Consider the following 113822-nt stretch of genomic DNA (forward strand, 5'->3'; position numbering starts at 1 on the left):
TGACACGGAATTTGTCGGGCGTTGGCAGGCCCGTGCGGCGCAGCTGGCTGCAGGCCCGACGGCGGCATACCAGCATTTGAAGACGGCCATCCGTTCGGCCTCAGAGAACACGCTGGACGAACAATTAGCGCTGGAAGCCAAGCTGCAAGGCAAATGCGGACAGACCCGCGATTTTCAGGAAGGCGTCATCGCTTTTCTGGAAAAACGACCCGCCCGCTACGAGGGGCGCTAAGGGTCGCGCCGGAAATACACCGAATCGGACCAGACGCCATTGATACAAAAGGTATCTTTGGCGCGATGGGTCTCGTGAAATCCTAGCGCACGCAAGATCCCGCAGGACGCGGCATTGTTCGGGTCCGCATCGGCGGTCATGTAAGGCACGTTGATCGTGTCGAACAGATACGGAATGATTGTGCCCATCGCCTCTGACACAATGCCTTTGCGCCAGTGGACGCGCGACAGCATGAAGCCGACCTCATAGTCGCGGAACATGCCGGCGTTGCCGATCCAGACGCCGTCCATTTCGATCTGGAAATTGCGCTTGTTGGCGTCCCAATCCGCCTTTCGCCTGATGAAATCGGCAGCGGTTACATCACGATTGGCGTGCGGCGGGGTGGACCAGTAACGCATCGCCACAGGATCACTGTAGGTGGCGAACATCGCGTCAATGTCGGCGTCACGCGGCCCGCGCAGAATAAGGCGGTCAGTGTTCAGCATGGCAAAAGGGCCGCATCGCTGCGGCCCCTAATCTATTAGCGATTTTCGATATCGACATAGTCGCGCTGCATCTCGCCCATATAAAGCTGACGCGGACGACCGATTTTCAGCTGTGGATCGGCAAGCTGTTCTTTCCACTGCGAAATCCAGCCAACTGTGCGAGCCAGCGCAAAGATCGGCGTGAACATCGATGTCGGGAAGCCCATCGCCTCAAGGATGATGCCCGAATAGAAATCGACGTTCGGGAACAGCTTTTTCTCGGCGAAATACGGATCGGCGAGCGCTTGCTTTTCAAGCTCCATCGCGACCTGCAACAGCGGGTTGTCTTCCACGCCCAGCAGTTCCAGAACTTCGTCAGCGGACTGTTTCATCACCGTCGCGCGGGGGTCAAAGTTTTTATAAACGCGGTGACCAAAGCCCATCAGGCGATAGCTGTCGTTCTTGTCTTTTGCACGCGCGATAAACTCGGGGATGCGGTCAACCGTTCCGATTTCCTTGAGCATCTCAAGACAGGCCTGGTTCGCACCACCGTGGGCAGGGCCCCAAAGGCAGGCAATACCAGCCGCAATGCAGGCGAACGGGTTGGCACCTGACGACGACGCCAGACGCACAGTCGATGTCGATGCGTTCTGTTCGTGATCGGCGTGCAGCGTAAAGATCCGGTCCATCGCACGGGCAAGGATCGGGTTCACTTCATAGTCTTCGGCGGGGACCGCAAAGCACATGCGCAGGAAGTTTGACGCGTAATCCAGATCGTTGCGCGGATACACAAACGGCTGGCCGATAGTATACTTGTAGGCCCACGCGGCAATCGTTGGCATCTTTGCGATCAGGCGGATCGTGGCAACCTCGCGCTGATGCGCGTCGTTAATGTCGGTGCTGTCGTGATAAAACGCAGACATCGCGCCGACCACGCCGACCATAATGGCCATCGGGTGCGCATCACGGCGGAAACCACGGAAGAAATTGGCCATCTGCTCGTGCAACATGGTGTGGCGGGTAACGAGTGTCTCGAACCGCTCAAGCTCTTTGGTGTCGGGCAGTTCGCCGTAAAGCAGCAGGTAGCATACCTCGAGGAAGTGCGACTCAGACGCCAGCTGATCGATCGGATACCCGCGGTGCAGCAGAATGCCTTCTTCGCCATCGATAAACGTGATTGTGCTGTCGCAAGCGGCAGTAGAGGTAAAACCGGGGTCGTAGGTAAAGACGTCGGCCTGCCCATAAAGCTTGCGAATATCAAGCACATCAGGGCCGCCGGTTGGGGAATGGATAGGCAGGTCGTAGGACTTACCGTCAATTGTCAGGGTCGCCGTTTTTTGTGTGTCTGCCATGCTTTTATTCCCATGTTTGCCGCACGGCCATTTCGGCGCGCAGTCGCGTTTTGCAGGTCTTGCTACCGTTAAGGATGAAACGTCACCAAAAGGTGTCACTTACCCTTGCGGGGCATCCAGATCGGTGAGCCGGGCGATGGTTTCGTCACGCCCGAGAACCAGCATCATATCAAAAACACTCGGAGAGACCGCGCGCCCGGCCAAAGCCGCGCGGAGCGGACCAGCCAGCTTGCCCAGTTTCGTGTCGTGTGCCGCAGCTAACGCAGAAACCTGTGCCTCTAAAGTGTCACGATCCCAGCTAGCATTTTGCAGGTGCGGCGTCAATTCCGACAGTATACCACGGGATACATTATCAAGGTTCTTCGCGGCTTTCTCATCCGGCGCAATGGGGCGTTCAGTCAGCACAAAGTGTGCTTTTTCAATAAGTTCTGGAAAGGACTTCGCGCGTTCTTTCAGGCAATACATGGCCTGCAACATCCCGTCACTTTGCCGTGGCGTCAACGGATCGGCCCCGGTTGCCGCAAGAAATGCCTGTAATTCATGCAGCAGCGCAGCATCATCGGCAACCGCGATATGCTGACCACAGATGTTATCCAGCTTTTTGAAGTCGAAACGGGCTGGTGATTTGCCAATACCGCCCAGATCAAACCAGTCGCGGGCCTGCGCATCGGTGAAAAATTCGTCGTCACCATGGCTCCAACCCAGACGTGTCAGATAATTGCGCATGCCAGCGGCGGGATAGCCCATCGCCTGATACTCGGCCGCACCCGTCGCACCATGCCGCTTGGACAGCTTCTTGCCATCCGGCCCGAAGATCAGCGGGATATGGGCCAGCGTTGGCTTGGCCCAGCCCATGGCATCGTAGATCATGTTCTGGCGGAATGCGTTGGCAAGGTGATCGTCGCCGCGAATGACATGGGTGACGCCCATATCGTGGTCGTCCACAACCACCGCCAGCATATAGACTGGCGACCCGTCGGAGCGCAGCAGAACCATGTCATCAAGCTGATCATTGGACCACGTAACATCGCCCTGCACCTCATCATGCAGTGTGGTTGAACCATCGCGCGGCGCTTTGACACGAACGACGTAGGGCAGGTCTGGATGATCCGCCTCGGGCACGTCGCGCCACGGGGACCGGAACAGGGTCGATGTTTTTTCCGCGCGTGCCGTTTCGCGAAAAGCCTCAATCTCTTCTGGGGTCGAGAAACATTTGAATGCGGTTCCGTCTGCCAGCATTCGATGTACCACTTCGGCGTGCCGGTCCGCGCGGGCATGCTGGCTGATCGGCTCACCGTCCCAATCAAGGCCAAGCCATGTCAGGCCATCCAGAATGGCTTGCGTATTTTCGTCAGATGACCGGGCGCGATCCGTATCTTCGATCCGCAGCAGGAACTTGCCACCACGGCCGCGGGCGTAAAGCCAGTTGAACAGCGCCGTGCGCGCGCCACCGATATGCAAGGCACCCGTCGGCGAGGGTGCAAAGCGTGTCACAACGGGCGTGTCGGATGCGGAAGTCATCTGGGCATTAACCTTTCGTTCACCAAGTTGCCCCACAGTCGGAGGCTGGACTTGGGAGATACGCAGCCAAAGGGCAAAGAACAAGTGCGCGCTTTGACGATCATGGGCACGGCCACGTCAGACGCTTTGCTGGCCCAACGGGGCCATCTGATCGGCTGGGTGCCGGTGTGCCTTGGGATTGGTATCGGTCTTTATTTTCTGCTGAATACTGAACCGCCCGCGGTGGCGTTTATCGGCGCGACGGTGCTTGCGGGTTTACTGGTCATCGTTTCACGGCTGATATCGGTTGCCTATGCGCCTGTTCTGGTTGCGATTGCGCTTGTTCTGGCGGGTATGAGCGTCGCCAAATTCAGAACGGATATGCAGGCCGCGCCAGTGTTGAGCTTTCGCTATTACGGCCCGATTGAGGGCCGCATTGTCGCCATCGACAGATCCGGAAGTGACGCGCAACGGCTCACGCTGGATCAGGTGGTGCTTGCGCGGATGGCACCTGACCGCACGCCTGCGCGGGTTCGCGTGTCCTTGCATGGTAACCAGCCTTACGCTACCCATCGCGCAGGCGATCGCATCATCCTGACAGGGCATCTGTCGCCGCCCAGCGGTCCGGCAGAGCCTGGCGGTTTTGATTTCCAACGTCATGCGTGGTTCGACAAATTGGGGGCGCTTGGCTACACGCGCGCGCCCGTTTTGCGCCTGCGTGCCGCGAACGAAAAAAGTCTGGCCATCCGCATCTTTGCGCTGCGGATCGGACTGTCTCGGGCCGTGCAGGCGGCCTTGCCGGGGGAAACAGGCGCGTTTGCTGCCGCCATTATGACCGGCGACAGGTCCGCGATGGGGCAGGAGACATTGCGCAATCTGCGGGCATCGAACCTTGCGCACCTGTTGGCAATTTCCGGCCTGCACATGGGCTTGCTGACAGCGTTCATTTTCGGCAGCATCCGCGGCCTTCTGGTTCTGATCCCCGGGGTCGGATTGCGATGGCCGGTCAAGAAAATTGCGGCTGCGTGCGCCATCGTTGCGGGCGCAGCCTATCTGGCGCTGTCGGGCGGCAATGTCGCAACCGAACGGGCTTTTATCATGATCGCCGTGATGTTCGTGGCGGTTTTGTTGGGGCGGCGTGCATTGACGATGCGCGCGGTTGCGATGGCGGCGGTGATCGTCTTGGTCATCCAACCAGAAAGCCTGATCGGGCCGGGCTTCCAGATGTCATTTGCTGCCACCACGGCCTTGGTCGCAGTGTTCGGCGCGCTCCGTTCGGTGGATATGACGCGGATACCGAAATGGGCACGACCTGTTTTATCAGTTGTCATCTCCAGCTTTGTTGCGGGTCTGGCAACGGCACCGTTCGCGGCGGTGCATTTTAACCAGATCGCGCACTACGGCCTGATTGCCAATCTTCTTAGCGTGCCGTTGATGGGCGTGATGGTGATGCCCGCGGCTGTGCTAGCGGTGTGCCTTGCGCCTTTGGGATTATGGCAGATTGGCCTGACCGTGATGGGATGGGGTTTGGACTGGATTTTGTTCGTCGCCCGCTCTGTCGCGGAGCAGGAGGGCGCATTGGGACACGTGGTTTTTCCCATGCCCGTGGTGTTGCCGCTGCTGGCCTTGGGATTGTTGTTTGTCACATTGTGGCACGGACCGGCCCGGTGGGGTGGTGTCGTGGCGGCGTCTGCTGCGTTTGGTTTCTGGTCCATCACGGAGCGTCCGGCCGTTCTGGTGGCCGATAGCGGCGGGTTGATCGGTCATATGACGCATGACGGTCGCGCGCTATCCAAACCGCGCGGCGATGGGTTTGTCGCAGGCGTCTGGCTTGAGAATGACGGTTGGCCCGTGGCGCAAGAGACAGCCCATGAACGCGACGGGATCATACGGGCAGGGCGCGTGGCGACCCTTGATCTGGGGCGTTGGCGTATCCTGCAAACCACTGGCAAAACCGCGCTGGCGGGCATCGCGGGATGCGGCGGGGCAGATGTGTTGATCACGAACCAGTCAGATCCTGAGGATCGACCATGTCTGGCGTTTGATATTGATCGTCTGCGGGCCACAGGCTCGCTCGCGTTTGATCTGGCTGATAACGGCACGCTTGTCCTGACAACGGCACGCCATTTCACGGGGCAAAGACCGTGGAACATGACCGCATCGTCAGCAGGGCAGCCCACCATGTTTGCTCTTCCGCCACCGCAACAGCGCAGTGATGCGCCATTGCTGTCACAAGTGCTGCAAGATCCTTAGTAGGTGCGGATCAATCCAACCAACCGTCCCTGCACCTTGACCTGATCGTCGCGCAGCATGCGTGTTTCGTAGGCGGGATTGGCGGCCTCAAGTGCGATCATACCATTCTTGCGGCGGAAACGCTTCAACGTGGCCTCGCTATCCTCGACCAATGCCACAACAATGTCGCCATTGTCTGCCGCAGTTGTTTCACGAATGACCACCACGTCGCCATCGTTGATGCCTGCGTCGATCATGGAGTCGCCACGCACCTCAAGCGCATAATGTTCACCGGCACCAAGCATGGACTGTGGAACGGCGACATTGTGCGACACTTCCGAAATCGCCGAGATCGGCACACCAGCGGCAATCCGACCCATGACGGGCAATTCAACGGCACCTGTTCCGTCAACTGCCATGGCGGCGGCGGGGGTGCTGTCGGGTTTGTCGCCATCAATGACCCGCGGGTTGAACCCGCCGACTTTGCCAGCCATTGCGTCAGGCAGTTTCACGATTTCTAGCGCGCGCGCTTTGTGTGCAAGACGCCGGATAAATCCGCGTTCTTCCAGTGCGGTGATCAGACGGTGAATGCCCGATTTGGACCGCAGATCAAGCGCCTCTTTCATCTCGTCAAAAGATGGGGGAACACCGTCGCGTTGCACACGCTTGTGAATGAATTCCAACAGGTCGAGTTGTTTCTTGGTCAGCATCGGGTGTTCCTTTCGCCGCACGGGGCTTCAGATCGCACGTTTTGCCAATGTTCTACCGATGTTCCTGTTTTGTGTCAAACTATTCGTGCTGTGTTCTTAGATTTGCACGATCGTGACAGTATCGCCCGCTGCCCGTTCGGGGTCATGCGGGGGGCGGATGACAAGGCAGTTAGCTTGAGAAAGCAAGGACAGCAAAACACTGTCCTGCTGTTCAAAAACCGTGACTGAACCGTTGCCGAGAATACCGCGCATATAGTGTTCGCGTGGTCCGTTTTGCCCGACAGGCGCGGCGAGCGTTGCAGTCATCGTCGGCGCTGGTTCCGCTGGCAATCCCATCATCTTCCGCAGTGCTGGCAAGACAAAGATGTGGCCACAAACCATCGCAGACACAGGATTGCCAGGCAGTCCGATGAGGGTGGCGGTGCCTAAAGTGCCTGCCATCAGCGGCTTCCCGGGGCGCATCGCGATTTTATAGAACGAACGGTCGAGGCCCATTTTGGTGGCGGCTTCGGCCACAAGATCGTGGTCGCCTTCGGACGCGCCGCCGATGGTGAGAATAAGGTCGGCATCTTTGGCAAGATCAAGAACGGTGCGCAGGCTTGGCAACGTGTCGCGCGCAATCGGCAAGTGCCTGACATCCGCACCGTGTTGCTGCATGAGCGCGGCCAGACCAAAGCTGTTGGAGGCGATGATCTGATCGGGGCCGGGGGCTTCACCGGGTTGCACCAACTCGTCGCCGGTGGCGATAATCGCGACTTTCGGGCGGCGCGTCACTGTTACAGACGCGATGTTCATGGCGGCCAAAAGGGCCACATCGCTTGCGGATAAAAGCCGTGGCGCGGTGATGCTGTCGCCGTTTTTGAAATCCTTACCCTGTTCGCGCACGTAAGCCTGCGTGTCGGCGCCCACATTCACGGTGATCGTATCGCCGTCGCGCGTCACATCTTCCTGAATAACCACGCGGTCCGTGCCTGTGGGCATCGGCGCGCCTGTAAAGATGCGTGCGGCCTCGTGCGGTGCGATGCTGCGGTCCAATGCGTGTCCGGCGGCCGCCTCTCCTACGACAGTAAACGCGGCGCCCTCCGTGACCTGATCGCCATGCACAGCATATCCGTCCATCGACGATGCAGCAAAAGGGGGTTGATCGCGCCGCGCAACCGCATCCTGCGCCAGCACGCGACCGGCGGCGTCATGCAAACGCACGGTTTCGGTCTCAAGTGGACGGACCAGATCAAATAGGTGGGTCAGTGCCTGCGCGACCGAGATCATGCGGTAAAACGGCCCGATTTTCCGCCGTCTTTCAGCGTCACGCGCAGGCCGCCGATCACCATGTCCTTCTGCACGGCCTTCACCATGTCGTATACGGTTAGCGCCGCCGTCGAAGCAGCAGTTAAAGCCTCCATCTCAACCCCGGTCTGGCCTGAGGTCTTGACGGTTGCCGTGATCTGCACGCCGGGCAGGTCGGTGTCAGGTTCAAGATCAACCGCAACTTTGGTGATGGGCAGCGGATGACACAGCGGAATGAGTTCAGCCGTTTTTTTTGACGCCATGATGCCAGCAATGCGCGCAATCCCAAGCACGTCGCCTTTGCCTGCACGGCCCTCCATGATCAGCGCGAGCGTGGCTGGCGTCATGACGATATGCGCCTCGGCTGTGGCGATCCGGTCGGTCACGGGTTTGTCCGACACATCAACCATATGCGCCTGACCATCGGCGTCAAAATGGCTCAGCTTGTCGGGATCGGGGCCTGCCATTACATGCCGCCGGATTGCAATGGATTTGCCAGCAATGTGCGCGTTGCGGTGGCAACATCATCCTGCCGCATCAGGCTTTCACCGATCAGAAATGCACGTGCGCCATAACGCGCCATGTCGGCCAGCTCTTCGGGGCCTGACAAGCCGCTTTCGCACACGATCATCCGGTCGGCTGGCACCAGTTTGGACAGCTGCCGTGTTGTATCCAGCGTTGTCTCAAATGTGTTGAGGTTACGATTGTTGATGCCCATCAGTGGCGATTTGAGATGCGTCGCACGTTCCAGTTCGTCGGCATCATGCACCTCGATCAGCACATCCATATCGTAGGAAAACGCAGCATCCTCAAGCTCTTGCGCCTGATCATCGCTGACCGATGCCATGATGATCAGGATGCAATCTGCACCCAATGCGCGCGCCTCGGCCACCTGATAGGTGTCATACATAAAGTCCTTACGCAGCGCTGGAAGCTCAACGGCGCTGCGGGCGGCTGACAGATAGCTGTCATCGCCCTGAAAGGAGGGACCATCGGTCAGAACAGACAGACACGCGGCCCCGCCATCAGCATAGGCTTGCGCCAATGCGGGCGGGTCAAAATCAGCGCGGATCAGCCCCTTGGACGGGCTCGCCTTTTTAATTTCGGCAATCAGGCCATAGCCACTGCGCGTGGCCGCATGCAGCGCATCAGCAAAGCCACGTGTCGGGTCAGCCTCTTGGGCGCGGGCGTCCACATCGGCGAAAGGCACAGCCTTCTTGCGCTTGGCGATATCCTCAAGCTTGTAGGCCTTGATCTTGTCGAGAATGGTGGCTGTCATTCAGGGGTCCGCCCAATTAATCGGTGTCTGGCCTTGATCAATAAGCCACTGGTTCACGGTTGAAAATGGGCGCGAGCCGAAAAAGCCGCGCGCGGCGGATAATGGTGAAGGATGTGCCGATTGTAGGATCAGGTGATCCGGCGCGATATGTCTGGCAAAAGACTGCGCAGGCTTACCCCACTGGATATGCGCACAGGGGCGGGGATTGAGATGCTCTAACGCATCTTTGACCAGTTGATCCCACCCATGTTTTGCATGTGCCTTTGGCTGGCCTTCGGGAACCGTCAAAGCGGTGTTCAGCAGCAACACGCCCTGATCCGCCCAGTCGTCGAGCGATGTCTTTGACCGATTTACATTGAGATCGGTGCGTAGTTCTTTGAAAATGTTACCCAAACTGTCGAGCCGTCCACCAAAATCAGCGGGGATCGAAAAGGCCAGACCATCCGCTTTGCCAGCGGTATGATATGGGTCTTGGCCAAGGATCACGACTTTGGTGTCATCCGGTTGGCAAAGTTCTAATGCGCGAAATGTCAGTGCCGTGTCGGGCAGCACGGTATCTGGGCCGATACGGGTGGCAAGATCGGGAAGATGGTGCGCGAAAAAGGGTAGGTTACCCCAGGCACCCAGACGTGACAGATCGAATGTCACGCCGCTGATGTGATCCGCGCCAGCGTGTCGACCGCGTTTTTTGCGGCACCGCTGTCGATGGCCTTTGCCGCCATCACGGCGCCAGCTTTCAGATCCTCCACCTTTCCGGCCACGAGCAACGCAGCGGCAGCGTTCAGCAGGACCGCATCGCGGTAGGCGCTGGCCTTGCCGGATAGCAATTCGCGCAGGGCTTCCGCGTTCTCTTCGGGTGTGCCGCCGACAATGGCCTCAAACGGATGCGTCGGCAGGCCTGCATCGTCGGGTGTAATCTCGAACTCGCGCACGGCGCCGTTTTCGATCGCGGCGACCCAGCTTGTGCCGGTGATCGTCAATTCATCCGTGCCGTCCGATCCATGGACCAACCATGCCGACGTCGTGCCAAGTTGCAAAAGTGTATCTGCCATTGGTCGGATCAGATCGCGGGAAAACGCGCCTGTCAGCTGCATCGTCACACCAGCCGGGTTCGTCATAGGCCCCAGAATGTTGAAAATTGTACGCGTGCCAAGCTCTGCCCGTGTGGGCATCACATGCTTGATCGCGGGATGATGCATTGGTGCCATCATGAAACCGATACCAGCCTCGGCCAGACCCTTTTCAACGACATCGGGGCCAACCATGACGTTGATCCCCATCTGTCCCTGCACGTCTGCCGTGCCGGATTTCGATGACAGGTTGCGGTTGCCGTGCTTGGCTACTGGAACGCCCGCACCGGCCACGACAAAGGCGGTGGCGGTCGAGATATTCAACGTGTGCTTGCCATCGCCACCTGTGCCCACGATATCCATCGCGCCATCGGGGGCTTTGACTGGCAGGCATTTGGCGCGCATCACGGCGGCGGCAGCGGCGTATTCATCTACCGTTTCGCCGCGCGTGCGCAGGGCCATCAAAAAACCGCCGATCTGGCTGGGTGTTGCATCGCCGTCAAACAGAATGCCAAACGCATCCTCGGCTTGTGCGCGGGTCAGTGGGCCATTGGCTGCGGCGTCAATCAGCGGTTTGAGTGCGTCGCTCATGCGGCTACCTTTACGGACTTCAGGAAGTTGTTCAAAAGCGCGTGCCCGTGTTCGGACCGGATGCTTTCGGGGTGGAATTGCACGCCGTGCATCGGCAATTCGCGATGTTGCAGACCCATGATTGTGCCATCTTCCAGATCGGCTGTGATCTCGAGGCAGTCAGGCAGGCTGTCGCGATCAACTGTCAAAGAATGATAGCGTGTGGCAGCAAAGGGGCTGGGCAGACCCGCGAACAAACCTTTGCCCGTGTGGCGCATGGTGCCCATTTTCCCGTGCACGATTTCGTGGCAGCGCACAACTTTGCCGCCAAATGCCTCTCCGATGGTCTGATGACCCAGACATACGCCCATCAGCGGGGTTTTGGTTTCGGCGGCGGCTTTGGTCAGCGCAAGGCAAATGCCCGCTTGGGCTGGATCACAGGGGCCAGGGGACAATAGGATTGCATCGGGCCGCATGGCCATCGCCTCTTGCACGTCGATGGCATCATTGCGTTTGACGACAATATCAGCACCCAGTTCACCCAGATAATGCACCAGATTGTAGGTGAAACTGTCGTAGTTATCTATCATCAGCAGCATGGCGCGGATCATCCTGAAATAGGGGCTACCACCGACAGGGCGGGTCGCGGTATAGTCGGGTTATACATGGGCCGTCTCGGGCAGGGGCGTCAAGGCCCGCTACGGGTGTGAAAGCGCCCGGATGGCAGTAAGGCAGGCATAAGGGTTCCGATATGAAGGGTTTGTTGTCCGGTGGCGCGTGGGGCGTTGTGATCGGTGGGCTGGCTGTGAGTGCTGCTTCGCTGGTCAGTGAACAGCCTGCTGGCAATGCACCGCCCGCAGCCCCGCAGGTCAGTGCGCCACAAACCGCCGATCAGGACGTGGCGCAAAGCGCACCGCTGGATCAACCCGTTGACAGCGAAGCCAGCGCAGAGCCTGCGACCACAACGCAGCGTGTTGTTGCGCCACAGATCGAAACGCAAGGGATCGTGGCCGACACAGCCCCTGCTAACCAACCTGATCTGGCTGTCATCGCTGATGTGCCCGATGCGCCAGAACCTGCTGCCGCCCCGCAGCTTGCGCTGACGCCCGAAGATCCTGTCTTGCCGAATCCGCAATCTGTTGCGCCACAAGTGCCTTTGGCAGAGGACGATCTTATCGTCTCAACCGTGCCCGCTGCCCCGCCCGCGCCAGTGGTGGTTGAGGTGCCCGATGTTGTGGCAGAGGATACAACATCCGAAGTGACTGACGACGTGGCAGAAGCGCCCGATACAACGACCACTATCGAAACGCCCGATGCGCTGGAAACACCGGAAGGCGTCGATGTGGCGGACACTGCTGTCATCGACACTGCACCGGAGACAGCTGAAGCGCCAGAAGGGCTGACCCCACCAGACGCACCGACCGCGCCGGATACGGCAACAGCCGAACAGGCGGCCACGCCAGCGCCTGTCACGCCCGAGCCAGAGCCAGAAGAGGTGGCAGCCGCGCCGTCCGAGCCTGCGCCAGAGCCAACCACCGATGCGCCTGCGGTTGTGACCATCGTGGCCGAGCCAACAACGGGCTTGCCCACGGGTGACAGCGGCGTGCGCGTCAATCGCTTGGGCGCAACGCCCGAAGAGGCGCCGGAGGAGGAGGTCGCGGCTACAGAAGACGCTGTTGATCCCGATGCGCCAGCAATTGAACGCTACGGCCTGCGTGCCGAGAACCCCGATAACAAACCGACGGTTGCGGTCGTGTTGATTGATGACGGCTCATTCGCAAGTGCTGTTCCGGCTTTGGCAGGGGTGCCGTTTCCCGTCACTGTGATGCTGAACCCGTCATCGCCAGACGCAGCCGAAAAAATGGTTGCCTATCGCGCTGCTGGGATTGAGGTGGGCGTGCTTGCGGCACTGCCAGACGGTGCGCAACCGTCTGATGTCGAGGTCTTTTTTGAAGCAGCCTTTGCCACTTTGCCGGAAACGGTTGCTGTGCTGGATGCAGGTAACGCAGGTCTGCAAAGCGGCGACAACGCCCTGATCGCGCAAAGCATTGCTGCAGTCGCCGAAGACGGGCGCGGGCTGATCACAATCTCACAAGGATTGAATTCCACAGTGCGCGAGGCGGCCAAGGCGGGCGTTCCAACCGGAACCGTCTACCGTGATCTGGATAGCGAGGGGCAGGATGCCCGCGTGATCCGACGCTTTATGGATCAGGCCGCGTTTCGTGCGCGACAGGAAAGCGGGGTCGTGTTGCTGGGCCGTGTACGGGCTGACACGATTTCCGCGCTGATCCTGTGGGGCACGGCAAATCGCGCAGGGCAGGTGGCGCTCGTGCCTGTCACAGCGATCCTGAAAGATCAGTAACTAGCTGTTGCCGCTGCCCGAAAACATTGCGGCGTCTGCTGCTGCCTTGCGGATGGCGTTCGATTTGTGAACGGTTTCCTGATATTCAGCTTCGGGATCGCTGTCATAAACAACGCCGCCACCGGCCTGAATATAGAGCTTTTCGTCCTTCACCACGGCGGTGCGCAAAGCGATGCACATGTCCATGTCGCCATTGGCAGAAAAGTAACCGCAACCGCCACCATAGACGCCGCGCTTTTCAGGCTCCAATTCGTCGATGATCTCCATCGCGCGCACTTTGGGGGCGCCGGAAACTGTTCCAGCAGGCATGCCTGCAAAGAAGGCCGACAGCGCATCCTGATCATCGGCCAGTTCACCCACCACGTTGGACACGATATGCATGACGTGGCTGTAGCGTTCGACGATAAACTGCTCGGTCGGTCTGACCGTACCGATCTTGGAGACTTTACCGGTGTCGTTACGCCCCAGATCAAGCAGCATCAGATGCTCGGCCAATTCCTTCTGATCCGCCATCAGGTCGGCTTCGTTGGCGTTGTCCTCTTCCGGGGTAGCGCCGCGTGGGCGTGTGCCGGCGATCGGGCGGATTGTTACTTCTTTGCCAAAGACCCGCACCAGAATTTCAGGGCTGGCCCCGATGACCTGAAAGCCGCCAAAATTAAAGAAGAACATGAACGGTGAAGGGTTCGTGCGACGCAGACTGCGATAAAGCGCAAACGGCGGTTCACGGAAGTCCTGCACCCAACGCTGGGACGGCACCACTTGGAAAATATCACCTGCGCGGATGTATTCCTTGGCCTGCTCTACTGCATCAAGATAGCCTTGATGTGTGAAGTTGCTGACGGGGGCTGCGGGTTCGCGGGGATCGGCAAGGCTGCGGCTTTCCAGCGTCGCTGGCCGGTCCAATGCGCGCTGCGCGTCCATGACCCGTTCGGCTGCTTGCGCGTAGGCTGCACGGGCTGACAGGTCGCCATTGGCCCACGCCGGAGCCACGAGGATCACATCACCCTTCACACCATCCAGCACGGCCACGACCGAAGGGCGCATCATCACCGCGTCAGGCAGATCAAGCGGATCAGGGTTCACATCCGGCAGGTGTTCCACCAGCCGGATCGTGTCATAGCCCAGATAGCCGAACAAGCCTGCAGAGGCGGCAGGAAGATCGGCGGGCAGGTCGATACGTGATTCTGCCAGCAATCCGCGCAGCGCTGTCAGGGGGTCGTCTTCACAATCAACAAACGCCTCTGGTTCAAAACGCGCCTTGCGGTTCAAGCGGCTGGTCTTGCCGCGGCATTCCCAAATCAGGTCGGGGTTCATGCCGACAATGGAATACCGTCCGCGCACTTCGCCGCCCGTGACGGATTCAAGCATGAACGCATCTTTGCCTGCGCCCGCCAGTTTCAGCATCAGCGACACGGGCGTATCCAGATCGGCCGCAAGACGCGCGTAGACGATCTGGTTTTCGCCTGCGTCATAGGCTTTGGCGAAGGTCTCGAAGTCGGGCAAAAGGGCCATGTCAGACCTTACTGAAGAGAGGCGTTGACGGCGTTGATTGCCGCCTGGTCAAGAACGATGTCAGTGCGCTGCTGCACCTGACCGGAGAACACCTCAAAAATGTCCTGCGCTATGCCAGCAGCAGCGGTGTCGGCAACCGTTTCGCGGTTTGCAGAAGTCTCGGCCTCGTCGTCAGCGGCATAGATGCGGTTCAGTCGCACGATGATCGCGTTGTCGCCAGCCTCAAGCACTTCAATACCACCTTCATCCATCTCGTAGACTGTTTCAGTGAAATTCGGCGGCGTGCCTTCGATAAAGCTCCGACGCGAGATTTCGGGCTCTTCATTGGCTGTCAGACCAAGGCTTTCGAGGCTTGTCAGCGGACGGATCGTGTCTGCAATCTCGAATGCGCGATCCATCACGGCTTGCTTGGTCTGGGCTGCGTCCCACGCGGCAATCAGCGCACCTTGAATTTCTTCTTGCGGCTGCAGGGCAGGCGGCGTGATGCCATCAAGGCGCAGCGCGAAAACGCCACCGTCTGACAGTTCTTCCAGCGAGGCAAAATCGCCTTCCTGCGCGGCCTCTGCGGCGGCGCGGAATTCTTCATAAGCGGCGATGTCGTCGGTTGTGTCAGGGGTCCACGCAAGGCTGCCAAGCTGCAAGTCCGTGCGCTCGGCCAGATCTTCCAGTGTGGCACCCCCAGCCATCAGGTCGGTGATCCCGTCGCGGGCATCATCAATGACACGGCGCGCGCGTGCCGTGGCCAGTTCGGCCCGCAAATCGGCGGTTGCCTCTTCCAGTGTGGTTTCTTCGGCAGACAAGATGGCATTCATCCGGAACAGCGCCGGACCGAGTGATGTATTGAACGGACCAACGATATCGCCCGCTTGGGCGGCAAAGACGGCATCACCTGCGGCACCCAGTTCATCCTGCGCAACATCGCCCATGTCAACATCGGCCAGATCAAGACCACGGTCTGCCACCAGATCGTCAAACGTAGCTTCACCGTTCGTCACACGCGCAAGCGCGGCTGTAGCCTGCGCCTCATCACCAAAGACGAGGCGTTCGACAAGGCGGCGCTCGGGCTGGACGAAATCTGACAGACGTTCGTTGTAAAGTTCGGCAATCGCAGCTTCGTCGATCACGATATCATCCGCGATCATCGCGGGCGTCAGCCACGCATAGGTGATGTTACGCTCTTGGGGCAGCGTGAACAAATCGGGGTTCGCTTCGTAGAATGCGGTCAGGTCAGCATCTGTTGGTCCGGCCTGCGGCTCTGTCAGGGCTGTGGCATCAACAGTGGCCCATGAAATATCGCGCCGTTCTGTGATGTAGGACACCACTGTGTCGGCATACGTGTCAGGCGCTGGCACACCGCCTACGACAGCACCTTGCAACAGGGTGCGTGCGATCTCTTCGCGGATACTGTCCTCGAACTGGGATTCGGTCAGACCGGTTTGCTGCAATGCAAAGCGGTAGGCTTCACGGTCAAATTCACCATTCAGCCCCTGAAAACCGGGCACGCGCAACACTTCGGTCGCCACGCGTTCATCACCCACAGAAATGCCAAGGCTGCTGGCCTCATTGTCCAGCGCGCGGGATGCGACGACCTGACCCAGAACCGCCTGATCAATGCCGAAGGCCTGCGCCTGCTGGAATGTCAGCGTGGTGCCGACTTGCGCCTCGAACGCGCGGATTTGGTCGGTCAGGGCGCGCTGGTAGGTGGCGACGTTAATCTCTTTCTCGCCAACGGTGCCGACGCTGCGGATGTTGCCGCCAAGCCCACCGGTTCCAAAGCCAAGAAGGCCGATGAACAGCAAAATCATGATGAACCAGACGCCGTAGCGTGGGCCCTTCTTTTTTGTCGTGGTCTCGTTGGCCATGCGTGCGTCTGCCCCGTGTCATGCAGGGCGCTTTGGCCCCGTTAGTGTTGGTCGCGAATGTGTAAGGTGCGCATGGCAGGCGTGCAAGGCTTTGGGCGGCGCTTTCACCTAGAATTGCAGCGCTGCCAGCCGTGAAAAGAGCGTCGCAATGCCAGCGCGGTCGATATTGGCGAATGCGATGCGCAACTGCCGTTTCCCGTCTGCGACCTCTGCGGGCATGAACATGGTGCCGGGCAGGGCAAGAATGCCCGCCTCTGCAACCAGCTTTTGCGCTAGCGTGTCCGACGCCATGTCAAACGGATGCCGCACATAGGCAAAATACGCGCCGCAGCCCAAAAGCTGCCATCCCTGATCGGCAATCAGGTGGAAGTTCTCTTCAATTGCGGCGCGGCGGTCCAGAATTTCAAGCCGCTCACCGGCCAGCCAGTCGTCAAGGTTTTCCATGCCCCAAAGCGCTGCGCGCTGGCCAAGCTGGTTGGGGCAGATTGTGACGGTGTCCAGAAACTTCTCAGCCTCTGCCAGAATGTCGGTGGATGCGATCATTGCGCCGACACGGTGACCGGTCAGGCGATAGGCTTTTGAAAAGGAATAAAGCTGGATCAGCGTATCGTCCCAGGCGCCATCAGCAAACAGCGTATGCGGCGGACCTGTTCGGCTGTCAAAGTCGCGGTAGGTTTCATCGACGATCAATTTAATGCCACGCGCGCGCGCCAGATCACGGAAGGCCGACAATGTTTGTGCGGGGTATTCCACGCCTGTCGGGTTGTTGGGACTGACCAAAGCGATGGCGCGTGTGCGATCCGTGATCAACGCGGCAGCGGCATCGGCGTTGGGCACCATGTCATCGCCGCACATCAGGCCGACTGTCTTGATCCCCGCCATGTCCAGCCACATCCGGTGGTTGAAGTAGTAGGGCAGCGGGATGATGACCTCATCTCCTTCGGCACAAATAGCCGATATCGCTGCTGCAAACGCCTGATTACAGCCCGATGTGATGGCAACCTGTGATGACGTAATCTGCCCGCCGTAAGCCCGTGACCATCGGTCGGCGACAGCATCGCGCAGCGCAGGCAGGCCAAGGACCGGGCCGTAAAGATGAGCCTCGGGGTCCTGAACGATCATATCCGCCATGGCAGCCCGCATAGGCGCAGGTGGCGGATCGACGGGGGCCGCCTGACTGACGTTGATCAGCGGGCGATCCGCAGGGTGGGTCACGCCGTCCAGCCAGCGGCGCGCCTCCATGACGGGCGGGGCGAAAGTGGCTTTGGTGCGGCTTAGTGACATGGTCTGATCCAAATGGGCGGCTTGCGCCGCACGCTATTTTATCTGATGGGGGCGCTGCCCCCAAACCCCCGAAGTATTTCGGTCCAAAAGAAGAGTTGGCGCGGGGCCTCGCTTCATTTGGCCTAGAACAACTCCCGCCGGAGGCGTCTTCAATCTTTCCCGCGGTAAGGTTCCACGTACTGCAGCGCCATATCCCACGGGAAGAAGATCCACGTATCCTGACTGACGCCGGTGATGAAGGTGTCCACCTGAGGCTCGCCCGCCGGTTTGGCATAGACGGTGGCAAAATGCGCATTGGGGTAAAGTTGGCGCACAAGTTCCAGCGTTTTGCCGCTGTCCACCAGATCATCCACGATCAGCACACCGGTGCCGTCGCCCATCATTTCGGAATCGGGTGATTTCAGCACCTTGGCTTCGCGACGTTCGTCGGCTTTGCCGCCGCCGGAATAGTAGGACATGACCGAGATCGTATCGACGGTGCGGATATCCAGTTCGCGGGCCACGATCATCGCGGGGGCCATGCCGCCGCGTGTGATCGCTACAACTGCACGCCAGTGTCCGTCGTCGGGGCCTTTGCCATCCAGCCGCCACGCAAGGGCGCGGCTGTCGCGGTGGATTTGATCCCAGCTGATATGGAAGCCTTTTTCGTGGGGCAGGCGGCTTTCGTCTTTAGCGCTCATGGCGGGGGGCCTTTCAAGTAATAGCGATTTTCAGCCCAAACAGGGCGATGAGGGTTCCAAAGCTCCGGTCGATCCACGTTTTGGCGCGCACATACCACGCGCGGGCACGGGGGAGCGAGAAGATACGGGCGACAAACAGATACCAGAGCGTTTCGTTAATAAACACTGCGGCGATGATCGCAGCCTTCCAGATAAGCGGCGTGTCCGTGGGCACGAGGCCTACGAAAACCGCGCCAAAGAAGATCGCGGGTTTGGGGTTCGTGGCAAATGTCAGAAATCCAAAGCGGACCGCACCCCAGACAGATCGTGGACGCACTGACGGATCAGGTTGTTCCATCGGGTCTTTGGCGTGTTTCCACATCATAAATGCGACGAATAATAAAAACGCAGCACCTACAAGTTTCATCGTTGTGAAAAGCGCAGGCACCAGTTCGAACAAAAGCGCGATACCGGCCATTGCAGCGGCAGCCCAAAGCACGGCTCCCAATCCGAAGCCAAGAGCCAGCGCCGCCGCCACGCGAAATCCTTCGGCAGCGGCGACCCGCAAGGCCACCACAAAAGATGGTCCCGGGCTGATGGCAGCAGCCAGATGGATCGCGACAATGGCCAGAAACGCGGTAAGGGTCATTCCTTGGTAATATCCGGCGCGTCCACCGCTTTCATGCCGACCACGTGATAGCCTGCGTCGACATGCAGCACCTCGCCTGTCGTGCCGGAACCGAGATCGGACAGTAGGTACAGTGCAGATTTGCCCACGTCTTCGATGGTCACGGTGCGGCGCAGGGGCGAGTTGTATTCGTTCCATTTCAGAATGTAGCGGAAATCGCCAATGCCGGAGGCGGCAAGCGTCTTGATCGGACCCGCGGAAATCGCATTCACGCGGATGCCGTCTTTACCAAGGTCTTCGGCCAAATACCGCACCGATGCTTCCAGTGCCGCTTTGCACAAACCCATGACGTTGTAGTGTGGCATCACACGCTCTGCGCCATAATAGGTGAGCGTCAGACAGGAGCCGCCTTCATTCATCATTTTTTCGGCGCGTTGCACGACAGATGTGAAGGAATAGACCGAAATATCCATCGATGTCAGGAAGTTCTGGCGGCTTGTATCAACGTAACGGCCCCGCAGTTCCCCTTTGTCGGAAAACCCGATGGCGTGCACGACAAAGTCCAGCGTGCCCCACTTTTCTTTCAGCGTCTCGAAAAGCGCATCAACCGATGCCTCGTCGCTGACGTCACAGGGGATCACCAGATCAGAGCCCAACTGTGCAGCCAAGGGACCAACACGCTTTAGAAGCGCATCCCCTTGATAAGAGAAAGCAAGCTCTGCACCTGCGTCACCACAGGCCTTGGCAATTCCCCAAGCGATTGACTTGTCGTTGGCCAGCCCCATGATCAGTCCACGCTTGCCGCGCATCAACTCTGACGTCATATCCAATCCCCTTGGCCTTTGCGTTCATGTTGCTTGAGGTTTAGGCGATCATGCAGACACCGACAAGGGCGAGGCCAAGACCCGCCATTGTTTCTTTGGAAAGGACCGCAGCGATGGACAGAACCGGTATTTTTGCAGGGGACGATCCTTTTGCGATTGCCCGCAGCTGGTTGGCCGAGGCCGAGAAGACCGAACCGAACGATCCTAACGCAATCGCGCTGTCGACCGTGGATGACACGGGTCTACCCAATGTGCGGATGGTGCTCCTGAAAGATATCGAAGAGGCGGCCTTTGTCTTTTACACCAATTACGAAGGTAAAAAGGCGCAGGAAATCGCGGCGACGGGTAAGGCCGCGTTTGTCATGCACTGGAAATCGCTGGCCCGTCAGGTGCGCGTGCGCGGGCATGTCACCAAAGAGGACGGCGCGATTGCGGATGCCTATTACCGGTCACGGTCACTCAAAAGCAGATTGGGCGCATGGGCGTCACGCCAGTCACAACCGCTGTCGTCGCGTGCGGCCTTGATGGCTGAGGTCGCCAAGGTCACAGCCACGAAAGGAACTGATCCCGAAAGGCCGCCTTATTGGGGAGGATACCGGATCACGCCGGTCGAGATCGAGTTTTGGGCCGATGGCGCCTTTCGGTTGCATGACCGGTTTCGCTGGACCCGAAATACGGTAGATGACGCTTGGTCAGTTGAGCGGATAAGCCCCTAAATTCACGTATCGTGAATGGCAGCGGCTTGCACGCCCCTTATTTTATGGTGTTAAATGGTGAAAAGTCGACCCAATCAAGGGCCGCACAAAATATCGTGCGATAAGGCAGGACACTATGACAACCGAACCGAACGATCCCGTCACAACCGTGACCGGGATTATAAAATGGTATGATCCGGCAAAGGGATTTGGCTTTATCGTCTCAGACGAAGGCGGACCGGACATTCTTTTGCATGCAAACGTGCTGCGCAACTTCGGGCAGGGGTCCGTTGCAGATGGCGCAAGCATCGAGATCGAAGCCAACCAAACCGAACGCGGATTGCAGGCCACCACAATCCTTTCGCTATCGCCCCCCGCCGTCGACGGCGCACCGCTGCGCGACATGTCCACCATTACAGCCGAACAGATCGCAGCAACGACGATTGAACCTGCGCGTGTAAAGTGGTTCGATAAAACCAAGGGCTTTGGGTTTGCCAATGTCTTTGGCGATCCGGCTGACGTTTTTGTCCATATCGAGGTTTTGCGTCAAAGCGGACTGTCGGACTTGCAACCGGGAGAGGCTATCGGTCTGCGTTTGATCGATGGTGAACGGGGGCGCATGGCGATTGATGTGGTTGGATGGGACGTAGCATTGAAATGATGAAAACCGGCTTGGCCGTAATACTGGCGCTGATGGCCCAGCCCGCCGCGGCGGCCTGTTCTGACGGGCGCGTGACTGTTGCGGGTGATTTCGGGCAGGCCCATTTCAGCGTCGATGTGGCGGATGATGCGCAGGAACGCGCGCAGGGCCTGATGTTTGTGGAAAGCATGCCGATTCTGTCAGGCATGCTTTTTGTTTATGAGGCCCCTCAAGTCGCCAGCTTCTGGATGCAAAATACCTTGATCCCGCTCGATATGTTGTTTGCGCAGGCAGACGGAACAATCACGCATATCCATCCAGAGGCGATTCCCGGTGACCGGACCAGTATTCTGGGCGGCGACGACATACAGTATGTGCTTGAGATCAACGGCGGTTTGGCCGCACGCCTTGGGATTAAGCCGGGCGCGGTGCTGCAACACCCCGCAATCGGGCCCGATGCGGCCTTGCCTTGTGACGGTTAAATGATTTGCCCCAAGGGCAGGCAGAAATTAATCACAATTCATGTGCAAATGGGGTTTTCAAACGCGAAAGACCCGACTAAATACAGCCTCGGTCCGGGGCATAGCGCAGTCTGGTAGCGCATCTGTTTTGGGAACAGAGGGTCGGGAGTTCGAATCTCTCTGCCCCGACCATTTTACCCTCACATCACTGGTATTATCTCTGTTCTGCCGCTTATCGCGGTCTCGCAGCACCACATCTTGATTCGACATAGAATCGGTCGCTCTGATTCTCGATCAGGTGCGGCATCGTGGCACAACATATAGACATCTATGGTCCTGCCAGACGCAATACCGTGTGGATTTTGCAGCACCTGCACCAATCCGCCGATGTGTCTAATTTATGTGACACCGGTTATGCACAGCTGCGGATAAAGTTGATCCATTTTGTCAAAGACGCGGGCTAAATGCGTTGTGACGTTGGTAAACTTCCTATCGGTCAACTGTCAGGTTGCGGCGGGTGGCTTGTGGAAAAAATGGTGCATGAATCGGAGCGACCCCGCGGACCCAGACTGCGTGCAATCCGTCAACTGAACATATCTTAAATCTTCGTAAAAATCCCGTTGACCAAACGGCGTCAGATACGTCAGGTTGTGAAAGCTGGCGCGGAACACACTAGATGTGGTGTTGGCACGGGGACGAAGCAAAATGCTGAAGACTGACCTGAATGCCGCGTGATGGCTTCATCACGTGACCGGTTCTGTCTGTCCTGCGTGCCAAGTGGCAGTGCCGACGATGCTGAACAGGCATCATTGACTTGAGACACAGCCGCAACGACGGCGCATTTGAACGGGGCAGTTAGAGATGAAAATCGAACGTAGTTTTACAAGCGCAGGACAAGATGCATATGCGGAGCTTGCTTTTCGCAGTGCCACTTCCGAGATCCGGAACCCTGACGGCAGCATCGTCTTCAAACTTGAAAACTGCGAGATCCCGCAAGACTGGAGCCAGGTCGCCTCTGACGTGATCGCCCAGAAATATTTCCGTAAGGCCGGTGTTCCGTCTGCCACCAAGCGCGTGAAGGAAAAGGGCGTGCCAGAGTTCCTGTGGCGTTCTGTCCCCACCGACGATGCGACATTCAGCGGTGAAACATCCGCCAAGCAGGTGTTTGACCGACTCGCCGGTGCATGGGCGTACTGGGGCTGGAAGGGTGGCTATTTCACCACCGAAGAAGACGCGCAGGCCTACTTTGACGAGATGCGCTTCATGCTGGCGACCCAGCGCGCGGCACCAAATTCTCCGCAGTGGTTCAATACTGGCCTGCACTGGGCCTACGGCATCGACGGTCCCGCACAGGGCCACCACTATGTTGACTACAAAACCAAGAAGCTGACGAAATCTACATCGTCTTACGAGCACCCGCAGCCGCACGCTTGCTTTATCCAGTCTGTCTCTGACGATCTGGTGAATGACGGCGGCATCATGGACCTGTGGGTCCGCGAGGCGCGTTTGTTCAAGTATGGTTCCGGCACAGGCACCAACTTCTCGTCACTGCGCGGCGAGGGCGAGCCTTTGTCCGGTGGCGGTAAGTCATCCGGCCTCATGGGCTTCCTGAAAATCGGTGATCGCGCTGCTGGTGCGATCAAATCGGGCGGCACCACACGGCGCGCGGCGAAGATGGTGATCGTTGATGCGGATCACCCAGATATTCAGGACTTCATCAACTGGAAAGTTATCGAAGAGCAGAAAGTGGCGTCGATCGTCGCTGGCTCCAAGATGCACGAGAAATACCTCAACGAGATTTTCGCGGCGATCAAGGCATGGGATGGCGCCGAAGCTGATGCTTACGACCCCAAGGTGAATACCGCCCTGCAAGCTGCTGTTCGCGCTGCGAAAAAGGTGATGATCCCCGAGACATACATCAAGCGTGTGCTGGATTATGCAAAGCAGGGTTACGCCAAGATCGAATTCCCGACATACGACACAGACTGGGATAGCGAGGCGTATTCGTCCGTCTCCGGCCAGAACTCCAACAACTCCATCCGCGTCACCGACGCGTTCCTGAAAGCTGTTGAAGCTGACGCCGATTGGGACCTGATCAACCGCAAGGACGGCAAGGTCCAGAAAACCATCCGTGCCCGCGAGTTGTGGGAGCAGGTTGGCCACGCCGCTTGGGCCTGTGCCGATCCGGGCATCCAGTACCACGACACCGTTAACGCATGGCACACATGCCCCGAAGATGGCGAAATTCGCGGCTCCAACCCGTGTTCCGAGTATATGTTCCTTGATGACACGGCTTGTAACCTTGCGTCGATGAACCTGCTGAACTTCTACAAGGACGGCGAGTTTCAGGTTGAGGACTACATCCACGCCACACGTCTTTGGACTGTGACGCTGGAAATCTCGGTCCTGATGGCGCAATTTCCGTCCATCGCCATCGCGCAGCGGTCCTATGACTTCCGCACGCTGGGTCTGGGCTACGCCAACATCGGCGGTCTGCTGATGAACATGGGTTACGGCTATGACAGCGACGAAGGCCGCGCGATGGGTGCTGCCCTGACCGCGATCATGACGGGCGTGTCCTATGCCACCTCCGCAGAAATGGCAGGCGAGCAGGGGCCGTTCCCCGGGTATGCCAAGAACGCTGACCACATGCTCAAGGTCATCCGCAACCACCGCAACGCGGCTTATGGCAAAACAGACGGCTATGAGAAGCTGGACGTGAAGCCTGTCGCACTCGACCACGCCAACTGCCCCGACCAGCGCCTGATCGCGCTTGCGACAGAGGCGTGGGACGAAGCACTGGCATTGGGCGAAAAGCACGGCTACCGCAACGCGCAGGTCTCTGTCATCGCGCCCACCGGCACCATCGGTCTGGTCATGGATTGTGACACCACAGGGATCGAGCCTGACTTTGCACTGGTGAAATTCAAGAAGCTGGCTGGTGGCGGTTACTTCAAGATCATCAACCAGTCTGTGCCAGCCGCACTTGATACCCTCGGCTACGGCTCTGCCCAGATCGAAGAGATCATCGCCTACGCTGTCGGTCACGGTTCCATGGGGCAGGCGCCTGCGATTAACCATACGTCTCTGATCGGTCACGGCTTTGGCCAGAACGAGCTGGACAAGGTGGAAGGCGCGCTCAAATCCGCATTCGACATCCGCTTTGTGTTCAATCAGTGGACGCTCGGCGAGGATTTCTGCCAGAAATCGCTGGGTATTCCGGCCGAAAAGCTGAACGATCCAACCTTCGACCTGCTGCGCCACCTTGGCTATTCCAAAGCAGACATCGACGCGGCCAACGACCACGTTTGCGGCACGATGACACTGGAGGGTGCACCGCACCTGAAGGAAGAGCACTACAGCGTGTTTGATTGCGCCAACCCATGCGGTAAGAAGGGCACGCGTTATCTGTCCGTCGACAGCCACATCCACATGATGGCCGCCGCACAGTCGTTCATCTCTGGCGCGATCTCCAAGACGATCAACATGCCAAACGACGCGACAATCGAGGACTGCCAGAAGGCCTACGAACTGTCATGGTCGCTGGGTGTGAAGGCAAACGCGCTCTACCGTGACGGCTCCAAGCTGTCGCAGCCTTTGGCCGCCGCACTGGTCGAGGATGACGACGAAGCAGCCGAAATCCTTGAAAGCGGCAACCACCACGAGAAAGCGACCGTTCTGGCCGAAAAGATCGTCGAGAAGATCATCGTCAAAGAGGTGCAGAAATCGCACCGCGAGAAGATGCCGGAGCGTCGTAAGGGTTACACACAGAAAGCCATCGTTGGTGGTCACAAGGTGTATCTGCGCACTGGCGAATACGAGGACGGCAACCTTGGCGAGATCTTCATCGACATGCACAAGGAAGGCGCTGGCTTCCGTGCGATGATGAACAACTTTGCCATCGCCGTGTCCGTGGGCCTGCAATACGGTGTGCCGCTGGAGGAGTTCGTGGATGCATTCACATTCACCAAGTTTGAACCAGCAGGCATGGTGCAGGGCAACGACAGCATCAAGAACGCGACGTCGATCCTTGATTATATCTTCCGCGAATTGGCTGTGTCCTACCTCGACCGCACCGATCTGGCGCACGTAAAGCCTGAAGGCGCTGCATTCGACGACATCGGTCGCGGTGTGGAAGAGGGCGTGTCCAACGTGGCAAGCCCGTCCGAGGACGCAGCAAGCCGTAGCCTTGAGGTGCTCAAGCAGATTTCCTCAACCGGTTACCTGCGCAAGCGGATGCCGCAGGAACTGGTTGTGCTGCAAGGCGGGGCAGGTGCGACAGCTTTCGACGGTGACACCGTTGCTGCGCTGCAAACGCTGGTGCCTGATGTCGCCGTCGGTCAGTCGGTGGAAGCCACACTGACAAGCACGACAACTGTCGCGACTGGCATGGACGCCCGCGTGAAGGCAAAAATGCAGGGCTACGAAGGCGAAGCCTGCGGCGAATGCGGCAACTACACGCTGGTCCGCAACGGCACCTGTATGAAGTGCAACACCTGCGGCGGAACATCCGGCTGTAGCTAAACGAATTACGGCGCGCGGCACCCGTCGCGCGTCAGTCTCCCGAGGTGGCTGAGGTCACCTTCGGCGCGGATCGGGCCGCAGGCAAAAAACACGAGCGGTATATATATCGAGCCCGATAAGCGAAACTACGGGGTCCCTTCGGGGGCCCCTTTTTTCTTGCGCGATCAAGGGCGGCTTGAGTAGCCTTGGTGCCATTGTAACTGACGGCATTGGCACGATTTGGGGGCTTGAGATGTTTGCATTTAGAAAAACAGGATTTTTGATGGCAGCGCTGGCCGGATTGGCAGCTTGCGGTGGGGCGTCAACGGGGCCGGACGTTGGGGAGCAATTCATGCTGGATCCGATCACCTTTACCGTCAACGATAACCGTCTGACGTTTGATCCCGACGCCCCAGATGATCTGGTTGAATTGAATGGCGTGAACGTATCGCGCTCAACCGATCCGCGTGTGGGTGACGGGTCAAGCGCCGCGCGGGTTTTGCGGGGTTCCACAGGCTATCTGACCGCGCGGGCCAACCGTGTGCAGACGTTTGCTTTTTATACGGCTGGTGACCAATTTAGTGCGCGGGGCAATTACGGCGGTATCTATGGCCGCACTACGCCTTACACACTGGCCGCCGACACGTCAGCATCACTTACAGGGCGTTACGCGGGTATGCTGATCCGCGATCTTGGACAAAGCGGCGTACAAGGCGTGCACAGCACCGTCAGCGGTGATGTGGAACTGGACATTGATCTTGAAGGTGACGGGATCGACGCCATGATCACCAACCGGATCGAGAGCAGGGTCGGGGCGCCTTCACGAACGCTGAACCTGTCCGACCTCACAATTACAGACGCCAATGTGGCTAACAACGGCGTATTTGTGGGAAGTCTGAGCGGTGCGTCAACGCAGGTTCGTTCACCCTTGAGCGATTTTGCATTCCTCACAACGCGCCCGTCCAACGGAGTTTTCGAAGGCGTTGTTGGCGGACGCGACGGAGATGATCCGGAAGTCACGGGCGTGCTGGGACTTGAACATCTCAACACCCTCGGCGTGACACTATACAGTGAGCGCGGCGTTTTCTACGCTGAATGACGTGGGATATCAAAGCCTTCTGGCGCGAGTTTGAAGCCTGCAAAATCAAACCCCGGTGACACGGTGCAACTGACCAGCGTCCAGTCGCCGGTCGTGCGCGCCGCTTGCCAATGGCCGGTTGGCACGATGCCTTGCGGCTGCTGACCCGACAGCAGATCGGGGCCAAGCGTGATATCTTGTGCGGGACCAACGTCGGTTTGAGAGACTGACAGGATCAGCGGTGCGCCCGCGTGATAGAACCAGATTTCTGCCGCATCAACGGTGTGCCAATGGCTTGCTCCGCCGTCGCGCAGCAGGAAATAGATTGCGGTGCCCGTGGGCCGCCCGTCATTGTCGGCAATCCACGTCTGACGATAGAACCCGCCCTCCGGATGGGGGGCGAGGTCCAGTTTTTCGATGATGTCGTCAGCCGTCACGCCTTACCCCTTAAGGATGGAGCGACCCGCGTAAACGGCTGTCTCGCCCAGCAATTCCTCAATACGGATCAGCTGGTTATACTTTGCCAGCCGGTCCGAGCGTGACAGCGAGCCGGTTTTGATCTGACCGCAGTTGGTCGCCACAGCCAGGTCGGCAATCGTCGCATCTTCGGTCTCGCCAGAGCGGTGTGACATCACGTTGGTAAACTTTGCGCGGTGCGCCATGTCGACGGCCTGCAAGGTTTCGGTCAGCGACCCGATCTGGTTTACTTTCACCAGCATGGAGTTGGCACTGCCTTTGGCGATACCATCAGCAAGCCGGGCAGGGTTGGTCACAAAGAGATCGTCACCCACCAGTTGCACCTTGTCGCCGATCTTGTCTGTCAGCATCTTCCAGCCGTCCCAGTCATCCTCTGACATGCCGTCTTCGATGCTGATGATCGGGTAGTCGCTGGCCAATTGCGCCAGGTAATCGGCGTTCTCTTCCGACGTCAGCGATTTGCCTTCGCCCTTCATCTCGTACTTGCCGTCTTTGTAGTATTCCGTCGCCGCGCAATCGAGAGCGAGATAGATCTCCTCACCGGGCTTGTAGCCTGCCTTTTCGATAGACTTCATAATGAAATCAAGCGCATCGCGGGTAGAGCTCAGGTTCGGGGCAAAGCCGCCTTCGTCACCGATACCCGTGTTGTGGCCTGCCGCAGACAGCTCTTTTTTCAGGGTGTGGAACACTTCGGCGCCCATGCGGATCGCCTCTTTCACGTTCTCTGCCGCAACGGGCATGATCATGAATTCCTGAATGTCGATCGGGTTGTCGGCATGCTCGCCACCGTTGATGATGTTCATCATCGGCACGGGCAGGGTGCGCGCGGATGTGCCACCGATGTAGCGGTAAAGCGGCTGCGCGGTATATTCGGCAGCGGCCTTGGCCACGGCTAGCGAAACGCCAAGGATCGCGTTTGCGCCAAGACGGCCCTTGTTTGGCGTGCCGTCCAGTTCGATCATCGCCATGTCGATGCTGACCTGCTCTGTCGCCTCGTAACCAAGTAGGGCCTCTGCAATCTCGCCATTCACGGCCTCAACCGCTTGCTGCACGCCTTTGCCCATATAACGGCCTTTGTCGCCATCACGCTTTTCGACAGCCTCGTGTGCGCCTGTTGATGCGCCTGATGGCACAGCGGCGCGTCCCATGGTGCCGTCTTCCAGCACGACATCAACCTCGACGGTGGGGTTGCCACGGCTGTCAAGAATTTCGCGTGCGTGAATGTCGATAATCGTGCTCATAATATGGGCTCCTGCTTTGATGTTAGCGGTATCAGTTGGTCTATAACGTGGGTTGCGGGGCTTGGGAAGCGCGGCGCAAGCGTGCCTCGCGCATCAGGGTGTATATGCCAGAGGCGACAATGATAAATGCGCCCAGCAGGGTCAGCGCGTCGGGGCGTTCACCAAAGGCGAGCACGCCGATGATCAGGGCAAAGACAAGACGGGAATAGCGGAACGGGGCCACGATCGACAAATCGCCGATCCGCGTGGCTGCGACGATGGCATAATAGGCCAGCACGCCGATGATGATACCGGCGATCAGCCGCAAACTGTCCACGGGCCCAGGCATAACAACGCGATCACCCGTAACGCCGAGCCATAGCAGAACGCAGCCAGTCGCCATGGCCGCAACAAAAGCATAAAACGAGATCTGCCGAGACGATGTGGCAGCGGGCAACCGCCGCGTGGCAAGATCACGCCCCGCCAGCCCAAGCACACCCACAACCGCAAGCAGCGATTTGGCGTCAAAGCCGTCCATTCCAGGGCGGATAATCAGCAAAACGCCTGCCAGACCGATCAGGATCGCCATCCAGCGCCGCCAGCCGACGGTTTCGCCCAGAAAGGCGGCAGCACCCAGTGTCACCACCAGCGGCGTGGCCTGCAAAATGGCCGACGCGGTCGAAATTGGCGTCAGCGCAATGGCGGCGATAAACCCCATCGTGCCGATAAACTCGCAAAAGTTGCGCACGATCATGGCCGGATGCCAGATCACCGGTGACCACAGCACGTCGCCCTTCAGCTTGGCCAATGTCCCGAAAATCGTTGCACCGCCAAGGCCCAGCAGGATCAACACCTGACCCACAGGCATCCCGCCGGCCATCTGCTTAATCAGCATGTCCTCGACCGCAAAGCCCAGCATGGCCAGAACCATCAGGATACTGCCGCGAAGATTGTCCATGCGCTGCCCTTGCTGCTTGCCTGCACGTCCCGCCTAACGCGTCCTTGCGGGAATGAAAACAGGTCAGGAATACCCGCCTTGGCGGATTGCACAGATCGCCGCAGACTGGAGGCATTGATACAGCACTTTGATCTGGGGAGATTGTTATGAAATTTGCAGTAATTGTTGTGGGATGGGCCATTGCCACAGCCATCGCAGGACACGTGTCCGCCGCCGAATTCACGCCGCTTTTGCCTACAGTCTTCTAGGTTTTCTTCAGCGGAACGCCGTAGAGTTCAAGCCGGTGTCCGCGAAGCTGATATCCCAGCTTGGCAGCGATCTTTTCCTGAAGCGCCTCGATGTCGGCGTCAAAAAATTCGACCACTTCGCCAGAGTTCACGTCGATCAGATGGTCGTGATGTTCGCGGTCCGCCGTTTCATATCGCGCGCGCCCGTCACCAAACTCGTGTTTGTCCAGAATATCTGTTTCTTCCAGAAGCTTTACAGTGCGATACACCGTTGCCAACGATATACGCGGATCAACGGCAGAGGCGCGGTGATACAGCTCTTCCACATCAGGATGGTCGTCAGCCGCTTCCAGCACAGCGGCAATCGTGCGCCGCTGTTCGGTCATCCGCAGTCCTTGGGCTTCGCACCGTGCAAGAATTGACTTGGCCATGCTGCTTTCCGGCTCCCTTTGACAGTATTCGCCTTCTAGCGGCGCACACCGCGAATTTCCAGTGTCGGGCGATGCATCATTTTGCCAAAAATACTCAAATCAGCGGACGGCGCAGCCGTCCGCCCCCGGGCGGCGTGCACCGCACGGCGCAAAACCCGTACCGGGTCAAAACCATTTGATGATCCGCAATACCAAATAGACCAGTACGCCCAGTCCCACCATCGCACCGCACAGGATTGCAAAGGCTTGCGGGTTCTCGGTGCCGGGCATGCCTGCGACATTGACCCCGAATACGCCCGTCAGAAATCCCAGCGGCAGGAAAATTGCAGCAATGACGGATAGGACATAGCTGTTGCGGGCCAAACGTCCTTCCAGATGCAGGTCAATATGATCGGACAGTGCGTTCAGGCGATCTGCGACCTCGTGCACTTCATCGACCGACCGTTTGGCGCGGTTTGCCGTGTGGCGCAGGCGGTTGCGAAACCCTTTTTCGATCAGGGGTGTTTCGACCCGCGCAAGATCGGCCAATGCCTCTGACAGCGGGCCGATGTGACGGCGTAGCGTGATGACAGAGCGCCGCAAGCGGGCAAGTTGCGGCGGGGGGGAATCGCCCTGATCATAAACCGTGATTTCCATGTCGCTTGCGCGATCCTCAAGATCAAGCGACACCGTTTCGATGCGATCAACAAGGCTCTCGGTGATCCGCGCAATCATGCGTGCGGGCGTAGGCGGCGCATCATTCTGTGCAATCTGGTCGCGCAGATCATCCAGCGCAAAAACCCGCATCTTACGCACGCTGACCACCAGATCGGCGGTGACCCACAGGCGAAGCGACACCATATCCTCAACCTCGGCGCCATCGTTCAGGTTGATCCCGCGCAGTGTGATTGTCAGCCCATCGTCGTGCGTATCCACACGCGGCCGGGTTCGTGCCGCAAGCAGTGTTCGGCTGGCCAGCGGCGGCAGTTTGTCTTCGCACCATTGGGCAAGACCGTGCATCTGCAAGTCCGTGTGCATCCAGCGCAGGCTTGCGCCTTCACATGGGACGGGGTTGCTGTCGGGGGCGAACGTCGCCGTGCCGTCCGGCCAGATATCATAGGCCAAAAGCGGGGTGAAATCAGATGACAAGACGCCCCTCCATCGTTTTGACAGCATTGCCTGAAATGGTGACCGACACAGGACCGGGCAACGTCGTCTTGGCGAAAATGGTCGAGGGGCGGCCCATGTCCTCACCCTGCCGGATCGTGAGCGCCAGCGGCGTCTGTGCGATCTCGGTCAGAAGTGCGGCAAGGGTTGCAGATGCGCTGCCGGTGGCGGGATCTTCGGGAATGTTGTCAAGCGGCGCAAACATGCGAGCGTCGATCGTGTCGCCGTCGCGGCAATAGGCAAATAGCGCAAAATCCAGCCCGGCGGGATGCAATTGCGCCCCTTCGCGAATGGCGTCCGTAACAGGTTGGCAGCGTCGCAAGGCATCACGATCCCGCAGGGCCACAATGACAAAGGGCAATCCAAGGGACGCTTGCACAGGCGCATGTGCCGACTGGTCAAGATCATCAGGCGTCAGCCCTAGCGCCCGCGCGACGAGATCGGGTGACGGCTTTGCCAGCCGCTCAAGCGGGGCGGTGGTCACAAAGGACGCAACACCGTCGTCAACCTGACAGGCAAGCGGGCCGATACCCAGTTCCAGTGTCATGGCCGGTCCATGACCTGTATCTGTCAGTGCGATGATCGTGCCAATGGTCGGGTGGCCCGCAAACGGGACTTCGGTGGTTGGCGTGAATATACGCACGCACGCGGTATTGGCAGCGTCTTGAGGTGGATACAGAAACACTGTTTCCGAGAAGTTGAATTCGCGCGCGATCTTTTGCAGTTGATCCTCGGGCAGGGTGGTGGCGTCCGGAATTATCGCAAGCTGGTTGCCGCCGAATGCATGGTCTGTGAAGACATCGTAAACGACAAATTCGGTCATGGTTTGGGTCCTGTACACGTGGGTGTTTGGCCGAAACTTGCACGATCACGGCGCATGGTGCCATGCCCAATGATAAAAATAGCTGGCCCCGCTGCAATCGGCTACAGACCCAACCGCAGCCACGTACCCCCTAAAGGCCGTGCAACCGCGCCCGATCCCAGCTTGAAACGCGCCAGATGCGGGGCGTTCAGGGTGTCGATCCGTCCCAAATCAAGGCAGGCATATCCGTGCTGTTGGTAATAGGTCATCGCGTGCGTCATCAGCAGCGCGTGCCAGTTGCTTTTGCGCGCCTCCGTGTTTGCCCAACCGATGTGGTAGGTTGCACGTGGTTTGTGATGCAAAAATAGCAAAGCGGCAGCAGGTCCGTCTTTGCTATGCGCGATGAACAGGCGCGACGCATCGGCCCCTTGCGCGACATACGCCGATGTCAGCGCCCGTGGGTAATTGCGAAACCGCTTGGCCTTTTGCTGTGCTGCATCGGCATCCAGAAGCCAACCGTCCTGCGCGGGGCGAAATCCGCGGTGTTGCACGCGCGGCGGATTATTTTCCGCTTTGCGCCACCGATTGCGCCACTTTTGCTGCATTCCGTCTGCAAGATCAGGATCGCTAAGGTGCCTCTCGGCGATGGTGGCGGGTGTCATGATCTGCCGAAAGCCGGCTGCTTTTAAAAGTGCCGGATCGCCATGTTCCGCGTTGAGGATACGCACTTTATGATCCCTCAGGGCCTGATAGTCCGCTAAACGCGCGGCAGGGTCGGGGTGCCAAGCGGGACCACGTGTGACCAGACGCAACTGTCCAAGCGGTCCATAATCCTGCGCGGTGATGATGCAGCCCTCATTTTCGACGATCACGCCACAGTGGTGAAGCGCTGCGGCAAATGTCGGGTGCTGTTGGAGCGGCTGCCCAGTTGTCAGAACGGCGTGTTTCATAACAGCGTTAAGCCATTGGAAACCTAACAGCCGGTAAACTTGGCACCATGACGAAAAAGAATTCAGTGTATGGCGTGACAGCCAAACCACCGCGCCTGACCGTGCTCGCACTTTTTATCATTGCAAGCGCGGTCAGCGTTCCGGTCTGGATCGTTCTGACCTTGGCGTTCTAGCCAAGCTGGATCAGTGCGTGCCGTTTTTTGCCTGCTGACAGTTTGACCGGCTGTGCCAGCGCGTCTGCGGTCAACATCAGTCCTGCATCGGTCAAGGGCGCGTCGTTCAGACGTGCGCCATTCTCAGCGATCAGGCGCTTGGCCTCTTTCCCGCTGCCCGCAAGACCGGATTTCACCAGCGCCTGCACAATAGAAAGCCCGCCGCCTAGATCGGCAGGCGAAAGTGTCAGGGTGGGCAGGTCATCGCCCACGCCGCCTTTTTCAAATACTTCACGCGCAGTGGCCTCGGCTGCCTGTGCGGCTTCGGCGCCGTGCAGCAGGGTCGTGACCTCATTGGCCAGAATGATTTTGGCCGCGTTGATCTCGGACCCTTCCAAAGCGCCCAGACGGTCACATTCTTCCACCGGCAGTTCGGTGAAAATCTTGAGGAACTTGCCTGTGTCGGCGTCTGTGGTGTTGCGCCAGAATTGCCAGAATTCGTAAGGGCTAAGCATATCGCCGTTCAGCCAGATCGCACCACCCTGACTTTTGCCCATTTTGCGGCCATCACTTGTGGTCAAAAGCGGGGTCGTCAGGCCGTAAATCTCGTGATCCAGAACGCGTCGCGTGAGGTCGATCCCGTTGACGATATTGCCCCACTGATCCGATCCGCCCATCTGCAAAAGGCAGCCATAGCGGCGGTTCAACTCGAGAAAGTCGTAGGCCTGCAGGATCATGTAGTTGAATTCGAGGAATGACAGCGATTGTTCGCGATCCAGCCGCGATTTCACGCTTTCAAACGACAGCATCCGGTTCACGCTAAAGTGCCGTCCGATATCGCGCAGGAATGACAAGTAGTTCAGCCCGTCCAGCCACTCCGCGTTATTCAGCATCAAGGCATCTGCATCGCCGTCACCATAGCTGAGGTATTTCGCGAAAACCTTTTGCATGCCGTCGATATTGGCCTGAATAGCGGCATCATCCAGCAGCGGGCGCTCATCTGCGCGAAAGGATGGATCGCCAACCTTTGTGGTGCCGCCGCCCATCAGGGTGATCGGCTTGTGCCCGCATTTTTGCAGCCAGCGCAGCACCATGATGTTCATCAGGTGACCCACGTGCAGTGATTTGGCTGTCGCATCATAGCCGATATAGGCGGGCACCGTGCCCCGCGAAAACGCATCATCCAGCCCCTGATAATCGGTGCAGTCGGCCAGAAAGCCACGCTCTATCATGATCGCGATAAATTCGGACTTGGGGTGGTAGGTCATTGGCTTGTTCCTGACGGTTGGTCGGTGCAGTCTATAGCCATGCGCAGCCGCAAGGGAAAGACCATGTTGGACAAAGGACCGGTGACAGTTGCGGGGGCGATGTCAGGCACATCGCTTGATGGTGTGGATGCAGCCCAGATTGTGACAGACGGGCACCAGATCATCGCATTTGGCCCTACCGCCTACCGTCCGTATTCGGCGGACGAACAACAGATATTGCGCGGTGCATTGGGCCAGTGGCCCGGTCCCGGTCTGGTCGATGTCGCAGAGCTGATCGAGACGGTCCATGCGCAGACACTGTCAGGCTTTACCGAAGCGCAGTTGATCGGGTTTCATGGTCAGACCTTGGCCCATGATCCGGCGAACGGACGCACACACCAATGCGGCGATGGCGCGGTGCTCGCACAGGTTCTGGGGGTGCCTGTGATCTGGGATTTCCGCAGTTCCGATATCGAGATGGGCGGGCAGGGCGCGCCACTGGCCCCGTTCTATCACTTCGCGCTTGCCAAATGGATGAAGGCCGACCAGCCGGTTGCATTTCTCAATCTGGGTGGCGTTGGTAATCTGACGTGGATCGACCCGCGCCAACCGGCCCCCGAAACCGAAGGGGCTTTGCTGGCGTTTGATACCGGTCCGGCAAATGCGCCGCTCAATGACCTGATGAAGGACCGCACGGGACAAGCCTACGACAAGGATGGTGCAATGGCTGCGTCAGGCGTGGTTGATGACGCGATCATCGCGCAGTTTTTGCGCCACAGCTTCTTTACAGTGATGCCGCCCAAGTCGCTGGACCGCGACGCTTTCGCAAATCTGGTGGCCGCCGTCGAGCCATTGGCCACAGCCGATGCCGCCGCCACCCTGACAGCCGCCATCGCGATGAGCGTCGCACAGGGGATGCAGCACTGTCCTACAGCCCCGTCCGAAGTGCTTGTCACCGGTGGCGGGCGTCAAAACCCGACATTGATGGCGATGCTGCGTGACGCGCTGGCGTGTCCGGTGCGCACGGTTGAGGAGGTCGGTCTGGACGGCGACATGCTTGAAGCGCAGGCCTTTGCCTATCTGGCTGTGCGCGTCGCGCGTGGTTTGCCGACGTCTTGTGCTGGCACAACCGGCGTGCGGGCCGCCGTGTCGGGCGGTATCCTGAGCACGCCGGACCCGTCGCTTCTTGCGGTCTGAGAGTTGCCGATAGCAGACGGGTCAGTCTCCGGTTGGCAGGTGGATTTTGAAGCGCGCACGGATCGCAGCATCAAGCTGCGGGTCAAATGCTGCGGCAGACGGACCCGCCAGAATGGCATCTTTCCGTGCCGTGGCCTCGGTCAGCAAATCAGGTTTACCTTTTTCGTCCCATTCCTTGGGTGATGTCCGGTCTGATACCACGGGATAGACATATTCAGTCTCCATCAACCCCAGCGTCTGATCGGACCCAAGATAGTGGCCCGGCCCGCCGATACAGGTGTCACGCATCGTCTCAAGCCCGATGGTGTCGTCATTGACCTCGATCCCGCGCACGCAGCGCATCGCCTGTCCCAAAAGATCGTCGCCCAGCACGAGCGACTCCAGACAGAACCCAAGAAGTGAGGCATGCATGCCAGCCGCCTCATAGACCATGTTTAGCCCGGACAATCCGGCCATGACATTGGAACACATCTGTTCCCAGCCAGCCTGCATATCAGGCAGCTTAGCATCGGCGATCCCTGCCGCAGCGCCACCTGGCAGGCCGTAAAACTGGTGCATTTGGGCGCAACCGGCAGTCAGCAGCGCCTGTTCGCCTGATCCGCCGGACATCGCACCGGTCCGAAGGTCCGATACAAATGGCCATGTGCCAAAAATCGCCGGATGGCCGGGTGCAATCGAATTTACATAAACCACGCCTGCCAGACATTCCGCGACGGCTTGCACAATGGCTCCGGCGATGGGGGCAGGGGCCGTGGCACCGGCTTGCCCTGCCGACAAAAGCAGCACCGGCATGCCAGCGGCAATGCAGCCTTCCATCACCAGACAGCTTTCGGTGGCAAATTTCATCGGCGGCACAACAAAGCAATTTGAATTGCTCAGAAATGGACGCGCGCGCCATGCAGCTTCACCGCCTGCGATCATGTGCAGCATCTCGACTGCCGGATGTACAAAATCAATCTCGGTGAACGATGTCCCGATGTGTTTCATCGTGCCCGAGCAACTTGCATAGACAGTGTTGTAGTCCATCTCGCAGTTATCAAGAATATCACGGGCCACGAGCGGGCGTTGCAGAAAGTGGATGTTGTCCAGATTTTGCACCAACCGCGCCGCGTCATGCAGGTCTTTGAGGGTGCTTTCACGATATTCGCGTCCGTGGGCGTCTACCATATGAACCGCAGCACCTGCCGTGCCATAATGGACGTTGGTTCCTGACAAATGCAGGTCAAACTGCGGATCGCGGCCGTGCAGGGTGATATTGCGCGCCGCGATGGCCAGCATGTCTTCCACCAAGGCCCGTGGAAAGCGCAAGCGCCCATCGTCGCCCAAGAGCGCACCAGCCGCTGTCATGGCAGCAACGCCGCTTGGCGGTGCGTCGGCCAGCCCGATGTCTTCAAGCGCAGTCAGCGCGGCTTCGTGGATACGTGCGACATCGGCATCGGACAAAGGGCGGAAGGTGCCGCCAGACATGCCGGGGCGGATGGGCCGTTTGTCGTCACTCAGCGGGGCTGCGCGCATGGCATGGCGGGCCGCACGCCCACCTGAGCGGGACGGGCGTCCGATGGGTGAGGACGGGGCGTTCAACGTGGTATCGGTCATTTTGCAAAGTGCTCCTGATGGTCTGAAAACGAGGGGTTTCAGATCAGGACGGACGCCCGCGTGCAGCACGTCCGCGCCGCGCGCCAATGGTGCGAAAAACCCGTGTCGCAATCGCGTTTTCAGGGCGCATGAGCGATCCTTTCATCGTCTGGCCTCCCGCGCAGACAAGGAAAATAATGCGGAATTTAGACTGCCGGTCTTGCCCAATAGCGACGGGATGTCGCTTTCGGGATGCGGTGGAAAAAGAAACTTTTGCGTGAGAATTGCCCTGAAAGACCGCAAAACTGGCGTCTTTCAGCCGACATCACGGTGATCCGGCAGACTGTCGCCAAGTTTCGGTGCGTGACGTTGAACGAAAACCCGACGGGCGTAGTTAACAAGCCGTAACGAACAATAAAGGAGACATATCATGTCGACATTCAACAAATTCACGCGGGCAGCAGTGGTCGCAATTCCGGCAGCATTCGCAGGCGTCACAGCACAGGCTGGCGGTCTCGCAGAGCCAGCCATCGCACCCGTAGCCGTTGCACCGGCCCCCGTCTACGTTGCACCAACAGGACGCGACTGGACCGGTTTTTATGTCGGTGGCTCGCTGGGTTACGGTCAGCTTGAAGGCGACGGCCTTGGCGATGATTTCAGCGGCACGATCTACAGCGGCCATGCCGGTTACAACTACGATCTGGGATCTTACGTGATCGGTGCCGAGCTTGAAGGCACCTTTGGTCAGATTGATGACGACACATCCGGGCTCGACTTTGAAAACGTGCTGCGTGCCAAAGCACGTGCGGGTTATGACGCGGGCGTGTTCTTGCCCTACGTGACAGCAGGTTATGCGCAGGCAACTGTATCGGCGGGTGACGCTGACATTGATGACAATGGCTATTTCTATGGTGCCGGTGTCGATTATGCGGTCACCGACAGCATCACCGTTGGCGGCGAAGTGCTGCAACACGAGTTCAATGACTTCAACGGCGGCAGCGATGTCAGCGCACTGACAGCAAGCCTGCGCGTGTCATACAACTTCTAAACTAATGACACGCGGGAGGTGCTACCACTTACCGGATGCGCCGCCCCCGTCAGATTTTCCGCCGTCGAAATCCGGATCATCGGATTTCGGCGGCGTTTTCTTTGACAGGGTGAAGGGCTCGGCTGTGGTATGACCGCAGGCTCCGCAGATGGTGCGGACTTCGCCGTGGCCCTGCGCTTCAAGCGTGGCATCCTGCAAAACGACGCGCTCTTTGCTTAGCTCGGTTTTGCCACAGGCAGGGCATGGGGTGGCTGCCAGCTTAGCGGCCTGCATCCGACCCCATGCGACCGCCGCCGCGATCACAGCACCGATACCGCCCAGAATGTACCAGAGCACGTTCCCACCACCTTCACCGTCTGTTTGGTCATCGCCGCTCAATGCGGGATCAGTCACAGTGGTATTGCGCACCAGACGTTCCGCGATTGCGGTCGCGCCAGCCTCGATACCGGCTTCGAAGTTATCGTTCTGAAACTCTGGAATTATGACCTCAGAGATGATGCTCTGCGCGCGGTCTTGCGCATCAGCGTCGTAGGCCGCACCCGTTTCCAGCCGCAGTTGCCTGTCATCGCGGAACACCAGCAAAAGCACGCCATCGCCATCATCCGCGTTACCGATGCCCCATTCATTAAAAAGCGCTGTGGCATAATCCGGCACAGTCATATCGTTGGCATAAAACTGCACCGATGACAGCGTGACGATAGTGGCCTGCGCGCCTGTATCGGTCTCAAGATCGCTCAGCGTTTCGGTGATCCGTGCTTCTGCTTCGTCCGACAGCATATCGGCAAAATCGTTAACGGTCTGGGAAGCGGGTTCCGGAAAGATCTGGGCTGACGCTTGGACGGCGAACCCCACAAAGGCCGCCGCCAAAATGCACGCTGAAATACGCATGGACTTATTCCTTTTGTAATAATCCATCCACGATATCACCGGAAATGCCTTTGCCAAGTCGGGTAAACGTGCCTTTTTCGAACATTTCAGTGGCCGCATCGTAGATCGTTTTATGCACCGTGCGGGCAAGGGCAGAGCCGAGCGACAGGCGCGCGACCCCTGCATCGGCAAATTCGGCAAGCGTCTGTGCCGTGTACCGACCCGCGACCAACGCGTTCACGGGCACCGGAACCGCAGCGCAAAGCTTTGCCAGATCGTCCATGGAATTGGGGAGCGGCGCATAGACCGCATCAGCACCCGCGTCGGCAAAGGCTGTGCAGCGGGCGATGGCCTCATCAATGTCATAGCCGCCGGTCATGATCCCGTCGGCGCGGGCCGTCAGCACAAAATCATGGGGTAACGCCTTGGCTGCCGCGGCAGCGGCCCTGATCCGCTCAACGCTCAGCTTCGCATCATAGGGTGTCTGCGCTGGCAGCGCCGTGTCTTCAATGCATATGCCGGCAAGCCCGACCTCAGCCGCAAGACGGACTGTTTCGGCACAGGTTTCCGGATCATCGCCAAAGCCGTTTTCGAAATCCCCCTGCACAGGCAGGTTTGTGGCACGCACGATGTCTTCGGCATGTGACAATGCCTCGTCCCGCGTCAGGGTGCCGCCATCCGGGCGCCCCAGCACATAGGCGTGGGCGGCCGAAGATGTGGCCAATGCCTGCGCGCCAAGCGACTGGAGCATTTTGGCTGTGCCAGCGTCCCAGACGTTGGCCAGAATAAACGGGCGTCCTGGCACGTGAAGCGCACGGAATGTTTCGGCAATATGGGTCATGGTCAGGTCCTTTCAGACGAATTTCTTTTCAATTGCGATGAGTTGATCCTTGCGCCACAGCCCGCCGCCATAACCCGTCAGGGCGCCGTCAGCCCCCAAGACCCGGTGGCATGGGATGACAATGGCGATCTGGTTTGCACCATTCGCCCGCGCAACGGCGCGTGTTGCGGTGGGGCGGCCAATGTCCTGCGCGATCTGCCCGTAGGTGCGCACCTGTCCCGCGGGGATGGTGCGCAAATAGTCCCAGACTGAACGGGTAAAGCTGCTTCCTGCTTTGGCAAGCGGAGTTGTGAACCGGGCATCCTGTCCCGCAAAATAGGCAGCCAGTTCGGCTTCGACTTGATCCGTTGGCTTGTGCCGCCCCAATCCGATGCCGGAGGGGTGCGCTTGGATAAGGCGTTTCAATTCGGCTGGCAGCGCCTTGCGATCCGCAAATTCCAGCAAATGCAGCGCGTGTGCATCGCTGACAGCCACCATCGCCCCAAGCGGGGTGTCGATCCAGTCAGCCCGCAGCAGCGCATCCTTGCGAAACTGCGCGGGAGAACCACCAAGAAGGCGGGCAAAGGCGGCCCGAAACGCGCTCGGGCTGTCAAATCCAGCAGCCAGTTGCGCATCAATTACACGGCCCGTATCGCCAAGCGTGGTAAAGCCACAGGCCAGACGGCGCTGCCGTGCCATTTCCAGAAACGTCATCCCGAAACTGCGTTTGAAGGCCCGCCGCACGGTCGAGGGGTCAAATCCGCGCTGTGCGACATCATCTTCGGACCAACGGTGGTCGGGGGCGGTATCCAAAGCGCCCAGTAGCGTCGCAATCACCGGATCGCTCGCACCTGCTGTGACAAGCGGGTGACAACGCCGGCAGGGCCGAAATCCCGCGGTGATACAATCAGCGGCGCTATCAAACCATTTGCAGTTTTCGGCCTTGGGTTTGCGGGCCGGGCAGGTCAGACGGCAAAAGACGCCGGTGGTCGCGACACCAACAAAGGCCCGTCCGTCATAGACAGGATCGCGGGCAATCAGCGCATCATACAGCGTTTCGGGGTCGGGCAAGGCAAACAACATGCCAACAGACTAGGCGATTCTATTGCGCCCTGCCGCCCGATTTCGGGTGTTTATTGTTTTTTCGCGGCTTGGTCCTGTGCGAAGGCGACGATCCGTTGGATCGCTGCTGTGTAGGCGTCATCCGCTACAGTCATGGCGACGCGCACATGGCCTGCGGCTGCTTTGCCAAAGCTTTCGCCGGGCATCACGGCAATATTTTCGGCGTCCAGAAGCGCCTCGGCAAAGGATTCGCCGCTTTGTCCGGTCGCGCGGATATCCAGCATGGCGTACATGGCCCCGTCCACGGGAACCGCAAGCACAGCGTTCTGGCCTTCCAGCGCCTTGAGCGTCAGGTGGCGGCGGCGGGCAAATGGCGCGCCAACCTCGTCTTCAAGCGCTTGACCTGCGTTGAGGGCGAATGTCGCAGCATCCTGAATGAACCCCGGCACACCGTAGGTGGTATGCGTCGCAAGATTGGTAAGATGTGCAATCATGTCAGGCGGGCCGCAGACCCAGCCCACGCGGCTGCCTGTCATGGCGTGGCTTTTCGACATGGAGCCAACGACCAGCGTGCGGTCTGCCATGTCGGGCAGGGCGCGTGGCGACAGATGCGTGCCGCTCCAGACCTGTGTGTCGTATACTTCGTCCGAAATCAGCCAAAGATCATGCGTGCGGCAAACCTCTGCGATGCCGTCCAGCGTATCACAGGTGTAGATCACACCGGTGGGGTTATTAGGCGTATTGATCAGGAGCGACTTGGCACCATCTGCCTGCGCCGCGACATCTGCCGCTTGTGGCTGAAACCCGTGGTCTGGCGTGGCTGCGATTGGCACTGGCACGGCACCCACACCGCGGATCGTGCCGGGGTAGGTCGCGTAATAGGGATCAATGAAAAGCGCCCGGTCACCTTCGTCACAAACGGCGTGATGGCTGGCAAACAAGGCCGCCTGTCCGCCGGGCGTAATCATGATGTTATCCGGTGTGGTAGCCACACCCGTCCGCTTTGCAATCCGGTCCGCCACGGCCTGTCGCAATGCGTGTGTGCCCGGCACGCTGGCATAGCCCGTATGCCCGCCTTGCGCGGCCTGATCCATCGCATCCAGAATAGAGGGATGCGTCCGGATATCATGTTCGCCGATGGTCAGTTCTGTGACAGGCAGGCCAGCGGCAACCATCTGGCGGGCACGGTAAAACAGCCCCCAGCCGTCGGAGCCGCCACCAGTGATGTGCGATATGCGATGTGATGCTTTCATAGGGCGCAGGGAAACGCCTGCGCGGCCAAAGTGTCAACCCGCCGGAATTGGCAAATTACGAGGGCCGGGGCCGTCTTTGCCCAAGACATCGTCGGGATTGTAAAGCTGGCACGTATCAAGGCTGAGACACCCGCACCCGATACAGCCGTCCAGCTTGTCACGCAAAGCCTCTAGTGCCGCGATGCGCGCGTCAATGCTGGTGCGGAACTGTTGGGAAATGCGGGCCCAGTCGGCTTTGCTGGGGGCCTTATGGGCCGGCAGCTTTGTCAGATGACCAGCCACTTCGGCCAACGGAAATCCCATTCCGGTTGCAGCCATCGTAAAAGACAGCCGCCGGATATCCGCGCGCCCGTACCGCCGATGCCCACCTGCATTGCGAACCGGAGCGACAATCCCGTGGGTTTCGTAAAACCGGATGGCCGAGACAGCCAGCCCTGTGCGGGCGGCAAGATCACCGATGGTCAGTCCTTGGGACGGTAATTTGGAAGCCATAGCAAAAACCTCTTGATCTAAAGTGCACTTGAGGAACGAGAAAGGATTCGCACACAAATATCCAGAGGAATGATGATCATGCTAAATCGCGCCAATCAAAAATACTGCGCCAGTCCCCGCCACCTTGTCACGCTGGCCCGAGACGGCCTGGGCTGGGGCCATGATGTCGATTGCGGCTGCTTTTACGTCGAGAGGCCACAGCGGGCGCTTGGCCCTTTGGGACGGATCATGCAACGCTTTACAAAGAGGAGCTAATCCAATGGCAAACTTGGAACACATCAACATCACGGTCGCGGACCCGCATCAGACTGCGGCGCTGTTTGATACGCTTTTCGGCTGGCACATCCGTTGGGAGGGGCCAACCGCTGCGGGAGACGGCTATATGATCCACGTGGGCAGCACCGACAGCTATGTGTCGCTCTATAAGCCCGACGGGGGCGTGTCGGGCGATGCCAGCGACGGGCGGTGGTCCGTAAAGGGCGGGATGAACCACATCGGCGTGGTCGTCGATGATTTTGCAAAGACCCGCAAGGCGGTGGAGGCGGCAGGCTATACCGTGCACGGAGAGCCGGTGTACGAACCGGGGCGGCGTTTCTACTTTTTCGAAGACAACGGGATCGAGATCGAAGTCGTCAGCTATGCCTGATCCAAAGCGGCTTGGGCCTTTTTCGACAGGCTCGCGCGGATGATGTCGTAGGAAACATGAATGCGGTGGCGCAATTCGTCCTCAGCGGCGTCAAGCGGCACCGCGACCCATCTTTTGTGCAGATAGGCCGCCTTTTGAGCTGCACCTGCATCAATGAGCATCTGCGCTGTCTCAACACTGTCCGTCTTGACCGACACTGATTCACCCATAGCGCCAACAATCGCAAAGAGCTTACCGCCGACCTTCCAGCTGTCATGGCCGTCGCCCAGCTTGTGATCAAGCGTGGCACCTGCATGATCGGCGCAAAGGCGGTTGACGGTGTCACGTGTCATAGCGCTATGGTGCTGCAAAAGAGGAAGGGCAGCAAGATGGCAAAATGGGTGGCGCTTTTGCGCGGTGTGAATGTCGGCGGCAAAAACAATGTCCCGATGGAACGACTGCGGGCCGCTTGCACTGGTGCGGGGCTTACCGGCTTGCAAACCTATATCCAGTCCGGCAATCTTGTGTTTGACAGTGACAAGACTGCCGATGCGCTGGCACAGGTCCTGCATGGCGTGCTGACGTCCGAATTTGATCTGACGATCCCGATCCTTGTTTTGCCGGATCACGTGTTCCAAAAAATGCTGGCGGCATGCCCGTTTCCTGAAAGTCGGGGAAACCTGGCGCACGGGTATTTCTGCTTTTCCGAACCGGGATTTGATGAACAGGCGTATGAGAGCCTGAAAACACTTAGCGAAGAGGTGCAGATCAAAGGCACCGTCGTCTGGCTGCATGCGCCGGATGGGATCGCTGGGTCAAAACTGGCGGCGCGGTTTGAAAGCGTGATCACCGACACAATCTTGACGGGCCGCAATCTCAATACCATTCGCAAGATCGCGGAAATGCTGGACGGATAGCGTTTCGGCTGCTACGCCATCCCCATGAAAAGCGATGCGATCATTATTTGTTGCATTATTACCTGCTGACATCCGTCGCGGGCCGCTTTTTCACGTTTCATATAAAGACTGAACAAAGTAAGCCCGCAGGCGCAATCCGTACCCTTGCGAGGCCCTATGACCATCCGACTGCACAACACCAAGACCCGCCGCAAAGAAGACTTTGCGCCGATTGATCCGCAAAATGTGCGGATGTATGTCTGCGGGCCGACGGTCTATGACCGTGCGCACTTGGGCAATGCGCGGCCTGTGGTGGTGTTTGACGCGCTGTTCCGGTTGTTGCGCCACACCTATGGCGCGGATCACGTGACCTACGTGCGCAACTTCACGGACGTGGATGACAAGATCAACGCAACGGCTTTGGCGCGTCAACAGGCGGGTGCTGCTGGCACGCTTGAGGATCTGGTGCGCGAACGCTCGGACGAGACCATCGGCTGGTATCACGCAGACATGGACGCGCTGGGCGCATTGCGGCCTAGCCAAGAGCCGCGTGCTACGGAATTTGTAGGCCAGATGATCGCGATGACAGCCGCACTGATCGAGAAGGGCCACGCCTACGCCAAGGACGGCCACGTGCTGTTCCGCGTGCGGTCCTATGAAAACTATGGCGCTTTGTCGGGGCGGTCAGTGGACGACATGATCGCAGGTGCGCGGGTCGAAGTGGCACCTTTCAAAGAAGACCCGATGGATTTTGTTTTGTGGAAGCCGTCAACCGACGATCTACCCGGCTGGGATAGTCCGTGGGGTCGTGGTCGTCCTGGCTGGCATATCGAATGTTCCGCAATGGCGGCTGAATTGCTGGGCGAAAGCTTTGACATCCACGGCGGTGGCAACGACCTGCAATTCCCGCACCACGAAAACGAGATCGCGCAATCGGCCTGCATGGGCCACGGCTTTGCCAACGTCTGGCTGCACAACGAGATGTTGCAGGTGGAAGGCAAGAAGATGTCCAAATCACTGGGCAACTTCTTCACGGTTCGCGACCTGCTGGATAACGGTGTGCCGGGTGAGGTGATCCGCTTTGTGATGCTCTCCACCCACTACCGCAAGCCGATGGATTGGACCGAGAAGAAGCGCGGTGAGGCCGAGGCGACTCTGCGTGGTTGGTATCAACTTCTGCTGGATCACGGTTTCACGGCCAAGCTGGTTGCGGATATGAAAGCCGAAGGCGCTTGGAACGCGGATGCCGAGTTTGTCGGCGTGCTGGGCAATGATCTGAACACATCGGGTGCCATTGCGCGGATGCACGTGATGGCCAAGAACAAGACAGCCGCGACGCTTGTGGGCTTCGCGCATGCGCTTGAGTTGCTGGGTTTGATCGGCGATTGGGCGGACTTGCCCGATCTGGCGCAAGCGGATGCTGCTCCGGCGGTTGATCCTGCAATCGCCGCAAAGGTCGAGGCATTGTTGGAACAGCGGAAAGCGGCGCGTGGGGCCAAAGACTTTGCCGCTGCCGATCAGGTGCGCGATGTCCTCAATGCAGCGGGCGTTCAGGTGTCGGATGCTGGTGGTGCTGTGATGTGGACGCTGAGTGCGGATTTTGATCCGTCCAAGCTGGAGGGCGCGTAATGAGCCGTGATCGCCTGTATCTTTTCGACACCACTCTGCGGGACGGGCAGCAGACACAAGGTGTGCAGTTCTCGACCTCTGAAAAGCAGCGCATCGCGCGGATGCTTGACGATCTGGGTCTCGACTATATCGAAGGCGGCTGGCCGGGGGCGAACCCGACAGACAGCGACTTTTTCGACGCCGCCCCGAAGACCCGCGCCACCATGACCGCCTTTGGCATGACCAAACGCAGCGGGCGATCTGCTGAAAACGATGATGTGCTGGCGGCTGTGGTGAATGCGAAAACGCCTGCGGTGTGTCTGGTGGGCAAATCAAGCGCATTTCACGTAACGGACGCGCTGGGCATCACGCTGGAGGAAAATCTCGAAAACCTCAGCGCTAGTTTTACGTATCTCAAGACGCAAGGCCGCGAGGCGCTGTTTGACGCGGAACACTTCTTCGACGGCTACAAAGCGGACCCTGATTACGCGCTCAAAGCTGTGCACGCGGCGTACACTGCGGGTGCACGGTGGATTGTGCTGTGCGACACGAATGGCGGCACTTTGCCTGATGAGATCGCAGACATCGTGAAGGCTGTGATCGCCAGCGGCATCCCCGGTAATCATGTCGCCATCCACACCCACAACGACACCGAAAATGCGGTCGCAGGATCGCTCGCCGCTGTGATGGCCGGTGCGCGCCAAATCCAAGGGACGCTGAACGGGCTGGGCGAACGCTGCGGCAATGCAAACCTGACGTCGATCATTCCAACGTTGTTGCTGAAAGAACCCTATGCGAGCCTGTTCGAGACGGGCGTGACACCGGACGCCCTGCAAGGCTTGCGCCGTGTGAGTCGCACGCTGGATGACATCCTCAACCGCGTGCCGCGCAAACAGGCGGCTTATGTGGGATCAAGCGCGTTTGCGCACAAAGCGGGCCTGCATGCCAGCGCGATCCTTAAAGACCCCACGACTTACGAACACATCGATCCGGCCAGCGTTGGCAATACACGCATCGTGCCGATGTCCAATCAGGCGGGGCAGTCGAACCTGCGCAAGCGTCTGGCTGACGCGGGCCTCAGCGTCGAAAAAGGTGATCCCGCGCTGACCCGCATCCTTGACCGTATCAAGGAGCAGGAGGCGAGGGGCTATTCCTACGACACCGCACAGGCCAGTTTCGAGTTGCTTGCGCGCGAGGAACTGGGACTGCTGCCAGAGTTTTTCGAGGTGAAGCGATACCGCGTTACCGTGGAACGTCGCCGCAACAAGCGCGGGCACATGGTTTCGATCTCGGAGGCGGTTGTGGTCGTCAAGATCAATGGCGAGAAGGTGTTGAATGTGTCCGAAAGCATGGGCGCGGACGGCACCGACCGTGGTCCTGTGAACGCACTGGCCAAGGCGCTGGCCAAGGACCTTGGCCCATATTCCGCGATGATCGAGGACATGAAGCTGGTCGATTTCAAAGTGCGCATCACTGACGGCGGCACAGAAGCCGTAACCCGTGTCATCATCGACAGCGAGGACGGGCAGGGCCGCAGCTGGTCCACCGTGGGTGTGTCGGCAAATATTGTGGACGCGTCATTTGACGCGCTGCTGGACGCGATTAGATGGAAGCTGGTGCGCGACGGGGCGAAGGGCTGAGTTTTGAGTATTTTTCGCAAAATGATACGACGATGAGTATGCAGGCCTGCGCTGAGTTGGTGCGTCAGGGCGACCCTGACCGTTTTCTAGCAACAATGACGGCTGACCCCGTGCTGCGCGGGCCGCTGTTTGTGCTTTATGCTTTCAACCTTGAGATCGCCAAGGCTCCCTGGGTCACGCAAGAGCCGATGATCGCCGAAATGCGCCTGCAATGGTGGCGCGATGTGGTGGAAGAGATTGGCGGGGGCAAACCTGCACGGGCGCATGAAGTTGCGGGGCCTTTGGCCGAGGTTATTGCGGCACATAACCTGGATATCGCGGTGATCGACGAGATGATCGCAGCGCGGCGCTGGGATATTTATCGCGAGACCTTTGCGTGTGAGGATGCGCTGCATGACTACATCGACCAGACCTCGGGTCATTTGATGTGGTTGGCCGCGCAAACCTGTGGCGCGCCTGACGCTCTGGAGGATGACGTGCGCGATGTCGCTTGGGGATTTGGTGTCGCCAACTTCCTGCGGGCCTTGCCTGCAATCAGCGATGGCGGGCGCAAGACACCCATGGGTGACCCGATCAAGAGCGATACCAACCTTGCCCGTATCGCCCGCGCGCGCTTGCGGTCGGCACGCAAGGCGGACTTTGGCGCCGCGGTCGCGGCGGTGCGTGTGGCGTGGCAGGCCGAAGCGCTCTTGGAGCAAGCTATTGAGACACCTGAGCGGGTGGATAACGGCACGCTTGGACTGTCAGAATTCCGACGCCGTGGATCGCTGTTGTTTAAGTCGCTGACGGGTGGCTGGTAGGCGACCGCCGCACAAGCCATGCCAAGGCTCCGCCGGCTAGCAGCAAGAACGGCACCATCGCGAGGTTCACGGCTGTCCAGCCTTCAACCGGGCCGCTGCCGGAGCAGTTCAGCAAACCACCCGATGCCAGTGACGCGATGGTCACGCAGCCGAACACCACCATATCGTTCATACCCTGCACAACACCACGTTCATGGGGCGCATGCGCACCTGCCAGCATCGCTGTGGCACCGATAAAGCCGAAGTTCCAGCCAAGGCCCAGAAGGATCAGACCTGCGTAAAAGCTGAAGAGCGAGGGATTACCATCGTCAGCAAATTGCACGCCCAGCAGAGCGGCCACACCGGCAGCAGCAAGGATCGCAAGACCAAGCCCGACAATCCGTTCCACCCCGAAGCGGGCGATCAGGTGGCCTGTGAAAAAGGACGGAGCAAACATGGCCAGCACGTGCGCTGACACGATGTCGTTTGCGTTGTTCTTGGTATAGCCGCAGCCGACAACGGCCAACGGGGTGGACGTCATCACGAGGTTCATCAATGCGTAAGACACCATCGCACAGATGATGGCGACGACGATACGCGGGTCGCGCAGCAGTTCCTTCCGGGATCGGGCGGGTATTGTCGCAACTGGGGTCGGTTCGTGCTTGGTGCCTTTAGGCAGTCGCAGGGCAAAGAACAGGAACATGCCAACCACGTTCAGCGCAGCCACAGCCAGATAGCTTCCCATGAAGGGCACGGCGAAGGCATCCTGCACCAGCTTGTTCAACTGCGGGCCAAAGATGGCCGACAACAAACCGCCCGCCATCACATAAGAAATCGCTTTGGGACGGAACGCGTCCGAGGCTTGATCAATGGCAGCAAAACGGTAAAAGCCCTGCGCCGACATATAGATACCCGTCAGATACGAGCCCAGAAGCAAGAGCGGGAACGACGCGATCGACAATGCATAGGCCGCAACAAGCGCACCGATTGCGCCACCGATTGCGCCGATGAAGAAGCCCAGCTGGCGTCCGTGTCGCTGCATCAGTGGGCTGATCCACGGGGCAGTTGTCATCGACCCGAATACGATAAAGCTGATCGGCAACGTGGCCAGACATGGATTGGGCGTAAGCATCGCCCCTGCAAGTCCACCGACCACAAAGATCAGGGGCATCTGTGCGCCCAGAATGGCTTGGGCGGCTACCAGAACCGCGACATTGCGCTTGGCGAGAGTATCGTTGGGTTGGGTCATGGCCTATCGGTAGACCTGCGGCATGCCAATCGCAATGGGCGATCTGCGCGGTCAGGCATGGTCGATCACGTGGGCAAATGAGCCTGACACCCGACCGGACATCAGACCCATGTCGGGCAGCGCCTGATCACTTGCGTCACTTGCGCGGAACAGGGGCTGTCCATCTGCCCGAAGTGTCGTGGCATAGTGAAATTCATGCGCCTTCCACTGACCAGTAAATGCGCCCTGATCGGCAACCAGATTACGGTAGCCAAGATGAAGCTTTCGTGCGGCAAACGAAGTCTCCAGCGGCAAAAGTCCGGCCATGCGATGCACTGTGCCCGCAGCATCTGTCAAAGTTTCGCCCAGGGTCATGTATCCACCGCATTCGCCATAAATATCAGATGTTTGCGCGGTGTTTCTCAAAGTATTGAGAAAGGTCATATTCGTGGCCAGTCGTCCGGCGTGAAGCTCTGGGTATCCACCGGGCAGGATCACCAGATCGGCATCGGGAACGACCTGATCGTCAAGTGGTGAGAACGTGGTGATATGCGATCCAGCGGCATGCCAGTCATCCAACAGATGCGGATAGGCAAATGCAAAGGCTGCATCCTGCGCTACGGCGATCCGGTTGTAGGGAAGGCCTTTCGTGCGCCATGGAGAGGATGGTGTCAGAGGGGCGGATGGCAACTTCGTAAGATCAACGTGGGCCGCGACATGATCAGCGACCCTATCGAGCCAGTCGTCCAGATCAGGTCTTTCCGAGGCTTGAACAAGGCCAAGGTGGCGTGACGGATGCGCGAGATCGGGTCGGCGTGGCACGGCACCTAAAACAGGCAGGTCTTCGGGGAAATGCCGGCGGAGCATCGCCTCGTGACGGGCACTTGCAACCTTGTTGAGGATCACACCGGCCACGTGGACGTCGGCGCGATGGGCGGCAAAGCCTTGTGCCATAGCCGCAGCACTTTGGCCCATGCCACTGGCATCAATCACCAGAACAACCGGAATACCAAGCACCGTTGCAAGGTCCGCAGCACTGCCCTTTCCGTCAGGTGGGGCGCCGTCAAAGAGGCCCATGGCACCTTCGACGATCAGGCCCTCGGTTCCGTTACCTGCCGCAAGGGTGCGCAATCGCGCAGTCTGCATCGCCCATGCATCAAGATTAAAGCAGGGGCGACCACACGCGGCTTCGTGAAAACGCGGATCGATATAGTCGGGGCCGGATTTTGCGCCGCGCACTGGGAAATCCCGCGACAACGCCCGCAGAATTCCCAAGGTCAGCGTTGTCTTGCCGCAGCCCGACGCGGGGGCCGCGATCAGCACACCATGTCCGGGTGTCATGCGCTTTCGGCGGGGCGTCCGCGGCCCAGCGGATCAAGATCGCGCGGGGCTTGGCCTTCCGCCATGCCCTGCCAATCCAGCACCTGTCGCATCAACACCGATTGGCCGACACAGATAATCGCAGGAGGCTCCAGCCCGCTGGTGGCGATGTCATCGACGATGGTGCCAAGCGTTGTTTCAAGGACCTGCTGCTCTGGCGTTGTTGCTGTGCAGACGACAGCGACAGGCTCTGACAAACTGCGGCCTGCGTCGATCAGTTGGCGTGTGATATGGGCGATGTGTTTCATGCCCATGTAGATCACGATCACCTGCGACCCCTTTGAAATCGCTTGCCAATCAAGGCTGCCGGTGGCGTTGCCGCTTTGGTCGTGGCCGGTGACAAAGGTCACAGACTGGTTTACGTCGCGGTGGGTCACGGGAATGCCGGCGTAAGCCAAACCGCCGATACCCGCTGAAATGCCGGGGATGATGCGGATCGGGATGCCGTGCTGCACCAGCGTCTGGGCCTCTTCACCGCCACGCCCGAATACAAACGGATCGCCGCCCTTGAGCCGCAACACACGCTTGCCCGCACGAGCCAGATCGACCAGCCGCAATGAAATATCGCGTTGCTTGGCCGAAGGTTTGCCGCCGCGCTTGCCTGCATAGATATGTTCGGCCTGCGGTGCCCACTCAAGGATCGCCTCTTGCACAAGGGCGTCGTAGATCACCACGTTCGCCTGCCGCAACGCATTGACCGCGTGAAGCGTCAGCAGGCCCGGATCACCGGGACCGGCACCGCAAAGCCAGACCCAGCCGGGTTCAAGCTGCGGCCAAGTGTGGGCGGGAAGAGGAACGGCATGTGACATGACCTTGTTATGGCCCGAAACGCCGCCCGCGAAAAGGTGGCAAACGACGACTGTTTGCACATTGGCGGCATGGCTGCCTCTGCCTATAGTCCGCCATATGACACGCAAGCCTTCATCTGATTTACGACGCGGCTGGACGACGGGTGCGTGCGCCACCGCCGCGACGAAGGCCGCGTTAATTAAACTGTGGGGCGGGGATTTTCCGGCAGAGGTTCAGATCACGCTCCCGAAAGGCGAAACACCTGTTTTCCCGTTGGCGCACCATGCCAAAGGTGATGGTTGGGCAGAGGTCGGCATCACCAAAGACGCAGGCGATGACCCGGATGTGACCCATGGCGCACTCATTATCGTGCGGGTGCGCGCAGCGGGTAAAAGCGTGCAGTTCAAAGCGGGCGAGGGCGTGGGCCACGTGACCAAGGCAGGGTTGCCGATTGCGGTGGGTGAACCGGCCATCAATCCGGTGCCGCGTCAGATGATGACCGATGTGGTGATGGACATGGCGGCAACATACGATCAGCCCGCCGATGTCGAAATCACGGTGTCGATTCCCGATGGCGCTGCGATTGCATTGAAGACATGGAATCCACGGCTGGGGATCAAGGGCGGGCTTTCGATCCTTGGCACAACAGGCGTCGTGCGCCCGTTTTCTTGCGCTGCGTGGATCGCGTCTATCCATCGCGGCATCGACGTGGCCCGCGCAGACGGATTGCGCCATGTGGCAGGTTGCACGGGTGCCACCTCTGAACGGATTGTGCAGGGCCTTCACGCACTGCCTGAGCACGCGATGCTGGACATGGGCGACTTTGCGGGCGGGATGCTGAAGTATCTGGCCAAAAAACCGATTGAGCGCGTCACAATCGGCGGTGGCATCGGCAAACTGACCAAACTTGCGCAAGGTGCCGTTGATCTCCATTCTTCGCGCAGTCAGGTTGATTTCACTGCTCTTGCGACCATGATGGATGATGCGCGATTGGCCGATGCGAACACAGCGCTTGAGGCATTTGAAATCGCGGGCCCGCCGCTTGCGCAGAAGATTGCGGATATGGCGCTAGCAAAAGTGTCACAGGATTTTGGCGCAGATATGACATTTGATATTGTGGTGATCGACAGGGCGGGCGCAATTCTGGCGCGGGCAGGGGCATGACCCTTTTGTTGTTGGCTGGCAGTGGTGAGGCCAAGCAAATCGCACAGGCGCTTGCGCAGGATGGCACGCCCGCTATTGCGTCGCTTGCAGGTGAAACGCGGCGGCCGTCCGAGTTGGGACTTCCGACACGCGTTGGCGGCTTTGGCGGCGCGGACGGCTTTCGCGACTACATCCACGCGGCTGGCATCACAGCGGTGCTTGACGCCACGCACCCCTATGCCGCCGATATGACAACGCGCACAGCGCGTCTTTGTGCAGAGCTATCGATACCCTATTGCCACGTCCTGCGCCCGCCATGGACGCCCGAGCCGGGTGACGACTGGACCGAGATCGCCCGCGAAGAGGATGCCAAAACCTATATCCACTCATGGCAAACGGTGTTTTTGGGCACGGGCCGCAAGACGTTGCACCGCTTCAAAAACCTTGAAGGCACGCGGCTCATTTGTCGCCTGATCGACCCACCGACAGAGCCGTTCCCCTTTGAAGGCGGTGAATTCCTGATTGGCCGTCCGCCTTTTTCCGTCGACCGCGAGAAAGAACTGTTCCGGCTGCTGAACGTCGATTGGCTGATCGTCAAAAACGCGGGCGGTGATGCAAGCCGGACCAAACTGACAGCCGCCGGTGATCTGGGGATACCTGTTCTGATGATCAAGCGACCTGCGATGCCTGACACGACACGGGTCGAAACCGTTGCAGATGCTTTGGCTTGGGTCCGCGCTTTATGAACGAACGCATCATTCGCGGGCCTGACTGCGTGGCGGAAGGTGCCGTTGCGGTGGCGCAGACTGATCCCGCTCTGGCTGCTGCCATCGCCACCCTGCAACCATTGCCCCTGCGCCTCAAACCCGATGGATTTCCGGCTCTTTTGCAGGCCATCGTGGGCCAGCAGGTCAGTGTGGCGTCAGCCAACGCGATCTGGACGCGCGTTGCTGCAGCCGGATTTAATGACCCGGCGATGGTGCAGGCCGCCGATGACAGTGCGTTACAAGCCGTGGGACTAAGCCGTCCCAAGGTGCGCTATGCCAAAGCGCTTGCCGCTGCGCAATTGCCTTATGACGCCCTGCATGACATGCCGTCCGCCGATGTAATCAAGACATTGATCGCCGTGTCGGGCATCGGAACATGGACTGCCGAGATTTATGCGATGTTCTCGCTGGGCCGCGCGGATGTGTTCGCCCACGGCGATCTGGCCCTGCAAGAGGCCGCGCGGATGATTTACAAGCTCGAGACCCGTCCATCTGAAAAAGACATGCGCCAAATGGCACTGCGTTGGTCGCCGTGGCGTGCGGTGGCCGCGCGGGGTCTTTGGGCCTATTACGCCGCACAAAAGCGCCGCGAGGGCGTGGCGTGACCGCAGCTTGCACGGCACCAAAAGCCGCAGTAAGCACAGGCGCATCAGATACAAGGAACAGCACACCATGACACGGGCACTTCAGGCGGGGCGGCGCGAAGCACTGTCAGGCGAAACGCGATCAGCGGTGATCTTTCTGCACGGCTATGGCGCCAACGGGGCAGATCTTTTGGGTTTGGCCGATCCACTGGCAGAGCATTTGCCCGACACGTTGTTCCTTTCTCCCGATGCGCCAGAGGATTGCGCCGGTTCGCCCATGGGCTTCCAGTGGTTTCCGATCCCTTGGATTGACGGATCATCCGAAGAAGAATCCCGCGCCGGACTTGAGCGTGCTGCAGAAGATCTCAACGCGTTTCTGGACGGTGTGATGGTCGACGAAGACCTGTTGCCGGAGCAGGTGATGGTGCTTGGCTTTTCACAAGGCACAATGATGGCGCTTCACGTTCTGCCACGCCGCGAAGATGCGGTGGCCGGTCTGGTCGCGTTTTCGGGCCGTCTACTGGAGCCCGAATTGCTGTCGGACGAGGTCGTCTGCCGTCCGCCTGTCCTTTTGATCCACGGCGATCAGGACGATGTGGTGCCGCCGCAATCCCTCCCGCAAGCTGCAGAAGCCTTGCAGGCAGCCGGTTGGAAAGAGGTCTATGCGCATATCATGAAAGGCACCGCGCACGGCATCGCGCCCGATGGACTTCAGGTGGCTTTGGCGTTCATGCAGGACAGGTTGGGCGTTCGCAGCTAATCGATCCTGACGATTGGATGGCCAGACCGTCCGGGCCAGTATCATTTTGCCAAAAATACTCAAAACAGGCGCGGCGCAGCCGCGCCCCTGTGGTGACGTGCCCTGCACGGCGCAATCCATCGTCCTTCCCGCATCGCTCTGTCATTGTGACGCACTAGACCTCGTGGACACACGCGAGGGTTGCCCTTTGGTAAACGCTAGATATAGTTTCAATCAAAGCGGCCCACAGCGGGGTTCCCGCTCTGGGCCATAGGCTGACAGAGCAGGGAAGATTTTGACTGATGAGCGGTAATTTTCGAACCAATTTTGTCCGCGAGGCTGGCGCGCTGAAACAGTGCCCTGCGCTGGTGCTGAACGCCGACTATCGCCCGCTATCATACTACCCCTTGTCGCTCTGGCCGTGGCAAGAGGCCGTGAAAGCTGCGTGGCTGGATCGGGTGGATATCATTGCCGAATACGATCAGGTGGTGCACAGCCCGTCGACGCAAATCCGGATCCCGTCGGTCGTGGTACTGCGTGACTACGTGAAGCCGCAAAAGAAAGTAGCCTTCACGCGGTTCAATCTGTTTCTGCGCGATGAGTTTCGCTGCCAATATTGCGGCGCGAAGGGCGATCTCACGTTCGACCATGTGGTGCCGCGTGCATCGGGCGGCAAAACAAGTTGGGAAAACGTGGTTGCGGCCTGTAGCCCCTGCAATTTGCGCAAAGGATCGCGTGCGCTGCGGCATTCGGGCCTGACTTTACGCAAACCACCCCGCCAGCCTGCGTCCGAGGCGCTTATGAATACGGGCCGTAAGTTTCCGCCGAACCACTTGCACGAAAGCTGGGTGGATTTTCTCTACTGGGATGCAGAACTGGAAGCGTGACCGCTTTGCGCGGTTTGCGCCTACAGGCATTGATCTAGCGCTAGACATGGGGCGGCTCTGACGCTAGGTGATGCGCGTTAGCGCTAACAAGTCAGAAGGAGAGCCGAAATGGTCTCACGCGTCATTCCGGTAGATGATTTCGATCTGGTGATTTTTGGCGGCACGGGCGATCTGGCCCGGCGCAAGATTTTCCCCGGCCTGTTTCGCCGCTTTTTGGCGGGCCAGATGCCATCCACGTCTCGCATTGTTGGCGCTGCCCGATCCGAGCTGGATAGCGCGGGCTTTCGTGATCTGATCTCGGACGCGCTTGACGAATTTAGCGGTGACGAGAAATCGAACACCGAGGGGCGCAAGGCGTTTCTGGCGCAGCTTGAATACGTGCCGGTTGATGCCAAGGGCGAGGGCGGCTGGAAAGAACTGGCCGAACTGGTGCGCGGCGACGTGGTCAAGGCATTCTATTTCTCTGTGGCCCCATCGCTCTTTGGTGATCTGGCCGAACGCCTGCACAGCCACAACATCGCGGATCGTCACAGCCGGATTGTTGTGGAAAAGCCCTTTGGCCGTGATCTGGCCTCGGCGCAGGAGTTGAATGAAACGCTGGCCGAGCACTTCAAGGAAACCCAGATTTACCGGATCGACCATTACCTGGGCAAAGAAACCGTTCAGAACCTGATGGCGCTCCGCTTTGGGAACGTGTTGTTTGAACCACTTTGGAACAACCACTACGTCGACCACATCCAGATCACAGTTGCCGAAACCGTGGGCGTTGGCGGACGCGGCACTTACTATGATCGCTCTGGTGCCATGCGGGACATGGTCCAGAACCACCTGATGCAACTGCTGTGCCTGATTGCGATGGAACCGCCAAGCCAGTTTGGCGCAGACGAGGTGCGCGACGAAAAGCTGAAGGTTATCCGCGCCTTGCAGGACGTTGACGCACATCACATCGTGCGCGGACAATACGATGCAGGCTCCGATGGCCCCAGCTATCGCGAAGACGTCGAAGACCCCAAAAGTCACACCGAAAGCTTCATTGCGATGAAGTGCCATATCAATAACTGGCGGTGGGCTGGCGTGCCGTTCTACATGCGCACAGGTAAGCGTATGAAAGAACGTGTGTCCGAAATTACGGTGGTTTTCAAAGACCTTGGTCACTCGATTTTTGAAGGTGATACGGCGCGTCATCGCAACATTCTGTCGATCCGCCTCCAGCCCAATGAGGGCATGGATTTGCAGGTAACCATCAAAGAGCCGGGACCGGGCGGAATGCGCCTGATTGACGTGCCGCTTGATATGACATTTGCCGACGCGCTTGGCGAAAACGCAGCCGAAGTGTCAGATGCTTACGAGCGGCTGATTATGGATGTGATCCGTGGCAACCAGACATTGTTCATGCGCGGCGACGAGGTCGAGGCGGCGTGGGCGTGGACCGATCCGTTGATCGAAGGCTGGAAGGCGCGCAATGATGTGCCAAAGACGTATGACGCTGGCTCTGCCGGACCGGAAGATGCCATGATGTTGATGCACCGCGACAACCGTCGCTGGCGCGATATCAAAGGATAACGACATGGATCTCAAGACGTACCCCGACAGCGAAATGTTGATGATCGAACTGGCCCAGATGCTGGCAGGCGAGCTGGAGAATGCGCTGCTCACACATGATCGCGCCACACTGGCTGTACCGGGCGGCACAACGCCGGGGCCATGTTTTGATGCACTTTGTGCCGCTGATCTGGACTGGAGCCGCGTGACCGTCATGCTGACGGATGAACGCCGCGTGCCTGTCACGTCAGAGCGGTCCAACGAACGCTTGGTCCGCGAGCGCCTTTTGCAAAGCCGTGCTGCCGCCGCGACCTTCCTGCGCTATTTGCCTGATGATGATGGTGCGCTGGATGACATGCAGGGCCGCGTTGCGGATCATCTGCCGATTGATGTGCTGCTGTTGGGGATGGGCACGGACATGCACACCGCCAGCATCTTTCCAAACTCGCCCGATCTTGATGCTGCCCTGACCACCCATGATCCGTTGGTCGCGGTCACGCCTCCTGATGATCTTGAACCGCGTGTGTCCCTGTCGATGGCGGCACTCAAGGGGGCGATGTCAGTACACGTCTTGATCGTTGGAAACGACAAAAAAGCGGCGTTGGAAAAAGCACAGCATGCAAAACCGGTTGATGCACCTGTAGCCGGTATTTTGCACGACGCCATGGTGCATTGGGCAGAGGGTTAAACCATGTGGGACAAGCTTGTCAGCTATCAGGCCAAGATTGCCGATCGTCGATTTGAAACACTCGTTGACGGCGCGCGGGCGGCCGGCTTTTCAGCCCAGGCCGGTGACATGCGTCTCGACTACGCCAAGACCAACATCGACGAAACGGCGCGCAAACTGCTGTGTGATCTTCTTGATGAAACGGGTGTCGCTGCCAAGCGCGATGCGATGTTCACAGGTGAAAAGATCAACGAAACCGAAGGCCGCGCGGTCCTTCATACGGCGCTGCGCAACCTTGATGGCGATGCGGTCACCGTTGATGGCACGGACGTCATGCCAGAGGTACTGGCAACGCTAGACCGGATGTCTGCCTTTGCTGATGCGGTCCGTGATGGCAGCTTTGCCGGGCAGGGGGGTCAAATCACCGATGTCGTCAATATCGGCATTGGTGGATCGGACCTTGGTCCGGCCATGGCCGTAAAGGCACTGGCACCATATCACGATGGGCCGCGGTGCCACTTTGTCTCGAACGTTGATCCGGCGGATGTTGCGCAAACACTGGCCGCCTGTGATCCGGCGACAACGCTCGTGATTGTGGCATCAAAGACGTTTACCACCATCGAAACCATGACGAATGCCCGCACCGCAAAGGCGTGGATGGGCGAAAGCGTTGACGAACCTGCAGCGCAATTTGCGGCTCTGTCGACGGCAGAAGATAAGACAGCCGATTTCGGCATCGCGTCAGAACGCGTGTTCGGGTTCGAGGATTGGGTCGGCGGACGCTATTCGATGTGGGGTCCGATTGGCCTGTCGCTGATGATCGCAATCGGTCCGGATGCGTTCCGCGCATTCCTGCGCGGCGGACAGGCGATGGACGTGCATTTCCGCGCCGCTGAATGGCACGAAAACCTGCCTGCCTTGCTGGCGGTAGTTGGCATCTGGCACAATCAGGTTTGCGGATACGCCACGCGCGCCGTCTTGCCTTACGACAATAATCTCAGCCGCTTACCGGCCTATCTTCAACAGCTTGAAATGGAAAGCAACGGTAAGGGCGTCAGCATGGATGGGGCCGATCTACCGGTCCATTCCGGCCCCGTTGTTTGGGGGGAGCCTGGCACAAACGGTCAGCACGCATTCTATCAGTTGATCCACCAAGGCACGCGTGTTGTGCCGTGTGAATTCCTTGTCGCTGCGCGCGGCCATGATGAAAGCCTGCACCACCAGCACCAGTTGCTTGTCGCAAACTGTCTGGCCCAGTCAGAGGCTTTGATGAAGGGGCGCGATCTGGATGAGGCGCGTTCAAAAGTGGCTGACAAGTTTGAAGGTGACGAGTTAGAGCGTCAGGCCAAGCATCGGGTCTTTCCGGGCAATCGCCCGTCGATCACGATCACCTATCCGCAGCTGACCCCGTTTGTATTGGGCCAGATCATCGCACTTTACGAACATCGTGTGTTTGTCGAAGGGGTCTTGCTGGGCATCAACTCGTATGACCAATGGGGCGTTGAGCTGGGTAAAGAGCTTGCTACGGCCTTGCAGCCAGTTGTTGAGGGCAAGGTGTCTGCCGCAGACAAAGACGGATCAACAGCGGCGCTGGTGGATGTGCTGCAACGCCACGGTTTGTAGGCTGATTTTTTAGTAGGGCGGCGGGATAAAATCCCGCCCTACAATTGCACCGCGCCGTCGCGCTCAATGAACCGCTGACGCAGGTCACCGGGCAGGGGGCGTTTGGTGTTATCCTGTTCCAGCATGACGATCACGGCGTGACCAGCCGTCGTTAGTTTGCCACCAACATAAACGCCGTAGTGCATCGTAAAGCTGCTATTGCGCACCTCTACAGTTCGGCCTGTCAGAACGTAGTCATCATTGAGTTTCACCTCGGCTTTGAAGTCTAGCCCGATGTTGCGCAACACAATTTTTGGCGGCGTGCCGGTATAGTCATGCACGCCGTAGTCGCGGAAATAGTGGATACGCAAGTTTTCAAACCAGCGCAGATAGGCGGCATTATTCACATGCGCCAGGACGTCAATTTCGCCAAAACGCACACGGTCCGCCATGCCAAACGACCAAGGCGCTTCGATGCCTGCCTCTCTCAAAGCGGGCGCATCAAGTGGTGTCAGAAATTGCATCAGACCGCAGCAGTGACGATGATTTCCACCTTAAAGCCGGGCTTGGCCAGCTTGCTTTCGCCGGTCCAGCGGGCTGGCGCGTGACCGGGGGCAACCCACTGATCCCAAACGGCGTTCATCTCGGCAAAATCCGCGATATCGGCCACCCAGATTTGCGTCGTCAAAAGCCGTGTCTTGTCTGTGCCCGCTTCTTTCAAGAGGCGGTCAACCGACGCCAGAACTGTCTCGGTCTGCTCTGTCACAGACGCCCCCTCGGCGCCAACCTGTCCGGCCAGATAAACGACACCGTTATGCACAACAGCCTGAGACATGCGCGCGCCACTTTCGATACGTGTGATATCTGACATGAGAAGAGGACCTTTATGATCGGATTTGTCTGGAGCGGGTAACGGGAATCGAACCCGTAACTGAAGCTTGGGAAGCTTTCGTGATACCTTTTCACCATACCCGCATCACTAGGTTCGGGATACGCCGCTCGCCTGTGGACGTCAATTCCCAATCGGGCCAGGGTGGGCGCGATCAGGGAGGCGCGGATGCTGACAGGAATATGTTTGGGAACCAACGATCTTGCCAAGGCGGGTCAGTTCTATGACGTGGTTTTGGGCACAATCGGGATGCGGTGCAAATACGAGGAACCGCACGAACGCGGTTATGCGGGCAACGACGGTGTTGTTTCGGTCTGGATCGTCAGCCCGTTTAATGAAAAGCCCGCAACCTACGGCAATGGCACGCAGGTCATATTCGAAGCAGCCGATAAGGCGGCGGTTGATGCATTCTACGCCGCGGCATTGGCCAATGGTGGCACAGATGAAGGCCCGCCGGGGCCGCGCAGTTATCATCCTGACTATTATGGTGCCTATATGCGCGATCATGACGGCAACAAATTGCACGTCGCGATCCCTGTAACATTTCCCGACTAACTAGGCCGCGCCGCGCCGCCCGCGCCGTCTGCGGCCACCAGCATCACCGCTGCCGCCATCGTTGTGGTTCACCTCCGGCAAGCTTACGATGCCGCGCAGGATCGGGAAGGGTTCAACGGCGTTAGGGATATTGGATGCATTGACGAAATGCTCTTGAAAGCGCGGCTCGATCGCGGTTTCGATCTTGTGGATCTTGCGCACTGTTTCTTCGATCTCGGCACGTGCCTTGGTGTTCAAAAGCGCGATACGCGCCCCGGTGCCTGCGGCGTTGCCAGCCGATGTGACCTTGTCCAGTGGCGCGTCGGGGATCATGCCCAGCACCATCGCGTGTTTGGGGCTGATATGCGCGCCGAAGGCACCAGCAAGCACGACACGATCCACTTTATCGACGCCAAACTTATCCATCAGCAACCGTGCGCCGGAATAAAGCGCGGCTTTTGCCATCTGGATTTCGCGGATATCGCGGTTGGTCACCGTGATCTTTGGCCCACCGTTCGCGGTGCCATCGTAGATCAGATAGGAATTTGTGCGCCCGTCGGCAAAGCAGTTGGGCGATCCGGTCTGTTCAGCAGACCCGATCAGGCCGGGTCCGTCAACGATACCTGCCATGCGCATCTCGGCCACGATTTCGATGATACCAGACCCGCAGATGCCCGTGACACCTGAGCGGCCAAGGCTGTCAAGAAAGCCGTCCTCGTCAGACCAGACGTCAGAGCCGATGACGCGAAACCGCGGTGTCTTGGTGACGGGATCAATCTCGACCCGCTCAATCGCGCCGGGAGCGGCGCGCTGGCCCGAACTGATCTGCGCACCTTCAAACGCAGGGCCGGTGGGGGACGAACACGCCAGCACCTTTTCAGTGTTACCCAGCAAAATCTCGGCGTTTGTGCCCACATCGACAACAAGGACAAGATCCTCGGACGTGTCGGGATGTTCTGACAAGGCCACGGCGGCGGCGTCGGCGCCTACGTGGCCTGCGATACACGGCAGCATATAGACGCGGGCAGCGGGGTGGATATTGAGGTCAAGTTCGATTGCCCGCAGCGACAAGGCGTCAGACGTGGCCAGTGCAAAGGGCGCCTGTCCCAGCTCAAACGGATCAATTCCCAAGAACAGGTGGTGCATCACCGGATTGCACACAAATACGGCGTCCATAATCAGCGTGCGATCAATGCCTGCCTCAGATGCGATCTGCACAAAAAGTGCGTTCATTCCCTCGCGCACGGCCTGCGTCATTTCGGCGGCCCCGCCCGTGTTCATCATGCCATAGGACACGCGGCTCATCAGGTCTTCACCAAAACGGATTTGCGGGTTCATGATCCCTGATGACGCGACGACTTCTCCGTTATGCAGGTTGCACAGGTGGGCCGCGATGGTGGTCGAACCAAGATCAACGGCAAGCCCGTAAATCTCGCCGTCGAAATAGCCGGGCCAAACGCGCATGATGCGTGGTGCAAACGTGGTATCGCCGTGGTGCACCGCGCAAGTGACTTTCCATTCGCCCTTGCGCAATGCGGTCTGCATTTCCTGTAGCACGCCAAGATCGGCCTCAAGCGCGGGCAGGTCCCAATCGCGGCGCAGGGCTGTGACAAGCCTTTGCAGATCGCCTGACGGGTCGTGCATATCGGGTTCCTGTACCTCGACATAGTAGAGACGGGTCGAGGGGTGCAGCGTAATATCACGCACCTCAGCGCGTTTGCGGACGACCTGTTTGTGGACCTGACTTTCGGCAGGCACATCGACGACGACATCTGCCTGAACCGTGGCCTGACACCCAAGCCTGCGGCCTTTGGGCAGACCACGGATATCATCATAGCGTTGTTCAACGCTGTTCCAGTCTGAAAGCGCGCCCGCCTCAACGGTAACACCGTGTTTGGAAAATTCGCCATAGGACGGGGTGATCTGGCACTTGGAGCAAATCCCGCGCCCGCCGCATACACTGTCGAGATCAACGCCAAGCTGCCGTGCAGCGGTCAGGATCGGGGTGCCAATGGGAAAGTGACCACGCTTGCCGGACGGCGTGAAGATCACAAGAGGGTCAGTTGTCATGGCAGAATTCACCTGTGGTTGCCGCATCAGACGGTCTTGGGTCCATCTATACGCCGGCATGCGGGCAAAAAAACGCCAATTTCCGTCATAATGTTTATGTGGCGCGGCATCTTAGCCAAAGAGCGCGTTAAATGCGTCCGGCCCGAACTGGTAGACCGCAAGCGGCACCGGCAGCGTGGCAATGGCAAGCGTGGCCAGAATAGCGGGCCATCGGAACAGGCGCGATATGCCCGCCAGCATCAGAATGCCGCCGCCGCCGCCAATCGCAAAACTGCCGGGAATATTCACAAGTACGGCCAGCATCACATAGCGATAGTTCACCACAAGCCGCGCCAGCCACGCGGGCAGGCGGCCTTGAAGCCTCGCGAGGCGTGCGTCTTGCGGTGTGTTTTCAATCTCTGCGACCAATTCACAGGCGCGCCGCAGGTGCAGATCGCGAAACGCGTTGTGCAATATGCCAAGCGGGACGATCCGCCCCACACCATAAGCGATGGCAAGCCCTGCAACCGTGGCCAGATAGACAAATGGCGCGATGCTGGCCCCTTGGAACACCATCAAGGCCAGACCAATCTCGATACCGGGCATGAATGGAATGGCGATCAGGATCGCATAACCGACTAACAACAGCGCCAGAACCGCCCAGATTGTGGCGCGATCAGCAGCCGTGTCCAGCGTCTCAACCCGCATCATGAGCCAGCCAAGCGCCGCATGAAACGCGAGGCCCAAGGCGATCAGCAGCGCAATGCGCAAAACCGTGCGCGGAATAGCCCGGCGCAGTGGCGGCGCGTCCATGTGGGGGACAGCACCGGACTGGGTGACGCTTTGTTTGGTCTTGATGGGGGCGGGATCGTGCATCGCACGACGATGGGCGCAAAAAACGCCCGCCACAACCACGATCACGTCAGTTTGTCCTTTTGGCTGTTGGCAATTCATGGGATAGGCACGTGCCAAGTGATGCCGCAACCTTGAAGGAGCATGGTTCATGGAGATTCGCGAGGCCTTGACGTTTGACGATGTGTTGCTGGTCCCCGGCGCATCCAGCGTGCTGCCCACCACCGCTGATACAAGCACTTTCGTCACCCGCGCGATTGCGATGCAAATCCCGCTTTTGTCGTCGGCGATGGATACCGTCACCGAAAGCCGCATGGCCATTGCGATGGCGCAGGCAGGCGGCATGGGCGTTGTGCACAAGAACCTGAGCGTTGATGAACAGGCCAAGGAAATCCGGCGCGTGAAGCGCTTTGTCTCCGGCACCGTTTACAACCCCGTGACGCTGACCCCCGACCAGACCCTGGCGGATGCCAAAGTGCTGATGGAACGCTACCGCATCACCGGCTTTCCTGTCGTTGGCCCCGAAGGCCGTGTCGTCGGGATCGTGACCAACCGTGACATGCGGTTTGCGCAGGATGACAATACGCCTGTCAGCGTGATGATGACCTCCGACAATCTGGCGATCCTTCAGGAACCCGCCAATCTGGACGAGGCGCGATCATTGATGCAGGCGCGGCGCATTGAAAAGCTGCTGATCACTGACGGGAAGGGCAAGCTGACCGGTTTGCTGACCCTCAAGGACAGTGAACAGGCCGTGCTGAACCCGATGGCTTGCAAAGACGGGCTTGGCCGCTTGCGGGTAGCTGCGGCATCCGGCGTGGGCGAGGCCGGGTTTGAACGGTCGCAGGCGCTTGTGGATGCAGGTGTCGACATGATTGTGATCGACACGGCTCACGGCCACTCCGAAGGGGTGTCACAGGCTGTTGAGCGTGCCAAGAAGTTGTCGAATGAAGTGCAGATCGTCGCAGGTAATATCGCGACAGGCGAGGCTGCCAAGGCGCTGATCGGCGCGGGCGCTGATGCGGTGAAGGTCGGCATTGGTCCGGGTTCCATTTGCACCACGCGCATGGTCGCTGGCGTGGGCGTCCCACAGCTGACCGCGATCATGGATAGCGCCGCTGCTGCCGGTGACATTCCGGTCATCGCTGACGGCGGCATCAAGTTCTCTGGTGATTTCGCCAAGGCCATTGCGGCCGGTGCGTCCTGCGCGATGGTGGGTTCAATGATTGCGGGCACCGACGAAAGCCCGGGCGAGGTGATCTTGTATCAGGGCCGTTCGTTCAAGTCGTATCGCGGCATGGGCAGTCTTGGCGCCATGGCGCGCGGCTCTGCCGACCGGTATTTTCAGAAAGACGCGGCCAGCGATAAGCTTGTGCCCGAGGGGATTGAGGGGCAGGTGCCTTACAAAGGATCGGCCAGCGCCGTTGTTCACCAGCTTGTCGGCGGTTTGCGGGCCGCAATGGGCTATACCGGCAACGGAACCGTCGCCGAGATGCGCAAGAACTGCAATTTCGTGAAGATCACCGGCGCAGGGCTGAAAGAAAGCCACGTGCATGATGTTCAAATCACCCGTGAAAGCCCTAACTACCGGATCGGCTAAAGCGCATTAGGCGAAAGGGCACACCATGACACCAGCCGCCCGCGTGGCCGCCGCCATTGAGATCATCGATACGATTTTGGCAGGCGATCCAGCCGAAAAGGCGCTGACCGGCTGGGCAAGGGGCAACCGCTTTGCTGGGGCCAAGGATCGTGCAGCGATCCGCGATCATGTGTTTGATGTTCTGCGCCAGAAACGGTCCTTGACCGTGGCTGCAGGGGCTTCGGACGGACGCAGTTTGATGATCGCGCTGTGTAAGGTGCAAGGCTTGCCGTTGGAACAGCTCTTTAGCGGCGAGGGCTATGGCCCGCCTGCATTGAAGGACACCGAGACAAGCCCGAACCATCCCGTTCCTGATCCACATGATGCGGTTGATGTGCCCGAATGGCTTTGGCCGTACTGGTCCGAAAGCCTTGGCGATCAGGCGGCAGCGGTCGGGCGCGTGCAGCAGCAGCGCGCGCCTGTTTTCCTACGGGTCAACGCGCGTCAGGCACAGATTGATCACGCGATTGATGCACTGGCCGCTGATGGTATCGACGCGATCCCTCATCCTTCGGTTGCAACCTGCCTGCGTGTTGTGACAAATCCCCGCCGGATCAAAACGTCAGCGGCCTATCAAACCGGATTGGTGGAACTACAGGATGCCGCGTCGCAGGCTGCGATGCTGCGCCTTAATGTGCCGAAAGACGCCAGAGTGCTTGACTATTGCGCGGGCGGCGGGGGCAAGGCGCTTGCGATTGCCGCACTCCACGACTGTTCGGTCACCGCGCACGACATTTCGCAGGAAAGAATGCGTGACATTCCTGCACGCTCTGACCGCGCCGGAATACACATCGATCTTGCCGCAAACGATAGTCTGAAAGGCGCAGACCCGTTCGATCTTGTGCTCTGTGACGCCCCCTGTAGCGGGAGCGGAACTTGGCGCAGAACGCCGGACGCGAAATGGACTTTCACGCCGGAAAAGTTGCAGCTTTACAACGATTTGCAGCGTGAAGTTCTTATGAAATCAGCGTCGTTTACGAAGCCCGGTGGGCAGGTTGCCTACATGACGTGTTCGGTGTTGCGATCCGAAAACGATGCCATCGTGGATAGCTTTCTGGAAACCCACGGCGATTGGGTCTCATGCGATAGCGTTTCGCTCTTGCCCAGTGATGATTGGGACGGGTTCTATTTAAACATTTTGCAAAAATCAAAATAACAACCTAAGCTTGTAATGCTTTTGCGTGGTGTTGGGTGTTAATTCGGCTTTAACCGATGGCGAAGTAACGTACGTTCGCAGCCATAGGACCCTTGCGTGACACACCCGACCCAGTCTTTGCCGTTTGCTGATCCGCCCCGTGCGTCGGTGCGGCGCCTGCAGCTATTGTTTTTGCCCGTGCCGATCCTGTTTCTGGCCGCGGCTTTTGTGCCTGTCCAAGCCATCGCCGTTGGGTTCGTTCTGACCGGTCTGATGCTTGCAGTGTTGGCGGGTCTATTGCTGTGGAACAGACGCACGACCCTGCAACAAAATGCGCTGATGGAGCAGGCGGCGTCACATATCATCAGCAATGACACCAGCCCGGCCTTTGTCGCTGATGAAGACGGCAACGTGATCTATGCAAATGCCACGGCAAACGAACGCTTTGACATTGCCAATATCGATACCATCGCCACGCGGTTTTCCTCACTGATCGCTAATCCGGACCAGATTTTATTTCGGCTGCAAACACATGCTGATACGCATGCTTCTGCGCGTGAAGATATCGTGACTCGGGCAGGGCAATATCGACTATCGGTGGCCCAACTGAATACCCGCGCGTTTCTGTGGCGGTTCGATGATTTGGGAATCGCAGACCGCACCAAGGGGCGGTCCACGGCGGCGACTGCGCTGCCAATGCTGACCGTTGGATCAAGCGGTGCAGTGCTTTACGTCAATGACGCCTTTCGCGCAATTCTGGGACACAGGCCGCGCACGCTGAAAGAGGCATTTGGCCACGATCACATCGTATCGGGCCAGACATATCTCATCGAAGGTCCGTCAGGCACATCCGAGTTTTTCGCCGTGGAGATTTCCAGCCCTAGCGGACGCCGGGAAATTTACGCCTTGCCCGCCAGCGGTCAGGCGGCGCCAACGCGGTCGCTTGGCGGCGAATGGGATGCGATCGAAGATTTACCGGTTCCACTATTACAAATCGCACCTGACGGGGCCGTGTTGGCCTCAAACCGTGAGGCACGCGCGCTTCTGGGCATCAAAACGACCGACGGGAAGCATGTGGGCGATATGCTTGACGGTTTAGGCCGTCCGATGGCGGACTGGTTGCGTGACGCGCTGGCGGGACAGCCCGGTCAAGCCTCCCAATTCTTGCGCGGGCGCGGCGATTTCCACGATGTGTTTGTGCAGGTGACGTTGAACACGGCAGGCACGGGCGATGACAAGCATTTAGTCGCTGTTCTGAACGATGTGACAGAGCTGAAAACGCTAGAAGCGCAATTTGTCCAAAGCCAGAAAATGCACGCAATCGGACAACTTGCAGGTGGGGTTGCACATGATTTCAACAACCTTCTGACGGCGATTTCCGGCCACTGTGATCTTCTGCTTCTGCGGCACGACCAAGGCGATCAAGACTACGGTGATCTCGTTCAGATTCACCAAAACGCGAACCGCGCGGCCAGCCTTGTGGGCCAGCTGCTCGCGTTTTCGCGCAAGCAGAATCTTCAGCCAGAGATTATCGATTTACGCGATGCCATGTCGGATCTGACGCACCTTTTGAACCGCCTTGTTGGCGAAAAGGTGAAGCTTAGCGTGCATCACCACCCCGATCTGTCGATGATCAAGGCGGATCGCAGACAGCTGGAACAGGTGATGATGAACCTCGTCGTCAACGCGCGCGACGCGATGCCGGAAGGTGGTGAAATCCGGATTACGACGGAGAACAAAGTGCTCAGCGGCCCGATGGAGCGTGACCGCGCAACGGTCCCGGCGGGCGAATATGTACTTGTGACGGTCAACGACCACGGATGCGGTATCCCGCCAGAGATTATGGGTCAGCTCTTTGAGCCCTTCGTGTCGACGAAACGCCAAGGAGAGGGCACAGGGTTGGGGCTGTCCACAGCCTACGGCATTGTCAAACAAAGTGGCGGTTACATCTTTGCAGAAAGCAAGGTTGGCATGGGGACCGAGTTCCTGCTTTTGTTCCCCAAATGCGACCTGCCCGAAGTCGTCAAAAGGCCGATGGAAGCAAGCTTGCCCAAACCGGTGATCGAAAATGCGGATGGCGTGGTGTTGCTCGTTGAAGATGAAGCGCCGGTCAGAGCCTTCGCATCCCGTGCTTTGCGCTTGCGTGGATACACAGTGCTTGAGGCTGATTGCGCAGAGACTGCGCTAACGATGCTGGATGATCCCGATCTGATGGTCGATATCTTCGTCACCGACGTCATCATGCCCGGCATGGACGGCCCGACTTGGGTGCGAGAGGCGCTCGCCAAACGCCCTGACACCAAAGTCATATTTGTTTCGGGGTATGCAGAAGACGCATTCAGCGACGGGAACCCGCAAATCCCGAACTCGGTCTTTTTGCCAAAGCCGTTTTCGCTGAATGATCTAACGACAACGGTGCAGCAGCAATTACACTAGGCGCAGTTTAGTCCATCAACGCGACAAGGTGCGATGCGGAGCCGGTGAGCGCTGCAAAGTCATCCTCGATCACGCTGACGGGGAAGTTGCCCATAAATCCGGCAAAACGCCCTTTGTCGCGGAATGCCTCTCCGAACCCGAATGTCCCAAGATAGGGCGCAAAAGCACGCGCCACGCCGCCTGCAAGGAAAACACCGCCAAACGGCAGCTGGATTAACGAGAGATTGCCGCACACGGTGCCAAGGATCTTGGTAAAGACCTTGGCCGCCTCGGTGGCGCGGGCGTCATCGCCTGTCTCGCAGGACTTCATGATATCGGCTGCAGCGGCTTCTTTCGGGTCGTTCGCTTCCTGGCCCAAGAAGCCATAGACACGTTCAAGTCCACGACCCGACAAGACATCCTCCACGGCGGGAAAGCCGTGGGCGTTTGAGACATACTGGCATAGGCGCAGTTCCATTTCGGTACGGATCGGCAGGTTAGCGTGTCCGCTTTCAGATGGCGTTACCAACCGTCCGTGTTCGGTGTCAAAAACGGGTGCCGCGTTGAAGCCGGTGCCAACCCCGATCACCAGCTTGGCGGCGTTTTCATGCGCTTCTTCGCCGGGTAGGATGCTGCGCACGTTCGCGCTGTCCAGATGGCCAAGGGCGTGGCCTTGCGCTTGCAGGTCGTTCAGGATGGCGACAGTTTCTGCACCGGTGGCACGGGCAAGCGTTTCTTTATCAATCGCCCAATCCAGGTTGGTCATCGATGCACGACCATCGCGGACAGGTCCGGCCACGGCAACGCAAGCCGCCTTGGGATTAACATCGCCCTCATCCGAGATATACTGGCGCAAAACAGTCTCCAGCCCCGGAAACTTGGTGTTGGCATATTTGCGGATCGTGTCGGGCAGCACGCGACGCCCGTCAGCCAAGGCAACGCGGGTATTCGTCCCGCCGATATCAGCAACGAGCGAAAGCGTATTCGGGGTGTGGGTCATCGCAAATTCCAGACGTTAACGAGCCAGAGCGGCTTTGAGCGCGTGATAGGATGCTTTTGGCGTGCGCTTCAAGGTTTCAAAGTCCACATGGACCATTCCAAACCGTTTTTCGTAGCCAAAAGCCCATTCATAATTATCAAGCAGGGACCAGTAGAAGAAGCCTTGCACGTTGGCCCCATCTTCAATCGCGCGTTTTGCAGCATTGATGTGGTCGCTTGCATAGCCTGTGCGAACGGGATCATCGACAGCGCCGTCCACCACATGATCGTCCCACGCCATACCGTTTTCGGTCACAAAGATCGGCAGGTCGCCGACGTAGTTTTTTGCGGCACGGGTCAGAAAGTGGTGCAGACCATCGGGATAAATCTCCCAGCCCATTTGCGTCTGCGGTAGGTCACCGGGCTGAAGTGTCAGCCCCGGCCACTGCGCATCGGCATCCTGCGTGACCAGATTGCGGGTGTAGTAATTGACGCCCAGAAAATCGATCGGCTGGCTGATCATCGCCATATCGTCCTGCCAGCCATCAGGCATATTGTCGCCAAAACCATCCAGCACGACCTGAGGGTAGGTGCCTTTGGTGATCGCTTCGATAAACCACCTGTTATAGATCGCATCCTGCAAATCAGCGCCCGCGCGGGCCGCATCGCTATCGTCAAGCGGGGCAGCATATTCAAAATTCAGGACGATGCCACAGTTGTCCTGACCCTTGGCGCGCAAGCGAGCGAGCGCCTCTCCGTGGGCCAGATTAACGTGGTGCATGGCGCGCGCGGTTGCGCGGATATCGCGGTGACCGGGCGCATGGTGGCCCAAGAAATGCGAAAGGAACGACACGCACCACGGTTCGTTCAGCGTTGCGATCGAGTGGACACGGTCGCCGATACGGTCCGTGATAACATCTGTAAAATCGCCGAACCATTTGGCGACATCACGGTTTGTCCAACCGCCAAGGTCAGACAGCGCCGCAGGCAATTCCCAGTGGTAAAGCGTCTGAAACGGTTTCAGCCCGCGTTCAAGGATCGCATCGACAAGCCGATCATAGTAGTCCAGCCCTTCGGAATTTACCGCGCCGCGCCCATCTGGCATGACCCGCGCCCAGCTTGTGGAAAAACGGTAGGCATCCATCCCCGCGTCTTTGAGCAGATCAAGATCTTCGGCGAAGCGGTGATAGTGGTCGCAGGCCAACGCGCCGTCTTCGCCGTTAACCACGTTGCCCGGCGTGGCTGCAAACGTATCCCAATGGGTGGCGCCAGCGCCGCCGAATTTGTGACCTTCGATCTGATAGGCGGCCGTTGCCGCGCCGAAAACGAAACCGGCGGGGAAATCGCTGCGATTGAATTGCATCTGTTGTCCTTATGTCAGCCCGCAGAAGGGGCAGGGCTTGTGGATTGGCCCACGGTCAGTTCCGCCTCAAGCAAGGTTTGTAGTGGCGGCAGGGTCGGGTCAGCCAGGCGAGTGATCAGCATTTCGGCCAAGAGGCGGCCCGCCTCGCGGACAGATGACCGTGTTGACGTGAAAACGGGAACATCCGTGCCATTTTGAAGATATGACAGCATGTCGTCGTGTGTGACGATGGAGACATCGCGCCCCATCACCAGCCCGCGGTCTTCGATGGCACGTCGCGCGCCCAAGGCCGAAATCATCGACGCGCTGACGATGGCTGTGGGCGGTTGGGATGATGACAACATCGCAAGCGTCGACAAATACCCGTAGCCTTCGGTCATTTCGCCGGTGGTCATCAAGGTGGGATCAAGTTCAATTCCGTGGTTTTGCAAGGATTCGACGTATCCGTGGCGCCGCCTGTGCGCGAAATCCATCGTTTCAAGCCCGTTGATCAGGCCGATCCTGCGGTGTCCTAGATCACATAGAAAATCGGTTGCCCGCTGAAAGGCCCGCCTGTTGTTTACGTCCAGCCATGAATAGCTGGTTGTGACGCCACTGGCGCGCCCGTGCACGACAAACGGAAGATCAAGATCATCCAAAAGCGCGATCCGGCTGTCGTTCATCCGTGGGCCGTGGACGACCACGCCATCAACAGACCCGCGCGACTTTAGGCCCTGATAGACGGCCTCTTCACTGCTGTCGTCGACGATGGAGAGGATCATCTCAAACCCGTGGCGTGAATAGGCCTCGCCTGCGCCTGCGATAAAATCGCCGAAGATGGGATTAACCATTTCGTGTTTGGTCGACATCGGGATCACATGCCCAATCGCAAGCGCGCGCCCCGTGGCCAGACCTTTGGCCCGTGTGGAGGGGCGGTAGTTGGCTTTTTCAGCTGCTAGTGCGACACGTTTGCGCGTGGCTTCCGACACCTCAGGATAGCCGTTCAGCGCCCGACTGACCGTGGTCTGACTTAGCCCAAGTGTCTGTGACAGCTGTTTGAGGTTCATAGTATTATCGTAACTTCCAAAGCGCTTTTAATGGGCATTATGGTGATAAGCCGATGCCATTGGCAAGCCTGCCGGATGGAATTTGTCCATATCAACAAAGTTATATGCGCGACGGGTCTGGCTCCGTGACTAATCAGTTGACACGCGCAGCGAGTTGTCAGACCCTAGGGCATCCAAAGCGCTTTGGGAGTGATTCCGAAAGCGTGGCGATATGAACACCGCGTGACTTCACGCACCTAGGGAGGAAGATTAATGAAGACCAATCTATTCGCAACTGCTGCGACATTGGCGCTGGTTGCCGGTTCGGCTTATGCCGACGGTCACCTGATTGCTGCCAACGGCGAGGGCGACTTTAGCTGGGACAGCTATAACGCATTTGCCGAAGCCAACGACATGAGTGGCGAGAGCATCACCATCTCTGGTCCTTGGACTGGCCCAGAGGCGACAAACTTTGAAAACATGCTGGCTTACTTCACTGAAGCCACAGGTGTTGAAGCATCCTATGTGGGTTCGGATTCGTTCGAGCAGCAGATCGTGATCGACGCCGAAGCCGGTTCCGCACCAAACCTTGCAGTTTTCCCACAGCCCGGTCTGGCCGCAACAATGGCATCGCGCGGCCTTCTGTCACCTATGGGTGACGAGATGGCAGGCTGGGTTGGCGACAACTTTGCTGCGGGCCAGTCATGGGTTGACCTTGGCACATACGCAAACGCTGATGGCGAAGACGATTTCTACGGCTTCTTCTTCAACGTCAACGTAAAGTCGCTGGTCTGGTATTCGCCAGAGAATTTTGAAGATGCGGGCTACGAAGTGCCAACATCCATGGAAGATCTCAAGGCGCTGTCCGAGCAGATCGTCGCAGACGGTGGCACACCTTGGTGTATCGGTCTGGGTTCCGGTGCCGCAACAGGCTGGCCGGCAACTGACTGGGTCGAAGACATGATGCTGCGCACGCAGGAACCATCTGTCTATGACGCATGGGTCAGCAACGAAATGCCGTTTGATGCGCCAGAAGTTGTGGCTGCGATCGAAGAGTTCGGCGCATTCGCACGTAACGACGACTGGGTCGCCGGTGGTGCAGGTGCAGTTGCAACAACTGACTTCCGTGACAGCCCCAAGGGTCTCTTTGACAGCCCGCCACAGTGCTACATGCACCGTCAGGCGTCCTTCATCCCTGCATTCTTCCCGGAAGGCACGGTTGTTGGCGAAGATGCCGATTTCTTCTACTTCCCCGGTTATGCTGAAAAAGACCTCGGCAATCCTGTTCTGGGCGGCGGCACACTGATGGCCATCACAAACGCGTCTGATGCGACATCCGCATTTGTCGAGTTCCTCAAGCTGCCACTGGCACACGAGATCATGATGAGCCAAGGCGGCTTCCTGACACCACACGCCGGTGCAAACGTTGCGACATACGACAACGACACCAACCGTGGTCTGGGTGAAGTTCTGCTGGGTGCCACAACATTCCGCTTTGACGCATCCGACCTGATGCCAGGTGGTGTGGGCGCCGGTTCGTTCTGGACAGGCATGGTTGACTATGCCGGTGGTGCAGACGCTGCCGAAGTTGCAGCCGGTATCCAGTCCAGCTGGGACGCACTGAAGTAAGTCATTCGATTGACTGCATAAAATAAGCTGGCCCCGCGCGCACTGCGGGGCCATGCTGACCACATATCATATCGCTTTGGGGAGGGACGATCATGAATCCGGCACTACTGGGTCTTATTACAATCGTAGTCGGTGTGGGTGGCTGTGTAGGCTACTTCTACTTCTCCAACCTTTTTCTCGACAAAGTGCTGTTCCCCGCGACGGGTGAGAACGCCGGTCGTAATATCAACCGCGCAAACCAAATCCGGCCGTGGCTTTTCCTGGCCCCCGCGATCATCGCGCTTGGTCTTTACCTTGCCTATCCCGTCTTCGCGACGCTTTGGTATTCACTGACAGATCGTAGCCAAGGTGGCGCATTTGTCGGTTTCGCAAACTACAGTCAGATGTTTGACGATCCCAAGTTTTGGGAAGCGATGCGCAACAACATGCTGTGGCTGATCATCGTGCCTGCCGCGTCGACCGCTTTTGGTCTTTTGGCCGCACAACTGACTGACCGGATCAAGTGGGGCAGCTTTGCTAAATCCCTGATCTTTATGCCGATGGCAATTTCGTTTGTCGGCGCAGCTGTAATCTTCAAACTGATCTACGATACGCGCCCCGTGGATAGTAACCAGATTGGTGTGCTGAATGCGGTGTGGCTGCAGTTCGATGGTGGTATCGGATCGTTCCTGTTCCTGCGCTTGATACCCGGACTGCTGACGCTGGCTGTTGGTGCGCTGGTCGCTTGGGCTGGCTGGTCTGCACTGCAACGTCTTATCAACCCCGGCCATGCCAAGCACGGCATCTTCATGAAGGCGCTGCAAGTGCTGGTCGTGGTGCTGGCGCTTTGGGGCATCTACACCATCGTGATGGGGCTTATCGGTCTGGCCACGGCAACGCTGCCATATGGTGAGCCGCAGACATGGCTGACGATACCCGGCTGGAACAGCATCCTGCTGATGATTGTGTTGATCTGGATCCAGACAGGCTTTGCCATGGTGATCCTGTCCGCCGCCTTGCGCGGTATTCCTGAGGAAACCGTTGAGGCCGCGATTGTGGATGGCGCGAATCCGTTTCAGGTGTTCTTCAAGATCAAGATGCCGCAGATCGCTGGCACGATTGTGGTGGTCTGGACGACGATCACGCTTGTGGTTCTCAAGGTGTTTGACATCGTTTTCGCGATGACAAATGGCCAATGGGAAACGCAGGTTCTGGCCAACTACATGTATAACCAGCTGTTCGTGGCCCTTGATTGGGGTGTCGGTTCGGCATCGGCGATGATGATCATGCTGCTGGTCAGCCCGATCCTGATCTGGAACGTCTATAACGCCCGTAAGGAGATGCGCTGATGGATAACATCGCTGGTACAAAGTCCGGCCTGCAATGGGTCGTGCAAATCTCGGTGATCGCTTTGGTCGCACTGTGGCTGTTCCCAACGATTGGCCTTCTGGTGTCGTCATTCCGCACCACGGACCAGATCAGCAGCTCCGGCTGGTGGGCATCGCTTTTCCCGACAGAGCAAAACGTAACACTGCGCACCGCCGACCCTGATGATGAGGGTATCCAACTGCTGGAAGACGGCGTCTACGTCGTCCGCGGTAACCTGTTTGAAGAAGGGTCCGAGGCCGAGATCACCGTCTGGGGCAGTTCATCGCGTGAGATCAGCGCCTATGTCGCTGGCGAAACGGCTGATCTTGGCGATGGTGAGACCATCACTGTGCAGTCCAATGGCGACTATGTCTGGACGGGTGAAAACGAAATGTCGGGCAGGGGGCAGCGGGTCTTTGCGACTGCGACAACGCCGCCCGAATTTACGCTTAACAACTATCGCAACGTGCTGATCAGCGGCAATAGCACCGACAGTATGTCAAAGGCGTTCTTCAATACGCTGACCGTGACCATTCCGGCGACCATCATTCCCATCGTTATTGCCGCCTTTGCGGCCTATGCACTAGCGTGGATGGATTTCCCGGGGCGTGCGATCCTGATTGCGCTTGTCGTTGGCCTGCTTGTTGTGCCGCTCCAACTGGCGCTGATCCCGCTTCTGCGTTTGCACCTCGGTATCGGGATCGGGAAGGGCTACTTAGGGGTCTGGCTTGCGCATACGGGCTTTGGTTTGCCGCTGGCGATCTATTTGTTGCGCAACTACATGGTCGGCCTGCCGCGTGACATTATAGAAAACGCAAAGGTGGACGGGGCCACGGATTTCCAGATCTTTACCAAGATCATCCTGCCGCTTTCGTTCCCTGCGCTGGCCTCGTTTGCGATCTTCCAGTTCCTGTGGACATGGAACGACCTGCTGGTCGCCAAGGTGTTCCTGATCGACGCATCAGGGCAAACCACGGTTATGACCGCGCAGATTGTCGAACTTTTGGGAACAAGAGGCGGTAACTGGGAAATCCTGTCGACGGCGGCCTTTGTGTCGATTGCGGTGCCGCTTGTCGTTTTCTTTGCAATGCAGAAATACCTTGTGCGCGGCCTGTTGGCTGGCTCGGTGAAATAGGAAAAATACGAATGACACTTGCTGAACCCGCTCCGAAACTGGCGGAAAACAAGGATTGGTGGCGCGGTGCGGTGATCTACCAGATCTACCCGCGCAGCTATCAGGACAGCAACGGCGACGGCATCGGCGATCTGGCCGGTATCGTGGAGCGTCTGCCCTACATTGCGTCGCTTGGCGTGGATGCGATTTGGATTTCGCCGTTCTTCATGTCTCCGATGAAAGACTTCGGCTATGACGTGAGCGATTATTGCGACGTTGATCCGATGTTCGGCACGCTGGCTGATTTTGATGCCGTGGTTGATACTGCCCATCGTCTGGGCGTGCGGGTCATGATCGATCTGGTCCTTTCCCACACATCCGATGAGCACCCGTGGTTCAAAGAAAGCCGTGCAAACCGCGATAATGCCAAGCAGGACTGGTACGTTTGGGCTGATCCCAAACCTGACGGCACGCCGCCCAACAACTGGCTGTCGATCTTTGGCGGATCGGCGTGGCAGTGGGATGCGCGACGCGAACAGTATTACCTGCACAACTTCCTTGTGTCCCAGCCCGACCTGAACTTCCACAACATGGACGTGCAAGAGGCGCTGCTGGACGTGGCCCGTTTCTGGCTTAACCGCGGGTGTGATGGCTTCCGACTGGATACGATCAACTTCTACACACATGACGCCGAACTGCGGGATAACCCGCCGCTGCCGCCTGAAAAGCGCAACGCGACAATCGCGCCGTCGGTGAACCCGTATAACCACCAGGAACATCTCTATTCCAAGAACCGCCCCGAGAACCTGACCTTCCTGCGCAAACTGCGCGCGGTGATGGAGCCGTTTGGCGCCGCTGCCGTGGGTGAGGTGGGTGATGCACAGCGCGGGCTTGAAATCATGGGCGAATACACCGCCGGTGATGATCTGATGCAGATGTGTTACGCGTTTGAATTCCTTGCCAAGGACCAGCCAACAGCACGGCGCATCGTTGACGTGATGAAGCGTGTGGATGATGAAGCGTCAGACGGATGGGCCTGTTGGGCATTTTCAAACCACGACGTGCAGCGCCACGCGTCCCGTTGGGACCTGCCGCCCGCCGCACAACGCATGTTTGCCACGCTGATCATGTGCCTGCGCGGGTCGGTTTGCCTCTATCAGGGCGAAGAGCTTGGCCTGCCAGAAGCAGACGTCGCATTTGAAGACCTTCAAGACCCATACGGGATCGAGTTCTGGCCTGAATTCAAAGGCCGCGATGGCTGTCGCACGCCAATGGTCTGGCAGTCTGACAACCAGAACGGTGGTTTCACCGAAGGCCGCCCGTGGTTGCCTGTCGCGTCCGAACATCTGAGCCTGTCTGTCGCCAATCAAGAGGACGAGCCGGGCGCGTTGTTGCATCACTATCGCCGCGCGATTGCCTTCCGGCACAACAATCCGGCGCTGTCGATCGGCGAACATGACGGTCTGCGCGCCTCTGACGATGTGATCTATTTCACCCGCACGCTTGGGGACGATGTGATCTTTTGCGCGTTCAACGTCAGCGAAACACCATCCGATTTCGACTTGCCAAAAGGCAAATGGACGATGATCGGCGAAGAACTTGGCAGCGCGCATCCGTCGCTTGACGGGCGCCTGCATCTTGGACCTTGGCAGGTATGCCTGGCAAAGAAAAACGCCTGAACAGGGCAGAACTGATAACCGGGGGGACCTGACAATGGCCGATTTGAAACTGACGGATGTGGCAAAGACCTACGGCGGCACGGTTGATGTTCTCAAGAACATCAATCTGGATATCAAACAGGGCGAACTGATCGTGTTTGTCGGCCCGTCCGGCTGCGGTAAATCCACATTGCTGCGCATGATCGCGGGTCTGGAAAGCATCACCGCTGGTGAATTGCAGATCGACGGCGTGGTTGTGAACGACGTGCCACCGGCACAGCGCGGCATTGCGATGGTGTTCCAGTCCTACGCGCTTTACCCGCACATGACAGTGCGCGATAACATGTCGTTTGCGCTGAAGCTGGCCAAGAAAACCACGTCTGAAATTGACGCGGCGGTGGCGAAGGCTTCGAAGATTTTGCAGTTGGAAGAATACCTTGATCGTCTGCCAAAAGCGCTTTCGGGTGGTCAGCGCCAACGTGTGGCCATTGGCCGGTCGATTGTGCGTGACCCGAAGGTTTATCTTTTCGATGAACCGCTCTCGAACCTTGATGCGGCCCTGCGCGTCGCCACACGCATCGAGATTGCGCAACTCAAAGAATCCATGCCCGAAAGCACGATGATCTATGTGACGCACGATCAGGTCGAGGCGATGACGCTGGCCTCGCGGATCGTAGTGTTGGCCAACAAGGGCATCGCGCAGGTCGGCACACCGTTGGAGCTTTATGAGCGTCCCGAGAACGAGTTTGTCGCCCAATTCATTGGCTCACCCGCCATGAACCTGCTGTCCGGTGAAATCGTCGAGACCGGCGCACTGACCACGGTCAAACTCGACGGTGGCGGCACAGCCGTGTCGGCAGTGCCAACGCAGGCGGCTGATAAGGGTCTGAAGGTCAACATCGGCGTCCGTCCCGAAGATTTGATCGAAACCACTGGCGACTATATCTACGAAGGTCAGGTGAACTTTACCGAAGCCTTGGGCGAAGTGACGTTGCTTTATTTCGACACCGCTGGTGCCGATGCGTCCGTGCTGGGCAAACTGCCGGGCATCCATGCTGATCTGCGTGGCAAAACGGTGCGTATGTCGGCAGAGCCGGGGAAGGTGCAAATCTTCCACAACGGGCAATCGCTCTATTATCGCTAGTTGCGACTGACAGATATTTGTGGTCGCCTGATGGCAATTCATCAGGGGACCACATCATGCCTGCACCACGTAATACGCTCAAAGCTGCGCTTCGCGCCGGCACGCCACAATATGGCATCTGGCTGAACACCGGATCGGCGGTTCTGGCAGAGCTTGCGGGGCAGGCGGGGTTTGACTGGTGCCTGATCGACGGTGAGCATGGGCCAAATTCGGTCACGGAACTCGTCCCACAATTGCAGGCCCTGCAATCCACCGACACACAAGCCATTTATCGCATTGCCGTGCCAGAACCGTGGTTGATCAAGCAGGTTCTGGATATGGGATGTCAGACCGTTATGGCACCAACCGTGGACACGCCCGAACAGGCTCAGGCGCTTGCAGACATGATGCGCTATCCCCCACTCGGCAAGCGCGGTCTTGGGGCGGCTGTGGCGCGGGCCACTGGTTATGGCACGCAAACCGATTATCTTGATAATGCTGACGACGAGGTTTGCCTGATCGTTCAGATCGAAAGTCGCGAAGCTGTTGGCAACATTGAAGTAATCGCCGCAATTGATGGCGTTGACGGGCTTTTCATTGGTCCTGCTGATCTTGCTGCCGATATGGGTTACACGCGCGATCCAGCACACCCTGACGTGCAAGTTGTAATCCATGACGCCCTAAAGCGTATTGCTGCCACCGGAAAAAGTGCTGGGTTCCTGACATTTGATCCATCAACTGCCCAAACCTTTACCGATCTTGGCGTGACCCTGATGGGTGTCGGCGGGGACGTGGCAATATTTGGTGCAGCGCTGCGCGCGGCCAAGGCTGGTATCGCCTGATATCAAACCGCGCGCATTGCTGCTGATCAATAGGGGGCAGGCTCCAGCACGCCATCGGCTGACATCTGCTGATACAGCAATCCTTCACGCAAACCACGGTCGGCAACCGACAAGCGATCAGTGGGCCACAACCGCATCAAAGCCTGCAAAATCGCAGCCCCTGACATGATCAACGCCTGCCGGTCCTTGCCGATACGCGGATCAGCGCGACGGCCACCGGGGCCAAGCGCCAGATAATCGCGGATCACCGTATCAATCTGGTCGCTGGTCATGCGCAACCCGTCCACCTTGGTCCGGTCATAGCGGCGCAGGCCAAGGTGGCTTGCAGCGACAGTCGTCACAGTTCCGCTAGTGCCGATGATCTGGAACCCTTCACGATCCTGTTCAGCCGCCGATGGGGCAAAGGCCTCAAGGTTTTCCTCGAAAAACCAGCTCATCAGGGCAAAGCGTCCGCCATCGTCGTCAACATCCGCAAACTGGTCACGCAGCGTTGCCACGCCAAGCGGCACGGAGATCCAGTCCACGACCTTTGCCGCAGCAAAGGGGCCGGTATCGGCACGAAATCCGGCATGCAGCCGCATGATCGCGCGTGGGCGTTCCACATGCGGCACGTTTGTCAGGTCGATCCACACCAGTTCCGTTGAGCCACCGCCGATATCAACAACAAGCAATTGTTCGGTCTTGGTGCTGACCAGCGGCGCACAAGAGATCACGGCAAGCCGCGCTTCTTCTTCCGGTTTGATGATCTCAAGGTTCAGGCCGGTCTCGCGGCGTACCTGTGCGACAAAATTGGCCCCGTTGCGAGCGCGGCGGCAGGCTTCTGTCGCCACAAGACGCATGTTCTTTACGCCGTGCCGTTCCAGTTTCTGGCGGCATATGCGCATCGCCGAGATGGTACGGTTCATGGACGCACGCGACAATTTGCCGGTGCTTTCAAGCCCGTGTCCAAGCTGGACAGATTTGGAAAAGCTGTCGACCACGTGAAATTGGCTACCCTTGGGCTGGGCAATCAACATACGACAACTGTTCGTGCCCAAATCCAAAGCGGCATAAAGCTGCGCCGGATCAGGCGGATTGGGTGCGGGGGTTACGACCGCTTTTGGGAACGCGCCCGCACCGTTGGGACGCTTGGGCGCCATTTTGCACGCCCTCCATTTCGAGTTACCTTCAAGCTAGGCATTTGACCGCCGTCCCGCAAGCCTTTGTCTTGCAACTTGATGAATGAACTGCATCACGACCATGCAGATTTCGGGGGGCTTGCGGGATAGCAGGCCCGCGCGCCCCCGACTATGTTGGTCGCTGGAAAGCGTCACCATGTCGAAAAAAGACCAAGGGCGCATACAGGCAGTGTTAGAACGTTTTGAAAGACAACCGTGCAGGGGAATCGGATATGGCAGATGTGACGATTGTGTACTGGCGCGATATGCCCGCACAGGTGATTGTCGGTAAGGGCCGCCGCGGAACAAAGCTGCCTTTGCCCGAACGGTTTGAGCAGGCGATTGACCGTGCTGCGATGAAATCCGGTGCCGCTGAATCCGACGCCTATCTTGAAGGGTTCCGCAAGGCCGATCCCTATCCCGTTGAAGGAGCAGATGCCGATGTCGCCGCTGCCGAGGTGGCGCGGATTGATACCGAATACGACCTTGATCGTATCAAAACCCTGATCGCAAACGACGGCTGGGCGTGACCCGCACGCCGCCTTCCACCTTAAAGGATCTCATTATGTCGTTGCTTCCGTTCAAGAAAAAACAGGCACCTGCGCCCGCGACCACAAATCCGCAGCTTGAGGCGTTTTTGCAGGACTATTCGATCGAGGTGATGCCGCGCACGGCCGAAAAGATCGAGGATTTCACCTCTCTTTTGCCCAGCGGGACACGCGTTTACATCGCGCATATCGAAGGCACGCCGATTGAAGACATGGTCTCCACGGCCAAGCGTTTGGCCGCCGACGGCTATGCTGTCATGCCGCACTTTCCTGCGCGCATCATCAAAGACGAAGCCACGCTGACTGACTGGATCGCCCGCTATCAGGGCGAGGCGGGTGTGGATCAGGCACTGCTGCTGGCTGGCGGCGTGGCGCAACCGCATGGTGAATACGAGAGCTCCATGCAGTTGTTGGAAAGCGGCGCATTTGATCGTGCTGGCTTCAAGCGTTTGCACGTAGCGGGCCACCCCGAAGGCAACAAAGATATCGACCCCAAGGGCGGCGATGCAAATGTGCAGGACGCGCTGCGCTGGAAGCAGAAATTCAGCGACACGACAGACGCCGAAATGGCGCTGGCAACCCAATTCGCTTTTGAAGCGGGTCCGATTATCGCGTGGGCCGACAGTCTGAAAGACGCGGGCATCACGCTGCCCATTCATATCGGGATCGCGGGACCGGCCAAGCTGCAAACGCTGATCAAGTTCGCCATCGCCTGCGGTGTCGGTCCGTCGCTGAAAGTGCTGCAAAAGCGCGCGATGGATGTGACCAAACTGCTGTTGCCATATGAGCCAACAGACGTGTTGACCGAACTGGCAGCCTACAAAGCAGCCAACCCCGATTTCAATATCACCAACGTCCACTTTTTCCCGCTGGGCGGGATCAAGACCAATGCCAAATGGGCAATCGCCAACGGCGGTGCTGCCGCAACCCCAGCCAATCCAACGAAAGAGCCCGCATGACCCGTACAGTCGTCGAATCCAAGACCAAGACCACGATCATCGGCTTTGACCAGCCGTTCTGCGTGATTGGCGAGCGGATCAACCCAACAGGGCGCAAAATCCTGAACGAAGAGCTTGAGCGCGGCGATTTTTCTCGCGTTGAAGCGGACGCGATTGCACAGGTCGCGGCGGGTGCAAACATCCTCGACATCAACTCGGGCGCTGTGTTCTCGAACAAAATGGCCGAAGATCCGCGCTATGCCGATAACAACTTTGTCGAACCCGCGCTGATGATGGAACTGGTCAAGCGCGTGCAAGCGATCACCGATTGCCCGCTGTGCATCGACAGCTCTGTGCCCGGTGCGCTGGAAAACGGTCTGGCAGCGGCAGAAGGGCGTCCGCTACTGAACTCGGTCACGGGTGAGGAAGAACGGCTGGAATTGGTGCTGCCGCTGGTCAAGAAATACAACGTGCCTGTCGTGGCGATCTCTAACGATGACACAGGCATTTCCGAAGACCCCGACGTGCGCTTTGCCGTGGCCAAGAAGATCGTTGAACGCGCCGCAGACTTTGGAATTCCGGCGCATGACATCGTGGTGGACCCGCTGGTCATGCCGATTGGCGCAATGGGGACAGCTGGATTGCAGGTGTTTACCTTGGTCCGCCGCCTGCGCGAGGAACTGGGTGTGAACACGACATGCGGCGCGTCTAACATCAGCTTTGGCCTGCCGAACCGACATGGGATCAACAACGCCTTCCTGCCGATGGCGATGACTGCTGGCATGACCTCGGCGATCATGAACCCTGTGGCGCTGCCCATCGGTCCAAAGAAGATTGCCGAGAAGAAAGCCGAAGTGCTGGCATCCGGCATTATCCTGCCCGATGGCATGGACGATGAAGCATTCGTGCAGATGTTTGGCATGGGATCGACAAAGCCGCGTGCAGGCAAAGAGATGGAGGCCATTCGCGCCGCCAACTTCCTGACCGACAATGACGCTGGCGGCGGTGAGTGGATCAGCTTTAACCGTGCGCCCGTGAAGCCCGGGGAAGGCCGCGCGCGCACAGGACGTCGCGCCCGCAGGTAAGGCACCCCCTTAAATTCCATTGGCTGATAGGCTAGATGCAAGGCAGTCCCTAACTCACGGGGCTGCTTTCATCGTTTCAAGGCGGCGCATCATGGCGAAAACACCGGGTAAGAACGCGGGCAAAAACACAAGCGGACGCGGACAGCGCGATCTGTTCGTGAAGGTAAAATCCGCGCGTGGCCGCAAACTGTCGTCCACGCAGTGGCTTCAACGCCAGTTGAACGATCCTTATGTCGCGCGGGCGAAGAAGGACGGTTATCGCGGCAGGGCGGCCTACAAGATACTCGAACTGAATGAAAAGTATCAGTTTCTGATCCCTGGTGCGCGGGTTGTTGATCTTGGTTGCGCCCCCGGTGGCTGGATTCAGGTGGCCGTGCCGCGCGTGAACGCGCTTGGCACCCGCACAAGTAAAGCAGTGGGCACGGTGCTTGGCATTGACCTGCAAGAGGTCGAGCCGATCCCCGGCGCGGATATTCATGTGCTGGATTTTCTGGCCGATGATGCTGACAAGCAGGTCATGGAATGGCTGGACGGCAAGGCTGATGTGGTGATGTCCGACATGGCTGCCTCATCCTCGGGCCATAAGCAGACCGACCACCTGCGCATCATCGCGCTATGCGAGGCTGCGGCCTATTTCGCCTTTGACGTTTTGGAGGAAGGCGGCACATTCGTGGCCAAAGTGCTTGCAGGCGGTGCAGAGGGTGATCTGCAAAAGCTGCTCAAGATGCGCTTTACCAAAGTCGCAAACGTGAAACCGTCGTCATCGCGGTCTGACAGTTCTGAAAAGTTTGTTGTGGCAACAGGCTTTAAGGGGTTGCAAGGCGACGATTAGACCAGATGCACGCGGGTGCCCCAATCCGCGCAGGCCATGGCCAAGGTTTCCGAGGCGAGGGCGTCAGTCACATAGTGATCCACTTCGGACAATGATGCGATTTTCACAGGCGCTTTGCGTGTGAACTTGCTGCGGTCGGCCACAAGCACGGTTGCGCGCGCCGCATCCAGAATGGCGCGGCTCACGCGGACCTCTTCGGCGTCGAAATCCAGCAGGTCGCCGGACAGGTCAATGGCAGATGCGCCGATCACGGCGAAATCCACCTTGAACCGTGCGATCGCAAGTGCTGCCAAATCGCCCACAAGCCCGCCGTCGGAACGCCGTAGGACACCGCCCGCCACGATCACCTCGCAACTTGGATTGCGCGACAGGATCGTGGCCACGTTCATGTTGTTCGTAACCACCTTGAGGTGCCTGTGGTTCAAGAGCGCGCGTGCCACCGCTTCGGTGGTCGTGCCGATATTTAAGAACACAGACGCATGATCAGGGATCAACTGTGCCGCACGGTTTGCGATACGCGCCTTGGCATCCTTGTTCAGGGCACGGCGGTCCCCGTAACCGATATTAGCCACGCCCGAGGGCAGGATTGCACCACCGTGAACCCGCTCCAGCAGCCCCTGATCGCACAGATCGCGCAGGTCCCGCCGGATCGTCTGGACCGCAACGCCAAGATGTGCGGCAAGGGGCGTGGCCTGCACCTTACCGTTTTCGCGTGCGCGGGCTAGAATATATGAATGACGTCGGGATGTGTTCATGATGTTCGTTTAAGCACAAAACGAACATCATTAATAGTGATATCCCAATAAAGATTGAGATCCATAGTGTTCGCTATGACAAAGCGGAACGCGACACACGGCGCTGTCTTGTTGTCGTCGGCACACTATATCACTCCCAAGGCGACCATATAGGAACTGCACGAATGGCAACCGATTTCGATCTTTTCATCATTGGCGGCGGTATCAACGGCACTGGTATTGCACGAGACGCGCAGGGGCGCGGCTTGCGCGTTGGGCTGGCCGAGATGAATGATCTGGCCTCTGCAACATCTTCGGCTTCGACCAAGCTGTTCCACGGCGGCCTGCGCTATCTTGAGTTTTTCGAGTTTGGACTGGTGCGTAAGGCATTGATTGAACGTGAGGTGCTGCTCAAGGCGATGCCGCACATCAGCTGGCCCATGCGATTTGTGCTGCCTTACCACAAGGATATGCGTTTTGAAGGCGACACGCCAACATCAAAGCTGCTGTCGTTCTTCATGCCATGGATGAAGGGCAGGCGGCCGCTTTGGCTGATCCGTTTGGGACTGTTTCTTTACGATAATCTTGGGGGGCGGGAAATCTTGCCGGGCACAAGGTCGGTTGATCTAACCCATGATCCCGAAGGCAAACCGCTCAAGCAGAAGTATAAAAAGGCCTACGAATATTCTGATTGCTGGGTAGAAGACGCGCGTCTGGTCGTGCTCAATGCCCGCGACGCACAAGAGCGCGGTGCAGAGATTATGACCCGCACAAAGGTCACCCAAGCCACCCGCGAAGGGGAGCATTGGCGCGTCACACTTGATCAGAACGGCACCACCCACGAGGTCACGGCGAAAGCGCTGGTGAACGCGGGCGGGCCATGGGTTGAGGATATCATTCGGGGTGCAGTACGGTTGAATTCGACCGAAGGCGTGCGTTTGGTGCGCGGCAGCCATATCGTGACGCCACGGCTTTATGACCATGACAAGGCTTACTTCTTTCAGGGCGAGGACGGGCGCATCATTTTCGCCATTCCATACGAAAACGATTTCACCCTGATCGGCACCACCGACAAAGAGCATCAGGATTTGCAGGTCAAACCTGTCGCCACCGATGAGGAGCAGGATTATCTTTGCGCGTTCGCCAGCCAGTATTTTGAAAAGCCGGTCACCCGCGATGATGTGATCTGGACTTATTCTGGTGTGCGCCCGCTTTATGACGACGGGGCCAAATCAGCGACAGCCGCAACACGCGACTATGTTTTGTCGATGGATGACAATGGCGCGCCTTTGCTGAATGTCTTTGGCGGAAAGATCACGACCTATCGCAAGCTGGCCGAAAACGCGTTGAAAAAGCTGACCCCGCTGATTGGTGGCGGAGAGCCTTGGACTGCGGGCGTTGCCATGCCCGGCGGTGATTTTGCGGTTGGGGATCGTGATAAGCTGGTGGCGAACCTTGCTGCCGACTACAGTTTCCTGACGCCAGCCTGGGCATTGCGCCTGATCAAAGCCTACGGCACCGAAGCAACAGAAATCCTTGCCGATGCCAAAACTGCGGCTGATCTGGGCGTGGATTTCGGCGCGACACTGACCGCCGCCGAGGTGGACTGGCTGATGACCCGCGAATACGCCCGCACCGCCGAAGACGTGGTATGGCGGCGCAGCAAGCTAGGACTGCGCATGACAGCGCAAGAGGTTGAGGCGCTTGATGCCTACATGAAACAGACACAACCCGCTTGAGCAGGCAGGCAAAGGCGTTAGGCTGTCGCCGCGCAAAGGGAGGATCGGCATGACACATATTCTGGCAATCGACCAAGGGACGACGTCCAGCAGGGCGATCATCTTTGATGGTGACATGCAGCCCATTGCTTCTGCGCAAGAGGAATTCACGCAGCATTTTCCCCAGTCCGGTTGGGTTGAACACGATGTGTCCGATATCTGGTCGTCGACGGCGTCGACCTGTCGGGGTGCGATTGAAAAGGCAGGTATTACCGCAAAGCAGATTGCCGGCATAGGGATCACCAACCAGCGCGAAACGGTGATCGTCTGGGATAAGGACACCGGCCAACCCATTCATAACGCTATTGTTTGGCAGGATCGGCGCACGTCGCAAATGTGTCAGGATCTCAAGGCTGACGGCTTTGAAGAGATGGTGACCTATCGCACCGGATTGCTGCTTGATCCATATTTCTCTGGCACCAAGCTGAAGTGGCTGCTCGACCATGTGGAAGGCGCTCGCGACAAGGCGCGTAGCGGTCAGCTTTTGTTCGGCACTGTTGATTGCTTTCTGATCTGGAAGCTGACGGGCGGTAAATCGCATGTCACCGACGCCACAAATGCGGCGCGCACAATGCTTTATGATATTCGCAAGGGCCGTTGGAGCCAGACCATTTGCGACAAGTTTGATATCCCGATGGAAATGCTGCCAGAGGTCCGCGATTGCGCCGGTGATTTCGGTCATACCCGCGCTGATCTGTTTGGCGAAGAGCTTCCCATTCTTGGGGTGGCTGGCGATCAGCAGGCGGCGACGATTGGTCAGGCGTGTTTTGAGCCGGGCATGCTGAAATCGACGTATGGCACGGGCTGTTTTGCGCTGCTCAACACGGGCGATACGCTGGTGGAAAGTAAAAGCCGCTTGCTTGGCACCATCGCCTATCAGTTTGACGGCAAGCCAACATATGCGCTCGAAGGGTCGATCTTTATTGCCGGTGCCGTGGTTCAATGGCTGCGCGACGGGCTCAAGATTATCCGCGAGGCGAAAGAAACACAGCCCTTGGCCGAAACCGCCGACACAGGACAAGAGCTTTACCTTGTGCCAGCCTTCACCGGCCTCGGCGCGCCTTACTGGGACGCGGAATCGCGCGGTGCAATCTACGGCCTGACACGCAATTCCGGCCCCGCCGAATTTGCCCGCGCCGCGCTTGAAAGCGTCGGATTCCAGACGCGCGATCTGCTTGAGGCGATGAAGGCCGATTGGGACGACGGCGCAGACGCAGGTGTCTTGCGCGTGGACGGCGGGATGAGCGCATCAGATTGGTCGATGCAATTCCTGTCCGACATCATCGGCGCATCGGTGGACCGCCCCAAGGTATTGGAAACAACAGCACTTGGCGTGGCTTGGCTGGCGGGCATGCAGGCGGGTATTTACCCCGATCAGGCCGGTTTCGCCAAAAACTGGGCATTGGACCAGCGGTTCGAACCAAAGATGGACGAGGCAACCCGCGACAGGCGTTATGCCGGATGGAAAGACGCCATCAGCCGCACGCTAAGCCAACGCTAGGTTTTCGCCATTTCCCATAACGAAAATTCAAGCGCGTGGACCTCGCGGTAGTGCGATTCCACCTCTTCGCTGATGTGGACCTTAAAGTCGGGCGAGACATTCACACGTTTCGTTTCGACCTTGGTCTGGAGCCGTTCTTCAAAGAAATCATACAGGCTTTGCGGGCGCTCGTAGCTAAAGAGATGATCAACGCCCAGTTTCTGATCGCGGCGGCGCAAAAGGAACTTGGATTGCGCGCCGACATTGGCAAATGACGCAGGCTTTTCGCGGCAATATTCCAATACGAACTCATTGAACGACACATCGCGCGTGGAATTCGGCTCTCCGACCAATTCGTTGCGATTCCGGTATCGAAACCAGCTGGAAAGCCAGTCCACGGGATGGCGCACCACCGCGACGGTTTCCATGGCTTCCGCGCCACCTGCCTCTGTCAGAAACGGTTCGACATAACGATTGTAACGATAGACCGGTGAATGCTTCAAAACGGGCGGATCACGCATGACGATGGACGCTCTCGGCGCCAGTGCCCCCTCAATTGCGGTGGTGCCGGTTTTGGGAACCGCCAGAAAGACCAGTTTTTCCTTCCAGAAAACAAGCATTTGAACGCCGTTCCTTCCTAATTTCAGCGCATATCTACGCCATAAACGCTTCATTAACCACCACTGCTTCATCATTCACTGGTACGATTTTAGTTGAAATGTTCTCTTTTTGGTCCCATATGGTAAACAAGAACACAAAGAGAACATAAAGCAGTGAATGGCACCCCGCGACCTATGGAAACCTCGGGCTGGCTGTGGAATAAGGACAGGACATTATGGCAACGGCAGATCTCCTTCAAATGACAGACAAGAAAACAGCCGACAAACAAAAGGCGCTGGATAGCGCTCTGGCCCAGATCGAACGTCAGTTCGGTAAAGGCTCCATCATGACGCTGGGCGCGGGTAATGCGATGCCCGACATCGAGGCGACCAGCACAGGTTCGCTGGGTCTGGATATTGCGCTCGGTATCGGCGGCCTGCCAAAGGGCCGGATCATCGAAATCTATGGCCCTGAATCGTCGGGTAAAACCACACTGACCCTGCACGCCATCGCGGAAGAGCAGAAAAAGGGCGGCGTTTGCGCCTTTGTCGACGCGGAACATGCGCTTGACCCCACTTACGCGAAAAAGCTGGGCGTCAATCTGGACGAGTTGCTGATCTCTCAGCCCGACACGGGTGAACAGGCGCTTGAGATTGTGGATACACTGGTCCGCTCCGGCGCTGTCAGCATGGTTATCGTCGATTCGGTCGCGGCGCTGACGCCGAAGTCTGAACTTGAAGGCGACATGGGCGACAGCTCGGTCGGTGTGCATGCGCGTCTGATGTCACAGGCCATGCGCAAGCTGACCGGTTCGATCAACCGCTCTGGCTGCATGGTGATCTTCATCAACCAGATCCGGATGAAGATCGGCGTGATGTTTGGCTCGCCCGAGACAACGACAGGCGGTAATGCGCTGAAGTTCTACGCATCCGTGCGTCTGGACATCCGCCGCATCGGCGCGATCAAGGACCGTGACGAGGTGGTCGGCAACGCAACACGCGTGAAGGTCGTGAAGAACAAGGTGGCGCCGCCATTCAAACAGGTCGAATTCGACATCATGTATGGTGAAGGTATCTCCAAGAACGGCGAACTGCTTGATCTGGGCGTAAAGGCCGGTGTGGTCGAAAAGTCCGGCGCGTGGTTCAGTTATGGCGACGAGAGGATCGGGCAGGGGCGTGAAAACTCCAAAACCTTCCTGCGCGAGAACCCGGCGATTGCCCACGAGATCGAAGACAAAATTCGTGCCGCCCACGGGCTCGATTTTGATGCGGATATGAATGAAGACGCCGATATCGTCGAAATCTGATTTTTCAGTTTGCTTTATAAGAAGGGCGTCGCGTTTGCGGCGCCCTTTTTGCTGTGAATTTGGCTGCGCTGTGGACAGTGGGCAGGCCCGCAGCTATCTGATGAAAACAACAGTATTCGCAATCTGAAAGCCGCCCCAATGACCAGCCTTGCTGACATTCGATCCACGTTTCTGAACTTCTTTGACAAGAACGGCCATCAGGTCGTGGCCTCAAGCCCACTTGTCCCGCGCAATGATCCGACGCTGATGTTCACCAACTCGGGCATGGTGCAGTTCAAGAACCGGTTTACCGGCGTCGAAGCTGGCGATTACCAGCGCGCAACAACGTCTCAGAAATGCGTGCGGGCAGGGGGTAAGCATAACGATCTGGACAACGTGGGCTATACGGCGCGGCACCACACGTTTTTTGAAATGCTCGGCAATTTCAGCTTTGGCGACTATTTCAAGTCCGAGGCGATCCCGTTTGCGTGGGACTTGCTGACCAAGGATTTCGGCATCGATAAATCGCGCCTGCTGACCACGGTTTATCACACGGACCAAGAGGCGTTTGATCTTTGGAAAAAGATTGGTGTGCCCGAGGACCGGATCATCAAGATCGATACCGATGACAATTTCTGGCGGATGGGCCCGACGGGGCCGTGCGGTCCTTGCACCGAAATTTTCTACGACCACGGCGATCACATCTGGGGCGGCCCTCCAGGGTCTGCGGATGAGGACGGGGACCGCTTTATCGAGATTTGGAACGTCGTCTTCATGCAGAACGAACAGTTCGAAGACGGCACGATGAAGCCGCTTGAGATGCAGTCGATCGACACCGGCATGGGGCTGGAACGGATCGGCGCGTTGCTGCAAGGCAAGCACGACAACTATGACACCGACCTGATGCGCGCCCTGATCGAAGCATCTGCGCAGGCCACGTCTGTAAATCCTGATGGCGATGGCAACACGCACCACCGCGTGATTGCGGACCACCTGCGCTCCACTTCGTTTCTGATTGCAGAAGGCGTGCTGCCGTCCAACGAAGGGCGCGGTTACGTGTTGCGCCGCATCATGCGCCGCGCGATGCGTCATGCCCATTTGCTGGGCGCGAAAGATCCGGTGATGCACCGTCTGGTGCCGGAGCTGGTCAAGCAGATGGGCGGGGCTTATCCCGAACTTGGGCAGGGCCAGCGCTTGATCGAAGAAACGCTGCTGAACGAGGAAATCCGCTTCAAGCAGACGCTGGATCGCGGTCTGAAACTGCTCGACGATGAGGTGAGCAGCCTTGGCGAAGGCGACGATCTGCCGGGTGCTGCTGCGTTCAAGCTTTACGATACATACGGCTTCCCGCTGGATTTGACGCAAGATGCCCTGCGTGAACAGGGGCGCGGCGTTGACACAGACGGTTTTGATGCGGCGATGGCCGAGCAAAAGGCAAAGGCCCGCGCGGCTTGGTCCGGCACCGGCGCGCAAGCGGATGCGACCGTCTGGTTCGATGTGGCTGACAAGCACGGCACAACCGATTTTTTGGGCTACGATACGCTGACCGCTGAAGGGCAAATTGTCGGTGTTGTGGTAGATGGGCAAGTCGCAGACACCGCCACCGGCGAGGTGCAGATCGCGCTGAACCAGACGCCGTTTTATGCCGAAGCAGGCGGTCAGGTTGGCGATGCCGGTACGATCACCACGGAAACCGGAACGGCCCAGATCACCGACACCAAGAAGGTGGCTGGCGTTTATATCCACATCGGGACGGTCACGCAGGGCGAGATCAAGCGTGGTCAAGCGGCCAGCTTGTCGGTCCTCACAGACCGCCGCGCGCAGGTTGAGGCGAACCACTCTGCGACGCACCTGTTGAACGAGGCGCTGCGTAACACGCTTGGCGACCATATCGCACAGCGTGGTTCACTGAATGCACCGGATCGCCTACGGTTTGACTTCAGCCACACCGCCGCGTTGACGCTGGACGATCTGGATGCTGTCGAAAAGGAAGTGAACGCGCTGATCCGTCAGAACGGCGCAGTTGAGACGCGCATCATGACCCCTGACGATGCCCGCGCCATGGGTGCGCAGGCGCTGTTTGGCGAAAAATACGGCGATGAGGTGCGCGTTGTGTCGATGGGTCAGCTTGACGGATCGGGCAAGGGCACATCCGGCAACACATATTCGCTTGAGCTTTGCGGCGGCACGCATGTGCGCCAGCTTGGGGAAATCGGTGCTTTTGTCACCCTGGGCGATAGCGCATCAAGTGCCGGTGTCCGCCGGATTGAGGCGCTGACGGGGCAGGCGGCCTTGGATTATCTGCGCGGTCAGGATCATCGTTTGGCCGAGACCGCTCTGGCCATGAAGGTGCCTACTGCGGATGTGGCGGAGCGCGTGAAGGCCCTGATGGACGAGCGTAAGGCGCTGACCAACGAGGTGGCACAGCTACGCCGTGAACTGGCGATGGCGGGTGGGGCTGGCGAGGCAGGTCCCACGCAGGAAGACGTCAATGGCATCTGCTTTATGGGACAAGTCATGCAGGGCGTGTCCGGCAAAGACCTGCCCGGACTGGTTGACCAGTTCAAGGACAAGGTCGGTAGCGGTGTGGTGTTGCTGATCGCTGACACAGGTGGCAAAGCCGCGATTGCGGCAGGTGTGACGGCGGATTTGACCGCAAAGGTATCTGCGGTAGATGTACTCAAGGCGGCAGTCGCGGCCCTTGGCGGTAAAGGCGGTGGTGGTCGCCCTGATATGGCGCAGGGTGGAGCAGCGAGCGCCGATGCGGCGGACGAAGCGATCGCCGCAGCGCGTAAAGTATTGGAAGGATAGTATTATGTCGGCACTCTGGATTGCGCATGTCACCGTGACGGACGAGGCAGCATATGGCGAATACGCCAAGCGGGCGACGGGCGCGATTGCCGATCATGGCGGTGTGTTTCTGGCGCGTGGTGGAGCCTACGAACAGCTTGAGGGGCCGGATCGCCCACGCAACGTGGTGGCGCGGTTCCCAAGCTTGCAAGCTGCGCACGACTGCTATTATTCCGATGCGTATCAAGAGGCGCTTGGCTTTGCCAAAGGGGCAAGCCAGCGGGAGTTGAGCATCGTCGAAGAAATCTGATCGTTGCTAACGCTGGGCGAGATGCGCCGCACGCATGCGCAGGCCGGACGGCTTGACTGGATCGGGTTACGACCTGCGCGGTATGCGGCGCTGCTGACACCTGCCACGGCAGAGGTGACGGAGGCAGGGCTTCGGGGCGATCATAGCCGCGCCGGAAAGCGTGCGGTGACGCTCCTGCAGGCCGAACATTTGCCTGTCATTGCTGCCCTTGCAGGGCTGGACAGCATTTCACCACATGATCTGCGCCGAAATCTCTTGATTTCAGGCATCAACCTGCTGGCAATCAGACAGGGCCGGCTTCGGATCGGTCAGGTTGTGCTGAATATTGAAGGCCCGTGTCCGCCGTGTTCGCGTATGGAAAAGACGCTGGGGCGCGGGGCATACAACGCGATGCGCGGGCATGGTGGGTGGTATGCAAGTGTGACAACGCCCGGCACGATATCTGTCGGAGATAGCGTTTTGCCGGGCGATGTCGAAAGTTAGGGCTTAGCTGGCGCGGGCCTGACGCTTACGCTCGTGTGGATCAAGATAGCGCTTGCGCAGACGGATCGCGTTTGGCGTGACTTCAACCAATTCGTCGTCGTCGATATAGGCAATCGCCTGCTCAAGCGACATGGTGACGGGTGTTGTCAGGCGCACGGCCTCATCCGTACCGGATGCACGCACGTTGGTCAGCTTTTTACCTTTGAGCGGGTTCACTTCCAGATCGTTGTCGCGGGAATGCTCGCCGATGATCATGCCCTGATAGACGGCTTCCTGCGCGCCGATGAACATCTTGCCGCGATCCTCAAGGTTCCAGAGGGCGAAGGCCACGGAAGAGCCGTTTTCCATAGAGATCAGAACACCTTGGCGGCGTCCGTCGATCTTGCCCTTATAGGGGGTCCAGCCGTGGAACAGACGGTTCAGAACGCCCGAACCGCGTGTATCCGTCAGGAACTCACCATGATAGCCGATCAGGCCACGTGACGGGACGTGCGCGATGATGCGAGTTTTGCCAGCGCCTGCGGGCTTCATCTCGGTCAATTCGCCTTTGCGCGGGCCTGTCAGCTTTTCCACGACAGAACCGGTGTATTCGTCATCCACGTCGATGGTGACTTCTTCCACGGGCTCCATGCGCTGGCCATCTTCCTCGCGGTAGATCACTTGCGGGCGCGAGATCGACAGCTCGAAGCCTTCGCGGCGCATGTTTTCGATCAGAACACCCATCTGCAATTCACCGCGGCCCGATACTTCAAAAGCATCACCACCGGGGGTGTCTGCGATTTTGATCGCGACGTTCACTTCGGCTTCTTTCATCAGACGGTCGCGGATCACGCGCGACTGCACCTTCTTGCCGTCCTTGCCGGCCAGTGGGCTGTCGTTGATGCCAAAGGTTACAGTAATGGTAGGCGGATCAATGGGTTGCGCGGGGATCGGATCGTCAATGGAGACATCGCAAAGCGTGTCGGCCACGGTGGCCTTTGTCATGCCAGCGACGGTGACGATGTCGCCCGCTTCGGCCAGATCAATAGGCTGCTGGCCCAGACCGCGGAACGCGAGGATCTTGGACACGCGGAACTGCTCAATCTTTTCGCCTGTGCGCGACAGGGCTTTGATCGTGTCGCCTGCTTTCAGTGTACCAGCCTCAACACGGCCGGTCAGAATACGACCGATGAAGGGGTCAGCCGACAGGGTTGTTGCCAGCATCTGGAACGGCTCGTCCTTGCGCGTGATCTGCTTGGGCGTTGGCACGTGCTCTACAATCAGGTCGAACAGGGCGTCGAGATTTTCGCGTGGACCATCAAGTTCTGCATCACACCAGCCAGCGCGGCCAGAGGCATACATGGTCGGGAAATCAAGCTGTTCGTCGCTGGCTTCAAGTGCTGCAAAAAGGTCGAACACGTTGTCCACAGCGGTGTCGGGATCGCCATCAGGCTTGTCGACCTTGTTGACAACCACGATGGGATTAAGCCCCAACGCCAATGCCTTAGAGGTCACAAATTTGGTTTGCGGCATCGGGCCTTCGGCCGCATCAACCAGCAAGACGACGCCGTCGACCATGGACAGAATACGCTCCACCTCGCCACCAAAATCGGCGTGGCCGGGGGTGTCGACGATGTTGATGCGCGTGCCTTTCCATTCGACGGACGTACACTTGGCAAGGATCGTGATCCCGCGCTCGCGTTCGATATCGTTGCTATCCATCGCGCGTTCGGTCACGGCCTCGTTTTCGCGGTAGATGCCGGATTGCTTGAGAAGTTCGTCCACCAGCGTGGTTTTGCCGTGGTCAACGTGTGCGATGATCGCGATATTGCGAATGTCCATGTGTCTGTCTTTCGTCGGGAGTTTCGGTGCCATCCGGGCACGAATTTGACGCGCGGATACCGCGCCCGACGCCCAAAGGAAACCCCTTAAAATGCAGGTGTGATATGCGTGCACTGCGCGTGCACCGGACGTGCACTGAATATTAGTGTGTTGTGGACGACGACAGCAGGTGGATCACAAGGATGCCGCCGATGATCATCGCCAGCCCAAGGATCGCCCACAGGTCGAGCTTTTGTCCAAAAACGATAAACCCGATCACCGCGATCATCACGATCCCGAAGCCGGACCAGACCGCATAAAGGATTCCCACCGGCATGTATTTCAGCGCCAGCGACAGCAGATAAAACGCCGCCGCATAAGATATCACGCACAGGACAGCCGGCCAGAACCGTGTGAATTGCTGACTGGCTTGCAGCGCAGTGGTGCCGACCGTTTCAAAGATCACGGCAAATATCAGGGCAATGTAATGTGTTGGCATGTGGCGTCTCGCTGTGTGGTGGGGGAACCCTTGCAGGCCTTTCATCCGAGGGCAATGGCGCTTTGTCTGCAAACTGCTAAACTGGTGGTATTCCAAAACCGGAGCCGAAGATGTCCGAAATTTCCGCCCACTCAGATGATCCGCATTATGTCACCCGCAACAACTGGCTGCGCGCCGCTGTATTGGGGGCAAACGACGGGATCGTGTCCGTGTCATCCTTGATTGTCGGTGTGGCGGCGGCGGACCCAGAGCCACAGACCGTTCTGATCGCTGGCGTCGCAGGTCTGACGGCGGGTGCGTTGTCGATGGCGGCGGGCGAGTATGTGTCAGTGTCGTCGCAATCAGATACCGAGCTTGCTGATATTGAGCGCGAAAGGGCCGCGCTGCGCAACGATCCCGAAGGCGAAAAGCGTGAGCTGGCCGAGATTTGGGAGGATCGTGGGCTTAGTCCGCAGACAGCGGCGCAAGTCGCACAGGAATTGCACGACCACGGCGCGCTTGAGGCGCATGTGCGCGATGAATTGGGACTTTCCGACATCCATACAGCCAACCCGTTACAGGCCGCCTGGGCCTCTGGCCTGACGTTCAGCATCGCAGCGGCAGTGCCATTGCTGGGCGCGTTCTTTGCGCCCGCAGGTCAGATCATTCCGGTTGTGCTGGTGGTCACGGTCTTTGCGCTAGCGGCCTTGGGCGCGTTAGGGGCCAAGGCGGGCGCGGCACCTGTTTTGCGGGCCACCATGCGGGTCGTGATCTGGGGCGTGTTGGCGATGGTGGTGACAGCCGCGATTGGGTCGCTATTCGGAGTCGCGGTTTAGGTCGCGATGTAGCGATCACGGCGATGATTGAACGTGATGATCAGGTTCAGCACCACCGCGCCTAGCAGGGAATAAACCACAATCGCTGGTGGAAAGAGGAAGAATGCGACGCCAAAGATGATAACATCCGCGATCAGCTGAACGTAGCCCGCGCGGAAACCGAACCTGTCCTGCACATAAAGCGCCACAACGCCAAACCCGCCCAGGCTGCCGCCATGCCGGAACATCGCCAGCAAACCCACGCCCGTCAGACACCCGAACAGGACAGCCCCAAAGGCGGTGTCCAGATGGGCAATGGCAATGCCCAACGGCAGGTATTCGGTGATGATTGATAGCAGCGTCACGGAAATCAGCGATTTGATCGTAAACTCCAGCCCGATCCGGCGATAGGCGAGCCAGTAGAACGGCAGGTTGATCACGAAGAAAACCGCGCCGAATGACCAGCCTGTGAGGTAGGATATGATGACGGCGATCCCTGCGGTTTGTCCTGTCAGCAGGCCTGCATGGGTGAGAACAAGCAGACCCACACTACACATGAAAACGCCAAGCGAAATGCCTTGGATATCATCAAGGCGCGAATGGCGGAGGGTGGGGTCAGATTGATGCATGGGGTCCAGATAGGACAGTTATGCTGACCTGAAAAGGGCAAAGTTGGTTTCACGCGGCTGTCGTACGTTCGCCATAGATTGGACACGGTATACGTGTGGAGTCAGACCAACGACAATTGACACAGGATACGGCCGCGATGACGCTTGGTTTCCTTTTAACGCTCGCGATGGGGTTTGCCGCATGGGTTGGCTTGCTGAACCGCACACCAGGTCCCGCAGAGCAGAATCTGATTATTTCACATAAAAACAGATCTGTAGCGGCCTCTTTTTATGTTATGCGCGGCCCGCAGCAGTTTATGAGCACGCTGAGCAATTATGTGACGCGGTTCAGTCAGCGCTATGACGGTGATGCGGTCGATCAGGCGGCCTTTTGGAACCTGATGGCGATGGGCCTGTCGGCGACCGTGCTGGCGATGCATCTGGGCTGGCTGTGGTTCGGGATCGGAAGCTTTGCGGGATGGCAGTTCTTTGCGGGAGATGCGGGTTTTGACACCAAGGTGCTTCAGACGCTCGTTTATGCCGCGGCCTGCGGGTTGTGTGTCTATCTGGCCTGTGACGCCCGCAGGTTGACGCAGCTTTGGCAAGGGATGCTGGGCAAGGTAAGCGTCGTTTTCACGGTGCATTGGATGGTGTCGGCGATTGCGGCGGGGGTCACTCTGGGATTACTTGCGGCGTTCGGGAACACCGGCCTGATCTACTTTCCGGCGCTAATATTAATCACGCGCTACGTGGGTGGCTGGTGGTTGTCGGTGATGGTCGCGGTGATCCTGTACGCACAAACTGGCGGCGGTGGTCCGGCAATGGCCGTTCTGATCACATATGGCTGCGCTGTCGGTGCGATGGCGTGGATGGCCTTGCGGATCAGCGTCGAGATTTACGCTTATGCCAACTGGAACGATGTCGGGAACTTGAAAATCGTGGGCGCGATGGTCGTCACAGCTGTGATTGCGGTGCTGTGCTTTGTCGCCACACCCGGCCTCTTGGATATGCTGGTGCAAAAGCTGCTGCGCTTTCCGGTCCTGCCGGAAAGCTTTGCCAACGCATGGTCGACTGCGAAAAGCGACGTCGGGCGCTGGGGCGATCCGATGGTGGTTGTCATGGCCGTCGCGGCGACGCCGGTGCTCGTGCCGTTCGCTTCATTGCTGGTCTTTGGCATGGGGGCCGCATTGGGCAATGTGATGCCAAGCGCGGGGATCGTGCGCAATAAGCTGCGAGGGCTGGCCGCAGAACCCACGCCGATGGAATTCCACATGATTCTGAGCGCGCGACAGGCAGCCTATTGGCGCGGATACGCGCTGGCCACGGTGATCGGGCTGGTCTGTGGTAGCTTTTGTTTCACCGTGGGATTGGTGACGATGGCGTTTACATATTAGGCAAAAATAATGGCCGCCCGCGATCTGCGGACGGCCATTATTCGTTGTATCGCAACAGTTTACATCGCGGCGTTCAGGTTCTCGTCGATCTTCTCGAGGAAGCCTTCTGTTGTCAGCCACTTCTGATCGGGACCAACAAGCAAGGCGAGGTCTTTGGTCATGTGGCCGCTTTCCACGGTGTCCACGATGACCTTTTCCAGCGTGCTGGCAAAGTTCATCAGCTGCTCGTTGCTGTCGAGTTTCGCGCGGTGCTTCAGGCCACCAGTCCACGCAAAGATCGACGCGATGGAGTTGGTCGATGTGGCTTTGCCTTCCTGATGCTGGCGGTAGTGACGGGTCACGGTGCCGTGGGCTGCTTCTGCTTCAACGATCTTACCATCGGGTGTCATCAACTGCGATGTCATCAGGCCAAGCGAACCGAAGCCCTGCGCAACCGTGTCGGACTGCACGTCGCCGTCGTAGTTCTTACAGGCCCAAACGAATTTACCGGACCACTTCATCGCGGCGGCGACCATATCGTCGATCAGGCGGTGCTCGTAAGTGATGCCAGCGTCTGCGAACTTCTGCTCGAACTCTTCCTCAAACACCTTCTGGAACAGATCCTTAAAGCGGCCGTCATAGGCCTTGAGAATTGTGTTCTTGGTGGACAGGTAGACAGGCCAGCCAAGGTTCAGACCGTAGTTCATGGATGCGCGGGCAAAATCGATGATCGACTGGTCGAGGTTATACATGCCCATGGCCACACCGGAGGCAGGCGCGTCGAACACTTCCTTTTCGATGACGGTGCCGTCTTCACCAACGAACTTCATCGTCAGCTTGCCGGGGCCGGGCATCAGGAAGTCGGTGGCTTTGTACTGGTCACCGAATGCGTGACGGCCAATGACAATCGGGTCGGTCCAACCGGGCACAAGGCGCGGGACATTTTTACAGATGATCGGCGCGCGGAACACAACACCGCCAAGGATGTTGCGGATCGTGCCGTTCGGCGAACGCCACATCTGCTTGAGGCCAAACTCCTCAACGCGCTGTTCGTCCGGTGTGATGGTCGCACATTTGACGCCAACGCCGTATTTCTTGATCGCTTCGGCGGCGTCCACGGTGATCTGGTCGTTCGTCTCGTCACGGACTTCCATGCCAAGGTCATAGTATTTCAGGTCGATATCCAGATACGGCAGGATCAGTTTGTCCTTGATGAACTGCCAGATGATGCGTGTCATCTCGTCGCCATCAAGCTCGACGACGGGGTTCTCTACCTTGATCTTGGTCATGGGGGCCTCTTTCACGTGTGACAATAGATTGCGTGCGTCCTAGCGCAAAAGACCGTCAGGTGAAAGAGTGTATACGATGGTATGCCAAAAATTTATGTCAACGACGCTACCGGTTTCCGACGCCAGCCAAGCCATGCCGCCGCGGCCAATAGCATCCAGCCGCTTGCTGGGAGTGGAACCGGCGATGGCGTTGGCGTTGGCAGCGGAATTTCGACGTCGTCGTTTGGCGTGTGATAACCGCCATCAGCGCCAGCAGCTGTCAGCATAAAGATTGATCGCGGGCCGCCGCCGGTGACGGGGCGGATTGGCGTATCGGTCACGCGGATCGGAATGCCCCAAGGGGCAGGGGTCAAAAGCCCTGTCGTGATCGGACGTCCTTCGCGGCTGGTGGGTGGTGTCAGACGGCGAATGGTGCGCGAGCGTTCAATAATCGGCGGCCAGAACTCGGCCACCGGATCAAGCGGGGTGGGTCGCACGGGGCCTGCGATTACAGGATCGGGTGTCACATCAGGCGGAAACGTCACCTCGCGGCGGCAATGATCTGCGTAGCGGGCATAATAATCGTCCCATTCGCCGCTGAAGCGGGCCAGAATCATTTCTGTGCCGGTGATGTTGGAAAGCTCGCGTGGTGTCAGGGCTCTGGCGCAGGGGTCCGGCAGACACGTCCGTGGCAGGCGGGTCTTACCGGTCAACGAAAAGGCAATAGCAGCACTGCCGTCGTCGGCCTCTTCCAGATAGGATGACGGGATACACTCATAGCCAAGCGGATCACGGTCGAGCAGTTCCGTGATGCTGACAACGCCTGCGAAGGTTGGGGTCGCACAGATGGCCAAGCCCGCAGTCGCAAATGCGGCGGCTAGGGTCATGCACGATGTGATCCAGCGCGGGTGAGACATGTATCGGGTCGGTCCTTGGTTTGTGACACCACGCGAGCGCAGCTAAACCAAGTGTTAACCCTGTATTGTGCATGCACTGCGGAGCAAGCGCGGTAAAACTGTGTTCGATTGTCGCCAATTCCGAAACGCGCGCATTTTTGAGGGAGCATTGTTGCGCAAGCCGCAACAGAAAATGGGGGGAAATGGTAGGCCCGGCAGGACTTGAACCCGCAACCAAAGCGTTATGAGCGCTCTGCTCTAACCAATTGAGCTACAGGCCCCCTAAGAGGGGTCGTAGCAGACAGGGCGTGCAGTTCAAGATGGAAATGCGGCAGTTATTGCGCGACTGGCGTGCCAAGCATCACTTGCGCCAAGAGCGCGATCATCCGTTCTTCATCTGCGGTCATGACGGAGGGATCACCGTCAAGATCGGCAAGTGCCACGATATCCGCGTAAGTTGGCGCAGACGTCTGGATCACAACGCCTTCGGGCAGGTCGATCCATGGGCCGTCCTGTTGCAGCGCCTGCGCGAGTGTTTCAGACGTCGCAGCTGTCGCCAGCGGCAGGATCATCATGGCAGTGATGAGGGATTTCATGGGGCGGACCTTTCAAGCGTATCAATCGCATAACGCACAGATGCGCAGGCGGTTCAGTGCGGATGTGCAGATTTTCATGAATTGATGAACGAAGCCTTGATCGGGCGCCGCCCTGACGCTTGCCCGAACCTGCGGATTGCGTTAGCTGGCGTGCAACTGAAATTGCGCGGCTGATGGCGGGCCGCACGCGGGGGCTGACATGACGAAAAACGGGCTGACATATGCGGATGCGGGCGTTGATATAGACGCGGGCAACACGCTGGTTGAACGGATCAAACCTGCGGCCAAGCGCACCACGCGCCCCGGTGTCATGGCAGGGCTTGGTGGCTTTGGCGCGCTTTTTGACCTTAAGGGTGCGGGCTATGTCGATCCGATCCTAGTGGCTGCGACAGACGGTGTTGGCACCAAGCTGCGGATCGCGATTGATACAGGCAATGTGGATACCATCGGGATCGATCTGGTCGCCATGTGTGTGAACGATCTGGTCTGTCAGGGCGCGGAGCCTTTGTTTTTCCTTGATTATTTCGCCACCGGCAAACTCGAACTGGATGCCGCGACACGCATCATTGAGGGTATTGCCGCGGGCTGCGAGGCATCGGGGTGTGCGCTGATTGGCGGTGAGACTGCCGAGATGCCGGGCATGTATGCTGAAGGTGATTTTGATCTTGCAGGCTTTGCCGTTGGCGCGATGGAACGCGGCGCAGATTTGCCGCGTGATGTAGCAGTGGATGACGTTCTCATCGGGCTGGGGTCCAACGGCGTGCATTCCAACGGCTATTCGCTGGTCCGCCGCGTGGTCGCACAATCGGGTTTGAACTGGGACGATCCGGCCCCGTTTGAAGAAAACACGCTGGGTTCGGCCTTGCTTGCGCCGACGCGCCTATATGTAAAGTCCGCGCTTGCGGCCGTGCGGGCAGGGGGCGTGCATGCGCTGGCACACATCACCGGCGGTGGCCTGACGGAAAACCTGCCGCGCGTGCTGCCTGAGGGGATGGGCGCTGCGATTGATCTTGATGCGTGGAACATGCCGCCGGTTTTTGCGTGGCTGGCAACGGTCGGAGGCATGGAGCAATCCGAGATGCTCAAGACCTTCAACAGCGGGATCGGTATGGTGCTGGCTGTGTCGCCTGATCGCGCGCTGGAGCTTGCCAAGCTTTTGCAGGACGCGGGCGAAACGGTTCACGCCTTGGGCCACGTCACCGATGATGCGCAGATCACCTACAAGGGCACACTGTTTTGACCAAACGGGTCGCGATCCTGATCTCGGGTGGCGGGTCGAATATGGTGTCGCTGGTGGACAGCATGACAGGCGACCATCCGGCGCGCGCCTGTCTTGTTGTGGCCAATGCGGCAGACGCGGGCGGTCTGGCAAAAGCACAGGCGCGCGGCGTGCAAACAGCCGTTGTGGATCACAGGCCGTTCGGCAAAGACCGCGCATCGTTTGAAAACGCGCTGCATGCGTCCCTTGTGATGGCAAAGCCCGACATCATTTGTCTTGCTGGTTTTATGCGCATCCTGACGCCGGATTTTATCACCATGTGGGAAGGGCGGATGTTGAATATCCATCCGTCGTTGCTGCCGCTTTATAAGGGGCTTCACACCCATGCCCGTGCGCTTGACGCCGGTGACGCGCAGCATGGTTGCACAGTGCACGAGGTCACAGCGGAGTTGGATGGCGGGCCGATCTTGGGACAGGCGCGGGTTGATATTGCATCCGATGACACGCCAGACACGCTGGCCGCCAAGGTCCTGCCGCTGGAGCATCAGCTTTATCCGGCAGTGTTGCGCCGTTTCGCCACTGGCGACCGGAGCCGCATCGACCTGTGAGCGGTGCTTTTCATCCCGCGCATGATCGCCTATCACAGGGCACCTTGCGGGACAGGCCCATAAGGGCCAGCAGGACGACACTATGAAAACCATCACCACGACAGCCGACCTTGCCGCATTCTGCGCCGAGGCCGCGAAACGCGACTATGTGACGGTGGATACTGAATTCCTGCGCGAACGGACCTACTATTCCAAGCTGTGCCTGATCCAGTTGGCCTATCAGGATGATACGGGCGACGATGCAGTTTTGGTTGATCCGCTTGCCGGTGATCTGTCGTTGGCACCGCTTTACGATCTTTTCCGCGACGAGGCTGTGGTCAAGGTGTTCCACGCCGCGCGTCAGGATCTGGAGATTTTCTACGTCGACGAAGAAGTGATCCCAAAGCCGCTGTTTGACACGCAGGTCGCGGCGATGGTCTGCGGCTTTGGTGAACAGGTCGGTTATGAGACGCTGGTGCGCAAGATCGCGAAGGCTGATCTGGATAAATCGTCCCGCTTTACAGATTGGTCGCGCCGTCCGTTGACGGATGCGCAGGCGAAATATGCTTTGGCCGATGTGACCTATCTGCGCGACATCTACGAATTTCTGGCCGATCAACTGCGCTCATCGGGGCGCGAGAAGTGGGTGAAAGAGGAACTTGCCGTTCTGGAAGACCCTGCCACCTATCGGGCAGACCCTGCGGATGCATGGAAGCGCGTGAAAACACGCAACAACGCCGCGCGTTTTCTGGGCATTGTCAAAGAGTTGGCGCAGTTTCGCGAACAATACGCCCAGGATCGCAATATCCCGCGCACTCGCGTTTATAAGGACGATGCGCTGGTTGAGCTGGCCTCGACCAAGCCGCAGACAGAGCAGGATCTGGGCCGGTCGCGTCTTTTGCTACGTGAGGCCCGCAAGGGCGACATTGCGGCGGGCATTCTGGCAGCCGTGAAGGCGGGGCTGGCGATGCCGAATGGCGACTTGCCGAAACCTGATCGTCGCCGCGAAAAGCTGCAGGTGAACCCGGCCATTGCAGATATGCTAAGGGTCTTGCTTAAGGCGAAAGCCGAGGGCGAGGGCGTGGCGCAAAAGCTGATCGCGTCTTCTGCCGATCTCGATAGCCTTGCTGCCGGTGACCGCGATGTGATGGCGCTGCGCGGCTGGCGCAAAGAGGTTTTCGGCGCTGATGCGCTTCGCCTTTGCGACGGCGAGATTGGGCTTGCGGTTGATGGTCAGAAGGTGATTGCCGTCACGCTTTAGCGCGACGAGGACAGCACGTTCTGCGCGCCTTGCACGCGGATTGTGCGCACGCCGTCCAGATCATTGAAATCAAGTTCTGTCGCGACGGTGATGCGGCGTGTGGCCAGCGGCCCGCCCATTTGCGCATTGTTTGGCATCGCGGCACGAAACGCCAATGTCAGAACACCACCAGATTGTCCGGCTTCAACCAGTTCGGCGTTATACTGACCCTGTGCGGCGGCGATGCCGGTGGCCCGCACGATAGCGCCAGAGGGAGAGCGTTCAATCCGCATGCTTTCGATGGCAGCAATCAGGTTGCGTGTTTCGACCTCGCCAAAGCGGGTCGCGGGATCAACAAGCGGGCGAATCTCACCGGTGGCGGTCACAGGCACGGATGTGCTGGGCCCGAACCAGTTAAGCGGATTGAACCGGGAGTTCGAGATCGTGGCACAGGCGCTAAGTGTCAGGGTGGCGGTCAGCGCCAAGGTAAGAGCTTTTTTCGTCACGGGTGCCATGCCTTTTGTCATTTGCATTAGGGTTAGCGCACCTGCCACGTCTTGGGAAGCATCCACTGGACGTTTCACCGGATCGGACCTACTTAACATGCTGTAATCCAAGGGGTGAATGACATGGCGACCGAAGCCTTCGAAGAAATCGCAGAGACGTTTGATTTTCTTGATGATTGGGAAGATCGCTATCGCCACGTGATCGACATGGGCAAGGCGATGGACCCGCTTGATGATGCCTTTAAGGTGCCTGCCACCAAGGTGGACGGCTGCGCCAGTCAGGTCTGGTTACAGCCTGACCCGTCGGACGGGGTGTTTCACTTCAAGGGTGATAGTGATGCGATGATCGTGCGCGGTCTGATCGCGGTACTGGCGACGCTTTATAACGGTGTTCCGACATCGGAAGTCACGCAGATTGATGCGCAGGCCGAACTTGGCAGGCTTGGCCTGAATGATCATCTTTCTGCCCAGCGATCAAACGGTGTGCGGGCAATGGTTGAGCGTATTCAACAGGTTGCGGCCAAAAGCTAAAGTTGCGATAGCGCGACCTCAAGATCGCCATATCCCGTTTTTCGGTATTCAAATTCCAAGCCCAGCCGCTTGGCGCAGTCCTGCGCCTTTTGCGTCAGTGCGGGGTCGTCGGTCTGGGCCTGATAGACCAATGTGGTGTAATTGCCGAAATACATGTCGCGCAATGCGGGGTGCTTCCCAAGGCCAAGCGGCGTCCAGACAAAGGCATCAAACTGACGCACCAGAAAATCCGTGAGGTAGAAGCAGGTGATCTCGTCGCGGGCGGCAAAGGTGTCGTTGCCTTCGAAAAACGAATAGCAGTGCGGTCCCGCCACCATTTCAACACCCATATCTGCACATGCCGCCGCAAGCTGACCACCGGTGCCGCAGTCGGCATAGACCACGAAAATACTGTCATAGGCGTCTTTGTGGCGCGCGACGGTTTCCTGCACCGCTGGCACGATCTTTTCGGGGTGGTTGTGCAGAATGGCTGGCAAGCATTGCAGATCAAGATGATCCCAGCCGTTTGCATCGCGCAGCGCAATAATTTCGCGGGCAAGCGCACCACAGGCAATCAACAGCACCTTGCCGCCGCCGGTTGGCGACAGGCCGCTTTCGGTCAGGGTTTTGTCTGAAACACTATGCTGCATCGCTGCATCCTATCGTGATGCATCCCTTTTATGCGGTTTGACCGGACAAGTCCGCGTCAAAAACGACTGTGGGTTGCTTAGCTGCGCAACCGCGTGATGATGCGCACCAGCACAAATGCCGCAAGCGGGATCAGGATGACCCAGGTTGGCGTTGATGTTGAAATCCCGCTGGCAATCCAGACGGTCACAGCGGCGGCTGCGATCACGGTCAGTAGCAAGGCAAAGAACAGTTGGCGTGGCATGGGCAATCCTTTCCCTTATGATGTGGGGGTTGTCCGGCAAATAAAAAGGGCCGCAAAATGCGACCCTTTGACTGTTTGCGTGTTTCGTCGGGCTACGCGTGCGCGGCACCCTGATTGTGCTTGCGGGCCATAAAGGACTTCGCGGTTTCCACGGCGACCGCAGCATCGCGGCAATAGGCGTCAGCGCCAATCGCCTTGCCGAATTCTTCGTTCAGGGGCGCGCCACCGACAAGAACGATGTAGTCGTCGCGGATACCCTTTTCGACCATCGTATCAATCACGACCTTCATGTAAGGCATTGTGGTGGTCAGCAGGGCGGACATGCCCAGAATGTCAGGCTCTTCCGTTGCCATGGTCTCAAGATAGGCCTCAACCGCGTTATTGATGCCTATATCGACCACTTCAAAGCCGGCACCTTCCATCATCATGCCGACAAGGTTCTTGCCAATGTCGTGGATGTCGCCTTTGACGGTGCCGATCACCATCTTGCCCACGCGCGGCGCGCCGGTTTCGGCCAGCAGCGGTTTCAGAATAGCCATGCCACCCTTCATGGCGTTTGCCGCCAACAGCACCTCTGGCACAAACAAGATACCATCGCGGAAGTCCGCACCAACGATTGTCATGCCGCCGACCAAGGCCTCGGTCAGGACGCGGTAGGGTTCCCAGCCGCGATCGATCAGAATATTGACGCCTTCCTCGATCTCTTCCTTCATGCCGTCATAAAGGTCGTCGAACATCTGGGCGACAAGATCCTCGTCGTTGAGTTCGGACAGGATGATATCGTCTTCGTCGGACATGGCGTGTCTCCCAAACTGCGTATGTCTTATGCTATTACTTTAATGCGCTTTTGTGGTGAAAGTCACATGACATTTTGCGACATAAGGCCCTGCAGCACCGACCATATCTTGCCTGCGTTCCCGCTTTGTTCTATTGGTGGCCGCATGGAAGATTTCCCCCTGCCTCCGCGCTTTGCCGCAAAGGGACGCGCCGCATCCGGAAATCCGGCAAATCGCTATGACACGCTGTCTGTCGAGGGCATTGATGACGGCTGGATTGATGAGGGTGCTGAACTGCCAGTGTTGCGCACAACCGTGGCAGATGAGGTGCCGCGCCGCGTGATCACGCGCAACACGTCGCCGGATCTATCTTTTGATCGCTCGATCAATCCCTATCGCGGGTGCGAGCACGGGTGCATCTACTGTTTTGCCCGCCCCAGTCATGCTTATCTGGGGCTGTCACCGGGGCTGGATTTCGAAACGCGACTAATCGCGCGCCCCGACGCGGCAACGGTGCTGGAAAAGGAACTGCGGGCGAAGTCCTACGTGCCTGATACCATCGCCATCGGCACAAACACCGACCCGTATCAGCCGATTGAGAAAGAGCGGCGGATCATGCGCGATGTCTTGCAGGTTTTGGCTGATTTCAACCATCCGGTGGCGATTGTGACAAAAGGCACGCTGATCACACGCGACATTGATATTCTGGCGCCGATGGCAGCGAAAGGGCTGTTGCGTGTTGGTATTTCCGTCACCACGCTTGATCCCGCAACATCCCGCGCGATGGAACCCCGTGTGCCGGCGCCAAAGGCGCGGCTGCGGGCGATCCGCCAGCTGACGGACGCAGGAATTGATGTGCGCGCCATGGTGTCGCCCGTTGTGCCCGCGCTGACAGATCACGAGTTGGAGGACATTCTGGCGGCTTGCGCTGACGCGGGTGCGGTGGCTGCATCGTCCATTGTGCTGCGCTTGCCGCGCGAGGTTGCCGGGCTTTTCCGCGATTGGCTGGCAGAGGCTTATCCAGATCGCGCCGACAGGGTCATGGCGCGGGTGCGCGAATTGCACGGCGGCAAGGATTACGATCCGGCATTTGGCACACGGATGCGTGGGCAGGGTGAATGGGCCGCGTTGATGCGACAACGCTTTGCAATTGCGACGCGCAAGCTGGGGCTTGACCGGACGCTGCCAAAGCTGCGGAGCGATCTGTTTGCACCGCCACCCCGCGCGGGAGATCAGCTTAGCTTGCTTTAGATCAAGGACATCAAGGTGCGCGTGCGATGAACTGTGACGAAGCGAGACAGGACATATGCGATGAAAATTCTGGTGACAGGCGCCACAGGAAATGTCGGGCAGGAGGTTCTGACGCAACTGCGTGCATCGGGTCATCAGGCGATTGCCGGATTACGCGATGCCCCGTCCAAGACAGTCAGCGATGCTGTGCAGGTTGATTTTGCCGCTGGCATTGGTTCCGATGACACATTTGACGCGATTTTCCTGATGCGTCCGCCGCAGCTTGCCGATGCGACGCTGTTTGAACACTTCCTCAAGCGCTATTCCCGCGACACGCGCATCGTGTTTTTGTCCGTGCAAGGGGCGGATCGGCGGTCTTATCTACCGCATGCAAAGATCGAAAAGGTGATCACGCAGATGGGGTTTCCGCATGTCTTTGTGCGGCCCGGCTATTTTATGGAGAACCTGCTGACGACCCTCTGGCGTGATTTGCAGGACGACCAGCGGATCTATCTGCCAGCTGCCCAACTCGGGTTTGACTGGGTGTCGGCGCGTGATGTGGCGGCGGTCGCCGTTGCTGGGTTGATCAATCCTGACACACCGCAGGCTGTTACCGTTTCAAGCGGTCAACTGATCGGCTTTGCCAAAGTGTGCGCGATCATCAACGAACTGACCGGCAGCCAGCTTCGCTATCAACCTGCGAGCATCATCGGATACGTCCGTCATGCGCGGCGCAAGGGGCACAAGTGGTCGTACATCCTTGTCATGTTGATGCTGCACGCGCTGCCGCGTCTGACAGGGCAATCGGCTGGGGATGCAAGTGTCGCGGGCCGGTTGCTTGGACGACCACCAGAGACTTTGCGTCATTTCGTGACCCGCAATGCCGCGGTTTTCCAAGGGTTGCGCGGGCAGGGTGGTCAGCCGCCGCCAGCCTGAAATCAGGCGCTGCGACGCCGCCCACGGCGTGGCGCGCGGACTGGACCTGCACCATCCGTGCCGTCAGACGTAGAGGAGAACCCGCCCAGTGCTTGGGAAATCTGGTCAAGCGTTGGCTGGGGTCCGCGCGGGCGCTCTTCCAATGCCGTGCGCATGTGGCGCAGATGTTCTGGGGTCGTCCCACAGCAGCCGCCAATAATCTTGGCCCCGCAGTCACGCGCCAGCACGGCGTAATCGGCCATCAAAGCCGGCGTGCCGTCATAGTGGATGTGGCCGTCGTGGTATTTCGGGATGCCTGCGTTGCCTTTAGCGATGATCGGCTGGGCGGGGTTGGCCTCAGCGAAACCCAGAACGGTGCGCAACAGATCGGACGCCCCCACACCGCAGTTTGCCCCGAAAGCCAGTGGCGCATGCGCAAGCTTGCCGACCATTTTAACCATCGCGGGTGATGTAAGACCCATCATCGTGCGGCCAGCGGTGTCAAAGCTCATCGTGCCGCACCACGGCATATCGGCCAGTGCAAAGGCCTCGGCGGCGGCTGCAAATTCTTCTGGTGCGCTGATGGTTTCGACCCAGAGGACATCGGCGCCACCGGCCTTGAGCCCTTCAGCCTGTTCGTGGAACATCTCAACGGCATTTTCGTGGGTCAGGCTGCCCATGGGCACCATGATATCGCCCGTTGGCCCAACGCTGCCTGCCACGATCACGGGGTGATCCATGGCATCGGCCACACCGCGGCCAATCTCGGCGGCCACTTTATTCAGCTCGAACACGCGGTCCTCTGCGCCGTGCAGTTTCAAACGCGATGCGTTACCGCCAAAACTATTGGTCAGGAAGATATCGCTGCCTGCCTTGGCGGCCCCTTCATAAAGGGCTTTGATACGATCGGGATGATCCACATTCCAAAGCTCTGGCGCGTCGCCCGCCTCAAGCCCCATGTTGAACAGGTTGGTGCCGGTTGCGCCATCGGCCAGAAGCCAGTCGCGGGTCTGCATCAGATCGGCCAGCGGATTTGTCATGACAGACACCTTGTTTGAATTCACGTCCTGTTTGCCACGCGCCTGCCGCAACAACAAAGCCTTGTTATCCAGCCGTCGGGTCAAAGTTTTCATAACGATTATGAATGGCGCGCACTAAAAAGCGCCGCCACCGATGGTGACGACGCTGAATTGCTTTACAAAAGTGTTGATCAGATTTCGTTCAGAATCTGGCCTTTTGCCTCGATCATCAAGGACTCCATCTTTGAACGGATCGTGGCCTCATCGGCTTTGTCGCCCAGATCGCCCGATACCTTGCGATAAACGTCTTCGTGGCCCGCTTCCTCAAAATCGGACTTTACGACCTCTTTCGCGTAGGCGTCGGCCTCTGGTCCGGATTTGCCCAAAAGCTCTGCCGCCCACAGGCCCAGCAACTTGTTGCGGCGGGCTTCGGCCTTGAACTGCATTTCGGCATCGTGGGCAAATTTGTTTTCAAACGCGTTTTCGCGGTCGTCCATTCCAGACATGTCGGGCCTCGTATTTTGTGTTTCGTTGCTTAAAATATGCGGACAACCGCGCCATGTTGCAAGGTGTGGCGGCACCGTTTGCAGGCTTTTCTTGCGGGGGCCGCAGGCTTGCCCTATAGGACGCGCAAAGCAATGCAGCGCATCTGCTGCCAGTCCGAGGGCCGATGACAATGGCACGCCGCAAGAAGATTTACGAAGGTAAGGCAAAGGACCTTTTTGAAGGACCGGAGCCGGGCACGATTGTCCAATATTTCAAGGACAATGCCAGTGCGGGCAACGGTGAAAAGAAGGCCGTGATCGAAGGCAAAGGCGTTCTGAATAACCGCCTGTCCGAGTTCTTCATGCTGGGCCTGCAGCAAATCGGTATACCGACACACTTCATCAAGCGCCTGAACATGCGCGAGCAGCTTGTGCGTCAGGTCGAGATTATTCCGCTTGAGGTGATCGTCCGGAACTACGCGGCTGGCACCATGGCCAAGCGGCTTGGGATGGAAGAGGGCACGGCCCTGCCACGGCCGATTGTCGAGTTTTCCTATAAGAACGACGATCTGGGTGACCCGCTGGTGCCGGAAGAATACATCATCGCATTCGGCTGGGCGTCCCAGCAGGATATGGATGATATCGTCAGCCTTGCGTTGCGGGTAAACGATTTCCTTGCTGGCACGATGTATGGCGTGGGGATCAAGCTGGTCGACTTTAAGATCGAGATCGGGCGCCTTTGGGACAACGATTTCCAGCGTCTTGTTGTGGCCGACGAGATCAGCCCTGACAGCTGCCGTTTGTGGGACATCGAGACCGGCCAGAAGTTGGATAAAGACGTATTCCGCCGCGATCTGGGCAGCCTGTCGGACGCCTACACCGAGGTCGCCAAGCGTTTGGGCGTTCTGCCATCCAACGTGACGCACACACCGCACAAGCCGACGCTGATTAACTGATCGTCGGATTTTGAGTATTTTTGGCAAAATGATGCAAGAAGGACGCCGCCCATGAAAGCCCGCGTATATGTGATGTTGAAAGACGGTGTGCTGGACCCGCAGGGGGCTGCCGTGCAGCACGCATTGGGCGCGCTGGGATTTGATGGCGTAAATGGCGTGCGTCAGGGCAAGGTGATCGAACTTAATCTGGCCGATGGCACGTCCGAGGAGGCGATTGCCGAGATGTGTGAAAAGCTGCTCGCCAATACGGTCATCGAAAGCTACCGCATCGAGGTGCTGTGATGAAGGCGGCTGTCATCGTCTTTCCCGGATCGAACTGTGATCGGGATATGGCTGTTGCGCTCAAAGCTGCAGGTGCCGATGTGACAATGGTCTGGCACAAGGACGCCGATTTGCCTAATGGCATTGATCTGGTCGCCGTGCCTGGTGGATTTTCGTTTGGTGATTATCTGCGCTGTGGTGCTATTGCGGCCCGCTCGCCGATCTCAAGCGCCTTGCGGACGCATGTGACCCGTGGTGGCTATGCATTGGGTGTCTGCAACGGGTTTCAGGTACTAACCGAAACAGGCCTGCTGCCCGGTGTGCTGATGCGCAACGCTGGGTTGAAATTTGTGTGCAAGACATCGGCGCTGACCGTGGCCACATCCGATAGCGGTTTCACCAGCGAATACGCTTCTGGTGATACCGTGCATTTCCCGATTGCACATCACGATGGCAACTATGTTGCTGATCCTGACACGATCAAGCAACTGACCGACGAGGACCGGATCGCCTTTACCTATGCCGAAAACCCCAACGGATCGGTGAACGACATTGCAGGTATCCTGTCGGACAATCGCCGCGTGTTGGGGATGATGCCACACCCCGAACGGTCGGTGGATTCCGGCCATGGCGGCACGGACGGGCAGGCGCTTTTCCGCGGACTGGTGGGGCAGCTTGCCACGGCCTAGCTTGCCGCGGTTTCGGGCGCTGCGTAGTGTAGCGCCATGAGTGTTGTCACCACAGATGCAAAACGCGGACAGAACCGCTGGCCGTTC

At 58.5% G+C, this 113822-nt stretch carries 112 protein-coding genes and 3 tRNA genes (2 of these 115 running past the window's edge); 57 read left to right on the plus strand and 58 right to left on the minus strand.

Features of this window, described 5'->3' with window-relative positions:
* Positions 1-232 carry the 3' end of an enoyl-CoA hydratase-related protein gene (locus V8J84_RS12340; RefSeq protein ID WP_339931546.1) on the plus strand. 545 nt of this gene lie to the left of the window's left edge, so the window shows 232 of its 777 coding nt (coding positions 546-777); its start codon lies beyond the left edge, outside the window; it ends in the stop codon at positions 230-232.
* On the opposite strand, the gene V8J84_RS12345 is transcribed toward V8J84_RS12340, so the two are convergent.
* The 3 genes from V8J84_RS12345 to gltX all read right to left on the minus strand — a co-directional run bounded on the left by V8J84_RS12345 (position 229) and on the right by gltX (position 3569).
* Positions 229-717 carry a GNAT family N-acetyltransferase gene (locus tag V8J84_RS12345; protein WP_339931548.1) on the minus strand — a complete coding sequence of 163 codons (489 nt, stop codon included), beginning with the start codon at positions 715-717 and terminating at the stop codon, positions 229-231. The two genes, V8J84_RS12340 and V8J84_RS12345, sit on opposite strands and share 4 nt — an antisense overlap.
* 35 nt (positions 718-752) lie before the next feature.
* Entirely contained in the window at positions 753-2048 is a 1296-nt protein-coding gene (gltA, locus tag V8J84_RS12350) for a citrate synthase (protein WP_339931550.1), read from the minus strand.
* A 99-nt stretch (positions 2049-2147) separates the two neighbouring features.
* The gene (gene gltX, locus V8J84_RS12355; protein ID WP_339931552.1) at positions 2148-3569 is read right to left on the minus strand and encodes a glutamate--tRNA ligase; all 1422 of its coding nucleotides are present in this window, start codon (positions 3567-3569) and stop codon (positions 2148-2150) included.
* A gap of 51 nt (positions 3570-3620) precedes the next feature.
* Here gltX and V8J84_RS12360 point away from each other — a divergent pair, with 51 nt between their 5' ends.
* The gene (locus V8J84_RS12360) at positions 3621-5801 is read left to right on the plus strand and encodes a ComEC/Rec2 family competence protein (RefSeq protein WP_339931554.1); all 2181 of its coding nucleotides are present in this window, start codon (positions 3621-3623) and stop codon (positions 5799-5801) included.
* On the opposite strand, the gene lexA is transcribed toward V8J84_RS12360, so the two are convergent.
* From lexA to V8J84_RS12395, 7 genes are all read right to left on the minus strand, one after another.
* Positions 5798-6490, minus strand: coding sequence for a transcriptional repressor LexA (lexA, locus tag V8J84_RS12365; protein ID WP_339931556.1), 693 nt, complete (start codon positions 6488-6490; stop codon positions 5798-5800). The two genes, V8J84_RS12360 and lexA, sit on opposite strands and share 4 nt — an antisense overlap.
* A gap of 96 nt (positions 6491-6586) precedes the next feature.
* A complete protein-coding gene (locus V8J84_RS12370; protein ID WP_339931558.1) occupies positions 6587-7759 on the minus strand; it encodes a molybdopterin molybdotransferase MoeA in 1173 nt (390 codons plus the stop codon).
* Positions 7756-8244 carry a cyclic pyranopterin monophosphate synthase MoaC gene (moaC, locus tag V8J84_RS12375; RefSeq protein ID WP_339931560.1) on the minus strand — a complete coding sequence of 163 codons (489 nt, stop codon included), beginning with the start codon at positions 8242-8244 and terminating at the stop codon, positions 7756-7758. Before moaC ends, V8J84_RS12370 begins: the two co-directional genes overlap by 4 nt.
* Positions 8244-9056 (minus strand): indole-3-glycerol phosphate synthase TrpC, encoded by an 813-nt coding sequence (gene trpC / locus V8J84_RS12380; protein ID WP_339931562.1) that lies wholly within the window; start codon positions 9054-9056, stop codon positions 8244-8246. Before trpC ends, moaC begins: the two co-directional genes overlap by 1 nt.
* Positions 9057-9704: a uracil-DNA glycosylase gene (locus tag V8J84_RS12385; protein ID WP_339931564.1), complete on the minus strand. Its 648-nt coding sequence runs from the start codon at positions 9702-9704 to the stop codon at positions 9057-9059. It lies immediately after the preceding gene.
* Positions 9701-10717, minus strand: coding sequence for an anthranilate phosphoribosyltransferase (trpD, locus tag V8J84_RS12390; protein ID WP_339931566.1), 1017 nt, complete (start codon positions 10715-10717; stop codon positions 9701-9703). Before trpD ends, V8J84_RS12385 begins: the two co-directional genes overlap by 4 nt.
* Entirely contained in the window at positions 10714-11295 is a 582-nt protein-coding gene (locus V8J84_RS12395; RefSeq protein ID WP_339931568.1) for an anthranilate synthase component II, read from the minus strand. The genes trpD and V8J84_RS12395 overlap by 4 nt, the downstream gene beginning before the upstream one ends.
* A gap of 152 nt (positions 11296-11447) precedes the next feature.
* Here V8J84_RS12395 and V8J84_RS12400 point away from each other — a divergent pair, with 152 nt between their 5' ends.
* Entirely contained in the window at positions 11448-13058 is a 1611-nt protein-coding gene (locus V8J84_RS12400; RefSeq protein WP_339931570.1) for a divergent polysaccharide deacetylase family protein, read from the plus strand.
* Here the strand turns inward: V8J84_RS12400 and trpE are convergent, their stop codons facing one another.
* From trpE to fabI, 6 genes are all read right to left on the minus strand, one after another.
* A complete protein-coding gene (trpE, locus tag V8J84_RS12405) occupies positions 13059-14570 on the minus strand; it encodes an anthranilate synthase component I (protein WP_339931572.1) in 1512 nt (503 codons plus the stop codon).
* 8 nt (positions 14571-14578) lie between these two features.
* Complete coding sequence (locus V8J84_RS12410) at positions 14579-16432, minus strand: SurA N-terminal domain-containing protein (protein ID WP_339931574.1); 1854 nt, start codon at positions 16430-16432, stop codon at positions 14579-14581.
* A gap of 108 nt (positions 16433-16540) precedes the next feature.
* A complete protein-coding gene (locus V8J84_RS12415) occupies positions 16541-17716 on the minus strand; it encodes an aminotransferase (protein ID WP_339931576.1) in 1176 nt (391 codons plus the stop codon).
* A 149-nt stretch (positions 17717-17865) separates the two neighbouring features.
* Positions 17866-18396, minus strand: coding sequence for a xanthine phosphoribosyltransferase (gpt, locus tag V8J84_RS12420; RefSeq protein WP_339931578.1), 531 nt, complete (start codon positions 18394-18396; stop codon positions 17866-17868).
* Between the two features lie 13 nt (positions 18397-18409).
* A complete protein-coding gene (locus V8J84_RS12425) occupies positions 18410-19024 on the minus strand; it encodes a LysE family translocator (protein ID WP_339931581.1) in 615 nt (204 codons plus the stop codon).
* Positions 19021-19827 (minus strand): enoyl-ACP reductase FabI, encoded by an 807-nt coding sequence (gene fabI / locus V8J84_RS12430; RefSeq protein WP_339931583.1) that lies wholly within the window; start codon positions 19825-19827, stop codon positions 19021-19023. The genes V8J84_RS12425 and fabI overlap by 4 nt, the downstream gene beginning before the upstream one ends.
* Positions 19828-19940: 113 nt before the next feature.
* Between fabI and pdxH the strand changes: the two genes are divergently transcribed.
* The 6 genes from pdxH to V8J84_RS12460 all read left to right on the plus strand — a co-directional run bounded on the left by pdxH (position 19941) and on the right by V8J84_RS12460 (position 27225).
* Entirely contained in the window at positions 19941-20543 is a 603-nt protein-coding gene (pdxH, locus tag V8J84_RS12435; protein WP_339931585.1) for a pyridoxamine 5'-phosphate oxidase, read from the plus strand.
* Between the two features lie 115 nt (positions 20544-20658).
* Positions 20659-21183 (plus strand): cold-shock protein, encoded by a 525-nt coding sequence (locus V8J84_RS12440; RefSeq protein ID WP_339931586.1) that lies wholly within the window; start codon positions 20659-20661, stop codon positions 21181-21183.
* On the plus strand, positions 21162-21644 hold the full coding sequence (locus V8J84_RS12445; RefSeq protein ID WP_339931588.1) for a DUF192 domain-containing protein: 483 nt from the start codon (positions 21162-21164) through the stop codon (positions 21642-21644). Before V8J84_RS12440 ends, V8J84_RS12445 begins: the two co-directional genes overlap by 22 nt.
* A 94-nt stretch (positions 21645-21738) precedes the next feature.
* Positions 21739-21815, plus strand: a tRNA-Pro gene (locus V8J84_RS12450).
* A 669-nt stretch (positions 21816-22484) separates the two neighbouring features.
* Positions 22485-26147 carry a vitamin B12-dependent ribonucleotide reductase gene (locus V8J84_RS12455; RefSeq protein WP_339931590.1) on the plus strand — a complete coding sequence of 1221 codons (3663 nt, stop codon included), beginning with the start codon at positions 22485-22487 and terminating at the stop codon, positions 26145-26147.
* A 262-nt stretch (positions 26148-26409) separates the two neighbouring features.
* Complete coding sequence (locus tag V8J84_RS12460; protein WP_339931592.1) at positions 26410-27225, plus strand: hypothetical protein; 816 nt, start codon at positions 26410-26412, stop codon at positions 27223-27225.
* On the opposite strand, the gene V8J84_RS12465 is transcribed toward V8J84_RS12460, so the two are convergent.
* From V8J84_RS12465 to V8J84_RS12495, 7 genes are all read right to left on the minus strand, one after another.
* The gene (locus V8J84_RS12465) at positions 27213-27641 is read right to left on the minus strand and encodes a cupin domain-containing protein (protein WP_339931594.1); all 429 of its coding nucleotides are present in this window, start codon (positions 27639-27641) and stop codon (positions 27213-27215) included. The two genes, V8J84_RS12460 and V8J84_RS12465, sit on opposite strands and share 13 nt — an antisense overlap.
* 3 nt (positions 27642-27644) lie before the next feature.
* Complete coding sequence (gene eno, locus V8J84_RS12470; RefSeq protein WP_339931596.1) at positions 27645-28922, minus strand: phosphopyruvate hydratase; 1278 nt, start codon at positions 28920-28922, stop codon at positions 27645-27647.
* 40 nt (positions 28923-28962) lie between these two features.
* On the minus strand, positions 28963-29859 hold the full coding sequence (locus V8J84_RS12475; RefSeq protein WP_339931598.1) for a DMT family transporter: 897 nt from the start codon (positions 29857-29859) through the stop codon (positions 28963-28965).
* A 244-nt stretch (positions 29860-30103) separates the two neighbouring features.
* Positions 30104-30517: a Fur family transcriptional regulator gene (locus tag V8J84_RS12480; protein WP_339931600.1), complete on the minus strand. Its 414-nt coding sequence runs from the start codon at positions 30515-30517 to the stop codon at positions 30104-30106.
* Between the two features lie 165 nt (positions 30518-30682).
* Positions 30683-31645 carry a zinc transporter ZntB gene (locus V8J84_RS12485; protein ID WP_339931602.1) on the minus strand — a complete coding sequence of 321 codons (963 nt, stop codon included), beginning with the start codon at positions 31643-31645 and terminating at the stop codon, positions 30683-30685.
* Positions 31635-32486, minus strand: a complete 852-nt coding sequence (locus V8J84_RS12490; RefSeq protein ID WP_339931604.1) for a PhzF family phenazine biosynthesis protein — start codon at positions 32484-32486, stop codon at positions 31635-31637. The genes V8J84_RS12485 and V8J84_RS12490 overlap by 11 nt, the downstream gene beginning before the upstream one ends.
* 101 nt (positions 32487-32587) lie before the next feature.
* The gene (locus V8J84_RS12495; protein WP_339931606.1) at positions 32588-33415 is read right to left on the minus strand and encodes a GNAT family N-acetyltransferase; all 828 of its coding nucleotides are present in this window, start codon (positions 33413-33415) and stop codon (positions 32588-32590) included.
* A 47-nt stretch (positions 33416-33462) separates the two neighbouring features.
* Here V8J84_RS12495 and V8J84_RS12500 point away from each other — a divergent pair, with 47 nt between their 5' ends.
* Positions 33463-33588, plus strand: a complete 126-nt coding sequence (locus V8J84_RS12500; protein WP_339931608.1) for a hypothetical protein — start codon at positions 33463-33465, stop codon at positions 33586-33588.
* Here V8J84_RS12500 and tyrS read toward each other — a convergent pair.
* Positions 33585-34835 carry a tyrosine--tRNA ligase gene (tyrS, locus tag V8J84_RS12505; RefSeq protein WP_339931610.1) on the minus strand — a complete coding sequence of 417 codons (1251 nt, stop codon included), beginning with the start codon at positions 34833-34835 and terminating at the stop codon, positions 33585-33587. The genes V8J84_RS12500 and tyrS overlap by 4 nt on opposite strands.
* 63 nt (positions 34836-34898) lie before the next feature.
* On the opposite strand from tyrS, the gene V8J84_RS12510 reads away from it, so the two are divergent.
* The gene (locus V8J84_RS12510; protein WP_339931612.1) at positions 34899-36011 is read left to right on the plus strand and encodes an anhydro-N-acetylmuramic acid kinase; all 1113 of its coding nucleotides are present in this window, start codon (positions 34899-34901) and stop codon (positions 36009-36011) included.
* A gap of 21 nt (positions 36012-36032) precedes the next feature.
* Here the strand turns inward: V8J84_RS12510 and V8J84_RS12515 are convergent, their stop codons facing one another.
* The gene (locus V8J84_RS12515) at positions 36033-37607 is read right to left on the minus strand and encodes a trimethylamine methyltransferase family protein (protein ID WP_339931614.1); all 1575 of its coding nucleotides are present in this window, start codon (positions 37605-37607) and stop codon (positions 36033-36035) included.
* Positions 37608-38016: 409 nt separating this feature from the next.
* Here V8J84_RS12515 and V8J84_RS12520 point away from each other — a divergent pair, with 409 nt between their 5' ends.
* Complete coding sequence (locus V8J84_RS12520) at positions 38017-38634, plus strand: outer membrane protein (protein ID WP_339931616.1); 618 nt, start codon at positions 38017-38019, stop codon at positions 38632-38634.
* Between the two features lie 21 nt (positions 38635-38655).
* On the opposite strand, the gene V8J84_RS12525 is transcribed toward V8J84_RS12520, so the two are convergent.
* From V8J84_RS12525 to soxR, 5 genes are read right to left on the minus strand one after another with little or no spacing between them, the layout of a single operon-like run.
* Complete coding sequence (locus V8J84_RS12525; RefSeq protein ID WP_339931618.1) at positions 38656-39522, minus strand: TPM domain-containing protein; 867 nt, start codon at positions 39520-39522, stop codon at positions 38656-38658.
* 4 nt (positions 39523-39526) lie between these two features.
* Positions 39527-40342 (minus strand): isocitrate lyase/PEP mutase family protein, encoded by an 816-nt coding sequence (locus V8J84_RS12530; RefSeq protein WP_339931620.1) that lies wholly within the window; start codon positions 40340-40342, stop codon positions 39527-39529.
* 12 nt (positions 40343-40354) lie between these two features.
* Complete coding sequence (locus tag V8J84_RS12535) at positions 40355-41404, minus strand: bifunctional transcriptional activator/DNA repair enzyme AdaA (protein ID WP_339931622.1); 1050 nt, start codon at positions 41402-41404, stop codon at positions 40355-40357.
* 50 nt (positions 41405-41454) lie between these two features.
* A complete protein-coding gene (locus V8J84_RS12540) occupies positions 41455-42636 on the minus strand; it encodes a pyridoxal phosphate-dependent aminotransferase (RefSeq protein ID WP_339931624.1) in 1182 nt (393 codons plus the stop codon).
* A 33-nt stretch (positions 42637-42669) separates the two neighbouring features.
* Positions 42670-43128 (minus strand): redox-sensitive transcriptional activator SoxR, encoded by a 459-nt coding sequence (gene soxR, locus V8J84_RS12545; protein ID WP_339931626.1) that lies wholly within the window; start codon positions 43126-43128, stop codon positions 42670-42672.
* A 259-nt stretch (positions 43129-43387) separates the two neighbouring features.
* On the opposite strand from soxR, the gene V8J84_RS12550 reads away from it, so the two are divergent.
* Positions 43388-43774, plus strand: coding sequence for a VOC family protein (locus V8J84_RS12550; RefSeq protein WP_339931628.1), 387 nt, complete (start codon positions 43388-43390; stop codon positions 43772-43774).
* Here the strand turns inward: V8J84_RS12550 and V8J84_RS12555 are convergent.
* A complete protein-coding gene (locus V8J84_RS12555) occupies positions 43765-44106 on the minus strand; it encodes an MmcQ/YjbR family DNA-binding protein (RefSeq protein ID WP_339931630.1) in 342 nt (113 codons plus the stop codon). The two genes, V8J84_RS12550 and V8J84_RS12555, sit on opposite strands and share 10 nt — an antisense overlap.
* A gap of 36 nt (positions 44107-44142) precedes the next feature.
* Between V8J84_RS12555 and V8J84_RS12560 the strand changes: the two genes are divergently transcribed.
* The 4 genes from V8J84_RS12560 (at position 44143) to V8J84_RS12575 (ending at position 48697) form a co-directional block, all read left to right on the plus strand.
* Positions 44143-44670, plus strand: coding sequence for a DUF1697 domain-containing protein (locus tag V8J84_RS12560; protein WP_339931632.1), 528 nt, complete (start codon positions 44143-44145; stop codon positions 44668-44670).
* A 156-nt stretch (positions 44671-44826) separates the two neighbouring features.
* The gene (gene cysS / locus V8J84_RS12565) at positions 44827-46278 is read left to right on the plus strand and encodes a cysteine--tRNA ligase (RefSeq protein ID WP_339931634.1); all 1452 of its coding nucleotides are present in this window, start codon (positions 44827-44829) and stop codon (positions 46276-46278) included.
* Positions 46278-47897 carry a citramalate synthase gene (gene cimA / locus V8J84_RS12570; protein ID WP_339931636.1) on the plus strand — a complete coding sequence of 540 codons (1620 nt, stop codon included), beginning with the start codon at positions 46278-46280 and terminating at the stop codon, positions 47895-47897. The genes cysS and cimA overlap by 1 nt, the downstream gene beginning before the upstream one ends.
* A 32-nt stretch (positions 47898-47929) precedes the next feature.
* Complete coding sequence (locus V8J84_RS12575; RefSeq protein WP_339931638.1) at positions 47930-48697, plus strand: phytoene/squalene synthase family protein; 768 nt, start codon at positions 47930-47932, stop codon at positions 48695-48697.
* On the opposite strand, the gene V8J84_RS12580 is transcribed toward V8J84_RS12575, so the two are convergent.
* The 3 genes from V8J84_RS12580 to cobA are packed head-to-tail and all read right to left on the minus strand — an operon-like array spanning position 48672 to position 52093.
* Entirely contained in the window at positions 48672-49925 is a 1254-nt protein-coding gene (locus V8J84_RS12580) for an MFS transporter (protein ID WP_339931640.1), read from the minus strand. The genes V8J84_RS12575 and V8J84_RS12580 overlap by 26 nt on opposite strands.
* Positions 49926-49976: 51 nt before the next feature.
* On the minus strand, positions 49977-51245 hold the full coding sequence (locus V8J84_RS12585; RefSeq protein WP_339931642.1) for a cobyrinate a,c-diamide synthase: 1269 nt from the start codon (positions 51243-51245) through the stop codon (positions 49977-49979).
* Positions 51242-52093: a uroporphyrinogen-III C-methyltransferase gene (gene cobA, locus V8J84_RS12590; RefSeq protein WP_339931644.1), complete on the minus strand. Its 852-nt coding sequence runs from the start codon at positions 52091-52093 to the stop codon at positions 51242-51244. Before cobA ends, V8J84_RS12585 begins: the two co-directional genes overlap by 4 nt.
* Before the next feature lie 97 nt (positions 52094-52190).
* Here cobA and V8J84_RS12595 point away from each other — a divergent pair, with 97 nt between their 5' ends.
* The 8 genes from V8J84_RS12595 to pgi all read left to right on the plus strand — a co-directional run bounded on the left by V8J84_RS12595 (position 52191) and on the right by pgi (position 60025).
* On the plus strand, positions 52191-53237 hold the full coding sequence (locus V8J84_RS12595) for a cobalt-precorrin-5B (C(1))-methyltransferase (protein ID WP_339931646.1): 1047 nt from the start codon (positions 52191-52193) through the stop codon (positions 53235-53237).
* Positions 53234-53962, plus strand: a complete 729-nt coding sequence (locus tag V8J84_RS12600; protein WP_339931648.1) for a cobalt-precorrin-6A reductase — start codon at positions 53234-53236, stop codon at positions 53960-53962. Before V8J84_RS12595 ends, V8J84_RS12600 begins: the two co-directional genes overlap by 4 nt.
* Positions 53959-54588, plus strand: a complete 630-nt coding sequence (locus tag V8J84_RS12605) for a DNA-3-methyladenine glycosylase family protein (RefSeq protein ID WP_339931650.1) — start codon at positions 53959-53961, stop codon at positions 54586-54588. Before V8J84_RS12600 ends, V8J84_RS12605 begins: the two co-directional genes overlap by 4 nt.
* Before the next feature lie 67 nt (positions 54589-54655).
* Positions 54656-55327 (plus strand): alpha/beta hydrolase, encoded by a 672-nt coding sequence (locus V8J84_RS12610; RefSeq protein WP_339931652.1) that lies wholly within the window; start codon positions 54656-54658, stop codon positions 55325-55327.
* Between the two features lie 281 nt (positions 55328-55608).
* The gene (locus V8J84_RS12615) at positions 55609-56193 is read left to right on the plus strand and encodes an HNH endonuclease (RefSeq protein ID WP_339931654.1); all 585 of its coding nucleotides are present in this window, start codon (positions 55609-55611) and stop codon (positions 56191-56193) included.
* Between the two features lie 108 nt (positions 56194-56301).
* Positions 56302-57756 carry a glucose-6-phosphate dehydrogenase gene (gene zwf / locus V8J84_RS12620; protein WP_339931656.1) on the plus strand — a complete coding sequence of 485 codons (1455 nt, stop codon included), beginning with the start codon at positions 56302-56304 and terminating at the stop codon, positions 57754-57756.
* A gap of 4 nt (positions 57757-57760) precedes the next feature.
* Positions 57761-58423, plus strand: coding sequence for a 6-phosphogluconolactonase (gene pgl / locus V8J84_RS12625; protein ID WP_339931658.1), 663 nt, complete (start codon positions 57761-57763; stop codon positions 58421-58423).
* A gap of 3 nt (positions 58424-58426) precedes the next feature.
* Positions 58427-60025 carry a glucose-6-phosphate isomerase gene (gene pgi / locus V8J84_RS12630; protein WP_339931660.1) on the plus strand — a complete coding sequence of 533 codons (1599 nt, stop codon included), beginning with the start codon at positions 58427-58429 and terminating at the stop codon, positions 60023-60025.
* 38 nt (positions 60026-60063) lie between these two features.
* Here pgi and V8J84_RS12635 read toward each other — a convergent pair whose 3' ends face one another.
* The 3 genes from V8J84_RS12635 to V8J84_RS12645 form a co-directional block, all read right to left on the minus strand.
* Positions 60064-60528: an acyl-CoA thioesterase gene (locus tag V8J84_RS12635; RefSeq protein ID WP_339931662.1), complete on the minus strand. Its 465-nt coding sequence runs from the start codon at positions 60526-60528 to the stop codon at positions 60064-60066.
* On the minus strand, positions 60528-60875 hold the full coding sequence (locus V8J84_RS12640; RefSeq protein ID WP_339931664.1) for a RidA family protein: 348 nt from the start codon (positions 60873-60875) through the stop codon (positions 60528-60530). The genes V8J84_RS12635 and V8J84_RS12640 overlap by 1 nt, the downstream gene beginning before the upstream one ends.
* A gap of 30 nt (positions 60876-60905) precedes the next feature.
* Positions 60906-60979 (minus strand) — tRNA-Gly (locus tag V8J84_RS12645).
* 82 nt (positions 60980-61061) lie between these two features.
* On the opposite strand from V8J84_RS12645, the gene V8J84_RS12650 reads away from it, so the two are divergent.
* The gene (locus V8J84_RS12650; RefSeq protein WP_339931666.1) at positions 61062-61448 is read left to right on the plus strand and encodes a VOC family protein; all 387 of its coding nucleotides are present in this window, start codon (positions 61062-61064) and stop codon (positions 61446-61448) included.
* Here V8J84_RS12650 and V8J84_RS12655 read toward each other — a convergent pair whose 3' ends face one another.
* Positions 61449-63497 (minus strand): ASKHA domain-containing protein, encoded by a 2049-nt coding sequence (locus tag V8J84_RS12655; protein ID WP_339931668.1) that lies wholly within the window; start codon positions 63495-63497, stop codon positions 61449-61451.
* A 111-nt stretch (positions 63498-63608) separates the two neighbouring features.
* A complete protein-coding gene (locus V8J84_RS12660; RefSeq protein WP_339931670.1) occupies positions 63609-64430 on the minus strand; it encodes a hypothetical protein in 822 nt (273 codons plus the stop codon).
* 49 nt (positions 64431-64479) lie between these two features.
* Here V8J84_RS12660 and guaB point away from each other — a divergent pair, with 49 nt between their 5' ends.
* The 3 genes from guaB (at position 64480) to V8J84_RS12675 (ending at position 69538) form a co-directional block, all read left to right on the plus strand.
* On the plus strand, positions 64480-65928 hold the full coding sequence (gene guaB, locus V8J84_RS12665; protein WP_339931672.1) for an IMP dehydrogenase: 1449 nt from the start codon (positions 64480-64482) through the stop codon (positions 65926-65928).
* Between the two features lie 25 nt (positions 65929-65953).
* On the plus strand, positions 65954-67123 hold the full coding sequence (locus V8J84_RS12670) for an RsmB/NOP family class I SAM-dependent RNA methyltransferase (RefSeq protein ID WP_339931674.1): 1170 nt from the start codon (positions 65954-65956) through the stop codon (positions 67121-67123).
* A gap of 96 nt (positions 67124-67219) precedes the next feature.
* On the plus strand, positions 67220-69538 hold the full coding sequence (locus V8J84_RS12675; RefSeq protein ID WP_339931676.1) for an ATP-binding protein: 2319 nt from the start codon (positions 67220-67222) through the stop codon (positions 69536-69538).
* Positions 69539-69545: 7 nt separating this feature from the next.
* Here the strand turns inward: V8J84_RS12675 and V8J84_RS12680 are convergent, their stop codons facing one another.
* From V8J84_RS12680 to V8J84_RS12690, 3 genes are read right to left on the minus strand one after another with little or no spacing between them, the layout of a single operon-like run.
* Positions 69546-70517, minus strand: coding sequence for a glucokinase (locus tag V8J84_RS12680; protein ID WP_339931678.1), 972 nt, complete (start codon positions 70515-70517; stop codon positions 69546-69548).
* A gap of 15 nt (positions 70518-70532) precedes the next feature.
* On the minus strand, positions 70533-71858 hold the full coding sequence (locus V8J84_RS12685) for a GH1 family beta-glucosidase (protein WP_339931680.1): 1326 nt from the start codon (positions 71856-71858) through the stop codon (positions 70533-70535).
* 14 nt (positions 71859-71872) lie between these two features.
* Positions 71873-72904 carry a substrate-binding domain-containing protein gene (locus V8J84_RS12690; RefSeq protein ID WP_339931682.1) on the minus strand — a complete coding sequence of 344 codons (1032 nt, stop codon included), beginning with the start codon at positions 72902-72904 and terminating at the stop codon, positions 71873-71875.
* A gap of 252 nt (positions 72905-73156) precedes the next feature.
* On the opposite strand from V8J84_RS12690, the gene V8J84_RS12695 reads away from it, so the two are divergent.
* The 6 genes from V8J84_RS12695 to V8J84_RS12720 all read left to right on the plus strand — a co-directional run bounded on the left by V8J84_RS12695 (position 73157) and on the right by V8J84_RS12720 (position 80596).
* Positions 73157-74512, plus strand: coding sequence for an ABC transporter substrate-binding protein (locus tag V8J84_RS12695; protein WP_339931684.1), 1356 nt, complete (start codon positions 73157-73159; stop codon positions 74510-74512).
* A gap of 92 nt (positions 74513-74604) precedes the next feature.
* Positions 74605-75840, plus strand: a complete 1236-nt coding sequence (locus tag V8J84_RS12700) for a carbohydrate ABC transporter permease (protein ID WP_339931686.1) — start codon at positions 74605-74607, stop codon at positions 75838-75840.
* The gene (locus V8J84_RS12705) at positions 75840-76994 is read left to right on the plus strand and encodes a carbohydrate ABC transporter permease (RefSeq protein WP_339931688.1); all 1155 of its coding nucleotides are present in this window, start codon (positions 75840-75842) and stop codon (positions 76992-76994) included. Before V8J84_RS12700 ends, V8J84_RS12705 begins: the two co-directional genes overlap by 1 nt.
* An 11-nt stretch (positions 76995-77005) precedes the next feature.
* Complete coding sequence (locus V8J84_RS12710) at positions 77006-78652, plus strand: alpha-glucosidase (protein WP_339931690.1); 1647 nt, start codon at positions 77006-77008, stop codon at positions 78650-78652.
* Positions 78653-78686: 34 nt separating this feature from the next.
* Entirely contained in the window at positions 78687-79775 is a 1089-nt protein-coding gene (locus tag V8J84_RS12715; protein WP_339931692.1) for an ABC transporter ATP-binding protein, read from the plus strand.
* Between the two features lie 56 nt (positions 79776-79831).
* Positions 79832-80596, plus strand: coding sequence for an HpcH/HpaI aldolase family protein (locus tag V8J84_RS12720; protein WP_339931694.1), 765 nt, complete (start codon positions 79832-79834; stop codon positions 80594-80596).
* A gap of 26 nt (positions 80597-80622) precedes the next feature.
* On the opposite strand, the gene V8J84_RS12725 is transcribed toward V8J84_RS12720, so the two are convergent.
* Entirely contained in the window at positions 80623-81735 is a 1113-nt protein-coding gene (locus V8J84_RS12725; RefSeq protein WP_339931696.1) for a Ppx/GppA phosphatase family protein, read from the minus strand.
* Between the two features lie 251 nt (positions 81736-81986).
* On the opposite strand from V8J84_RS12725, the gene V8J84_RS12730 reads away from it, so the two are divergent.
* The 4 genes from V8J84_RS12730 (at position 81987) to V8J84_RS12745 (ending at position 85156) form a co-directional block, all read left to right on the plus strand.
* Entirely contained in the window at positions 81987-82283 is a 297-nt protein-coding gene (locus V8J84_RS12730) for a virulence factor (protein ID WP_339931698.1), read from the plus strand.
* Positions 82284-82318: 35 nt separating this feature from the next.
* Complete coding sequence (locus V8J84_RS12735) at positions 82319-83260, plus strand: methylenetetrahydrofolate reductase (RefSeq protein WP_339931700.1); 942 nt, start codon at positions 82319-82321, stop codon at positions 83258-83260.
* Positions 83257-84324, plus strand: a complete 1068-nt coding sequence (locus V8J84_RS12740) for a methyltetrahydrofolate cobalamin methyltransferase (RefSeq protein ID WP_339931702.1) — start codon at positions 83257-83259, stop codon at positions 84322-84324. Before V8J84_RS12735 ends, V8J84_RS12740 begins: the two co-directional genes overlap by 4 nt.
* A 91-nt stretch (positions 84325-84415) precedes the next feature.
* Complete coding sequence (locus V8J84_RS12745; protein WP_339931704.1) at positions 84416-85156, plus strand: RlmE family RNA methyltransferase; 741 nt, start codon at positions 84416-84418, stop codon at positions 85154-85156.
* On the opposite strand, the gene V8J84_RS12750 is transcribed toward V8J84_RS12745, so the two are convergent.
* Positions 85153-85911 carry a DeoR/GlpR family DNA-binding transcription regulator gene (locus tag V8J84_RS12750; protein ID WP_339931706.1) on the minus strand — a complete coding sequence of 253 codons (759 nt, stop codon included), beginning with the start codon at positions 85909-85911 and terminating at the stop codon, positions 85153-85155. The genes V8J84_RS12745 and V8J84_RS12750 overlap by 4 nt on opposite strands.
* A 164-nt stretch (positions 85912-86075) precedes the next feature.
* Here V8J84_RS12750 and glpD point away from each other — a divergent pair, with 164 nt between their 5' ends.
* Together glpD and glpK are read left to right on the plus strand one after the other, a co-directional pair.
* Positions 86076-87629: a glycerol-3-phosphate dehydrogenase gene (gene glpD / locus V8J84_RS12755; RefSeq protein ID WP_339931708.1), complete on the plus strand. Its 1554-nt coding sequence runs from the start codon at positions 86076-86078 to the stop codon at positions 87627-87629.
* Between the two features lie 49 nt (positions 87630-87678).
* A complete protein-coding gene (gene glpK / locus V8J84_RS12760) occupies positions 87679-89169 on the plus strand; it encodes a glycerol kinase GlpK (protein WP_339931710.1) in 1491 nt (496 codons plus the stop codon).
* On the opposite strand, the gene V8J84_RS12765 is transcribed toward glpK, so the two are convergent.
* Positions 89166-89843: a gamma-glutamyl kinase gene (locus tag V8J84_RS12765; protein ID WP_339931712.1), complete on the minus strand. Its 678-nt coding sequence runs from the start codon at positions 89841-89843 to the stop codon at positions 89166-89168. The genes glpK and V8J84_RS12765 overlap by 4 nt on opposite strands.
* A gap of 140 nt (positions 89844-89983) precedes the next feature.
* Between V8J84_RS12765 and recA the strand changes: the two genes are divergently transcribed.
* The 4 genes from recA (at position 89984) to V8J84_RS12785 (ending at position 94616) form a co-directional block, all read left to right on the plus strand.
* A complete protein-coding gene (gene recA, locus V8J84_RS12770; protein ID WP_339931714.1) occupies positions 89984-91054 on the plus strand; it encodes a recombinase RecA in 1071 nt (356 codons plus the stop codon).
* A 138-nt stretch (positions 91055-91192) separates the two neighbouring features.
* Positions 91193-93844, plus strand: coding sequence for an alanine--tRNA ligase (gene alaS / locus V8J84_RS12775; RefSeq protein ID WP_339931716.1), 2652 nt, complete (start codon positions 91193-91195; stop codon positions 93842-93844).
* 4 nt (positions 93845-93848) lie between these two features.
* A complete protein-coding gene (locus V8J84_RS12780) occupies positions 93849-94133 on the plus strand; it encodes a DUF1330 domain-containing protein (RefSeq protein WP_339931718.1) in 285 nt (94 codons plus the stop codon).
* A 21-nt stretch (positions 94134-94154) separates the two neighbouring features.
* Complete coding sequence (locus tag V8J84_RS12785) at positions 94155-94616, plus strand: MOSC domain-containing protein (protein WP_339931720.1); 462 nt, start codon at positions 94155-94157, stop codon at positions 94614-94616.
* 3 nt (positions 94617-94619) lie between these two features.
* Here the strand turns inward: V8J84_RS12785 and typA are convergent, their stop codons facing one another.
* Complete coding sequence (gene typA, locus V8J84_RS12790; protein ID WP_339931722.1) at positions 94620-96437, minus strand: translational GTPase TypA; 1818 nt, start codon at positions 96435-96437, stop codon at positions 94620-94622.
* A 142-nt stretch (positions 96438-96579) separates the two neighbouring features.
* The gene (locus V8J84_RS12795) at positions 96580-96915 is read right to left on the minus strand and encodes a DMT family transporter (protein WP_339931725.1); all 336 of its coding nucleotides are present in this window, start codon (positions 96913-96915) and stop codon (positions 96580-96582) included.
* A 110-nt stretch (positions 96916-97025) separates the two neighbouring features.
* Between V8J84_RS12795 and V8J84_RS12800 the strand changes: the two genes are divergently transcribed.
* Positions 97026-97730 carry a VIT1/CCC1 transporter family protein gene (locus V8J84_RS12800; protein WP_339931727.1) on the plus strand — a complete coding sequence of 235 codons (705 nt, stop codon included), beginning with the start codon at positions 97026-97028 and terminating at the stop codon, positions 97728-97730.
* On the opposite strand, the gene V8J84_RS12805 is transcribed toward V8J84_RS12800, so the two are convergent.
* Positions 97727-98338: a YitT family protein gene (locus tag V8J84_RS12805; protein WP_339931729.1), complete on the minus strand. Its 612-nt coding sequence runs from the start codon at positions 98336-98338 to the stop codon at positions 97727-97729. The two genes, V8J84_RS12800 and V8J84_RS12805, sit on opposite strands and share 4 nt — an antisense overlap.
* Positions 98339-98634: 296 nt before the next feature.
* Here V8J84_RS12805 and V8J84_RS12810 point away from each other — a divergent pair, with 296 nt between their 5' ends.
* Positions 98635-99711: a hypothetical protein gene (locus V8J84_RS12810; RefSeq protein WP_339931731.1), complete on the plus strand. Its 1077-nt coding sequence runs from the start codon at positions 98635-98637 to the stop codon at positions 99709-99711.
* Between the two features lie 59 nt (positions 99712-99770).
* Here V8J84_RS12810 and V8J84_RS12815 read toward each other — a convergent pair whose 3' ends face one another.
* The 4 genes from V8J84_RS12815 to V8J84_RS12830 form a co-directional block, all read right to left on the minus strand.
* Entirely contained in the window at positions 99771-100979 is a 1209-nt protein-coding gene (locus V8J84_RS12815; protein WP_339931733.1) for an NADP-dependent isocitrate dehydrogenase, read from the minus strand.
* A gap of 92 nt (positions 100980-101071) precedes the next feature.
* The gene (locus V8J84_RS12820; RefSeq protein ID WP_339931735.1) at positions 101072-101845 is read right to left on the minus strand and encodes a hypothetical protein; all 774 of its coding nucleotides are present in this window, start codon (positions 101843-101845) and stop codon (positions 101072-101074) included.
* Between the two features lie 213 nt (positions 101846-102058).
* Positions 102059-102135: transfer RNA gene (locus V8J84_RS12825), tRNA-Ile, on the minus strand.
* Between the two features lie 54 nt (positions 102136-102189).
* Positions 102190-102450 carry a hypothetical protein gene (locus V8J84_RS12830; protein WP_339931737.1) on the minus strand — a complete coding sequence of 87 codons (261 nt, stop codon included), beginning with the start codon at positions 102448-102450 and terminating at the stop codon, positions 102190-102192.
* A 199-nt stretch (positions 102451-102649) separates the two neighbouring features.
* Between V8J84_RS12830 and purM the strand changes: the two genes are divergently transcribed.
* The 3 genes from purM to rnd all read left to right on the plus strand — a co-directional run bounded on the left by purM (position 102650) and on the right by rnd (position 105517).
* Entirely contained in the window at positions 102650-103690 is a 1041-nt protein-coding gene (gene purM, locus V8J84_RS12835; protein ID WP_339931738.1) for a phosphoribosylformylglycinamidine cyclo-ligase, read from the plus strand.
* Positions 103687-104277, plus strand: coding sequence for a phosphoribosylglycinamide formyltransferase (gene purN / locus V8J84_RS12840; RefSeq protein ID WP_339931740.1), 591 nt, complete (start codon positions 103687-103689; stop codon positions 104275-104277). Before purM ends, purN begins: the two co-directional genes overlap by 4 nt.
* A gap of 82 nt (positions 104278-104359) precedes the next feature.
* On the plus strand, positions 104360-105517 hold the full coding sequence (rnd, locus tag V8J84_RS12845; protein WP_339931742.1) for a ribonuclease D: 1158 nt from the start codon (positions 104360-104362) through the stop codon (positions 105515-105517).
* Here rnd and V8J84_RS12850 read toward each other — a convergent pair.
* Positions 105514-106011, minus strand: coding sequence for a hypothetical protein (locus V8J84_RS12850; RefSeq protein WP_339931744.1), 498 nt, complete (start codon positions 106009-106011; stop codon positions 105514-105516). The genes rnd and V8J84_RS12850 overlap by 4 nt on opposite strands.
* 114 nt (positions 106012-106125) lie before the next feature.
* On the opposite strand from V8J84_RS12850, the gene V8J84_RS12855 reads away from it, so the two are divergent.
* A complete protein-coding gene (locus V8J84_RS12855) occupies positions 106126-106533 on the plus strand; it encodes a SufE family protein (protein WP_339931746.1) in 408 nt (135 codons plus the stop codon).
* Here V8J84_RS12855 and V8J84_RS12860 read toward each other — a convergent pair.
* The 3 genes from V8J84_RS12860 to V8J84_RS12870 all read right to left on the minus strand — a co-directional run bounded on the left by V8J84_RS12860 (position 106530) and on the right by V8J84_RS12870 (position 108201).
* Complete coding sequence (locus tag V8J84_RS12860; protein ID WP_339931748.1) at positions 106530-107162, minus strand: DUF1638 domain-containing protein; 633 nt, start codon at positions 107160-107162, stop codon at positions 106530-106532. The genes V8J84_RS12855 and V8J84_RS12860 overlap by 4 nt on opposite strands.
* Before the next feature lie 77 nt (positions 107163-107239).
* Positions 107240-107404, minus strand: a complete 165-nt coding sequence (locus tag V8J84_RS12865) for a hypothetical protein (RefSeq protein WP_339931750.1) — start codon at positions 107402-107404, stop codon at positions 107240-107242.
* Between the two features lie 92 nt (positions 107405-107496).
* Positions 107497-108201 carry a corrinoid protein gene (locus V8J84_RS12870; RefSeq protein ID WP_339931752.1) on the minus strand — a complete coding sequence of 235 codons (705 nt, stop codon included), beginning with the start codon at positions 108199-108201 and terminating at the stop codon, positions 107497-107499.
* Positions 108202-108345: 144 nt separating this feature from the next.
* On the opposite strand from V8J84_RS12870, the gene V8J84_RS12875 reads away from it, so the two are divergent.
* Positions 108346-109431, plus strand: a complete 1086-nt coding sequence (locus tag V8J84_RS12875; protein WP_339931754.1) for a PA0069 family radical SAM protein — start codon at positions 108346-108348, stop codon at positions 109429-109431.
* A 60-nt stretch (positions 109432-109491) separates the two neighbouring features.
* Entirely contained in the window at positions 109492-110346 is an 855-nt protein-coding gene (locus V8J84_RS12880) for an NmrA family NAD(P)-binding protein (RefSeq protein WP_339931756.1), read from the plus strand.
* Positions 110347-110348: 2 nt separating this feature from the next.
* On the opposite strand, the gene bmt is transcribed toward V8J84_RS12880, so the two are convergent.
* Positions 110349-111365 carry a betaine--homocysteine S-methyltransferase gene (gene bmt / locus V8J84_RS12885; RefSeq protein ID WP_339932062.1) on the minus strand — a complete coding sequence of 339 codons (1017 nt, stop codon included), beginning with the start codon at positions 111363-111365 and terminating at the stop codon, positions 110349-110351.
* Between the two features lie 170 nt (positions 111366-111535).
* Positions 111536-111850: a DUF1476 domain-containing protein gene (locus tag V8J84_RS12890; protein WP_339931758.1), complete on the minus strand. Its 315-nt coding sequence runs from the start codon at positions 111848-111850 to the stop codon at positions 111536-111538.
* Positions 111851-112020: 170 nt separating this feature from the next.
* Between V8J84_RS12890 and purC the strand changes: the two genes are divergently transcribed.
* The 4 genes in view from purC to V8J84_RS12910 are tightly spaced (at most 51 nt apart) and all read left to right on the plus strand, a layout consistent with a single transcriptional unit that may run on beyond the window.
* Complete coding sequence (gene purC, locus V8J84_RS12895; protein WP_339931760.1) at positions 112021-112785, plus strand: phosphoribosylaminoimidazolesuccinocarboxamide synthase; 765 nt, start codon at positions 112021-112023, stop codon at positions 112783-112785.
* Between the two features lie 51 nt (positions 112786-112836).
* Positions 112837-113067 carry a phosphoribosylformylglycinamidine synthase subunit PurS gene (gene purS / locus V8J84_RS12900; protein WP_339931762.1) on the plus strand — a complete coding sequence of 77 codons (231 nt, stop codon included), beginning with the start codon at positions 112837-112839 and terminating at the stop codon, positions 113065-113067.
* Positions 113067-113735, plus strand: coding sequence for a phosphoribosylformylglycinamidine synthase subunit PurQ (gene purQ, locus V8J84_RS12905; RefSeq protein ID WP_339931764.1), 669 nt, complete (start codon positions 113067-113069; stop codon positions 113733-113735). Before purS ends, purQ begins: the two co-directional genes overlap by 1 nt.
* Before the next feature lie 36 nt (positions 113736-113771).
* Positions 113772-113822, plus strand: the 5' end (the start) of a protein-coding gene (locus V8J84_RS12910; protein ID WP_339931767.1) for a sensor histidine kinase. Its footprint extends 1701 nt past the window's final position; the window shows 51 of its 1752 coding nt (coding positions 1-51); the start codon lies at positions 113772-113774; its stop codon lies off the right edge, out of view.

The organism is Yoonia sp. 208BN28-4, assembly GCF_037543925.1.
Taxonomy (GTDB): domain Bacteria; phylum Pseudomonadota; class Alphaproteobacteria; order Rhodobacterales; family Rhodobacteraceae; genus Yoonia.

Coding starts and splice junctions, on each gene's coding strand:
- V8J84_RS12345 (WP_339931548.1), bottom strand. CDS start 717: ATGCTGAACACTGACCGCCTTATTCTGCGCGGGCCGCGTGACGCCGAC.
- gltA (WP_339931550.1), bottom strand. CDS start 2,048: ATGGCAGACACACAAAAAACGGCGACCCTGACAATTGACGGTAAGTCC.
- gltX (WP_339931552.1), bottom strand. CDS start 3,569: ATGACTTCCGCATCCGACACGCCCGTTGTGACACGCTTTGCACCCTCG.
- lexA (WP_339931556.1), bottom strand. CDS start 6,490: ATGCTGACCAAGAAACAACTCGACCTGTTGGAATTCATTCACAAGCGT.
- V8J84_RS12370 (WP_339931558.1), bottom strand. CDS start 7,759: ATGATCTCGGTCGCGCAGGCACTGACCCACCTATTTGATCTGGTCCGT.
- moaC (WP_339931560.1), bottom strand. CDS start 8,244: ATGGCAGGCCCCGATCCCGACAAGCTGAGCCATTTTGACGCCGATGGT.
- trpC (WP_339931562.1), bottom strand. CDS start 9,056: ATGACAGCCACCATTCTCGACAAGATCAAGGCCTACAAGCTTGAGGAT.
- trpD (WP_339931566.1), bottom strand. CDS start 10,717: ATGAGCGACGCACTCAAACCGCTGATTGACGCCGCAGCCAATGGCCCA.
- V8J84_RS12395 (WP_339931568.1), bottom strand. CDS start 11,295: ATGCTGCTGATGATAGATAACTACGACAGTTTCACCTACAATCTGGTG.
- V8J84_RS12400 (WP_339931570.1), top strand. CDS start 11,448: ATGAAGGGTTTGTTGTCCGGTGGCGCGTGGGGCGTTGTGATCGGTGGG.
- trpE (WP_339931572.1), bottom strand. CDS start 14,570: ATGGCCCTTTTGCCCGACTTCGAGACCTTCGCCAAAGCCTATGACGCA.
- V8J84_RS12410 (WP_339931574.1), bottom strand. CDS start 16,432: ATGGCCAACGAGACCACGACAAAAAAGAAGGGCCCACGCTACGGCGTC.
- V8J84_RS12415 (WP_339931576.1), bottom strand. CDS start 17,716: ATGTCACTAAGCCGCACCAAAGCCACTTTCGCCCCGCCCGTCATGGAG.
- gpt (WP_339931578.1), bottom strand. CDS start 18,396: ATGAGCGCTAAAGACGAAAGCCGCCTGCCCCACGAAAAAGGCTTCCAT.
- V8J84_RS12425 (WP_339931581.1), bottom strand. CDS start 19,024: ATGACCCTTACCGCGTTTCTGGCCATTGTCGCGATCCATCTGGCTGCT.
- fabI (WP_339931583.1), bottom strand. CDS start 19,827: ATGACGTCAGAGTTGATGCGCGGCAAGCGTGGACTGATCATGGGGCTG.
- pdxH (WP_339931585.1), top strand. CDS start 19,941: ATGGACAGAACCGGTATTTTTGCAGGGGACGATCCTTTTGCGATTGCC.
- V8J84_RS12440 (WP_339931586.1), top strand. CDS start 20,659: ATGACAACCGAACCGAACGATCCCGTCACAACCGTGACCGGGATTATA.
- V8J84_RS12445 (WP_339931588.1), top strand. CDS start 21,162: ATGGGACGTAGCATTGAAATGATGAAAACCGGCTTGGCCGTAATACTG.
- V8J84_RS12455 (WP_339931590.1), top strand. CDS start 22,485: ATGAAAATCGAACGTAGTTTTACAAGCGCAGGACAAGATGCATATGCG.
- V8J84_RS12460 (WP_339931592.1), top strand. CDS start 26,410: ATGGCAGCGCTGGCCGGATTGGCAGCTTGCGGTGGGGCGTCAACGGGG.
- eno (WP_339931596.1), bottom strand. CDS start 28,922: ATGAGCACGATTATCGACATTCACGCACGCGAAATTCTTGACAGCCGT.
- V8J84_RS12475 (WP_339931598.1), bottom strand. CDS start 29,859: ATGGACAATCTTCGCGGCAGTATCCTGATGGTTCTGGCCATGCTGGGC.
- V8J84_RS12480 (WP_339931600.1), bottom strand. CDS start 30,517: ATGGCCAAGTCAATTCTTGCACGGTGCGAAGCCCAAGGACTGCGGATG.
- V8J84_RS12490 (WP_339931604.1), bottom strand. CDS start 32,486: ATGACCGAATTTGTCGTTTACGATGTCTTCACAGACCATGCATTCGGC.
- V8J84_RS12495 (WP_339931606.1), bottom strand. CDS start 33,415: ATGAAACACGCCGTTCTGACAACTGGGCAGCCGCTCCAACAGCACCCG.
- V8J84_RS12500 (WP_339931608.1), top strand. CDS start 33,463: ATGACGAAAAAGAATTCAGTGTATGGCGTGACAGCCAAACCACCGCGC.
- tyrS (WP_339931610.1), bottom strand. CDS start 34,835: ATGACCTACCACCCCAAGTCCGAATTTATCGCGATCATGATAGAGCGT.
- V8J84_RS12510 (WP_339931612.1), top strand. CDS start 34,899: ATGTTGGACAAAGGACCGGTGACAGTTGCGGGGGCGATGTCAGGCACA.
- V8J84_RS12515 (WP_339931614.1), bottom strand. CDS start 37,607: ATGACCGATACCACGTTGAACGCCCCGTCCTCACCCATCGGACGCCCG.
- V8J84_RS12520 (WP_339931616.1), top strand. CDS start 38,017: ATGTCGACATTCAACAAATTCACGCGGGCAGCAGTGGTCGCAATTCCG.
- V8J84_RS12525 (WP_339931618.1), bottom strand. CDS start 39,522: ATGCGTATTTCAGCGTGCATTTTGGCGGCGGCCTTTGTGGGGTTCGCC.
- V8J84_RS12530 (WP_339931620.1), bottom strand. CDS start 40,342: ATGACCCATATTGCCGAAACATTCCGTGCGCTTCACGTGCCAGGACGC.
- V8J84_RS12535 (WP_339931622.1), bottom strand. CDS start 41,404: ATGTTGTTTGCCTTGCCCGACCCCGAAACGCTGTATGATGCGCTGATT.
- V8J84_RS12540 (WP_339931624.1), bottom strand. CDS start 42,636: ATGAAAGCATCACATCGCATATCGCACATCACTGGTGGCGGCTCCGAC.
- soxR (WP_339931626.1), bottom strand. CDS start 43,128: ATGGCTTCCAAATTACCGTCCCAAGGACTGACCATCGGTGATCTTGCC.
- V8J84_RS12550 (WP_339931628.1), top strand. CDS start 43,388: ATGGCAAACTTGGAACACATCAACATCACGGTCGCGGACCCGCATCAG.
- V8J84_RS12555 (WP_339931630.1), bottom strand. CDS start 44,106: ATGACACGTGACACCGTCAACCGCCTTTGCGCCGATCATGCAGGTGCC.
- V8J84_RS12560 (WP_339931632.1), top strand. CDS start 44,143: ATGGCAAAATGGGTGGCGCTTTTGCGCGGTGTGAATGTCGGCGGCAAA.
- cysS (WP_339931634.1), top strand. CDS start 44,827: ATGACCATCCGACTGCACAACACCAAGACCCGCCGCAAAGAAGACTTT.
- cimA (WP_339931636.1), top strand. CDS start 46,278: ATGAGCCGTGATCGCCTGTATCTTTTCGACACCACTCTGCGGGACGGG.
- V8J84_RS12575 (WP_339931638.1), top strand. CDS start 47,930: ATGAGTATGCAGGCCTGCGCTGAGTTGGTGCGTCAGGGCGACCCTGAC.
- V8J84_RS12580 (WP_339931640.1), bottom strand. CDS start 49,925: ATGACCCAACCCAACGATACTCTCGCCAAGCGCAATGTCGCGGTTCTG.
- V8J84_RS12585 (WP_339931642.1), bottom strand. CDS start 51,245: ATGACACCCGGACATGGTGTGCTGATCGCGGCCCCCGCGTCGGGCTGC.
- cobA (WP_339931644.1), bottom strand. CDS start 52,093: ATGTCACATGCCGTTCCTCTTCCCGCCCACACTTGGCCGCAGCTTGAA.
- V8J84_RS12595 (WP_339931646.1), top strand. CDS start 52,191: ATGACACGCAAGCCTTCATCTGATTTACGACGCGGCTGGACGACGGGT.
- V8J84_RS12600 (WP_339931648.1), top strand. CDS start 53,234: ATGACCCTTTTGTTGTTGGCTGGCAGTGGTGAGGCCAAGCAAATCGCA.
- V8J84_RS12605 (WP_339931650.1), top strand. CDS start 53,959: ATGAACGAACGCATCATTCGCGGGCCTGACTGCGTGGCGGAAGGTGCC.
- V8J84_RS12610 (WP_339931652.1), top strand. CDS start 54,656: ATGACACGGGCACTTCAGGCGGGGCGGCGCGAAGCACTGTCAGGCGAA.
- V8J84_RS12615 (WP_339931654.1), top strand. CDS start 55,609: ATGAGCGGTAATTTTCGAACCAATTTTGTCCGCGAGGCTGGCGCGCTG.
- zwf (WP_339931656.1), top strand. CDS start 56,302: ATGGTCTCACGCGTCATTCCGGTAGATGATTTCGATCTGGTGATTTTT.
- pgl (WP_339931658.1), top strand. CDS start 57,761: ATGGATCTCAAGACGTACCCCGACAGCGAAATGTTGATGATCGAACTG.
- pgi (WP_339931660.1), top strand. CDS start 58,427: ATGTGGGACAAGCTTGTCAGCTATCAGGCCAAGATTGCCGATCGTCGA.
- V8J84_RS12635 (WP_339931662.1), bottom strand. CDS start 60,528: ATGCAATTTCTGACACCACTTGATGCGCCCGCTTTGAGAGAGGCAGGC.
- V8J84_RS12640 (WP_339931664.1), bottom strand. CDS start 60,875: ATGTCAGATATCACACGTATCGAAAGTGGCGCGCGCATGTCTCAGGCT.
- V8J84_RS12650 (WP_339931666.1), top strand. CDS start 61,062: ATGCTGACAGGAATATGTTTGGGAACCAACGATCTTGCCAAGGCGGGT.
- V8J84_RS12655 (WP_339931668.1), bottom strand. CDS start 63,497: ATGACAACTGACCCTCTTGTGATCTTCACGCCGTCCGGCAAGCGTGGT.
- V8J84_RS12660 (WP_339931670.1), bottom strand. CDS start 64,430: ATGAATTGCCAACAGCCAAAAGGACAAACTGACGTGATCGTGGTTGTG.
- guaB (WP_339931672.1), top strand. CDS start 64,480: ATGGAGATTCGCGAGGCCTTGACGTTTGACGATGTGTTGCTGGTCCCC.
- V8J84_RS12670 (WP_339931674.1), top strand. CDS start 65,954: ATGACACCAGCCGCCCGCGTGGCCGCCGCCATTGAGATCATCGATACG.
- V8J84_RS12680 (WP_339931678.1), bottom strand. CDS start 70,517: ATGACCCACACCCCGAATACGCTTTCGCTCGTTGCTGATATCGGCGGG.
- V8J84_RS12685 (WP_339931680.1), bottom strand. CDS start 71,858: ATGCAATTCAATCGCAGCGATTTCCCCGCCGGTTTCGTTTTCGGCGCG.
- V8J84_RS12690 (WP_339931682.1), bottom strand. CDS start 72,904: ATGAACCTCAAACAGCTGTCACAGACACTTGGGCTAAGTCAGACCACG.
- V8J84_RS12695 (WP_339931684.1), top strand. CDS start 73,157: ATGAAGACCAATCTATTCGCAACTGCTGCGACATTGGCGCTGGTTGCC.
- V8J84_RS12700 (WP_339931686.1), top strand. CDS start 74,605: ATGAATCCGGCACTACTGGGTCTTATTACAATCGTAGTCGGTGTGGGT.
- V8J84_RS12705 (WP_339931688.1), top strand. CDS start 75,840: ATGGATAACATCGCTGGTACAAAGTCCGGCCTGCAATGGGTCGTGCAA.
- V8J84_RS12710 (WP_339931690.1), top strand. CDS start 77,006: ATGACACTTGCTGAACCCGCTCCGAAACTGGCGGAAAACAAGGATTGG.
- V8J84_RS12715 (WP_339931692.1), top strand. CDS start 78,687: ATGGCCGATTTGAAACTGACGGATGTGGCAAAGACCTACGGCGGCACG.
- V8J84_RS12720 (WP_339931694.1), top strand. CDS start 79,832: ATGCCTGCACCACGTAATACGCTCAAAGCTGCGCTTCGCGCCGGCACG.
- V8J84_RS12725 (WP_339931696.1), bottom strand. CDS start 81,735: ATGGCGCCCAAGCGTCCCAACGGTGCGGGCGCGTTCCCAAAAGCGGTC.
- V8J84_RS12730 (WP_339931698.1), top strand. CDS start 81,987: ATGGCAGATGTGACGATTGTGTACTGGCGCGATATGCCCGCACAGGTG.
- V8J84_RS12735 (WP_339931700.1), top strand. CDS start 82,319: ATGTCGTTGCTTCCGTTCAAGAAAAAACAGGCACCTGCGCCCGCGACC.
- V8J84_RS12740 (WP_339931702.1), top strand. CDS start 83,257: ATGACCCGTACAGTCGTCGAATCCAAGACCAAGACCACGATCATCGGC.
- V8J84_RS12745 (WP_339931704.1), top strand. CDS start 84,416: ATGGCGAAAACACCGGGTAAGAACGCGGGCAAAAACACAAGCGGACGC.
- V8J84_RS12750 (WP_339931706.1), bottom strand. CDS start 85,911: ATGAACACATCCCGACGTCATTCATATATTCTAGCCCGCGCACGCGAA.
- glpD (WP_339931708.1), top strand. CDS start 86,076: ATGGCAACCGATTTCGATCTTTTCATCATTGGCGGCGGTATCAACGGC.
- glpK (WP_339931710.1), top strand. CDS start 87,679: ATGACACATATTCTGGCAATCGACCAAGGGACGACGTCCAGCAGGGCG.
- V8J84_RS12765 (WP_339931712.1), bottom strand. CDS start 89,843: ATGATGAAGCAGTGGTGGTTAATGAAGCGTTTATGGCGTAGATATGCG.
- recA (WP_339931714.1), top strand. CDS start 89,984: ATGGCAACGGCAGATCTCCTTCAAATGACAGACAAGAAAACAGCCGAC.
- alaS (WP_339931716.1), top strand. CDS start 91,193: ATGACCAGCCTTGCTGACATTCGATCCACGTTTCTGAACTTCTTTGAC.
- V8J84_RS12780 (WP_339931718.1), top strand. CDS start 93,849: ATGTCGGCACTCTGGATTGCGCATGTCACCGTGACGGACGAGGCAGCA.
- V8J84_RS12785 (WP_339931720.1), top strand. CDS start 94,155: ATGCGCCGCACGCATGCGCAGGCCGGACGGCTTGACTGGATCGGGTTA.
- typA (WP_339931722.1), bottom strand. CDS start 96,437: ATGGACATTCGCAATATCGCGATCATCGCACACGTTGACCACGGCAAA.
- V8J84_RS12795 (WP_339931725.1), bottom strand. CDS start 96,915: ATGCCAACACATTACATTGCCCTGATATTTGCCGTGATCTTTGAAACG.
- V8J84_RS12800 (WP_339931727.1), top strand. CDS start 97,026: ATGTCCGAAATTTCCGCCCACTCAGATGATCCGCATTATGTCACCCGC.
- V8J84_RS12805 (WP_339931729.1), bottom strand. CDS start 98,338: ATGCATCAATCTGACCCCACCCTCCGCCATTCGCGCCTTGATGATATC.
- V8J84_RS12810 (WP_339931731.1), top strand. CDS start 98,635: ATGAGCACGCTGAGCAATTATGTGACGCGGTTCAGTCAGCGCTATGAC.
- V8J84_RS12815 (WP_339931733.1), bottom strand. CDS start 100,979: ATGACCAAGATCAAGGTAGAGAACCCCGTCGTCGAGCTTGATGGCGAC.
- V8J84_RS12820 (WP_339931735.1), bottom strand. CDS start 101,845: ATGACCCTAGCCGCCGCATTTGCGACTGCGGGCTTGGCCATCTGTGCG.
- V8J84_RS12830 (WP_339931737.1), bottom strand. CDS start 102,450: ATGAAATCCCTCATCACTGCCATGATGATCCTGCCGCTGGCGACAGCT.
- purM (WP_339931738.1), top strand. CDS start 102,650: ATGACGAAAAACGGGCTGACATATGCGGATGCGGGCGTTGATATAGAC.
- rnd (WP_339931742.1), top strand. CDS start 104,360: ATGAAAACCATCACCACGACAGCCGACCTTGCCGCATTCTGCGCCGAG.
- V8J84_RS12850 (WP_339931744.1), bottom strand. CDS start 106,011: ATGGCACCCGTGACGAAAAAAGCTCTTACCTTGGCGCTGACCGCCACC.
- V8J84_RS12855 (WP_339931746.1), top strand. CDS start 106,126: ATGGCGACCGAAGCCTTCGAAGAAATCGCAGAGACGTTTGATTTTCTT.
- V8J84_RS12860 (WP_339931748.1), bottom strand. CDS start 107,162: ATGCAGCATAGTGTTTCAGACAAAACCCTGACCGAAAGCGGCCTGTCG.
- V8J84_RS12865 (WP_339931750.1), bottom strand. CDS start 107,404: ATGCCACGCCAACTGTTCTTTGCCTTGCTACTGACCGTGATCGCAGCC.
- V8J84_RS12870 (WP_339931752.1), bottom strand. CDS start 108,201: ATGTCCGACGAAGACGATATCATCCTGTCCGAACTCAACGACGAGGAT.
- V8J84_RS12875 (WP_339931754.1), top strand. CDS start 108,346: ATGGAAGATTTCCCCCTGCCTCCGCGCTTTGCCGCAAAGGGACGCGCC.
- V8J84_RS12880 (WP_339931756.1), top strand. CDS start 109,492: ATGAAAATTCTGGTGACAGGCGCCACAGGAAATGTCGGGCAGGAGGTT.
- bmt (WP_339932062.1), bottom strand. CDS start 111,365: ATGACAAATCCGCTGGCCGATCTGATGCAGACCCGCGACTGGCTTCTG.
- V8J84_RS12890 (WP_339931758.1), bottom strand. CDS start 111,850: ATGTCTGGAATGGACGACCGCGAAAACGCGTTTGAAAACAAATTTGCC.
- purC (WP_339931760.1), top strand. CDS start 112,021: ATGGCACGCCGCAAGAAGATTTACGAAGGTAAGGCAAAGGACCTTTTT.
- purS (WP_339931762.1), top strand. CDS start 112,837: ATGAAAGCCCGCGTATATGTGATGTTGAAAGACGGTGTGCTGGACCCG.
- purQ (WP_339931764.1), top strand. CDS start 113,067: ATGAAGGCGGCTGTCATCGTCTTTCCCGGATCGAACTGTGATCGGGAT.